We start from the raw sequence: 98185 nt of genomic DNA on the forward strand, positions 1-98185 counted from the left end.
GCAAAACCAATCACAATTACAGCAGATGTAAAGAATAAGGAATATGGTTCAGCTGATCCATTATTGACATATCAAATCACTTCAGGAAGTTTAAATCCTGGAGATGTTTTAACTGGAGGTTTAACCAGAGTCGCAGGCGAAAATGTTGGCGATTATGTAATAAATTCTACATTATCTCATCCGAATTACACAATCACTTATGTTTCTGATGATTTAACTATTTCAGCAAAACCAATCACAATTACAGCAGATGTAAAGAATAAGGAATATGGTTCAGCTGATCCATTATTGACATATCAAATTACTGCAGGAAGCTTAGAAACAGGAGATGTTTTATCAGGAGGTTTGACTAGAGTAGCGGGAGAAGCTGTTGGTGACTATGCAATCAACAGTACTTTATCTCATCCGAATTACACAATTACCTATGTTTCTGATGATTTAACTATTTCAGCAAAACCAATCACAATTACAGCAGATGCAAAGAATAAGGAATACGGCTCGGCTGATCCGTTATTAACGTATCAAATTACTACAGGAAGTTTAGAAACAGGAGATGTTTTATCAGGAGGATTGACTAGAGTCGCAGGAGAAGCTGTTGGTGACTATGCAATCAATAGTACATTATCACATCCGAATTACACAATCACTTATGTTTCTGATGATTTAACGATTTTAGCAAAACCAATTACAATTACAGCAGATGCAAAGAACAAAGAATACGGTTCAGCTGATCCATTATTAACGTATCAAATTACTACAGGAAGCTTAGAAGCGGGAGATGTTTTATCAGGAGGATTGACAAGAGTAGTTGGTGAAGCCGTTGGAGACTATGCAATCAATAGTACTTTATCTCATCCGAACTACACAATTACGTATGTTTCTGATGATTTAAGAATCACACCAAAATCAATTACAGTTACAGCGGATGCAAAATCAAAAGTTTATGGAGATATCGATCCAAGTTTGACGTATCAGATTACTTCAGGAAGTTTAAACCCTGGAGATGTTTTAGCAGGAAGTTTAACCAGAGTTGCAGGCGAAAATGTTGGCGATTATGCGATTAATTCAAGTTTATCAAATTCTAATTATACAATCACCTATGTTTCTGATGATTTAACAATCACGCCAAAATCGATTATAGTTACTGCGGATGCAAAGTCAAAAGTTTATGGCGATGCTGATCCAAGTTTGACGTATCAAATTACTTCAGGAAGTTTAAATTCGGGTGATGTTTTAACAGGAAGTTTAACCAGACTTGTAGGAGAAAATGTTGGAGATTATGCAATTAATTCAAGTTTATCAAATTCTAATTACACAATTACTTATGTTTCTGATGATTTAACCATCATACCAAAATCAATCACAGTTACAGCAGATGCAAAAACCAAAGTTTATGGAAATGCTGATCCAATATTGACGTATCAAATTACTTCAGGAAGTTTAAATCCTGGAGATGTTTTAACAGGAAGTTTAACCAGAATTGCAGGTGAAGATGTTGGCGATTATGCAATCAATTCAAGTTTATCAAATTCTAATTACACCATCACTTATGTTTCTGATGATTTAAGAATCACACCAAAATCAATTACAGTTACAGCGGATGCAAAATCAAAAGTTTATGGAGATATCGATCCAAGTTTGACGTATCAGATTACTTCAGGAAGTTTAAATCCTGGAGATGTTTTAGCAGGAAGTTTAACCAGAGTTGCAGGGGAAGATGTTGGCGATTATGTAATAAATTCTACATTATCTCATCCAAATTATACGATTACTTACATTTCTGATGATTTAACAATCACGCCAAAATCAATCACAGTTACAGCGGATTCAAAGTCAAAAGTCTATGGAGACATTGATCCAAGTTTGACGCATCAAATTACCTCAGGAAGTTTAATTTTAGGAGATGTTTTAACAGGAAGTTTAACCAGAGCGGCAGGCGAAAATGTTGGAGATTATGCAATCAATTCAAGTTTATCAAATTCTAATTATACAATCACTTATGTTTCTGATGATTTAACAATTACGCCAAAATCAATTACAATTACAGCAGATGCAAAGTCAAAAGTTTATGGTGATGTCGATCCAAGTTTAACGTATCAAATTACTTCAGGAAGTTTAAATCCAGGAGATGTTTTAGCAGGAAGTTTAACCAGAGTTGCAGGCGAAAATGTTGGAGATTATGTGATAAATTCAAGTTTATCAAATTCTAATTATACGATCACTTATGTTTCTGATGATTTAACAATCACGCCAAAATCAATCACAGTTACAGCAGATGCAAAGTCAAAAGTTTATGGTGATGTTGATCCAATATTAACGTATCAAATTACTTCAGGAAGTTTAAATCCAGGAGATGTTTTAAACGGTGATTTAGAAAGAGAATTAGGTGAAAATGTTGGAATTTATGAAATCACACAAGGAGATTTAGATAATACGAATTATGATATCACATTCTTACCGAGTTCATTTGAAATTACAGCTGCAATTCCAGAAAACATAGAGTTTCCAAATGTGTTTACTCCAAATGGAGACGGAGTTAATGATGTATTTGAAATCAAAGATTTAGAAAAGAAATATCCAAATTTTGAAATTCAATTTTTTGACAGAAACGGCTCAAATCTTTATAAGTATAAACATAACGGAGATACTAGATCAACACCAATTTGGTGGGATGGAACGTATAAAGGAGAGAAACTTCCTACAGGAACCTATTATTTCTCTTTAAACTACAATAACGGAGACAAAGAACCGAAAGCAACATGGGTCTTTTTAAACCGTGAATAAATAGCTAAAAAAGAAGACGATGAAGAACTTAAAAAGAGAAAATAACTTGATTAAATTTTATACAAGTAGTGTATTATTATTAAGCTTTCTTTTAGTGTCAAAACTAAGTGGGCAACAATATCCTCAGTTTACTCAGTATACATACAATATGAATATTATAAATCCCGCTTATGCAGGAATTAAAAATTCTTTAAGTATAAATATAATGGGAAGAACACAATGGGTTGGAGTAGAAGGAGCACCAAGAACGGGAACTTTAGGTATTCACACACCTTTGGGAGTAAAAAGAGCGTTCGGATTAGGTTTTTCTGCAATTTATACTGAATTAGGTCCTTTAAAAGAAACTCATCTTTACGGAGATTTAGCCTACAAATTGGAAGTTTCTAATGATGGTTTTTTGTCTTTTGGTTTGAAATTTGGAACATCAATTCAAAGTTTAAATCAATCGTTATTACGATTTAATTCTAATGAAAGTTTAAACACAGTTTTCAATAATAGAACAGAATTTAATTTAGGTTTTGGTTTGTTTTTTTCTCAAGAGAAATTCTTTATAAGTGCTTCTATTCCTAATATATTAAATACAAACTTTTTTGAAGTTGATTCTTCAATAGATAATCCTAATCAAGTTTCAAGAAATAGTACTGTGTTTTTAGGCTCAGGTTATGTTTTTGAAATTAGCAATTCATTAAAACTGAAGCCAGCAATGATGTTACGATATTCTTCAACAGTACCAGTTGCATTAGATGTTTCAAATACTGCTTTTATTGATGAAATTTTTGAACTTGGAATATCATATCGAATTAAAGAGTCTGTCGCTTTAATAGCTGCTTTAAATTTGAATAAAAATTTAAGGATTGGATATTCATATGATTTTTCTATAGGAAACTCATTTAATAGCAATGGATCTCATGAAATTATGTTTTTATATGATATCGATTTAATAGATAGAATTAGAAGAACTCCTAAGTATTATTAAAGCACTTAAGATTCCAATGAACCTTTTAGGTTAAAATAAAAGTAACAAGAGTATTAAAAGAGTTAAATAGTAATGTTTAACTCTTAACTTGTTGTTATGTAGATGATTTTGTTTTTATGTGTTAAAAATATTAACTATTTTTAACATAAATGTGACTTTGCCTCAATTTATAGTGTCAAAATCTTAACATAAGTTAAGATTAGAGGTCATGGTTAGGAACAAATTTAATACCCCCCGAAAATCTATGTTTGACTACCAAAAGTTAAACACATCGTATTGTGGATTAACGTTAGATTCTGTATCTGAGTCTAACGAGACTTCTTATCTACAAAATCAACCTATTAATATCAATTATAAAAACTTTGTTATGCTAAAAATAGTTTTTCAACTATTAAACAAGAATACATTATTAAGCATAATGTTTTTCATTTTTTTATCTTCATTTCATATTGGATACTCTCAGTTAGATAGTCAACATTATCTACCTCCATTAAAACAAACTTCAGGAACAAATAATAATGCAAATCATAATAGTAGTGCAGCTATTCAACAACAATCTATTTATTTATCTACTCCTGAAACTACAGGTTTTGTAGTTAATGTATATAGAGGAACTTCTGCTACGCCTTGGTTAACAATACCTAGTTTATCAAAAGGCTCTCCATTTGTAATAGATAATGTAAATGATTCTGCTGGAGCTTTTGTAGATCAGGTTTTAGCAAATAGTAATAACAATATTACATTAGTAAATAATGGAAATACAGGAGTTGTATTAACAACTGCGGGTTTACGATTTGAAGCTCCTGGAGGTGAAAAGTTTTATGTAAATTATAGAGGACGATCGAGTGCTCAAGCAGGTTCTTTAACTTGTAAAGGAAGTAAAGCTTTGGGTAAAGAGTTTAGATGGGGAGGAATTGCGAATAGACATAGTAATGCTAACAGCAGTACTAGTTTAGGTATTATGGCAACTGCGCCTAATACAACGGTAACTATTTCTGGTTTTAATCCAGATTGTGCTTTTAGAAGTGGAACAGATCCAGATGGAATTACGAGTGATGTAATTGTGATTCCAAATATGCAGCCTGGAGAAACTTATGTTTTAGAAGCAGTAAGAAACCAAGGAGGAGTTAATGCAACAATAAACGCTGCTAATGTAGATGGATGGTTAGGAGCAAAAATAGAATCAACGGAACCTATTGCTATTGCTAATGGAGGGTTAAATTTTGGTATCAGCTCTACTTCACAAGCTAGAGATGTTGGTATAGATCAGCCAGTACCTATAAATGTTATAGGTAGAGAATATGTATTTATAAGAGGGGCAGGAGATGGAAATGATGGAACTGAATTTCCAGTTATTGTAGCCACTCAGGATGATACCGATGTTTTTGTAGGAAATACTTTAATTGGTAATATTGATGATGGAGAATATTTAGAAATTCCAGGTTCAAACTATTCAGGAAATACTCCAGGTTCTAATATGTATGTTAGAACCAGTAAAGATGCATATGCTTTTCAATGTTTAGCTGGACAAACAAATAGAATTCAAACAGTTGGTATGAACTTTATAGCACCTGTAAATTGTTTGTTACCTAATTCTTTGGAAGAGATTCCTCAAATTCAAGATATTGCAAATACGAATTCAAATATTTCAGCACTTACAATAGTTGCTTCAACTTTAATTAACGATGCGGATATACAAATTTTTCAAAATAATGTTCAAATAACTACTCCTACACCTACATTGGTTAACGATGGAACAGGATCGCCACAATGGAAAACATTTTATGTACCTGGATTATCAGGAGAAATTTCGGTAATAACACCAGGACCAATTGCAGTAGGAACTTTTATGGCTTTAGGATCAAATGCAGGTTTGGCTGGATATTTCTCAGGGTTTGATACAGTTCCAGTTGTAGAAGTAGAGATTACTGGAGGAGGTTGTCACCCAGGATCTAATTTACAAGAGGTTACAGGAGGTTTTGCAAATTATGCATGGTATAAAGGTTTTGATGAAATATCAGGAACATTATTAGCTAGTGGACCAACATTACAAACTTATGATCCTACTTTAAATGGAGTAGGTAATTATTTTGTTAGAGTAACAGATTTTGGAGGATGTGAATATAACTCTGCGGTAGTTACTTTTTTTAGTTGTGATCCTGAATTACAAGTTACAAAAGTTGATGATGTTGATCCTATTGATGCAGGAAGTAATGTTACATTTACTATTACTGCAGAAAGTTTTTCTGTAGATCCGATAACTAATGTGGTAATAGAGGATGTTCTACCTGCAGAATTAGAGTTTGTGAGTGCAAATCCAGAACCAGGAACAACTTTTTCTAGTACAGGTCCATTGACTTGGAATATTGGTGGTATGGATCCCGGAGATAAATTCGAACTAGAAATTGTAGCTAGAGCTAGAGATGATGCTTCTGGAACTGTAACGAATACAATAACTTATAATTATACAGAAATAGCAGGTGAAGTAAATAATTTACCTGATGATTTAAGTGAGTCTGTAACTATTAATCCTTGTAATACTGCAAGTGCTCCTTCAAGTACTCCTGTACTTTGTGTAAATACACCATTAACTAACATTACACATAATACAACAATAGCAACAGGTATAGGTACTCCAATAGGGTTACCAACAGGTGTAACTGCAAATTGGAGTGGAAATGTAATTACAATAAGCGGTACACCAACAAGTTCTGGAGTTTTTAATTATGATATTCCATTAACAGGAGGGTGTAATACAGTTAGTGCTACAGGAACAATTACTGTTAATGCACTTCCTATTGCCAATGCTATTACAGGGCCAACGGAAGTTTGTGTTAATAGTACTGTAGATTTAACAGAAGGGACAACAGGAACAATTACATGGAACTCCTCTGATACAGGAGTAGCAACAGTTAATGCGAGTGGTATAGTAACTGGATTAGCAGCTGGAACAACAGATATAACATATACGGTAACGGATGCAAATGGATGTACTTCTTTACCATCAGCAGCGTATTCAATAACTGTAAATCCATTACCTGTTTTATCAACATTAACTTCTAATTCGCCAGTTTGTGAAGGTGAAAATGCTGAATTTACAATTACTGGTACAGCAAATGCAGAGGTTACTTATAATATTAATGGAAATTCAAATCAAACTTTATTATTGAATGGAAGTGGAAGTGCTACACTAACTGAAACATCAGTGACAAGCGATGTTACAATTAATTTAGTTTCAATAGAAAATTCTACAACAAACTGTGTTGTAAATTTGACTAATACAACTACAGTAACGGTAAATCCAAGTCCAACTCTGGCAAGTGTAAGTGATATTATTGTTTGTGATGATATGTCGGGAACACAATCATTGAATGCTAATGATGCAATTACATTAAATCCAAATACAAATGTTGTTTGGTATGACGCAGCTATAGGAGGAAATATAGTAGCTTCACCAATTGTAAATACAACAAGTCCAAGTACAGATCCACCTACATCATTTTTTGCTGAAATAACAGATACTTCTACATCGTGTGTAAATTCTGTAAGAGAAGAGGTGAAGTTACAAATTGTAGCACCACCGTTTCCAGATTTAGTAGAATCAGCTTGTTCCAATGAGACGTTAAATATTGGGCTTTCTTTTGCAACTACTTATACTGTTAGTTCAGATGATTCAATTAATGTTCCTCCTGGAGCAGATAGAACTACTTCAACGGTAGGAAATATAACTGATACTTATGTTAATACTACAGGAGTCTCTGTTAACATTACTTACGCAGTAACTATTGCAGACGGATCTGCATGTAATGGAGAAACATTTAATATTGTAGTTACGATTAATCCAGAACCAACAAATACTATAGCGCCTACCGATACAGTTTGTAGTGGCATAACTTTAAATCACGATTTATCAAGTGATGTAAATATATCAGGAAGTAGTTTTACTTGGACAGCAACTGATAATCCAAATGTGATTGGTGAAACAGTATCTGGTGGTTCAGGAAATATTATTAATGATACTTTAGTGAATATTTCCGGTAGTACTCAAACTGTAACCTATACAATAATACCAACTAGCAGTTCAAGTTGTCAAGGTGCATCTTTTACATATACAGTAACTTTAAAACCAGAAATTTCAATTATAAGTCAACCTTTAGCAAGTCAAACAATTTGTGTTGGTGCAACTCCAACCGATTTATCAGTAACTGTTACAGGTGGTATAGATGGATTAACTTATCAGTGGCAAAGTTCAACTACAAGTGGAGGAACCTTTGCAGATATTTCTGGAGCTAACAGTTCCATATATACACCAGTTACAACTAGTTCAGGAACTACTTATTATAGAGTAATAATAGGTGATGCTAGTGGAATTTGTACTGATCTGACCTCAAATGAATCAGAAGTAATCACCAATGCAGATCCAACAATTACAAGTCAACCTTTAGCAAGTCAAACACTTTGTGTTGGCGCAACACCGACAGACTTATCAGTCACAGCAACTGGCGGAGTAAATGGATTAACATATCAATGGCAGAGTTCAGCTATAAGCGGAGGAACTTTTACAGATATTTCCGGAGCCAACAGTTCAACTTACACACCAGTTACAACTAGTTCAGGAACGACATATTATAGAGTTATAATTAGTGATACAGGCTCAGGATGTAATTCAGTAACCTCAAATGAGTCAGAAGTAATCATCAATGCAGATCCAACCATTACAAGTCAACCTTTAGGGAGTCAAATACTTTGTGTTGGAGCAACACCGACAGATTTATCAGTCACAGCAAATGGAGGAGTTGATGGATTAACGTATCAATGGCAAAGTTCAGCTATAAGCGGAGGAACTTTTACAGATATTTCAGGAGCCAATAGTTCAAGCTATACACCAGTTACAACTAGTTCAGGAACTATTTATTATAGAGTTGTAATTAGTGATACAGGATCAGGATGTAATTCAGTAACCTCAAATGAGTCAGAAGTAATCATCAATGCAGATCCAACCATTGCAAGTCAACCTTTAGCGAGTCAAATACTTTGTGTTGGAGCAACACCGACAGATTTATCAGTCACAGCAAATGGAGGAGTTGATGGATTAACGTATCAATGGCAAATTTCAGCTATAAGCGGAGGAACTTTTACAGATATTTCAGGAGCCAATAGTTCAAGCTATACACCAGTTACAACTAGTTCAGGAACTATTTATTATAGAGTTGTAATTAGTGATACAGGATCAGGATGTAATTCAGTAACTTCAAATGAGTCAGAAGTAATCATTAATGTAGATCCAACAATTACAAGTCAACCTTTAGCGAGTCAAACACTTTGTGTTGGTGCAACACCGACAGATTTATCAGTCACAGCAACTGGCGGAGTAAATGGATTAACATATCAATGGCAGAGTTCAGCTACAAGTGGAGGAACCTTTGCTGATATTTCCGGAGCGAACAGTTCAACATATACACCAGTTACTACTAGTTCAGGAACGACCTATTATAGAGTTGTAATTAGTGACACAGGATCAGGATGTAATTCAGTAACTTCAAATGAGTCAGAAGTAATCATTAATGTAGATCCAACAATTACAAGTCAACCTTTAGCGAGTCAAACAATTTGTGTTGGTGCAACACCAACAGATTTATCAGTCACAGCAAATGGCGGAGTAGACGGATTAACATATCAATGGCAAAGTTCAGCTACCAGTGGAGGAACCTTTGCTGATATTTCCGGAGCGAACAGTTCAACATATACACCAGTTACTACTAGTTCAGGAACGACCTATTATAGAGTTGTAATTAGTGACACAGGATCAGGATGTAATTCAGTAACTTCAAATGAGTCAGAAGTAATCATCAATGCAGATCCAACAATTACAAGTCAACCTTTAGCAAGTCAAACACTTTGTGTTGGAGCTACACCGTCAGATTTATCAGTCACAGCAAGTGGCGGAGTAGATGGATTAACTTATCAATGGCAAAGTTCAGCTACCAGTGGAGGAACTTTTACAGATATTTCCGGAGCGAACAGTTCAACATATACACCAGTAACTAGCAGTTCAGGAACGACCTATTACAGAGTTGTAATTAACGATACAGGATCAGGATGTAACTCAGCAACCTCAAATGAGTCAGAAGTAATCATCAATGCAGATCCAACCATTACAAGTCAACCTTTAGTGAGTCAAACAATTTGTGTTGGCGCCACACCGACAGATTTATCAGTCACAGCAAATGGAGGAGTAGATGGATTAACGTATCAATGGCAGAGTTCAGCTACCAGCGGAGGAACTTTTATAGATATTTCCGGAGCGAACAGTTCAAGTTATACACCAGTTACAACTAGTTCAGGAACTACCTATTATAGAGTTGTAATTAGCGATACAGGATCAGGATGTAACTCAGTAACTTCAAATGAGTCGGAAGTTGTTATTAATGTAGATCCAACAATTACAAGTCAACCTTTAGCGAGTCAAACACTTTGTGTTGGTGCAGCACTGACAGATTTATCAGTAACAGCGAGTGGCGGAGTAAATGGATTAACGTATCAATGGCAGAGTTCAGCTAGCAGTGGAGGAACTTTTACAGATATTTCAGGAGCGAACAGTTCAACATATACACCAGTAACTAGCAGTTCAGGAACGACCTATTACAGAGTTGTAATTAACGATACAGGATCAGGATGTAACTCAGCAACCTCAAATGAGTCAGAAGTAATCATCAATGCAGATCCAACAATTACAAGTCAACCTTTAGCAAGTCAAACACTTTGTGTTGGAGCAACACCGACAGATTTATCAGTCACAGCAAATGGAGGAGTAGATGGATTAACGTATCAATGGCAGAGTTCAGCTACCAGCGGAGGAACTTTTACAGATATTTCCGGAGCGAACAGTTCGACATATACACCAGTTACAACCAGTTCAGGAACTACGTATTATAGAGTTGTAATTAGTGATACAGGATCAGGATGTAATTCAGTAACTTCAAATGAATCAGAAGTAATCATCAATGCAGATCCAACCATTACAAGTCAACCTTTAGCAAGTCAAACAATTTGTGTTGGAGCTACACCGACAGATTTATCAGTAACAGCGAGTGGCGGAGTAAATGGATTAATATATCAATGGCAGAGTTCAGCTACCAGCGGAGGAACTTTTATAGATATTTCCGGAGCGAACAGTTCAACATATACACCAGTTACAACTAGTTCAGGAACGACGTATTATAGAGTTATACTTAGTGATACAGGATCAGGATGTAATTCAGTAACCTCAAATGAGTCGGAAGTAATCATCAATGCAGATCCAACAATTACAAGTCAACCTTTAACGAGTCAAACACTTTGTGTTGGAGCTACACCGACAGATTTATCAGTCACAGCAAATGGTGGAGTTGATGGATTAACTTATCAATGGCAAAGTTCAGCTACCAGTGGAGGAACCTTTGCTGATATTTCCGGAGCGAACAGTTCAAGTTATACACCAGTTACAACTAGTTCAGGAACGACGTATTATAGAGTTGTAATTAGTGATACAGGATCAGGATGTAACTCAGTAACCTCAAATGAGTCGGAAGTAATCATCAATGCAGATCCAACAATTACAAGTCAACCTTTAACGATTCAAACACTTTGTGTTGGTGCTACACCGACAGATTTATCAGTCACAGCAAATGGCGGAGTTAATGGATTAGCGTATCAATGGCAGAGTTCAGCTACCAGCGGAGGAACTTTTGCTGATATTTCCGGAGCGAACAGTTCGACATATACACCAGTTACAACAGCTTCAGGTACTACCTATTATAGAGTTGTGATTAGTGATACAGGATCAGGATGTAACTCAGTAACCTCAAATGAGTCGGAAGTAATCATCAATGCAGATCCAACAATTACAAGTCAACCTTTAACGAGTCAAACACTTTGTGTTGGCGCAACACCGACAGATGTATCAATCACAGCAAGTGGCGGAGTAAATGGATTAACGTATCAATGGCAGAGTTCAGCTACCAGCGGAGGAACTTTTGCTGATATTTCAGGAGCGAACAGTTCAACATATACACCAGTTACGACAGCTTCAGGTACTACCTATTATAGAGTGATTATAAGCGATACAGGATCAGGATGTAATTCAGTAACTTCAAATGAATCAGAAGTAATCATCAATGCAGATCCAACCATTACAAGTCAACCTTTAGTAAGTCAAACAATTTGTGTTGGCGCAACACCGACAGATTTATCAATCATAGCAAGTGGCGGAGTAGATGGATTAACGTATCAATGGCAAAGTTCAGCTACCAGTGGAGGAACTTTTGCTGATATTTCTGGAGCGAACAGTTCAACATATACACCAGTAACTAGCAGTTCAGGAACGACCTATTATAGAGTTGTAATTAGTGACACAGGATCAGGATGTAACTCAGTAACATCAAATGAGTCGGAAGTTGTTATTAATGTAGATCCAACAATTACAAGTCAACCTTTATCAAGTCAAACACTTTGTGTTGGCGCAACACCGACAGATTTATCAGTCACAGCAAATGGCGGAGTTGATGGATTAACGTATCAATGGCAAAGTTCAGCTACCAGTGGAGGAACTTTTGCTGATATTTCCGGAGCGAACAGTTCAACATATACACCAGTAACTAGCAGTTCAGGAACGACCTATTACAGAGTTGTAATTAACGATACAGGATCAGGATGTAACTCAGCAACCTCAAATGAATCAGAAGTAATCATCAAAGCAGATCCAACCATTACAAGTCAACCTTTATCAAGTCAAACACTTTGTGTTGGCGCAACACCGACAGATTTATCAATCACAGCAACTGGCGGAGTAGATGGATTAACATATCAATGGCAGAGTTCAGCTACAAGTGGAGGAACTTTTACAGATATTTCCGGAGCGAACAGTTCAAGTTATACACCAGTTACAACTAGTTCAGGAACTACCTATTATAGAGTTGTAATTAGTGACACAGGATCAGGATGTAACTCAGTAACCTCAAATGAGTCGGAAGTAATCATCAATGCAGATCCAACAATTACAAGTCAACCTTTAGCAAGTCAAACACTTTGTGTTGGAGCTACACCGACAGATTTATCAGTCACAGCAAATGGCGGAGTAGATGGATTAACATATCAATGGCAGAGTTCAGCTACAAGTGGAGGAACTTTTACAGATATTTCCGGAGCGAACAGTTCGACATATACACCAGTTACTACTAGTTCAGGAACGACCTATTATAGAGTTGTAATTAGTGATACAGGCTCAGGATGTAATTCCGTAACTTCAAATGAGTCAGAAGTAATTATCAATGCAGATCCAACAATTACAAGTCAACCTTTAACGAGTCAAACACTTTGTGTTGGTGCAACACCGACAGATTTATCAGTAACAGCGAGTGGCGGAGTAAATGGATTAACATATCAATGGCAGAGTTCAGCTACCAGTGGAGGAACTTTTGCTGATATTTCAGGAGCCAATAGTTCAAGTTATACACCAGTTACAACTAGTTCAGGAACGACGTATTATAGAGTTGTAATTAACGATACAGGATCAGGATGTAATTCCGTAACTTCAAATGAGTCAGAAGTAATTATCAATGCAGATCCAACAATTACAAGTCAACCTTTAGCGAGTCAAACACTTTGTGTTGGTGCAGCACCGACAGATTTATCAGTAACAGCGAGTGGCGGAGTAAATGGATTAACATATCAATGGCAGAGTTCAGCTACCAGTGGAGGAACTTTTGCTGATATTTCAGGAGCCAATAGTTCAAGTTATACACCAGTTACAACTAGTTCAGGAACGACGTATTATAGAGTTGTAATTAGTGATACAGGATCAGGATGTAATTCAATAACTTCAAATGAATCAGAAGTAATCATCAATGCAGATCCAACAATTACAAGTCAACCTTTATCAAGTCAAACACTTTGTGTTGGCGCAACACCGACAGATTTATCAGTCACAGCAACTGGTGGAGTTGATGGATTAACGTATCAATGGCAAATTTCAGCTACAAGTGGAGGAACTTTTACTGATATTTCCGGAGCCAATAGTTCAAGTTATACACCTGTTACAACTAGTTCAGGAACTACGTATTACAGAGTTGTAATTAGTGATACAGGATCAGGATGTAATTCAATAACTTCAAATGAATCAGAAGTAATCATCAATGCAGATCCAACCATTACAAGTCAACCTTTAGCAAGTCAAACACTTTGTGTTGGCGCAACACCGACAGATTTATCAGTCACAGCAACTGGTGGAGTTGATGGATTAACGTATCAATGGCAAATTTCAGCTACAAGTGGAGGAACTTTTACTGATATTTCCGGAGCCAATAGTTCAAGTTATACACCTGTTACAACTAGTTCAGGAACTACGTATTACAGAGTTGTGATTAGCGATACAGGATCAGGATGTAACTCAGTAACTTCAAATGAGTCAGAAGTAATCATCAATGCAGATCCAACCATTACAAGTCAACCTTTAGTAAGTCAAACAATTTGTGTTGGCGCAACACCGACAGATTTATCAGTCACAGCAACTGGCGGAGTTGATGGATTAACGTATCAATGGCAGAGTTCAGCTACAAGCGGAGGAACCTTTGCTGATATTTCCGGAGCGAACAGTTCAACATATACACCAGTAACTAGCAGTTCAGGAACCACGTATTATAGAGTTGTGATTAGCGATACAGGATCAGGATGTAATTCAGTAACCTCAAATGAGTCGGAAGTAATCATTAATGCAGATCCAACAATTACAAGTCAACCTTTAGCAAGTCAAACACTTTGTGTTGGCGCAACACCGACAGATTTATCAGTCACAGCAAATGGCGGAGTAAATGGATTAACATATCAATGGCAAAGTTCAGCTACCAGTGGAGGAACTTTTACAGATATTTCAGGAGCCAATAGTTCAAGCTATACACCAGTTACAACTAGTTCAGGAACTATGTATTATAGAGTTGTAATTAGTGATACAGGATCAGGATGTAATTCAGTAACTTCAAACGAGTCAGAAGTAATCATCAATGTAGATCCAACAATTACAGGACAACCTTTAGCAAGTCAAACAATTTGTGTTGGTGCTACACCGACAGATTTATCAGTCACAGCAAATGGAGGAGTAAATGGATTAACGTATCAATGGCAGAGTTCAGCTACAAGTAGAGGAACTTTTACAGATATTTCCGGAGCCAATAGTTCAAGCTATACACCAGTTACGACAGCTTCAGGTACTACCTATTATAGAGTTGTAATTAGTGACACAGGATCAGGATGTAATTCAGTAACTTCAAATGAGTCAGAAGTAATCATCAATGAATTGCCAGTATTTATTTCTTTATCAAATAATTCACCAATTTGTGAAGGAGATACAGCAGAATTTACTATTACAGGTTCAGCAAACAGTATTTTAACTTATAATTTAAATGGAAATGGAAATCAAACAGTAACCTTAGATAGTTCAGGTAGTACTACGATTTCAAGTTTTGGTGCTACTTCAGATGTAACAATAAACTTAATTTCATTAGAATTTAGTAGTACAAGCTGTTCAATAAACTTAACCAATTCTGAAACAATAACAGTTCATCCAAATCCAACATTAACTACAGTATCAGATATCATAGAATGTATTGAAAGTCCAATTCAAACATTAAATGCAAATGATGGAATAACTTTCGGGGCTAATATTTCTGTAGTTTGGTATGACGCTCCGACTGGAGGAAATATAATCACAAATCCAACAACTAATACAGAAAATGTACCTGTATCATATTATGCAGAACTTACTGATACTACAACTTCATGTGTAAATCCTGTTAGAGAAGAAGTGAGATTACATATTATATCTCCACCATTTCCGAATTTTGTAGAGAGAGTATGTTCAAGAGAGAATTTAAATATTGCAATTAATTCGTTTACTGCTATATATACTGTTTCATCTTCTGATCCAACTAATGTTCCGCCTGCGTCAAATAGAACAATAGCTGCGGCTGCAAACATTACAGATAGTTATATGAATACGACAGGTACACCAGTAACAATTACTTACACGGTTACAATTGACGATGGAACTGCATGTGATGGAGAAACTTTTGATGTAATAGTAACTGTAGACCCAGAACCTTTCAATAGTTCATCTCCAGCAGATATAATTTGTAGTGATACTATTTTAAACCATGATTTAACTTCAGATGTTAATACTTCAGGAAATACATTTAGTTGGTTTGCAATTGATAATCCAAACGTAACTGGAGAAACAATATCAGGAGGAACAGCTTCTTCTATTACAGATATGTTGGTAAATACAAGTGGAGTTGTACAAACAGTTGAGTATACTATAACACCAACTAGTTCTGAAGGGTGTTCAGGAGCTTCATATACTTATACAGTAACTGTTAATCCTAAACCATTTGTGGCAACATTACCAACTGAAATTTCATGTAGTAATTTAGCTTTAAATCATAATTTAACTTCAGATGTAAATATTGCTGGAACTACATTTAGTTGGTCTGCAATTGATAATCCTAATATTACAGGAGAAACATTATCAAGTTCAACAGATTCATCTATTACTGATACTTTAATAAATATTAGTGGAACTATACAAACAGTTACTTATTCCATTATTCCGACAAGTCCTTTAGGATGCATAGGAGATTTATATACGTATACAGTAACTGTAAATCCAGAACCTTTTAATGCAGTTCTTCCAGTATCTGTGGTATGTAGTAAATCAACATTGAATCATGACTTATCTGGAGATGTAAATCTTTCAGGAGTAAGTTTTAATTGGATTGCTTCAGATAATCCAAATGTAACTGGAGAAACCACTACGAATTCTGCATCAGGAATTATCTCTGATACATTAATAAATACAAGTGGAAGTGTTCAAACAGTAATTTACACAATTACTCCAACTAGTACAGATGGTTGTTTAGGAACTTCGTTTACATATACAGTAACTGTAAATCCAGAACCTTTTAATGCTATAGAACCTGCTTCTATAGTTTGTAGTAATGAAACTTTAAATCACGATTTATCTGGAGATGTAAATCTTTCAGGAGTGAGTTTTAATTGGGTTGCTACTAATAATCCAAATGTTACCGGAGAAACTGTTACAAATAGTAATTCTGCTAGTATTACAGATACATTAATAAACACAAGTGGAAGTGTTCAAACAGTAATTTATACAATTACTCCAACTAGTTCAAGTGGTTGTATAGGAAATTCTTATACATATACAGTAACTATAAATCCAGAACCTTTTAATGTTTCTCCATCTACAGATATTATTTGTAGTGATGAAGTTTTAAATCATGATTTAAATGGAGATGTAAACTTAAGTGGAGCAACATTTAGTTGGATAGCTGCTGACAATGGTTTTGTTACAGGAGAAACAACTACGGTATCAAATACAGCTACAATTACAGATATTTTAACAAATACAAGTGGTTCAGTACAAACAGTTGTTTATACAGTTACGCCTACAAGTGGTAACGGTTGTGTCGGACAACCATTTAGATATACAGTAACTGTAAATCCAGAACCAAATAATAATACACTTCCAACAGATACAATTTGTAGTAGTACTATGTTGAATCATAATTTATCTACAGATGTTAATTTGAGTGGAACAACATTTAATTGGATAGCTTCTGATAATCCTAATGTTACAGGAGAAACATTAACTAATACCACAACTACTAGTATTACAGATACTTTAGTAAATGTAAGTGGAAGTGTTCAAACAGTAATATATTCAATTACACCAATAAGTGCTATCGGATGTGTTGGAGATACTTTCACATATACAGTAACTGTAAATCCAGAACCAGTTTTAACTTCCTTAACTACAAATTCACCAGTTTGTGAAGGAGATATAGCAGAGTTCAATATTTCAGGTTCTGCTAATAGTGTATTAACTTATAATGTAAATGGAAATGCTAATCAAACTGTAACATTGGATGCTACAGGTAATACAACAATTTCAGTTTCTAATACAACTTCAGATACAACAGTAAATTTAATTTCTCTATCATATAATTCAACTACGTGTACAGTTAATCTCACCAATTCAGAAACAGTAATTGTAAATCCAAATCCAATATTAACAACAGTAACAGATATTATTGAATGTGTTCAAAGTCCTGTTCAAACGTTAAATGCTAACAATGGAATTACATTTGGATCAAATATTTCTGTAGTTTGGTATGATGCTCCAACTGGAGGTAACATTGTTACAAATCCAATAACCAATACCGTAAATGCACCTATATCTTTTTATGCAGAAATTACAGATACGACAAGTTCTTGTGTAAATCCAGTTAGAGAAGAAGTAAGGTTACATATAGTATCTCCACCTTTTCCAAATTTTATTGAACAAGTATGTTCTAAAGAAGAGTTAAATATTGCGATTAATTCATTTACAGCAACATATACAGTAGTATCTTCAGATCCAGCAAATGTTCCAGCTGCTTCAAATAGAACAGTTCCTGGAGCTACAAATATTACTGATACTTATATAAATACAACAGGATCTCCGGTAACAATAACTTATACAGTTACTATAAATGATGGAACAGCTTGTGACGGAGAAACTTTTGATGTAATTGTTACAGTTAACCCTGAGCCTTTTAATGCTATTGCTCCAACAGATATTGTTTGTAGTGGTACTGCACTAAATCATGATTTAACTTCTGATGTTAATCTTTCAGGTTCAACTTTTACTTGGTTTGCAACAGATAATCCAAATGTAACAGGAGAAACACTTTCTGGAGGAGCATCAACATCTATCACAGATACTTTAATAAACACTAGTGGAAGTGATCAAACAGTTATTTATACAATAACTCCAATAGGTTTAAATGGCTGTGATGGAAATTCATTTACATATACAGTTACCGTTCGTTCAAGACCAGAAGCTTTACCAATTTCAGGAGCTAATGAAGTTTGTATTGGAGAAACAATTAATTTAACTGAAGGAACTACTGGTGCTAGTATTTTATGGACATCATCTGATACTAGTATTGCAACTGTAGATACTAATGGTGTAGTAACAGGAATTACTTTTGGAACAGTGGATATTTCTTATATCGTAACTGATGCTAATACGTGTAATTCTGTAAATTCACCAGTGTTTACTATTACCGTAGGTCCAGCAATAGATAGTGATGGAGATGGTTTAACAGATTGTGAAGAAACTACAGGTATTGATGATCCAACTACTGTTGGTGTTCCTTCAGGAACTAGTGACCCTACAGATCCTTGTTCGTTTAGTGGAACACCAGTGGCAGATATAAACAATACAATATGGCAAATGGGAGATTGTGATGGAGATGGAGTTACAAATGGACAAGAAATTATTGACGGTACAGATCCTACAGATCCATGTTCGTTTGATTTAAGTTCAGTTACTTTAACTCAAGGAGGAGATTGGTTATCTGCTGATTGTGATGGCGATGGAGTTACAAACGGACAAGAAATTTCAGATGGAACCAATCCAAACGATCCGTGTTCTGTGAATTTAAGTTCAATTACTCTAGCTCAAACAGGAGATTGGTTACTAGCAGATTGTGACGGCGATGGAGTTACAAACGGACAAGAAATTTCAGATGGGACAGATCCAAATAATCCTTGTTCTGTAAATTCGAGTTCAATTACTTTAACTCAAGGAGGAGATTGGTTATCTGCTGATTGTGATGGCGACGGAGTTATAAATGGAGATGAAATTTCAGATGGTACAAATCCAAATGATCCTTGTTCTGTAAATTCGAGTTCAATTACTTTATCTCAAACAGATGATTGGTTATTAGCAGATTGTGATGGAGATGGTGTTACAAATGGAGATGAAATTTCAGATGGAACAGATCCAAATAATCCTTGTTCTGTAAATTCGAGTTCAATTACGTTAGTTCAAACAGGTGATTGGTTATTAGCCGATTGTGATGGAGATGGTGTTACAAATGGAGATGAAATTTCAGATGGAACAAATCCAAATGATCCTTGTTCTGTAAATCCGAGTTCAATTACGTTAGTTCAAACAGGTGATTGGTTATTAGCTGATTGTGATGGAGATGGAGTTACAAATGGAAATGAAATTATAGATGGTACAAATCCAAATGATCCTTGTTCATCAAATTTAAGTTCAGTTACTTTAACTCAAACAGGTGATTGGTTATTAGCCGATTGTGATGGAGATGGAGTTACAAATGGAGATGAAGTTACAGATGGTACAAATCCAAATGATCCTTGTTCTGTAAATTCGAGTTCAATTACTTTAACACAAACTGGAATTTGGTTATCTGCTGACTGTGATGGAGATGGAGTTACAAATGGTCAGGAAATTACAGATGGTACAGACCCGAATGATCCTTGTTCTTTAAATACTACTTCTGTAATATTACCACAAGGAGGAGCTTGGTTATTAGCAGACTGTGATGGAGACGGAGTTACCAATGGTCAAGAAATTACAGATGGTACAAATTCAAATGATCCATGTTCTTTTAATTCAACATCAATAACCTTAGCACAAGGAGGAATTTGGCTATCTGCCGATTGTGATGGCGATGGAGTTACTAATGGTCAAGAAATTACAGATGGAACAGATCCGAGTGATCCTTGTTCTTTCGTTATTGGTTCAGTTACTTTAACTCAAGGAGGAGTTTGGTTATTAGCTGATTGTGATGGCGATGGAGTTACAAATGGTCAAGAAGTTTCAGATGGTACAGATTCAAATGATCCATGTTCTTTTGTTATAAGTTCTATTACTTTAACTCAAAGCGGAGCTTGGTTATTAGCTGATTGTGATGGAGACGGGGTTACAAATGGAGATGAAGTTTCAGACGGTACAGATCCAAATGACCCATGTTCTGTAAATCAAAGTTCTATTACTTTAACTCAAAGCGGAGCTTGGCTATTAGCCGATTGTGATGGCGACGGGGTTACAAATGGAGATGAAGTTTCAGATGGTACAGATCCAAATGATCCTTGTTCTGTAAATCAAAGTTCTATTACTTTAACCCAAAGTGGAGCTTGGTTATTAGCAGATTGTGATGGAGATGGAGTTACAAATGGAGATGAAGTTTCAGATGGTACAGATCCGAATGATCCATGTTCGTCTAATTTAAGTTCTATTACTTTAACCCAAAGTGGAGCTTGGTTATCTGCTGATTGTGATGGAGACGGAGTTACAAATGAAGATGAAGTTACAGATGGTACAGATCCGAATGATCCTTGTTCGTATGATGCTTCAAATCAAGATATTTTAATTGTTACTCCGAATTGGCTTGCTTTAGATTGTGATAACGATGGATTAACTAATGAAGATGAAATTGATGCTAGTACAGATCCTTTAAATCCAGATTCTGATGGAGATGGGTTAACAGATGGAGAAGAAGTAACTGGAGTTGATGATCCGAATACACCTTTTGATCCTACAAGTTTTACAGACGGACCAACTTCAAACCCTAATGATCCTTGTGATCCTATTGAAGGAGCTAATTGTGATAATGATGAATGTTTAAATCCATATAACTTAATGTCTCCAGGAGACGGTAATACCAATAATAGTGTATTCTTTATTAAGTGTATTGATAATCCTGAGTATGCAAATAATACAGTTGAAATTTTTAATAGATGGGGTAATACTGTTTTCAAAATAAAAGGATATAGTAATACAGATTCTTCTAGACGATTCGAAGGTATTTCAAACGGAAGAGCAACAATTACAGTAGATCAAAAGTTACCAGTAGGAACTTATTATTATGTGATAGATCCAGGAAATGGTGAAAAGCCAAGAACAGGATGGTTATACATAAATAGATAAGTCTTAAAATAATAATGTTGAAAATGAATAAAAGAATAATTTATAAATTAATATTAAGTTTAATATTTGTCTTCTTAATAAATAAAATAGAAGCACAACAAGATCCTCAGTATACCCAATATATGTATAACACGATGAGTGTTAATCCGGCTTACGCAGGATCTAATGATCATACAGTAATTACATTATTGGGAAGAACACAGTGGGTTGGTTTAGCAGGAGCACCAGATTCACAAACTTTAAGTTATGATACGCCTTTAGGATATAGTGGAGTAGGTTTAGGAGTCAATTTAACCAATGATCAAATTGGTCCAGCTCAAGAGATTTATTTGGATGCAAATATTTCTTACACAGTTCGATTTAGTGAGAATAGTAACTTAGCATTTGGTTTAAAATTAGGAGGAAGGCATTTAGCGATAGATTGGAGTAAAGGAACGGCTTTACAACAAGAACGAATTTTCGATCAAAATGTAAGTGAGTTTTTACCAACGATAGGAGCAGGGATTTATTTTTATAAATCGAATTGGTATGCAGGAATCTCTATTCCTAATATTTTAAGGACAAATCATTATGATGATACAATTGCTACGGTTTCCAATGGAAACGGAGATTTAGCAGAAGAGCGTTTACACTTCTTTGGTATTTTCGGATATGTTTTCGATTTGAGTGAGAATATAAAGTTTAAACCAGCAACTTTAGTAAAGGTTGTAAATGGAGCACCTTTATCGATAGATGTATCGGGTAATTTTTTATTCAATGAAAAATTCACAGCAGGATTAGCATGGAGATGGGACGATTCGATAAGTGCTTTAATAGGTTTACAAGCTACCGAGAATTTAAATATAGGATTCGCTTACGATTTAACAACATCAAACTACAGTAATTACAATTCTGGAACTTATGAATTAATGATACGTTGGGATATTGCAAGAGATCGAATTATGAAATCTCCTAGATTTTTCTAAAGAAAGGTTTAAAGTAAGAATTACATATTAAAAAAGCATCGCCATTTGGCGATGCTTTTTGTATGAAAAAACTACGTAATTAAACAACTTACTTTATAATCATTCGCTTGCTGTCTATTTTTATATTATTTACAATAAGTGTATAATGATAAACTCCGATAGGTAATTTATCACTATTAATATTCAATTCACTCTCACCACGATCTTCTATGTTTATTTTAGAAATTACTTTACCAACAGCATTTGTAAAAACCATAGAAGCACTATTAATATCGTGAGGTAAAGAGTACTTAATAGTTGAAGTACTACTAAAAGGATTTGGAATATTCTGATATAACTTAGCACTTTTTTGTTTTGTTTGCGTGTTACCACCAATAGTTAATGTAGCATCACAAGCACAACTTTCTATAGTTTCTATACGCGATAATACATCTGTCATTTGAGACTGTAATTTTGCAAGTTGTATTTGAGGTGTTGTTAACTCTGACTGTAAATCTGAAACGATAGGAGCTAAGTCTACAGATACAGAAGCACCATTTTCAATTTCTATTGTTAAATCTGTACCTGATAATGTTGCAGCAGTTAGGTTTTGACTATCAGAATTTACATAAGCAGATAAATCTATTGAATTACCGTCTCGAATACTTAAATTATTGTTTGTTAATTCTAAAGTTTGATTATCTGTTCCTGTTCCATCTTGTAGATTTGATAGATCTACAGTATTACCATTTTCTATACTTAAAGTAGTACCAGATACAGTTAATGTTTGAGAATCTGTAGCAGTTCAACTTTGTAAACTTGATAAATCAACACTATTTCCATTAGCAATGCTTAAAGTAGCACCAGATAAAGTTAAGGTTTGATTATCAGTTCCAGTTCCATCTTGTAAGCTAGACAGATCGATTGTATTTCCGTTAACAATACTTAGGTTCGTTCCCGATAAAGCAATTGTTTGCGCATCTGTGTTATCTAAGTACTTAGCTAAATCAACTGAAGTAGCATCATTAGATAAAGCTAATGTATTGTCTGTTAAAGTCAAATTAAACATATCTATAGTAATACCAATTTCACTGATATTTGTTCGAAAAAAGTATAAACTTTCGATAAAAAATATAGTAATCGGTTTAGGTGGTGGTGTATTTCTATTTTTATTGATTTACGGATTAGCACTTCAAGGATTTTTAAAAGTAGCATTACAGTTGGATATGTTCTTTGTAAATACACTAAGCTTTCAAGTAAATAGTGGATTAGTAATTCTGTATTCTTTACTGATAATTACATTGTTTATAATGTTCGGATTTTCAGTATATAAGAATAATAAAAGATTACTTTTTTTTAGTGGATGTTTATTGTTTTTTTACATTGGAATTAGTCCGTATGGAGCTAGTGTGATTAGAGCCAACGCTAATACACCAATTTCAAATAATCCTTCAAACAGTTTAGAATTACTCAAGTATATAAAAGCCGAACAGTTTGGTGTGAGTACTATTCCTTTGTTAAAAGGATATTATTTTAATGCACCTTTAGATAAGTATAGACCTTTGGTTAACGGAAAACCAAAGTTTTATTATGATCAAGAAAAGAAGCAATATATTGAAGTTGATGACGGAGTTTTAAGTCAAGAAAACTTCGCTAGAGAATTCAGTACTTTTTTTCCTAGAATGTTTAGTACAAAACCTGCTGATATTTCTGGTTATAATACATGGACAACGGTTAAAGGTGAATCTATTGTTTATCCGATAATGGATAAAAATCAGAAAATATATAAACCAACATTTAAAGAAAACTTGAGTTTCTTTTATAATTATCAAGTAAACTGGTTGTATTTAAGGTATTTATTTTGGAATTTCACTGGTAAACAAAATGATAATAAAGGAGCAGGAACAATTCTTAATGGAAATTGGATTAGCGGCTTCGAGTTTTTAGATGCGAATAGAGTAGGGGAATCGTCTAAAATTCCTGAGTATTATAAGAATGATTTAAGTAAAGATGTTTACTATTTTTTACCTTTTATTTTCGGACTTTTAGGTTTGTTTTTCCTTAGGAAAAGTCCAGTACATTTCTTTACTTCATTATTGTTCTTTTTCACTTTTGGTTTAGGAATCACATTATACGTAAACCCAACACCTTCGAGTATTTTAATTAGAGAACGTGATTACATTTTCATCGGTTCTTTTATTCCATTTTGTATTTGGATTGGTTTAGCAGTAACACAATTATATCAATGGTTTTCTTTCATTTCAAATAAAAAAGTTTTAAAAGTTGGAGTATCTTTATTGATGTTAATTGCAGTACCGGCACAGCTTCTGGTAAAAGGTTGGGATGATCATAATAGACAAAACGATACTTTTGCGAGAGATTTTGCTAAAGGATATTTAGATTCTTGTCCGCTTAACACGATTTTAATTACGAATGGAGATAACATGACATTTCCGTTATGGTATTTGCAAGAAGTTGAAAATTATAGAACAGATGTAAGAGTTGTGAATTTCGATCAGTTGAATTTAGATTGGTATATCGAAAAGTTAAAGTTAACGATGAATACTTCAAAAGGAATTAAAGTTTCACTTCCGAAACATATTTACAAAAAAGGTCCGCAAGAAGTTTTACCATTACAAAAAGAAACAAATCAACCTGTCAATTTAGATATGTTGTTTCAGTTTTTAGCGAATCCGAAATCAGCAAAAACGATTTATAATAAGCAAATTCATTACATACCTTCAGATGTGTTTTCTATTTCTGTAGATACATTACAATTTGCTAAACAATTAAATACAGATAAATTACAACTGAAATTTATTGATAAAATTAACTGGAAATATTCGAAAGATATTTATGGAATAAATGATTTAAGTGTTTTAAATATTGTTCAAGAAAACATTAATGAAAGACCAATTGCTTTTGCGATAAATGGAAATACAAATCATTATGTTGGCTTAAAACAATTTACAATTCAGAAAGGAATGGTAGAATTATTAGCACCAGTGATTAGAGCTAAAAACGGATTGAATCCTAAAATTGTAGATACAGAAACATCATATAATTTATTTAAAGAAGATGTTCAATTTAAAGATTTTATTGATACAGATGCTTTTATAGATTATGAAAATCGAGCTTATGCGCAGCAAATTTTAAGACGAAATTATTACTTCTTGGCGCAAGCATTATTAGAAGAAAATCAAGTTGAAAAAGCTAAAGATATTTTAAATACAAGTGTTCAAATTTTTCCTAATGCTACGGTGCCGTTTAAACAATATGCCTTTGCAATTGGAAAATTATATTTCAGAGTAAATGATTCTAAAAAAGGAGAAGAAATTTGTTTAACAGCAATTAAGAATCTTAAAGAAGAATTAGAATGGTTGATTTCTTTTAATCCACCAAACCCTATTATAAATGTTCGATATGCAAATCGATTGAAAACAATGTATTTTCAAATGATTCATCAGTTTTCCGATCTGAATTTAGAAAAAGGAAACACACTTAAAGAAGATGCAAAAGCTATTGAAGTTAGATTTCAAAAATGGTATAATACAAACTGGCCTTACTAAATATACATGTTAAAATATTTTTTCTCAACAGAAGTTACATCTTCCAAAATAATTTCAGATCGACCTTTATATCTCAGAACTAGAAAAGCTTACGAAGTTGTAAAAGATTTAATTAAGGGAAATACACTCGAAATTGGTTGTGGTGAAGGTTATGGAGTAGCAATTTACCATTCAAAAGCATCTCAACTTACACTTATAGATAAATCTGGTTATTCGGTAACGTCATTAAAAGGTAAATATCCAGAAGCAGATGTCATTCAGCAAAGAATTCCACCATTAAAAAATATACCCGATAATTCTTTCGATTCTATAGTTTCTTTTCAAGTTATAGAACATATTAAAAACGATGCGTTGTTTTTAAGTGAAATTTTTAGGGTTCTAAAACCAGGAGGAAAAGCTTTTTTAACCACACCAAATGCAGATAAAACCATAGTTAGAAATCCATGGCATTACAGAGAATATAAACATGAAGAACTTAAAGGAGTTTTAAGTAAGGTATTTACTAATATTTCCATAAAAGGAATTGAAGGGAATAGTAAAACAGATGTGTATTATAGAAATAACGAGGCTTCAGTATTAAAAATTTTGAAGTTAGATGTTTTCAGTTTACATGAAAAATTACCTGCTTGGATACTCAAAATTCCTTATGAATTATTGAATAGAATGAATAGAAAAAAGCTTTTAAAACAACACAAATCAGAAGTTATTGATATTAATTCCGAAGATTATACTTTAAATGCTTATTCAGCGGAAACGCTAGATTTCTTTTGCATTTTAGAAAAATAAAAATTAGAAAACAGAAAGACTCTCCATTTGGAGAGTCTTTTTTTAATAATCCCAGATAATTAGAAAACACGAACAACATTAAATCCAAAAGAGATATCCCCTTTACTCCAATCTCCTTGTGCTTTTGTTAAGAAAGCACTATCATTACTTCCTCTAGCATTTGAAAATAATAGTTGAAAAACATGTCCTCCAGTTTCAATATCTACACCCAAAGTCAACGGATTATTATATATAGAGTTCTTGTTTTTATTAAAGTTGTAGGCGTAATCAAGGTTAATACTCATACGTTTACTAACTTTTAAACGACCTCCAATTCCCATTAAAAACTGATTATGATTTCGTTCTTTTGTAGCATTTAAATCTTGTAAATTTTGTCGAACAAAAGAAGGAGCAACTTGTAGAGACAAGTTTTTAGAAACTCTACGAGAAGTCAAAAGTTGGAAGGTATAACTCATGCGATCACCAAATTTTAAATTAGGGTAATTCGCTTTTTTTATTTCTGAGTTAATATCTGCACTAGCATAACCAACAATGTTTAAAGGAAACTTATTGGATTGTTTTGTGAGTCCAAATTTGATAGTACCAGAATAAGTTTTTTCAAAGCTATCTCTGCTTAATCCTAATTGAATATGATCCCAAAAGCTATATAATAACTGAATTTTAGTATTAGCTTGATCTAATCCAAAGAATTCATCAATTCCATCTTTTAGAGATCCAAATCTATGAGCAACAACTAAATATAAATCTCCTTTATCAGCAATTTTAGTCGATTGTAAATTACCTATTTGCATGGCTTTAAAAGCTGGTAAATCGAATTGTTTTACATCTTTTGTAGCGTTATCAAGTTCATTTAGTAAATCATCCTGAGCATTTATCTGTAATGCAGCTAATAGCATGATTAGAAAAGCGTTTATTTTAGTATACATTGATTTAGTTTTAGTTCTTCTAGTAAATCATCGTATCCAACGACACGACCTTTTATTGTAATTTTTTGATTCAGATTAAGAATTGATAGTTTTTCAACATTTTTCAACTGACAGAAAATCTGATTGTCTAGTGTAATTCCTTTAGTATCAATAGCTGTAACTTGTCCAGATATTTTAATAATCTTAGTGTTCCATTGCTTAAAATCAAGACTTGCTTTTTGTAAGAATTCTATAGAATTTCCTGTGTATATAGAAGTAAGATTTTCAATGGTTTTATGAGGTTTATACGTGTATTTATACCCCAAAAAAACAATGAGAATGAAAAAGCTAATGCCTATCAAGAGCTTATTTTTTTTCAGCCAATTCATAGTTGATTTTTATATTTATTTTCTCTGCAATCTTTTTACGTACAATACTTGGAATTTCAATTCCGAAATCTTGAGGTTCTACAGAAAAATTACTCGAAAGTTTTATGATGTTTTTTTCAAAAGAAACCTTAGCAATAGTGCTGATTTCTTTTTTTATCCCACAAATAGTAAGCGTTCCTTGTAGAGGGAATTCTTTTTGATTTTGTGAATTTTTTAATGAAAAATTACTGAGTTTACCTCTAAAAGTAGCTTTAGGATATGTATCAGAATCCATATAATTTTCATTAAAATGCTCCTGCATTAAAGCGACTTTAAATTGAAAAGCACTAATAAATAATTGAACTGCAATATCTCCTGTTACTACATTTAAAATTGAAGTAGAACTATTGTTTATGGCTTCCACAGGTTCGAAAGTTTCAACTGAGGCTTTAAAATGAGTTGTACCTGTTCTTGTAAAATATTTTTGGGCTACTACTAATTGTGAAACCAGTAATAGAGTTGTAATGATTAATTTTTTCATGATTTTTCTTTTTATTCGATGTAACCTCCAGCTCTCCATTGATCGAAAAGCGCTCTTCTATCAGCAGTTAAAAGTCCACTTTGTGGCATTGGGTTTGCCGCGTCGTTGATACGAGGAATTAAAGTTCCTGTTTCCGAAGAATTTCTAACTTGTTCATAGGTTTCTAAAATCAATCCATTTCTTGGATTTACAGAACTATGACAAGTCAAACAATTTCCTAAAATGATAGGCTGTATATCTTGTGTATAAGTAACTGTTCTGTTTACTGGATTTTGATCTACAAGTGGAATTTCAGCAGTTGTACAATTAACGAGTATAACTGTACAAACGATTAAACATAATTTTTGAATGATTTTCATAAGATTAATTTTGAATATCGATATTGGTTACGTCTTCAATTTTATTTTCAAGTGGAGCTATAATTATTTGTTTTGAAACACTTGTAATATCTCCTTGATCTGGCGCTCCATTATTATTTTTATCAGCTATAATTGTTAGATAATACGTTCCTGGGTGTAAATAGGTAAAAAGGAAATTATTTTCTCCGTTTTCTAGAGTTGGAAAATGGAGTAAAGTATCAAAAGCTCCAGAGAATTGAGTAAAATAACCATCAGTATCTGTTAATGCATCTTTAGATAAATAGACTAACAAATTATCGGTAGTAATGTTTGTGTTTCTGGTAATATTTACGGTTAGTGTCCCTAATCTTGGATGGTCAATTATAGTATAAGGATCGCCAGATTGTGGAGCTAATTCATAAACGTTATTGTTACTTTGAGAAGCTAAAAAAGTTGCTGACTTTGGAGCGGTTCCTTGCTGATCAATATGTAAATTCTCTGTAACAAATCCATCTGCAAAATCTAAACCTTGATCTATTGTATTTTGAGGAAAGTTAGTTGCGTTAGCAGCAGTTTGAGTAAGCTCGAAATGCATCTTTTTCCCTTTAAAAGTCATATGACGTGTAGGTACTCTATTTCCTAAATTACTCGTGTAAGAATTAAAATATAAACTATCGTTTTTAAATCGTAATTCCATATACATAATGTTATCACCACCAATAGCATCTACTAAACGATAATATTTTCCTTCAGAATTTCGATTTTCAACTTTATCTAAAACAAAGTAACTTGTTCTATAAATACCACTTAATAAACCACCATTACGAGCCATAATAGTTCGTTTTCCTTTATAGTTCGTCACAAAGAAAGAAGTGAATAAGTTACCAAGTGTTCCTCCTTCATGAATTCCATGAATATGAGAAGGAGAAATTGCACGATAATCCCAAGCAAACCAAGGATAATCATCAGCAATAACTTTATTAGATCCTACCCAATGTCCTTGCATTTTTTCAAGAAAATCAAACCCATCGTTGGTAATATCTACAGGTTTTACTTCAGTAACAGGATTCGTGGGAATTGTAGGTGTAGTTCCACCAGTTATATCTCTACTATTATCATCGCAGTTAGTTAAAAATAGAGCGGTAAAAGCTCCTAAAATAATAAGTCTTTTTTTCATAAATTATTTAGTGTTATTGTTTTCTAGTCCAAGTTTCGATTAAAGGTTTATTTCTTATGTATGTAGTTACTTCTAGAGTATCGCTATGTTTTACTTTAATTTTATAGTTCTGAGAAGAAGTTTTTGTAGCTCCAGATAAAGCATCAACATAAGATTGATTTCTATATTTAAGATCTTTTATAAAGATGTCTTTTTCAGTTTTTGTTTCATGTAGCACAGTTGTTCCATCATTGTAATACAGAAGTTTTCCTATAATTTTTTCATTAAATTTTTCAATTTTATAAGTTGCTTTATAGTAGTTGCTATTGGTTTTCCATATTCCGAAAACCCTTTGATCAATCTTTGTTGAACAAGCCGTTAAAATGATTATTATGATTAATAAAAATTGTTTCACTTTTTCTAGATTTTATAATCCTGAGGCAAAATTGTGAAGGATGAGAAAAAGTTTTTTTGATCTATATCAAAATCATACTTTTTATTGTTTTTTGATTTAAGTCAAAATGAAAAAGTTGAAGGAGTAATACTTTTGACAAAAAGTTTTTTAAATGGAAAAAATTAAACAACGTTGGGGAATAGAAACGACAAGAGAACTCTTAATTATCTTTTTTATATTCTCAATAACAGGCTCTTCATCAGTTTTAATTGGTAGACCGATATTAAGAACTTTAGGTTTAACTTTAGATAATGTGCCAGTAATAGTATATTATCCGTTATTTATAATTGCTAGCTTTATATTTTATCAGCTCTTTTTAGTTGCTTTTGGATGGATTTTTGGTCAGTTTCAATTCTTTTGGAATATGGAAAAGAAAATGCTGAAAAGATTCGGAATATCTATTTAAAGGAATCAGAAATAATGTATAAATGGAAAACTATATTAGCATTAATATTGTTAATATTAGCTGTAATTTTTGAATGGGATTGGTTTTGGGCATTATTTATACTCATAGGTTTAGTACATATTATAAGAAGTGAAGAAATTAATTTTGTAGAATCTGTAACTAAAAAAGAACATCCAAAATTATATTGGATTATGATTTTTATTTGGTCGTTTTTAGCGTTATTTTCAATCTTTAACTATCTATCATAAAACTTAAAAAAGAATACTTTTTCGTAGGAATAAATATGATAAAAGATCAAGGTTTTTGTATATTTCTAATCCATTATTAGGAGTATTCCTTTATCGAGGTTAATGTTAATCAGTATAAGAGAGTTTTTAAAAATGAAGTAATAGCTTCGTTGGTTAGTGATATAAGTATTTTAAAATCAGCAAACTCTGCTGAGGTTAATTACATAGGTGAGGTTAAATTTGAGGGTATATTAGTAAACTCTAAAGGAAACAAAGTTTCACAAGGTGTTAAGGATAGATTTAAGGATTTTTTATCAGATGGTAGTATGGCTGGAGGAGCTTTTAGATCAGAGTTTTTAACCTCTAATATGGAAAGTAAAGTCTCAGTTGTTTATTCTCCAGGAGTCATATCGCCAAATCAATTTATTACCATAGTAGTAGAGGTTTTAGATGAAAATAGTAATCCTATAGGTATTAGTTCAAGTACACAAATTTTCGGTTATTAATTTAAAATTTTAAACAATGGATAATATAAAATTATTAGGTCTGTCCAAAAAAATAGAAACTATTTTAGATGAATATGGAGTATCTAATTTTAAAGTTAAAGAGATGAAGTTACAAGCTAAAAATTATGATGTAGAACAACATGATGAGGGTAATAGCTGCAAAATTGTTTGGGATCCAGAAACGGATGAACTTATTTGGAAATGTGATTAAAAACCATATCTATTTGAGATCATTACTTTATGAGATTATTTCCTAATTCTGTCGAAAAAATTAGACTAATTGATGTAAGTAAAGACTTAAATTAAGCTAGCGCTCGAATCCTTTCGAGTGCCAAGCAAGAGTAAGTAAAAACAATAATTAAATATAATAGCCACAGCATTTTTATAAGTGTTGTGGTTTTTTATAGTTTAAAAAGATAATAGTTCTATAAGTAATTGACAGAATCGAGGGCTAACCTGTGATTTAGAAAAGAAAGAACACTCAATAATTTTATTTCCCAATACAAAAGTTAGAGAAAATATGTCCTAAAATATCTTTATCTACGTCATACTCACCAGTGATGTTTCCTAAATGACGCAAACACTCGCGGATATCGATAGCAAATAAATCAGAAGAAATACCTAGTTCTATTCCATTATCAACAGATTGAATACTCTCTAAAGCATTATTTAAAGCTTCAAAATGACGAGAATTTGTCACAATAGTTTCATTATTACTCAAAGCTCCAGTATTCACTAAAGAAGTCAACTCAGTTTTTAAAGTATCTACACCTATTTTTTGCTTTGCAGATAATAATAAGGCATCGGGTAATAAATATTCAAGATCAGAAATAGATTTTTCAGAAAGATTATCTATTTTATTAGCTATTAATAATACCCTTTTATTTGTAAAACGCTCTTTGATTTTTGAAATTTCAGAAAGTATAATAGATGATTTTGCTACTACTTTATCAGCATTTATTAATAAAATAACAAGCTGTGCTTTATCAGCTTTTTCATAAGCCTTTTGTATACCAATACTTTCTACCACATCTTCAGTTTCACGAATTCCAGCAGTATCAATAAAACGAAAAGCAACACCATCAATAATCATTTCATCTTCAATAGCATCACGTGTAGTTCCAGCAATATCAGAAACAATAGCTTTTTCCTCGTTTAATAAAGCATTTAAAAGTGTCGATTTTCCAACGTTTGGCTCACCAATAATAGCTACGGGAATTCCATTTTTTAAGGCATTTCCAAAGGCAAAACTATCAATTAAACGTTTTAAAACTGATGTAATTTTAGTCACCAATTCTCGGAATTTTGTACGATCTGCAAACTCAACATCTTCACCAGAAAAATCCAATTCTAATTCAATTAAAGCAGCAAAATCTAAAAGTTGTCCGCGTAAATCTTTCAATTCATTGGTAATTCCACCACGCATTTGCTGAATAGCCATTTGATGCGAAGCTTCAGAATTAGAAGCAATCACATCTGCCACAGCTTCAGCCTGACTTAAATCCATTTTACCATTCAAAAAAGCACGCATGGTAAATTCACCATTATCAGCCATTCTACATCCGTTACTTAAAAATAGTTGTAAAATTTCTTGCTGAATGAATACAGATCCATGACAAGAAATTTCTACCACATTTTCACCAGTATACGAGTTTGGGTTTTTAAAAACAGAAACCAAAACTTCATCTACAATCTTTCCCTTATTGGTGATACGACCTAAATGAATCGTATGTGTTTTTTGATCTAATAACGATTTGTTTTTTTTAACTGAAGTAAAAAATTGATTTACAATTTCAATAGACTTTTCACCAGAAAGTCGAATTACAGAAATAGCTCCAACTCCAGAAGGAGTAGCTAAGGCAACAATTGTATCGTTAATTAGTGTTTGCAAAACGTATTTTTTATGCAAATATACTACAGTTCAATACAATTTTAGTTTTAAGATTTCTTAGAAATATAGTTTCTGCATTATTCAAAATTTATTTAGGAATCTCATTACTCTTATAAATAGGAATTTATGAAGAAAAACTATAACGAATTCTGTTTGATATCAGTTTATTTATAAATTCGAAATAATCATTTTATTTTTTGTAACAAAACGATAAACCTTACGTCTAATAAGTGTAAACAACAACAAAAAATGCAGAGAAATAAAGAATTATTAGCAATTACACATTTAAGTCAATTATTAGATCTAGTTACCGTTATTGGAGGTTTCGTCGCGCCTTTAATTATATGGATGATTAAGAAAGATGAAGTTGAAGGCATGGATGAACATGGTAAAGCTATTTTAAACTTCAGAATTTCTATGTTTATTTACGCATTATTATGCATTCCATTAATTTTATTTTTTGGATTAGGAATTTTAGGTTTTATCCTTTTAGGAATATTTTACTTCATTTTTCCAATTATAAATGCAGTTAAAGCTACAAATAACGAAGCTCCAAATTATCCTTTTAGTATTCGATTTTTAGAATAAAAGAGATTAGAAATAAAATTAAAAGTTTTCAGATACTACTGAAGACTTTTTTTATTGACTTAAAATTCTATCGTATGCACTAGCAAAAGCCTTTACACCTTTTTTAGTAAGAGCTGCACTTATCATTGAAAATAAAAGCTGAATGTAATACTTGGTATGATCTGTTTTAATTCCAGAACTCAACATAGAAAATACAGCTTTATCAAAAACCCAAGAATTAAAAATAATGAGTAATCCATGAATCTTTAATTTCAATTGTTTTTCATTAAGCTCTCTCATGTAACCATTTTCAATTAGAAACTGAGAAATCTTCAGAATAATATTGCTATACACTTTAGAACGCTCAATAGTTTTTTCTTTAATTTTTATGTATTTTAAGGTAATGTCATAACCATTTAAAAGAAAAAAACGATACTTATAAGTTAGGTTCATCATGTTTTCTAAACTTCGTAACATAAAGTCAAACTCAAAAATTTCACCTTTTAAATTCAGTAAAGATTCATCTAGTTCATCCATAAAGTTTTGATGTAATCGAATTACAATGTCTTCTTTTTTAGGAAAATGATAGCATAAGTTTCCGTAACTAATTTCAATGTGTTCACTTATGGTTTTACTCGATGTATTGGCATATCCTTCTTCATTAAATAATTGTAATGAAGCTTCTAATATTTTCTCTTTAGTTGTCATAAAAATCAAAATTAGGCTTTTTAGCCTATTTTTTAAAATTTTTTTATACTTTTGAAATTAGGTATAAATGCCTAATTAAATCAAAATTCAAAAAAATGAATGAAACTTTAACCAAAAAACAAGGAGGATCTTTTCTGATTCAAGATATAACTACAGAACAATTTTATACTTCAGAATTAATTTCAGAAGAAACCAAAATGATGAAAGATGCTGGAGCATCTTTTCTAAATACAGAGATTGAAAGTCGTTTAGAGTTTTTAGAAACTAAGGAAGCGATTAAAGAAACTCCTGTGTTAATAAGAAAATGTGGTGAATTAGGTTTTTTAGGTTTAGAAGTTTCTGAAGAATTTGGAGGTTTAGATGTATCATTTAAAGATGTACTTCATTTTACTGTAACTATGAGTAGAGGCTATTCTTTTACAGGAGCTTTGGGGGTACAAACAAGTATTGGTATTGCTCCAATTTTTCTTTACGGAACAGCCTATTTAAAAGAAAAATATTTAGCTAAAATGATAGGAGGAGAGTTGTTATCGGCTTTTGCATTAACGGAACCAAATGCAGGAAGCGATGCAAATGCAGGTAAAACAAAAGCTGTTATAGATGAAAATGGAGATTATATTATAAACGGACAAAAAGCATGGATTTCTAATGCAGGAATTGCAGATTTGTTTATTGTTTTTGCTAAGATTGAAGATGATAAGAATTTGTCTGCTTTTGTTGTAGAAAAAGATTTTGGAGGAATTACAATCGGACCAGAAGAAAAGAAAATGGGATTTTCTGGATGGAGTACATGTCAGGTATTTTTTGAAAATGTAAAAGTTCCAAAAACACAGTTGTTAGGTGAAAGAAATAAAGGATTAAAAATAGCATTAAATACCTTAAATACAGGAAGAATAAAATTAGGTGCGTCTTGTATTGGTGTTGGAAGTAAAGCGTTAACTCATGCGGTAGATTATGCAAAACAACGAGAACAGTTTGGAAAATCGATAGCTTCTTTTGGAGCGATTCAAGATAAAATAGCCAGAATGCAAGCTTATCTTTTTGCTAATGAAGCTGGTGTTTTTAGATTAGGTAATGATATCGATTTACTTAGAGAACAGATGCAACAAGAAGGAAATAACTTTTCTGAAGCTAAAATTAATTCGCTTAAAGAATTTAGTATCGAAAGTGCTATTGTAAAAGTGTATGGATCAGAAATACAAGATTATATTGTAGATCAAGCGGTGCAAATTTATGGAGGAATGGGGTTTTCTGCTGAATCACCTGTTGAAAAATTATACAGAGCTGTTAGAATTAGTAGAATTTATGAAGGAACAAACGAGATCAACAGACTAGTCATTATAAAAGAGTTTGTAAAAAAAGGAATGAAAGGTGAATTGGACGTTTTTTCGTTATTCACCAAAATAGCAGAAGAATTAGAAGAGGAATTGCCAAATTTTACTACAAATGTAATAGACCAATATGAAAGTTTTGTTCAGAGTTTAAAATCTATTTCAGTATTTATTTCGGGGGTTTGTTTACAAAAGTTCATGGCTCAGTTAGAAGAAGAGCAAGAAATAGCAATGCATATTTCAGATTTACTCATCAATTTATATGTATTAGAAAGTACTTTATTACGAGTTAAAAAATTAAAAGAATTAAATTTTTTAGAAGAAGATTTCCATTACGCTATCTTAAAAACAATAGGTTTTGATGTTTTTACTAAAGTATCCAATACGATTAACGAATTGGTAGTTTCTTTTAATTCAGAAAAAGAAGTTTCTACCATAATTAAAGCTTGGGATAAATACATGAAATTACCTCATGCAAATATTAAAGAAGAACGAAGAAAAATAGCAAAACGTGTAATTTCTAAAGGCGTAAATTAAATTGTAATAATGAAGAAAGTTGGAGTTGTATTTTCAGGAGGCGGAGCTTTAGCAACAGCACATTTAGGATTGTTAAAAGTCTTAGAAGAGCAAAATAGTAAACCTGATTTTTTCTCAGGAAATAGTGCTGGAGCATTAATAGGAACATTATATGCTTATGGATATACTATAGAAGAAATTTTAGAAATTATTATTAAAGAAGAATGGTTAGCTGTTCCTTTTCAAAAGCTTAAAGAAAAAAGAATTTTAGATATAAATGACATGTTTGAAAGTTTTAAAAATTATTTACCTGAAACTTTTAAATCCGACAATGTTTTTATCTCAGCAACTGATATTAATTCTGGTGAAGTAGTAACTTTTAATTCAGGAAACCTTAAACAAACACTAAAGGCCTCAGTAGCATTGTCAACTTTTTTTAAGCCTGTATTATACCAGGAAAAAAGCTTAGTTGACAGTGCTTTATTAGATAATTTTCATGTTACACCATTACTAAATAAATGCGATGTGATTTACGGAAGTTATGCAATTCCTATGACACCATTTATTCCTGAATTAGAAACAAATGTCCAGCAATTAATAAATCGATTGTTTGCAATAAACGGATATCAAAGAGCAAAGCAGAAGTTTCATTTATGCGACTTCATGTTCGATCATCAATATCTAAAAGAATTTAAAATTTTAGATAAAGACAAGCTTAAAACAATTTATGAGAAAAGCTACGAATATTGCAAACGTAAATTAGAACTAAAAGCGGTGTAATTATCTTCTAATAAAGATGTTGGTGTAATACCAAGTACCGTTATTATTTTGTTTTGCAGTAAGATTAAAATGTGTGAAATTTCCCTCAATATTTCTGCGATGCCCGTCACTATTTATCCATGCGTTAACTAGAGATTGGGCATTGCTATATCCAAAAGCTACATTTTCTGCAGTTCCTCTAGCATCTGCATTTTGCTGTAAATAATTATTACGATCACTAAAATTATCATGAGAAATATCACCTTTGCTAATCATGTAATCTGTATGTGCATCAGTTTGAGTTTTTATAATATCTAAAATCTCTAATGTACTTAAACCGTTATCAGATCTATGTTTGTTTAATAAGTTTAAAATTTGTGTTTCGTAATTAACTTCATTTGTTGGATTTTCAAGGTTTTGATCTCCAGTATCAATATTTTCTTCGTTAGAACTACAAGAAAAAATTGCTAAACAACAAATAAAGAATAGGGATTTAATTAATTTCATAAGGGGATAATAAAGATTATTAAATGGCTTGTTTTATAAAATCTTCGTACTCATAATAAAACATTTCGAACTGTGTCATAGTTTCTACAAAAAACTCATAACAATCTCGCCATGTATTTTTATTATGGATACTAAATTTCTTTTCATGTAAAACGTATATTCTGTGAATATATTTTCCGTTGTCTAATTGAAAAGCGTTATCAAAAATAACTTCAGGTAAATATTCCGTTTCTAATATTTTTCTTAATGCAAGTAACTGATCGTATAACAATTCATTAGCAACTTCTTCAGGATGTTCAAAATCTAAACACACAAAAGCTTTTTTTCGATCAGCTTGAAATTTAAATGCAAATCCTTTGATTTTTGTATTGTACAATAACCATTTTCTTGGAAACGATTTTCCAAAGCTCGTCCAGAACTCTTTTCTAATTTTTGCCGATTCTTCTTTGCTAAACATTTATTTCAGATATCTTGGTTTTTAAGAATTGATTTATCTTATCCGTGAACTTTAGCAGAAGTACCTCTGTTCTTCATCATTTCAGCTTCAAAAGCAAGTAAATCATTCCACTTCTGATCAACAATTTCTCGGTTCATATACTTTCTGGCATAGCCTAAAAATAAAGTGTAATGGTTTGCTTCAGAAATCATTAAATCTTTATAGAATTCAGATAACTGTTCGTCTTCCATATTGTCAGAAAAAACTTTAAAACGTTCACAACTTCTAGCTTCAATTAAAGCAGCTACTAATAGTCTGTGAATTAAAGCTTCAGTTCTATCAGGAGTTTTAGGGAAGAATCCTTGTAATTTTAAGGCATAATCATTTTTAGTTGCTTGGCCTAAAACCATTCCTCTTTCTACCATTAAATTATGTACCATTCTAAAATGTTCCATTTCTTCAATGGCAATATCACTCATATCTTTTACTAATGCTGTTTCTTCAGAGTAATTTATAATTATAGAAACTGCATTACTAGCAGCTTTTTGTTCTGCAAATGCATGATCGGTTAAAAGTTGTTGCAAACCATTTTTTGCAACATCTACCCAAGAAGTTTCCGTATCAAATTGTAATCCTAACATATTTTATTATGCATTTTGATTTTATAGAAATGCAAATTTAGTAAAACTGTAGACGAATAGAGAATAAGAATCCACGAATCTAGAAAGCCCTAATTAATATCGTACAGGTTTTATTAGTTTTGGTAGGCAATGAATTCATAAAATCAATATAGCATTTTAGTATAGATTCTTAATCTTTTTGAGACTATTTAGAAGCTTTTAATATTAAAAATAACAGCTAACATGAATTTATATAGTGTTAACTCATCGAAACATTGAATTTACGAATTCTAAAAGTTATTTCATCTCTATTTTATTAACTTTGAATATCAGTTAACTAGAAAAAAATTGTAAAAAACCATGATCAAAAAACTATCATCTTACGTGTTGATTCTTATTGTTTTAATAACAGGATGTAAAAAGAAAACAGAAGTAAAAGAGAGTGATGTAACCAGTTTTACGGAGTACATTAGTGTTTATCCAGAAAAAATGATTTCTGTTTTACCCAAATTAGATTTTTATTTGAACAAAACAGTAGATGTAAAAGAAATTGGTGATGATGTAATTACAATGACTCCGAAAGTAAAAGGAAAAATAGAACTTAATAATACTATTTTATCTTTTGTTCCTGAGGAAAAATTAGAAAGTAATAAAGAGTATTCTCTTACACTTCATTTAGATAAATTATATGGAAATATCGATAAATCTCTTCAGGATTTTACAATTGCTTTACAAACAAAACCTTTACAGTTTAGTGTAGCATTACAAGCTCCTTCGATTTATAATAAAGACTGGTATTACATTGAAGGAAGTTTAACTTCTAGCGATGTAATTGAAGGAAAAAAAATAGCAGAATTAGTAAAAGTAAATTACAACGGAAAAGAGAAAAATATAAAGTTTGATATCACTTCAGATACTTACACAAACGCGGTACGATTTAAGATTGATAGTTTACAACGTTTTCCTGATGATAAAACTGTAAAAGTAAATTGGAATGGTGAAATTGTTAATTCAAGTTCGAAAGGAGAACGTGAAATGATAATTACAGGAAAATCAAATTTTAAAGTATTGTCGTTTGATGTTTTTAATGACAACAAGCAAAGAATAGATATTAATTTTTCTGATCCAATTAATAAAAGTCAAAATTTAAAGGGATTAATTCAGTTTGTAAATACTCAAAAACAAAATTTTACAACTAAAATAAAGAACAACGTTATTAGTGTATATCCAAAAGCTTCTATTCGTAATAAAGTAGATATTGAGGTTTTTAAAGGCATAAAAAATACTGAAGGTTATACTTTAAAAAATAATGTCGTTAGAACTTTATATTTTGAACAATTAAAACCAGAATTAAGTTTCATTAAAAGTGGAACTATTTTACCTAATTCTGATAATTTAAAAATTAACTTTAAAGCTGTAAACTTAAAAGCTGTAGATGCGACTGTTTACAAAATTTACAAGAATAACGTTCTTCAATTTTTACAAAACAACAATTTAAATAATCAAGGTAATATTCGTTATGTAGGAAGACCAACTGCAAAATATACAGTCAATTTAGCGAATCAAGGATTACATTTAAGTAAGCCAAATGCTTTTGCAGTAGATTTATCTGACTTAGTTACTGTTGAAAATGGAGCGATGTATCGAGTTGAATTATCGTATCATAAAGAATACTCTAATTATTCTTGTGATGGTGAAGAAAGTAATGCAACTATTGTTTTCGGAAAAAAAGAAGTAGATACACGTAATTACGATCATGCTGGTTATGGTTATTACTACGATGATTATTACGACGATTACAATTGGAATGAACGCAAAGATCCTTGTAAAAAATCATTTTATAGAAATAAAAAAATTAGCACCAATTTATTAGCTTCTAATTTAGGCGTTATTGTAAAGAAAGGAAATAACGATAATACTTTTGTAGCAGTAACCAATCTTTTAAGTACTCAACCTTCAAATGGTGCTAAAGTCGAATTAATTAATCTGCAACAGCAAATTGTAGTTTCTGCTAAAACAAATGCGGAAGGTGTTGCAATTTTTGATGATGTAAAAGGAGCATATTTTGCAAAAGTATCTGATAATAACAGCACAACTTATGTAAAGTTGAATGATGGAAATTCATTATCAATGAGTAAGTTCGATGTTTCAGGAGCAAGATTGCAGAAAGGAATTAAAGGATACATTTATGGAGAAAGAGGAGTATGGAGACCAGGTGATAAAATGTTTTTAACTTTTGTATTGAATGATAAAGCAAATCCAATTCCAGAAAAACATCCAATTAAATTTGAATTAGTTGATCCGCAAGGAAAAATTACAGATCGAAAAATTGTTCAAAAAAATAGTTTAAATGTATACACTTACGCGCCTAAAACTGATGCAGAAGCCATTACAGGAAATTGGAAGTTAAGAGTAAATGTAGGTGCAGCTAAATTCAATAAAGTATTAAAAGTTGAAACGATTAAACCAAATCGTTTAAAAATTAAAGTAAAAACAGAAGATAAGTTTGTAAAATCAGGAAAACCTGTTCATGGTGAGTTAGAGGTAAAATGGTTACATGGAGCTATTGCAAGAGGTTTAAAATATGATATAGAATCTAAGTTTTCGAGAACAACGACTAAATTTCCAAAGTACGATAATTATGTTTTTGATGATGTTACAAGAAGATTAAGAACATCAAATTCAGTAATCGCATCTGGAAATTTAGATAATGAAGGTAAAGTTAGTTTTACTAAAAAAGCAGATTTAGGAACTAGAGTTCCGGGAATGGTTCGTGCTAGTTTTATAACTAAAGTTTATGAAAATGGAGGTGATTTTAGTACAGATGTGTACAGTACCAAAGTTTCACCATACAAATCATATGCAGGATTAAATTTAGCAGAAGAACAACAGTCTAAAAATTATTTATTTACAGATCAAGAATATGCTTTTAATGTAGCATCTGTAAATGAAGAAGGAAAAGGAATTATAAATGATTTAGAAGTAAAAGTTTATAAGTTAAGTTGGAGATGGTGGTGGAGTTCTTCTAGCGACGGATTATCTTATTACGATGGTTCAACTCAACGCGAATATTACGATTCTAAGAATGTACGTACTAGTGCAAATGGTAAAGGAGCTTTCAATTTAAAAATTGATAAAAATGATTGGGGGCGTTATTTAATTAAAGTAAAAGATAAAAAAAGTAAGCATGTTACTTCAGCAGTTGTTTATTTTGATTGGCCTTCTTGGTACGGAGCTAAAAGAGGAAGTCAAGACAAAACAAATGCAACAATGCTTGTGTTTTCAAGTGATAAAGAATCCTATAATGTGAATGAAAATGCTACAGTGAAATTTCCTTCATCAGCAGGTGGTAGAGCTTTAATTACTATTGAAAATGGAACACAAGTTTTAGATCATTTTTGGGTAGAAACAAAAGATAAACAAACAGATTTTAGTTTTCCAGTTTTAAAAACATACACACCAAATGTATTTGTAAATATTTCATTGTTACAACAACATTCTCAGACAAAAAATGATTTACCAATTCGAATGTATGGAGCAATTCCGATGTTGGTAAAAGATCCTGAAACTAAATTGGAACCAGAAATTCAATTAGCAGATGAATTAAAGCCAGAAAGTATTGCGAAAATTAGAGTTAAAGAGAAGAATGCAAAAGCAATGACTTATACAATTGCTTTAGTTGATGATGGATTATTAGATTTAACTCGATTTAAAACACCAAATCCGTGGTCGACATTTTATGCAAGACAATCTTTAGGAGTAAGAACTTGGGATATTTTTGATGATGTTATTGGAGCTTATGGAGGAGAAGTAAATCAGATTTTAAGTATTGGAGGAGATGAAGCTAAAGCAGGAAGTAAAAACAAGAAAGCGAATCGTTTTAAACCGATGGTTTCGTTTTTAGGGCCTTTTAGGTTAGGTTCAGGAGAAGTAAAAACTCATGAAATTAAAATTCCGAATTATGTAGGTTCAGTAAGAGCGATGGTTGTTGCATCAAATGGTGCTAAAGAAGCTTATGGAAGTGACGAAAAAAATGCTTTTGTACGTAAACCTGTAATGGTATTAGCATCTTTACCGCGTAAAATTACACCAAAAGAAACCGTTACTTTACCTGTAACAGTTTTCGCAATGAAAGAAAATGTAAAGAATGTAAAAGTTACGGTTAAGCCAGATCCTTCATTTAGCATTGAAGGTAAAGCAACACAAATATTACAGTTCAATCAGCCAGATGAAAAAATGGCATATTTTACTTTAAAAGTAAATGATTTTAAAGGTATTGGAAAAGTAAGAGTAGAAGCAAGTTCAGGAAGTGAAAAAGCATTTTACGAAGTAGAAATTGATGTGTTAAATCCAAATCCAGTTACTACTGAAATTAAGGAGTTAGTATTAAAATCAGGAGAAGAAAATAAATTAGATTTAGCAACTTTCGGTACTAAAGGAACGAATTCTGCAAGTATAGAATTATCTACACTACCTCCAATGAATTTTACAAGTCGTATGGAGTATTTAATTCGTTATCCACACGGTTGTGTAGAACAAACAACGTCTAGTGTTTTTCCACAGTTATATTTTCCTGAGTTGTTTGAATTATCTGGAGAGAAGAAAAAATCAATAGAGAGAAATATAAAAGCAGCGATTAATAGATTATCATCATTTCAAAAGTTAAATGGCGGACTTTCATATTGGCCAGGAGGAGTAAGTGCTAATAGTTGGGGAACATCTTATGCAGGTCATTTTTTATTAGAAGCTGAAAAAAGAGGATACGCATTACCAATAGGATTTAAAGCCAAATGGTTAACATATCAGAAGAATGAAGCTAGAAAATGGAGGAAATCTTCAAAATATTATAACAATGAATTTGCTCAGGCTTATCGTTTATATACGTTGAGTTTATCGAATAGTCCAGATTTAGCATCAATGAATAGATTAAGAGAAACTGCAGGAATATCAAGTTCAACAAAAAGACGTTTGGCAGCTGCTTATGCATTAATAGGAAAAAAATCTACAGCTGAATCTATTTTAAAATCAATTACAAGTAATGATTATAGCAGAAGATATTATTACAATTATGGTTCTGAAATTAGACATAAAGCAATGTCGTTAGAAACGTATACTTTAACAGGAGATGAAGTACAATCGATAAAGTTAGCAAAAGATATTGCTGAAAGTTTATCTAGTGATCGTTGGATGAGTACTCAAACAACTTCATATGGTTTATTGGCTATGGCTCAATATGCTTTAAAAAATGGTGAAAACTCAGGTATTAATGCAAATTATACTTGGAATGGAACTCAAACATCAATAAACACAACAAAATCACTATTTGTGAAGGATATGAATTTGTTAAAGAGTAATAATGCATTTGTGATTAATAACAGTTCTAAAAGTCCATTATATGTAAGAGTATACAATAGAGGGATTTTACCAGTAGGAGAGGAGAAAGTAATTCAGAAAAACCTTGATGTAAATGTAGTTTATAAAAACAAAGATGGTTACAGAATTGGTGTTGGAAGTTTATCTCAAGGAACAAATTTTGTTGCAGAAATAACTATTAGAAATACAACAAATGAAACGGTTCAAAATATAGCGTTGACACAATTTTTACCATCTGGTTGGGAAGTTGTAAATACTCGTTTTACAGAGTTTGGTAATAATACTACTTCTTCTGCAGTAGATTATACAGATATTAGAGATGCAAGTATTAGTAATTATTTTACACTATCTGGATTTAAATCGAAAACATTTAGAGTGTTATTAAATGCATCATATTTAGGAGATTATTATTTGCCTGGGATACAAGCAGAAGCCATGTATGATAATGATTATATTTCTAGAACTAGAGGCCAATGGATTAAGGTTTTAAAATAGAAAATTCACATACCGAAAAATAAAAAAAGGTCACTCAATTTTGAGTGACCTTTACTTTTTTAAAGAAGTTTATATTATTTTTTTATGAAGCGTTTTGTAACAGCTTTACCATCCGAAACAAACTTCACAAAATAAGAACCGGTTGCGAACTGAGAAGTATCAATAGTTGTTTTTTCACTTATTTCTTTATCAGAAGTATAAACTATTTGTCCAGTAATAGAATAAATAGTTACTTGACTAAAGCTACCGTTTAAGATTTCAATATTTAAACTATTCACAGCTGGATTAGGATAAAGTTTTATATTCTTTAAAGAGTTATTTGTAAAGTCTAATAATTCTTCACGAGGAGTATTTTCGCTTTTTGTATCTGGCACAAATGGAGTTCTTACATTGTCTCCACTAATTGTGATTTGATCAAAATAAACTCTATCAGCATTTCCACTAGCGTCACAACGTAAACGGAATCTGTTTGCAGTAGTAAAGTTAAAATTAGCAGCATCTAAAGTGATAATATCAGTAAAGAACTCTTCGTTGTTATAATCTACACCTACAGTATACTGACCAATTACTTGATAAGAAGAACCGTTAAAGAATTCAACTAAGAAGTTTTCACCAGATTCAAAGCTATTAATGAAAGCAAAAAACTCAAAAGTTACTTCGTTGTTACCAGAAAGATCTAATTCAGGAGAAACAGTATTTGAAGTAGAAGTATCATCTCTTAAACGAACAGAGAAATTTCCATCGTAAGATCTTGCAGAAGTATTTACACGAGCACAATCACTTCCTGGGTCACTCCAACCTTCAAGTCCAGTTTCAAAACTAAATCCAGCAATAACACCAGATGATCCTCCACCGCCGTTTCCAGCTTCTAAGTTTACAGTATAATCTTCAACTTCACCATAGGTAAAAGTCTCACAAGAAGTTGGAATCGCATTATATTTCATAGAAACTCTCATTCTAACAGAAGTTTGAGCAGTTCCATTAGGAATGGTAAAAGAACCAGAATTAGTAGCATCAGAAGAAGGTGATTTAGACCACACTAGTTCACCAGAATCATCAAAATCTCCATTGTTGTTATAATCAATCCAAACCGCATACCCTTCATTATAAACAGTTCCTGTCCAAGTAGGAGTAATAGTTATGGTATAGCTTTGTCCTTCACTTAAATTAGTAGAAATACTAGAAAAATCAGAATAGCCTTGTGCTCCAGAATTATTGTTAATCGTATTTAAAGTAACGTTACTTATAAATTCGTCACTTACATTATTTCCTGTAGAATCACAATACGGTAACGGACCATTAACAGTTGTAAATACAACACTTACACTTCCCGAATTATTTCCAGCTGCATCCTGTGCTACAACAGCAGCAGTGTATTGCGTGTTAGGAGTTAATCCTGTTACATCAAAAGAAGTGTTAGATGAAGTTCCAACTTGATTTCCGTTTATAGAAATTAAATATCTCGCTACAGCTACATTATCAGTAGCAGCAGTCCAGTTTAATGTAGCACCACTAGAAGTAATATTAGAAACAGTTAAGTTTGAAGGATTTGTTGGTGCTTCTGTATCTGGTGGTCCAGCAGGTTGCATTTCAAAAGTACCGATAACACCTTTTCTACCATTATTCATATACTCTGTAATATACCAGAATGTGCTGTTATTTGATGGATCAACATCAATCTTACTATAATCACCATAACGTGTACCTGGAATATTTTGATTACCATTTGCGATTAATCCTTCTGCAGCTGTCATTGTACCTAAAGGATCTCCATTTGATCTACCTGTGAAATAAGAACTTACTCTAGTTGTTGTCGTTGTTGTCGGTCCAGATAAAGAAGTATATCCCATACCAATATTTCCACTTGCATCCATGGCTAAACTAGCATTCCAAGCATGTCTTCCATCAGGAGCATTATATGTTCCTTCTTGATACAAAGACCAAGGTTGATTATCACCAGTTTGACGAAATTCCATCCAACGAACACCTGCTAATTTTCCTGATGAAGCATCAGTATCTACAACAAAATTAAATACAGCAGAATTATGTGTTGCAAACTTTCTAAATTGTGCCTGATTCATAATTGTAGCTTGTAAAGCATCAATAGTAGCACCACCATTAGGTTGAGGTAAATTAGAGAAGCTTCCTCCATCAAAAACACCAATAAATGGAGTTACAGGAATTTCTTGAGGATTAGAAACTGTTGAAGCAGAAGTGTTATTCCAATCAACATCTATAGTCCAAACTTTTACATGATCTGTAGAAACTCCAGACCAAGCATTATCTTGCATGTAAACAACAGTTGCACCACCTGTTGCTGGTAAATTATTATCTGTAACATTTAATACTTGTGGACTATAAAAACCACTAGTTCTAATATTTGGTAGATTAAATCCTAAGATACCCGCATTAGTATCTCCTTGTAACATTGCATCTCTTTCTAAAGCCCAAACTCTGTTTGAACTACTTGTATTATCTGTTAAATAATATCCATCACTCCAAATAGATAACTTTTGGTAATCATTAATTTGACTGATATTATAAATATACCATCCAGAAGTTAGTGGATTTGGTCCATCAGAAACTGCAATTTGAGCTCCACCACCTAAAAAAGATAATACCCATCTGTCGGCTGCATTATCATAAGATACGGTTAAATCACAACATCCACCAGAAGGGAAAATTGCTGGGTTAGGAGCAGTTTCTCCTAACAATTCGTTTCCTTGCTTATCATAAATCATAAATCCAGTATTAAATACTACCATGACATGATTAGGGCCAACAGCTAAAGAAGGATCGGTAGGTTGTGAACTAGAAGAATAGGTGTCAAATACTAATCCAGCATTTGCCATTTTCCTACTTTGTTCCATAGGATGTCTGTTTCTTCTAAAAAAGTCGTCTTGTTTTTGCGGATCTTGTCCAGGAATAATAACATTCCCCATAGATCTTTTGTCTTTAGCTTCTTTAGGTACATCAACAAAAGGAACTAAATCTGCAGTTCTAGATATGATAGGAGATACATATTCTACAGAAGAAATTTTTCCACGATAAAAAGGTTTGTTTTCTTGAGATATTGCCACAATAGACAATAGGAAAAAGACAATGAGTAATTGTTTTTTCATAATGATAGGGTTTTGAGGTTAATTAATTAACATAAAATTAACGAATTGTTTTTAATGCATTTTTTTGATTTTCAGTGTTTTTCCTGTTGTTTGTTTAATGTTGTTACTTAATTAGAATAGATGTAGCTATTTTACTTACAGATCGATATTGATCGTGTTTACATTTATATAAAAAAGCAACTTAGGTGCGTTTAGAAGTGGTTTTAAATCAAATAAATTACTAACTCTAGCAGATATAGATTAAGAGTGTTTTAAAAAAGATTGTTTACTGTAAAATGATTACTATTGTGCTAGATTTGTTATGATCAATCTTAAGAAAAGACGAAATGAAAAAGATAGTACGACTATGGTTTATAGTTTTAATATGTGTAAACTGTTCTTCTGAAGAAAAGACGGATATAGCGTTGCTAAATTTAGACAAAAAAGAGCTTGATAAAAGCTTAGACTCTTATAAGGTTTTTCCTTATAAATTTGGAAAAATAGCAATTCGATCTGCAGTTACAAAAGATACTATTTCAGAAGAATATCAATCTTTCAAAACTTCTTTAGATAAAGTATCTAAACGATTAATGCGACATGATTTATCAAACCCAGATGAATTATCATTATTCGATTATGTAAGTATTTACAGAGATTATAAAAAAATGGAAAACTTCATTATGAAAACAGATGAAGATATGTTTCCAACTGTAGTTGATGCTTTACGAGTTACTTACGGAGATTCAATTCAAAAACAACAGCCATATTTTTCAGGTAAACAAAAGGAATTAGTTCAAAATTTAGAGCATTCTGTTTTAAGTGCTATTGTAATTCTTAGTAAAGATTTAGGTAAAGAAGTATCATTATATGAATGTTCTAAAACAAATCCAGAGATTTTACCAGATTCAGAATTAAAAGCATTACTAAGTTACTTTAGAGGTTTTTTATTTTTTGAAAAGAAACTCTATTACCTTTCTGAAGATGAGATTTCAAGGAATATAACTTGGTTAGATAAAAATAAAAATGTTGATTTACACTATACACGGGCAATGTTTCAATGGGGAAACTTAAATAACCAACAAACTCATTTAGGTTTTCATGCATTGAATCATTTATTTAGAGGATTTGATAGGTTAATGATGAAACGCGAGATCGATGAAAAACGTGCATTAGAAGATTTTGAAGCTTTTTTAAAAGATGCCAATAAAATCGGGCTTAACAATGAAATCACTTGGGCTATAGAAACATTCTTATACTTAAAAACTGAAAACAAAGAGAAAGCTATAGCTTCTTTAACAAAATTAAAATCTAGTTCTTTATTATCTACTAAAGAGAAAGAAAAAATAGAAGAATCAATCAATTATATTAAGACTAGAGAATCTGGTAAATTACTTAATGGAGTTTACGATAAATTTTTCTTAAGTAAAATAGCAACTAAATATATGTTTTCTGTTTTATCTCAAGTGAATTGGGAAAAGTTACTTAAAGAAAACAACGTACCACATACAGAAGAAATGTTTTTGGTAGTGAATAATTTAAAAGAATTTATAGATAAGTTAAGCACATATACTTCTGCAGATGGAATAAAAAAAGTAGGGGAGAATTTAAAAGATAAAGGAAAAAATCTTTTTGATAAAGCTAGAAGTTTAGTGAAATAATACAAAGATGATGAGATATTTAGTATTAATATACATTTTAGGTTTAGTTTCTTGTTCAAAGGAAGTAAAAAAAACACCAGAAGAACTTTACTTATCATGGAAAGGAGTATATACAAAATGCGAGTATAGTAAAAATAAAATTTATTCTGCTAGAACAACTTTTATAATAGAATCTATGCAACCAGTTTTTATAAATAGCGATAAAAATGAATACTTAGGAAAAATAACTTCTATTGAAGAAAAAGAAATTCACTTAAGCTTCTTGGTGGAAGGAAAAGAACAAACACATAAGATTATTAAAAAGGATAGTCTTTTTTCACCAGAAGGACCTTTAATAACGAAAGATTCTTTGGAAATTGAACAGAATAATTGGCTAAAGAAAGAAAAGTTCTCTATACTTAAACTGTCAAAAGATGAATTACCAAGAATATTTAACACAGAGTATAATAGAAACTTAGTACAAGTAACTTCCAAAAATGGATTGGTATTACGAACTAAACCAACGATTCAATCTGAAAAAATAACAACAATTCCTTATCAATCAGAAGTTGTATTAATGGCAAGAACTGATGTTTATCATAAAATAAATCTTTCTAAGCAAAATGAAGTAGTTGGTAATTGGTTACATGTATATTTTAAAGATGAAAAGGGAACTTTTAACGTAGGTTATGTATTCGACTATTTTGTGAATCTCGATTATGATATTTATGATTTACCAATCGACAGATCATCTGAAGATCCTGATAGAGAATATGTTGATGTGTATACTGCCAAACAGTTTTTCGATAATTTAGGAGATATGGTAACGCTTAATATTAAAGCAAAGCAATTAGATTTGCTAAGTTATTTAAAGCAAAGAGAATCTTTAGAATACGATAGAGATTATTTTGATTTTAGTATCGATTATTTAGATAACAAATCTCGATATGGATATTTTGAAGATGGAGATGGTGGTTTACAAATGTTTTTACAAGGGTATTATGATATGGAAATCACCACTGATAATGCTTCTGTAATTAAATTACCAACTTTAGAATTACTTGGATGTTTCGGTGTACTCTTTAACAAAGTACGACTTAAATCAATTAAAGAATCGTCAAGATCAGCAATAATTTTCGGATATGGAACAGAGAATATAGGTTTCAGTAATATGACATTTTATAATCAATCTTTTTTTATGACTGGACGTCTTCATATGGCCATACAATTTGAAACTTGTAATTTTTTAAACTACAGAAATACAATACTACAATCAAATACAGATGCTCCGCCAACAGAGTATTTTCAAGTGTATATAGACAATTCAAAATTTTGGAATAATAATACAAATGAACTATTCAATCTTAAAGGTGAAAATGTAAGTTTAACAAATTCTTTTGTGGGCTTTAATAAATATCAAAAATTATACAGAGAATATAACACAGCTAAGTTTGAAGTTAAAAATACAGTAATACGTGATAATAAAAAATGATTTTTGTTTGTAATCAGTATTCATAGATAATTTCATCATATTTAACTTATAATATAATTAAAATGAGGCGCAAATAATTTCTATATTTGCGCCTCATTTTTAAATTTTAAAAAAGCTATTATGAAAAAAAACATGCTATGTTTATTGCTTGTTGTGTCTTTGTTAACTTCTTGTATTGTAAAGAAAGATTATATAAATAGAGTTGTTAAAGAAGGAGAAATAACAAGTTCGAAATCGAAATCAGTTGTATTAACAGGATTTGATAATATTGACTTAAATAGTTTCAAGAAAACTTTTGCAAAGAACTACCCAACTAATAATGAATTTATAGAAGCTTATATTTCAGAATTTATTACAGAGTCTAAAAAAAGTGGTATTTATGGGAACTATAAAGTTGAGTTTGATGATAAATGGAAAGAATTAGACAAGGGGATTAATGCAGACAGAGCAATAGTAGACGAGTTGTTTTCTAATGCTAATGCAGATTATGTGATTACTTTTTCAAACTTTGAAATTACGAATAGAATAGAAACTTCTTACAGAGCTCCAATAAGTAATAGTCCTGCAGCTACTGGAACACATGACTCTAAAGAATATTGTGTTCTTGATGTAGAAGTATCTATTTACGATACTCAAACTAAAAAAAGAGTATTAAAATTTGTTACTACAGGTGAGAGTTCTGTATTTCTATTCAATTTTTCACAAACACTTTTAAAAGCAAAAAAAAGGTCTATTCAACATATTATTAATTACATTAAATCCGGTAGAATAACTTACAACAAATACTAAAAATAATATGAATAACGATACGCAATTTAGAAGCAATAGAGAAGAGGTAAGGTTTGAAGAATTTGAAGTTGTAAATATTGAATTAGCATCAAAAACAGACAGGTTTATTAATAATTTTATTGATGTCATATGTTTTTTTATATTTTCTTTTCTGATGGATTTTTTAATTCTTGAAATATTAGAAAAGCTATTTAGTAATTTAATGTTTGGATTTTATGGGGTAATTTTCAATTACGTTTTAGGAGTTATTTACGGAACAATATTCTTTACTTTTTTAGAAGGAACTACAGGAAGAACTATTGGAAAATATATAACTAAAACAAAAGTGATAGATGAAGATGGAAATAAACCTAGTTACGAAACAATTCTAATAAGATCTCTATGCAGACATATTCCTTTTGATGCTTTTTCTTTTTTAGGAAGACCAGGATATGGATGGCATGATAAGTTATCTAAAACTAGAGTCGTAAAAATATAAACTAAAAATACCGCTATTTAAAAGCGGTATTTTTTTTGTCAATACTTTATATAATAGTTCTAAAAAGATTAAGACTGTAATAAAGGTCTCGTTAACTCATTTAGGTTATATTATCTAAAACTTTTTATCTAATTTGCAGTGAAACAAGAGAGAGAACTATCTTTTAGAAAGAGAAAATTGCAGATGAATAAAATAAAACAAATTTTAGGTAAACATAAGTTTAAAATAATCTTCTTTATACTTCTTATTTGGTATTATTTTGCATTACCTAAAGAGTTGTTTAATACACCTACATCAACTGTAGTTACGTCTAGTAATAATGAGTTGTTAGGTGCAACAATAGCTAATGATGGTCAATGGCGTTTTCCTGAATTAGATTCTGTTCCAGCTAAATTTAAACATTGTATTATTCAGTTTGAAGATGCACATTTTTATAAACACTTCGGATTCAATCCTATTTCTATTGTAAAAGCGCTACGTCAAAACTTAAAAGCCAAAAGAGTAGTTCGAGGTGGTAGTACATTAACACAACAAGTTATTCGTTTATCAAGAAAAAATCAGCAAAGATCCTATATAGAAAAATTTAAAGAACTGATTTTAGCTACACGATTAGAGTTTCGATATTCTAAAGAAAAAATACTTCAATTGTATGCTTCTCATGCACCTTTCGGTGGAAATGTAGTCGGATTAGAAATGGCAGCTTGGCGCTATTACGGTTTACAACCGCATCAATTATCTTGGGCAGAAAGTGCGACTTTAGCGGTATTACCAAATGCTCCATCGTTAATTTATCCGGGAAAAAACCAACTCCGATTAAAAAAGAAACGAAATCGATTATTAAAAAAGTTATTTCAAGAAAAAGTAATCGATAGTATAACTTACACATTAGCAATTGAAGAAGAATTACCACAAAAACCTCATAAATTACCTAATCTAGCTTCGCATTTTGTACAAGAAGTAAAAAAGAAACATAATGGAAAACGTATTCATAGCACTGTAAATATTGAACTCCAACAACAAGTTCAGAATTTAGCAAAGTTGCATTATCAGCAAATGCGACAAAATGAAGTCCACAATTTAGCTGTGTTAGTATTAGATGTAAATACAAGAAAAGTATTAGCTTACTTAGGAAATTCACCAACAGATAAAAAACATCAAAAAGATGTAAACAATATCATTGCCCCAAGAAGTACAGGAAGCACGTTAAAACCGTTCTTATACGCCCATATGTTACAATCAGGAGAGTTATTGCCAAGTCAATTAGTAAAAGATATTCCGACGGAAATTTCAGGTTATACACCAAAAAACTTCGATTTATCTTTCGATGGTGCAGTTCCTGCAGATGAAGCTTTAACACGATCTTTAAATATTCCAGCAGTTCGAATGTTACAGGAATATGGATTAGAAAAGTTTAGAGATCATTTACAAGAATATAATATTACGCATATTAATAAATCAGCAGATTATTATGGATTGTCATTAATTCTTGGTGGGGCAGAGGCGAGTTTATGGGATTTGTGTAAAATTTTTGCAGGTTATGCAGGAACGGTAAATCATTATGAAACCTTAAAGCATCAGTATTATAAAAATGAGTTTGTAAATCCTGTCTATCAGAATACCAGTAAAGTTGATTTTGGAAAAGTAAATACCAATCAAAGTATTATCGATGCAGGTTCGGCATTTATTACTTTACAAACACTTACGAATGTAAATAGACCATTATCTGATCAAGCATGGAAATACTACGATTCGTCTCAAAAAATAGCTTGGAAAACAGGAACAAGTTTTGGGAATAAAGATGCCTGGGCAATAGGAACCACATCGAAATATGTTGTAGGTGTTTGGGTAGGAAATTCCGATGGTGAAGGACGACCAGATTTAACAGGAGTTGGAAGCGCAGCACCGCTCATGTTTTCTGTGTTTGGTGTTTTACCAAAAGCAACTTGGTTCTTAGAACCGTTTGAAGATTTAAAAGAAGTAGCTATCTGTAAGCAAAGTGGTTGTATTGCATTACCAATTTGTCCATCAACAAAAAGAAGAGTTTCAAAGAATGGAGTCAGAGGAACATCTTGTATATATCACCAAGAAGTATTATTAGATAGTAATGAAAACTTCCGAGTAAATTCAGAATGTGAATCGGTAAATAATATGATTACAAAATCTTGGTTTGTTTTACCTCCATTAATGAGTTACTATTACAAACAAAAAAATCCAGAATACAAAAAATTACCAGAGATAAAAGCAGGATGTTCAACAATAGAAAAAAATACAATTGATTTTGTATATCCAACAACCATTCAGTCTAAAATGTCTCTTACTAAAGATAATAACGGAGATATTAATCCAATTCTAGTCAAACTCACACATAGTAATCCTGAAGCCAAAATTTACTGGTATATCGACGATACTTTTATGAAAGTAACAGAAGAATATCATGAATTACCAATTCAACCCTCAAAAGGAAAACACACCATAATGGTTATCGACGATAATGGAAACGAAGCTAAACGTTTCATCGAAATTTATTGATGAAGTATAAATAGAATTAATTCTAGTCTATACTTATTAACTGAATCCAACAGAAGCCTGGTGGCTGAGCTAGTCGAAGTCAAACCCGGCGGCTGAGCTTTGTCGAAGTCAAGCCTGGTGACAGAGTTTATTGAAGTCTGGTGACTGAGCTACGTCGAAGTCAATACGGTCCTTCGAGAACCTCAGGGACCTTTGCAATCAAAATATAGTAGTATAAAGTTGGATGCAGAGCCTAGTCAAAGTCTGGCGACTGAGTTTATCGAAGTCAGAAATCAGTAAATCAATACATTAATTATAGCATAAATAGATCAATTTAAATACCTCTTGAACAATTAGCAACAGAATTGCATCAAAGTTTTATTATCAGCTAAAAATAGTATACATTTACAAGTAATAATTAAATAAAAATGTTAGAATTAGCAGGAATTATCATTTTAGGGATTTTAGCGCAGTGGGTGGCATGGAAACTGAAAATCCCTGCCATATTACCTTTAATTTTAATTGGATTATTAGTAGGGCCTTTCGCAGCAGAATTTTTTAATGATGGAAGTAAGTGGATAGAGCCTATATGGAATGGAGAAAAAGGATTATTTCCAGGAGAAGGTTTATTCTATTTTGTATCACTTGCCATTAGTATTATTCTTTTTGAAGGAGGTTTAACACTTAAAAAGAGCGAAATAAGGAATGTAGGACCAGTAATTACAAAACTAATTACTTTAGGTTCTGTGGTTACTTTTTTCGGAGCAGGTATTTTCGCAAGGTATATTTTCGATTTAAGTTGGGAAATGTCTTTACTGTTTTCATCATTAATCATTGTGACAGGTCCAACTGTAATTTCTCCAATTTTAAGGAATATTCCGTTAAAGAAAGATGTTGCTGCTGTATTAAAGTGGGAAGGAATTTTAATTGATCCAATTGGAGCTTTAGTTGCCGTTTTAGTTTTTGAATTTATTAGTGTTGGCGGCGATAGTGGATTTACACAAACAGCCTTAATTGAATTCTTTAAAATTGTATTATTTGGTTCTACTTTAGGTTTTGTGTTCGCAAAAGGATTAATTTTTATTGTAAATAGAAAATTTGTACCACATTACTTGTTAAACGTAGTGTCACTTTCTATGGTGTTACTGGTATTTGTATTATCAGATTTATTAGCACACGAATCAGGTTTATTAGCTGTTGTAGTTATGGGAATGGTAATTGCCAACAGTAAATTAAAAAGCTTCGACGAATTATTATACTTCAAAGAATCACTAACTGTTTTACTAATTTCAATTTTATTCATTTTGTTAGCGGCAAACATGAAAATGTCTGAGTTGCAACTAATTTTAAATTGGAAAACAGTATTACTATTCGCTTTAGTAGTTTTTATTGTACGCCCTTTAGGAGTATTTATAAGTACACATAAATCTACACTACAATTAAACGAAAAAATCTTTATCAGTTGGGTTGGACCAAGAGGTATAGTTGCTGCGGGAATCGCGTCCCTATTTGGAACGAAATTAATGAAACAAGGAGTAGCTGGAGCAGAATATATAACACCATTAGTGTTCATGATTGTTTTAGGAACTGTATTATTAAATGCAACTACGGCAAGAATGTTAGCTAAAATGATTGGAGTATTCTTAAAAAAATCAGAAGCAATTGTGTTTGTTGGAGCTTCAAGATCTGCACGTTTAATCGCAAGCTATTTAAAGCAAAACAATCGTCGTGTAATTTTATTAGATAGTAACAAAGATTATGTTAATGATGCGAAGGAAATGGGAATGGAAGCATTTAATATTGATATCTACAATGATAGTTTAGATAGTAATGTCGAGTTAAATGATGTAGGATATTTAATTGCTATGACAGGTAGTGATGTAATTAATAAATATGCATTAGAACGTTTTTCTGATATTTATGGAGAAATGGGAGCTTATCGTTTAGCAACATCAAGAGAAATAGCTTCAAAACAATTAGAGAATTCAGATGTATTATTTACGGCAAATGATGATTTTATCAATGTAACAGAAACAGTTCGTGATTTTCCAAAAATGAATGAATTAACAGTTGCATCTTCAGAAGATTTTACAGAAAAAATAGAAGCAATACTTCAAAAAGACAAAGCCATACCATTGTTTTTGAAATCTGATAAAACAATTAAGATTTTAGCAGAAGTAACTCCTCAAGACATCAAAGAAAATGATGTAATAGTATATGTAGGAGAAACATTGTAACAGAATAAAATATTCATAATAAAACCCCTTGAAGTAATTTAAGGTTTTTTTCAGTTTTATATTACCCGGTGGCTGAGCTGTGTCGAAACCTGATGACTGAGCAAAGTCGAAGTCAAGTCTGGAGACTGAGTTCATCGAAGTTTGGTGACTGAGTTTATCGAAGTCAACGGCCCTTCGAGACCCTCAGGGACCTTTGTAGTTAAAATAAAGGTGATGACTGAGCAGTGTCGAAGTCAAGCCTGGTAGCTGAGCTCTGTCGAAGTCTGGTGACTGAACTCTATCGAAACCCGGTGGCTGAGTTTATCGAAGCCTGGTGGCTGAGTTTATCGAAGCCATATTTACGACTTTCCATAAGGTATAATCTAATAGTTTTGTTATTTTAGGAGCTGTTTTTAGAATAATTAACCTCTATTTTAAACTTTTATAGTTTAAATACTAAAAGTACCTATGATAAAAATGACAAATTTTCATTTTTTAGAAAAAGAATACCCTATACTATTTAACATAGCTCAAACTGCTGAGTATAATACTTACAGTGATCCTGTAGTAACACTTTTTAAAGTTAGACTTTTAGGAGAGACAATCACCGATTTAATTTTTGAAGAAAATTACATTGAGTTTCCTTATGATAATTCTTTTCATGCTAAACTATCTGTATTAAAAGATGAAGGATTAATTCCTAGAAATGTTTCAGATTTGTTTTATACGATAAAGGGGAAGGGAAATAAAGCAGTACATGGAAATGAAGGAACTGTAAATGATGCAAAATCAGGTTTGTTTTCTGCTTTTAAGCTTACAAAGTGGTTTTACCAAACCTATGGGGAAGAAAATATTGATGATGTAAAATTTAATCCTCCGAAAGAAGAATTAGATACCCGCCATGCTTTACATGTATTACAAGAAGAATACGCAGCTTTAAAAGAAAAGCTCGCCAAATTAATGACCACTCGTGTTATTAAGCAAGAAATACCAGAGGAGCGACAAAAAATAAAGGAACGTTCGGAACAAGCAGCAGCTAAAATTGAATGGAATGAACAAGAGACACGTAAATTAATAGATCAGCAATTGCGTGAAGCAGGATGGGAAGCGGCTACAGGGGTTTTAGATTATAAAAAAAATAAAACACTTCCAGAAAAAGGAAGAAATATGGCAATTGCAGAATGGCCTGTAAACGGACAATGGGCAGACTATGCCTTATTTATTGGCACTACTTTGTACGGTATTGTGGAAGCTAAAAAATATCGTACTGATATTTCTACTGATTTACAGCAATCAAAACGTTATGCAAAACAAGTAGAGGAAAAGCACGATATCAATTTACTTGGACAATGGAGAACTTACAGTGTACCTTTTTTATTTGCTACAAATGGTAGAACTTATTTAGAGCAAATTAAAACTAAAAGTGGTGTTTGGTTTTTAGATGTTCGAAACGAGCGAAATAATGCCAAAGCACTAAGAGGTTGGTACTCTCCTAAAGGTTTAGAAGCACTGTATAAAAGAGATATTGATACTTCTAACGAGAAGCTAAAAGATGCTTCTTTAGGGTATTTACAAGATAAAAGCGGGCTAGGTTTACGTGATTACCAAATTAAAGCCATTCAATCTGTTGAACATGTTGTTGTAAAACAGCCTGAAACCAAAAAGGCATTAATTGCCATGGCAACAGGAACGGGTAAAACTAGAACCATTATCGGATTGTGTTATCGTTTAATTAAAGCCAATCGTTTTAAACGAATTTTATTTCTTGTTGATAGACGATTATTAGCTACGCAAGCTATTGGAAATTTTGAAGACAATAAAATTGAAGGAATCAACACTTTTGCTGAAACGTATAAAGTTGCTAAGCTAAAAGATACCGTGCCAGATATTGAAACACGCTTACATTTTTCTACGGTACAAAGTATGGTAAAACGCTTGTTTTACAACGAAGACGATTCAAATATATTACCTGTAGATACTTATGACTGTATTATTGTAGATGAAGCCCATAGAGGGTATTTACAAGATCGAGAATTGGATGATGAAGAGCTAAACTTTAAAGATCAAAAAGATTATGTAAGCAAATACCGAATGGTGATTGATTATTTTGATGCTTTTACCGTTGGTTTAACAGCCACCCCGGCCTTACATACTACCGAAATTTTTGGCAAACCTGTTTTCAGCTATTCGTATAGAGAAGCTGTTATTGATGGTTACTTGATTGACCATGCGCCACCAAAAACCATAAAAACAAAACTAAATCAGGAAGGAATAAAATGGGAAAAAGGTGAAAAACCTAAGGTGTATATTAAAGAAACCAACAGTATTGAAGAGTTAGCTGAATTGGAAGATGAAGTAACCATAGATATTGAAGGATTTAATAAAATGGTGATTACCGAACCATTTAACCGAACTGTAGCACAGCAATTAGTAAAAGATATAGATCCTGAAGATGATGCTAAAACCTTAATATTTGCAGCACAAGATGAGCATGCCGATTTAATTGTTCAATTATTAAAAGAAGAGTATAAAAATATTGGCGCCGATGTTCCTGACGATGCGATTGTAAAAATAACAGGAAAATCAGACAAACCTCACGAGTTGGTGACTCGTTTTAAAAACGAAAAATTTCCAAATATTGGGGTTACCGTAGATTTATTAACTACGGGTATTGATGTACCTGCCATAACGAACTTGGTATTTTTACGCAGGGTAAAGTCTAGGATTTTATACGAACAAATGTTAGGACGTGCCACAAGACGTTGTGATGATATTGGAAAAGAAGAGTTCTATATTTTCGATGCAGTTCGCTTGTATGAATCCTTAGAGGAAGTAAACTCCATGAAGCCCGTAGTGGTTAATCCAAAAACAACCTTTACGCAGCTTTCTAATGAAATGAATGTAATTTCAACAAATGAACGTGCTAAAAAGCAATTGGAGCAAATTATTGCAAAATTACATCGTAAGAAGAACAAGCTTTCAGGACAAAACGAAGAACTATTTACCTACAATACTCAAGGTAAAGCACCGGATGAGTTTATTAGCATGTTGCAAGAGTTAAGTGGTGAACAAGCATTTTCGGAAATACCAAAATACAATCAACTCTGGAAATTCTTAGACGAGTTTAAAGCTGCTCCAAGAGCACAATATGTTTCTGAGCATGAAGATGAATATTTAGGTACTGAGCATGGTTACGGAAAAGGACAACAACCTGAAGATTATTTGCATAGCTTTAAAACATTTTTAGAACAAAATAGAAACAAAATAACGGCGCTTCAGGTAGTATGTAGTAAGCCCAAAGAACTTGATAGGCAATCGTTAAAAGAATTAAAACTATTGTTAGATCAAGAAGGGTTTAATGCAAGGCACTTAAATGCAGCTTGGAAAGACAGTAAAAATGAAGATATCGCCGCCGATATTATTTCTTACATTCGCACACTTTCTTTAGGAAGCACTTTAGTAAGTCATGAAGCCCGTATTAAAAATGCCGTAGATAAAGTACGTGGCTTAAAAAACTGGAATAAAATCCAAGCCAAATGGTTGGATCGTATAGAGAAACAACTGTTACAAGAAACAGTGCTTACCAAAGAAGACTTAGATAGAGAACCGTTTAAATCGGATGGCGGATTTAAACGCTTAGATAAAATTTTTGAAAACCAATTAACAACGGTGATTGATACGATTACCGACAACTTATATACTGAATTAGCATAATGAGCGTAGAAGAGATATCAAATAAACTATGGAGTTTGTGTAATGTATTGCGTGATGATGGGGTAACCTATCACCAATACTTAAATGAATTAACCTATATCTTATTTTTAAAATTAAGTGAGGTTAAAGATTTTAAAGAGCAAATTCCTGAAGAATACCAATGGAGTACTTTGTTGGGCATTACTGATAATAAAGAATTGTACGATCGCTACCGTGATTTATTAGCAAATATTAGCACAAAGGCAGACAATCCTACGATTACCGAAATTTACACCAATGCTTCTACCACATTACGTAAGCCTGTAAATTTAAAAACCTTAGTTACACAAATAGATCTAATTGATTGGTATAACGAGAAAGATCGTGATGCCATGGGAGATATTTACGAAGACTTACTAGAGCGTAATGCCAACGAGAAAAAAAGTGGTGCTGGGCAGTATTTTACACCACGTCCGTTAATTAATGTAATGGTTGAGTTAATGGCACCAAAATTAGGAGAACGTTGGAATGACCCTGCTTGTGGTACATTTGGTTTTATGATATCTGTTGACCAATACTTAGATGAACGATACGAGTATAAATATAGTTTGGATGGAAAAGCAAGAGCCTTTCAAGAAAAAGAAGCATTGAGTGGTGTTGAATTGGTACAAGATGCTCACCGTTTAGCCTTAATGAATGCGAAACTACATGGTTTAGATAGTAGTATTTATTTAGGAGACACCTTAACGGAATATGGTAAAAACCTTAAGAATTTTGACGGCGTGTTAGCAAACCCACCGTTTGGAACTAAAAAAGGTGGGGAAAAACCTACTCGTGATGATTTAACCTTTTTATCGAGTAATAAACAGTTGAACTTTTTACAACATATTTACCGTTCGCTCCATAAAAAAGGAAATGCTAGAGCAGCTGTTGTGTTACCCGATAATGTATTGTTTGAAGATGGCGACGGACAAAAGATTCGTAAGGATTTAATGGACAAATGCAACCTGCATACTATTTTACGTTTGCCAACAGGTATTTTTTATGCAGCGGGAGTAAAAACCAATGTATTGTTTTTTACACGTGGAAAAACAGAAACTGATAATACCAAAAACATATGGTATTACGATATGCGAACCAATGCTCCTAGTTACGGAAAACGCACACCGTTTACCAGAGCAGCGTTTATCGATTTTATTAAAGCGTATACGGGTGGTATTACGGAAGATAAGGTATTACAAGAGTATGATGGTAGTATTGATGAAGAAAAACGAAAAACTGTAAAAGACGAACGTTGGCAATGCATTTCTCGTGAAGAAATTAAACAGAAAAACGACTCGTTAGATTTAGGTTTAATTGCAGACGACAGTGTAAGCAAAAGCACCGACTTAGGCGAACCGATTGATATTGCCAAAGAAGCCTTAACCGAGTTAGATGCCATTACCAAGGCATTAAACAAAATGATAAAAGAACTCAATTAACAATGGAAAAACAATTACCAAAGAATTGGGTTGAGAGCTATTTAGGTGATATTCTTGAATTAAAAAATGGATTTGCTTTTAAGAGCAAAAACTATTTAGAAGAAGGTATTCCTGTTTTAAGGATATCAGAAATTAAAAATGAAAAAATTTCATTAGACAAGGCTGTTTATGTAAAAGAGTCATCTGATTATGAAAAGTATATAGTCGAAAGAGGAGATATACTAATTGCAATGTCAGGTGCAACAACAGGAAAATATGGTATATATGAAAATAATCAAAAAGCTTATCAAAACCAACGTGTTGGAAATTTAAGACTCTATTATGATGAATTGATAAATAAAAAATTTGTTTATTATTTAATTGGCGCACTAAAAAAGGAAATAGAAGATAAAGCATATGGTGGTGCCCAACCAAATATATCTTCTAAACTTATTGAAAACACAAAGTTTAAACTCCCTCCACTAGCAGAACAAGAACGCATTGTAGCAAAACTAGATAGCTTATTTGCAGAGCTAGATATCATAAAAGAACGTTTAGCCAATATACCTACACTACTAAAAAACTTTAGACAATCGGTATTAAACCAAGCAGTAACGGGTAAGCTTACGGAAGAATGGCGTGAAGGGAAGGAGTTGGAAAGTTTTAAGTTAACTAAACCAGAGAAGAGATATCGTGATTTGGATTTGAATTTACCTGAATATTGGAAAATATTTTCTTTTGAAAGTATAGCAAATATCAAATCAAATTTAAAGAATCCTAAAGATTATTTGAATCACATTTTAGTTGCGCCAAATCATATTGAGAAAAATACTGGAATTTTAGCTCAGATAGAATATACAAGAGATATCATGCCCAAAAGTGATAAACATTTTTTTAAAAAAGGTGCAATTATATATTCTAAAATACGTCCTTATTTAAACAAAGTTATTTTAGCTGATTTTGATGGCTTATGCAGTGCAGATATGTATCCAATTACCTCTGAAATAAATAGAGAGTATTTATTTTATTATATGTTATCGTCTATTTTTTTGAGTTATGCAACTACTGCTGGAGAAAGAAGTGTATTACCAAAGATTAATCAAAAATCACTGAATATTATTCCAGTTCCTGTTCCCCCATTAAAAGAACAACAAAAAATCGTAAAAAGAATAGAGGCTTTATTAAAACAAGCAGATAACATACAAGCACATTATGAAGCATTGGTAAAACGTATAGAAGTTTTACCTCAAGCTATTTTGACTAAAGCTTTTAGAGGCGAGTTGGTACCGCAACTCCCAACGGATGGAGATGCTAAAGAGCTATTAGCAGAGATTAAAAAGTTAAAGAATGCTGTCAGTTCGAGCGCAGTCGAGAACAAGAAGAAAAGAACAGTTAAGAAATAATTTGAATCAATTATAAGCAGTCACATAAACACCAAACGTAACTGTCAGTTCGAGTGAAATTGATTGAAACGAAGTGGAAAACAATATTGTATCGAGAACGGGTATTGAACTCACAAACACTTTTCGTTACTATTCTTTCCCTTTCGGTTAAGAATCACTCGAAGTGACACTAACACAAGTAAAAAGAAATAGAAAGAAAATGAAAATAAAAAGACTTTGGGTTTCAAAATATAAGAATATTGAGAATATAGACTTAGAGTTTCATTCTGATTTAGTGACACTTTTAGTAGGAAGAAATGGACTAGGTAAGTCTAATCTTATCGAAATTTTAGCTTTAATTTTTAGGGACCTAGATTTATTAAATAAAGAAGATGATTTTAAATCATGGGCTTATGAGCCAGATTATTTTGAATATATCATTAATTATGAATGTCAGAATAATGAAATCATTATTGAGTTAAAAGAGGGTAGTTTTAATGTGAAAGCAAGGCTCCTTGAAACAAAAAATGAAAAAGGTTTTAAAGAATTAAGCTTTTCAGAATTTATTAAAAATAGAGGTGAAAAATACTTACCTAAGTATGTTTTGGGGTATTACTCTGGAGAAAATAAAAGAATAAAAGAGATTATTAGTCCACATGAGGAAATTCAGAAAAAGAGATTATTAAATTGGCAAAAAACATATGCTTCTTCTGTTAGAAGTGAGAAAGAAATGGGTTTAAGACGTTTGTTTTTTACTGAGAATTATCATAGTCAACTTTTTTTACTCACTTTAGTCTTATTTAGAAACAAGGAAAAATTTAAAGAAAAGATAGATGATCTGTTTAAAAATTATTTAAATATACTTGAGATTGTGAATTTTGAAATTCAGTTCAATAATCCAGACTGGAATTATTCAAAAATAGATGGTGTTAATAAAGGGATGGATTATCTAATAGAAAATATTAATAACAAAGAACCAGTTAGTTTCCCTTTTTGGAATTTAAAAGGTAAAGTTGATGATGTACTAACTAGATTTTACAATCATCAAATAGAAAAAGGAAGTGAACCTATTAGTTATCCAAATGAGGATGAAGATGATAGAAGTTTTGTGAAAGAATTTTTATTATTTAATTCTATAAATTTTAAAGATTTTTCTTCAACAATTTCTGAATATTACGAGCATCCAATTGATTTTTTTGATGCATTAGAAGCAACTACTATAGTTAATATACTAAACTCAATTACTCTTAAGGTTATAAAGAAAAATGTTGAAGCACCCATTTCATATGATCAGTTGAGTGAAGGAGAACAACAATTACTAACCGTTTTAGGATTAATTTTGATAACTGGAAATGATGATTGCTTATTTTTATTAGATGAACCAGATACACATCTAAATCCAGAATGGCAAAGGGATTATTCAAAATTGCTTGCTGATTTTAACTTAAATGACAAAAACAGTCACATTTTTGTAGCAACGCATAGCCCTTTTATAGTTCAATCTTCAAATGAATCAGAAGTTATTTTATTTAAAAAAGAAGATAACAAATTAATTGCAGAGAATTTTAAAATATATCAAAAGAACTGGAGTATAAATCATGTTTTAACAAGTCCATATTTTGATGTAAGTGCAAGACCAAAAGAAGAGAAAATGGAACACTTTATGGTTAGAAGAAAAGAGATTTTAGCCAAGGATAAGATGTCTGAAGATGATAAAGAATATTTAAAGAATTTAGAAGAGGAATTAGGTGTCTTACCAACTGGTGAAACTTTTATGGATATGCAAATGTTACAATTTGTAAATAAAGCGGCTAGAAAAAAAGGTTATGATAAAACTGAATAAACCAGAAGAAGGCCCTACTATACCACATGCGACAACTGGGCATTGTAGGTTAATAAAAGCTAAAGGTAAAATTATTGAACGTTATGATAATAGTGAGAAATTAGTCTTTAATCCTATTTATAGAGATGAAATTATTAAAAAAGAATTAATGGTTAAAGTACAAAAGAACAAATGTTGTTATTGTGAAAAATTAATTTTTGATGATTTCGAAGTTGAGCATTTTAGGCCAAAGGAAGCCGTAATTCACAATGGTAAATTAGAAAACCCTGGTTATTATTGGCTCACATATGATTGGGATAATTTATTATATAGTTGTAATAAGTGTAATAAGAAAAAAGGGAATGATTTCCCTCTTAAAGATGAAGCACAAAGAGCTAGAAATCATAATATGGCCATTACAAATGAATTACCTCTATTATTAAATCCCTCAGCCCAAGATCCAGAAGATTACCTTGAATTTTTAGGGTTAGAAATAGTTGCTAAACCTGGAGTAAATAACGAGGTAGCTATTAAAACACTTGATACTATTAAATTACAGAGAGATGAGCTGTTTCATTTAAGATGTGAGAAATTTTTTCAAATTCGTGATTATACACATAATTTATATGAAATGGTCAAAGATGATGAAGAATTAGAATTGGAAGCTAGAGTAAAGTGTATAGAGTATTTAGAATCTAAAACTCAAAATGATCAAGAATTTTCCATGCTTATTAGGCATAATTATGATAAGTTAAGACCAAATCTAATATAAAAATAAAAGAAGGCTATGAACATATTCTTCGGGAAAATATCAACCAAATTTGAAAAAAAACAAATAGATGAAGGCTATTATAAAGCGCCTAAAGCCTCTACTTGGTTCGGCAATGATATAAATGGAAAAATTGATGTTGGAGATTATGCCTTTATCATTGGTGGTAATAAAATACAGTTATGGAAAGCTAGAGAATGGGGTAAACATAATGAAGAAGAATGTTTATGGTTCGATATCTTAAATAGTAATTTAGGCATTAAAACAAATCGTTTTACAGCACTAAAACTTTTTAAGCTTACTACAGATCTTATTATCCATACCTCAAGGTCCGCCAAAAATAGAGCGTTCTTTAAACTAGAACCTCTAAAACAAATAAACTTAGAAGAAATAAGTAATTCAAACTTTTATAAAAATGAAGATTTATACCGTAAAACGGTTTTTAATTATAATATACCATCTGATATTAGTTGGTCAGAAGACTTAAATTTTTACTTTGATAATGGAGAGTTAAAGTTATTCAGGAATAGTTTCACTGAAGAAAGTGTTTTAAATAGCTTTAGAGATAATCTAAGTTATTCAGGAAGAGGTGCTGTTCTTAAAGATAAATTACTAAAAGAAGTATTAAAAGTTAGAAATATAAAAGATACTTTGAGGTTAAAGTACAATCAATATTCTTTACGCACAGTTTATGATACTTTTTTTTGCGAGTATCAAACTAAAGAAAAATATTATTTGTTAGGTGCTTTTTGGAAAGGTATAGTTCCCGAAGATCAAATGGATAGGTTTCTTAAAAATAATATTTGGGAAAATGGTCCTGACGGTAGCATGTCTAATGAAGTATCTGAAATTCCCATTAATAGTAATGTAGCTATAAGATCTTTAGATAAGAAAGGCAATAAGATGTACATTAAAGCAATTGGAAAGGTTATTAAAAATTATAAAAATGGAAAAAGATTAGATGTAGAGTGGAAGGATGACTTTAATGGGTTTAAGCTAAACTTTATTAGTAATTATTGGTCAAGGGTAAATGAAGTAAAAAATAATGACCATAAAAATGCTATTTGGAATCATATTTATGAAAATAATGTACCTCAAGTAAAAATGAAAGAAAACAACTACACTCCATCATTAAACCAAATTTTTTACGGTCCTCCAGGAACGGGAAAAACATACAATACAGTATTAGAGGCTGCTAAAATTATTACAGGCGATGAATTTATTAGTTATGATAAGGCTTTAGATGTTTTTAACAATCAATTAGGGAGCCAAATCGAATTCGTTACCTTTCACCAAAACTATAGTTATGAAGACTTTATACAGGGTTTAAGGCCTGATGTAAAACAAAAAGAATTAAGTTTTAATAAAACGGATGGTATTTTTACCAAATTGGTTACTAATGCTTTGTTTGAGTATTACAAGGAATATCAAAAAAAACACAATAATGACAAAGAGTTAACGAAGTTAAAAATTGATTTAAACGAAGCATACATTGATTTTTTAAGTACGTTAATTATAAACCAAGAGTTTGAAACTAAAACAGGTGCTGTTATTAAGATCGTTAATTTTACAGATAAGCAAAATATTGAATTTAAACCAGTAAATGGTGTAAAACCATATTTAGTATCGGGTCGTCGTTTATTAAAGCTATACAAAATTTACTCTAACATTAATGAGATTAATAATGTTAGTGAAGATATAAGAGAGGCGATTGGTGGTTGTAATGCCACAATGTATTATGTAGCCTTACGTGAGTTCAGTAACTTTTTAAAAGATTATGAAAGTAATTTTACAGAGTTTTCAAATAGTTATGAAGAAGAGGAAGAAACGTTAACCTATGAAAGAAAAAAAGAACTGCTTTTAAATTTTGATATATCAGATATTAGAACAATTCAATCTGAATCTGTTAAAAAATATGTGATTATTATAGATGAGATTAATAGAGCAAATATTTCTAGAGTTTTTGGCGAGCTAATTACTTTAATAGAAAGAGACAAAAGAACACATGGTAAAATACCATTATCGGCAACATTACCATCTGGTGAAAAATTTATAGTTCCCTCAAATTTATATATTATTGGTACCATGAACACGGCCGACAAATCGATTGCTTTATTAGATATAGCTTTAAGACGTCGTTTTGAATTTAAACCAATGTATCCAAAATATCAATTAGATAATGGTATACTAATAAATAATGCAGAACTTTTAGAAAAAATTAATAAAGAAATAATTAATAGAAAAGGACATGATTTTACTATCGGTCATGCCTATTTTATGGGAGAAGATTATAGTCTTGAAAATACAATTAACAATAAAGTAATTCCATTACTCTTAGAATACTTTATGAATGATGAAAAAGAAGTACAGTCTATTTTGAATTCAGCTGGTGTAAAAGTAGAAGGGTGGCCAATGCAATTTGTAGGCAATGATTAACCTATTTGAATATAGAAATAGAGAAAAGTTTTCAGAAAAACACTTTACAGATCTAGAAATATTTTTAGATGAGGTATGGTCTAGTAGAGAAAAATCAGATTACTATACTAATGAAGAAGATAGTAAAGCTGAAGTACAACGTTTCTTGCAGTTTTTTCATAAAGATAACACCTTGAAATCTAATAAATATGTAGGTGTTATACACTTTGAAGGGGAAACCATAAACTTATTACCAAAAATTTTTTTTAACTCAGAAAGTAAAGATGAAACAAACGTAAAAGCAATTAATAAGCATATACTTTGGTGGTTGAATTACTGTAGAAAGTTAAAGTTTCCTAATTATGTATCGGGTTTAAATACCGAAAGGGCTGATTTTTTTGAGATTTTAATTTACTTGTTTAGTAAATACTCACGCGAGTTGTTAAATTCATCAATCTATCAAACCTATACAGAAGTTAATAAAGAATTGTCTTTTGTTAAAGGAAGAATAGACGTTAACGCTTATATAAATAATAATCTAGCCAAAGGAAGGTTTCACAAAGTAAGTTGCGAGTTTGATGCTTTTGAAATAGATAATGAGTTTAATAGAGGTATAAAATCTGTTTCTAAGTTATTGTTATCTGTAACGAAAGAAAGTCAAAGCAAACGTTATTTAAATGATATCCTGTTTATTTTAGATGAGGTCAAAGAAGTAAGTATTTCTTCAGAAGTAATGAAACGAATGACATTTAATCCAATGTTTTCAAATTTTGAAACCGTAAGAGATTATTGTGTGTTATTTTTAGAAAATAGTGTTTCGTTTAATTACAAAAAAGACTTAAAGTTATTTGCTTTTCTTTTACCTATGGAGTATGTTTTTGAAGACTTTATTACTGGTTTTATAGACAAGGAAATAGAAGAAGTTAAATTGAAACGTCAAGATGCTTCAAAGTACTTAACAACAGAAAACAAGTTTCAATTAAAACCTGATTTAGTTTTAAATATCAGTGATAAAAAAGTAATAGCTGATACCAAGTATAAAATTGTTTACGAAGACAGTAATGATCCTAAAAATGGGATTTCACAGTCTGATTTGTATCAAATGGTTTCTTATGCCATTCGATATGATATAAACGATATTATCCTTTTATATCCTAATACAATCAATTGTAATAAGGTTAAAGATGGAAAACTAGAAATATTTGATGAATTAGGCATTAATAAAGAAAAAATAAATATTAAAATAGTCCAACTTCCGATAATTAATTTTGAGATGTTTAAAATCAACTATAAAAATCAAAATACATTAGAAGAAGATTTTTTAAGGGTGAGAAATGAAATGATAAATAGAATTAGAAGCATTTTAAAAATAGTATAAAGTCTTTTAACTCATATTCAATATACGCCTCTTGTCTAAATGAAGAATTATATAGTCTGTATCAAAGTCTAATAGCTAAATAATTGAAAAATAAAGAAGAATATCGATTGGGTTTATCGAAATCAAGCCAAGTAACTGAGCAATGTCGAAATCTGGTAACTGAGTTCATCGAAGTTTGGTGGCTGAGCAATGTCGAAGGCTGGTGTCTGAGCAATGTCGAAGTCTGGTGGCTGAGCAATGTCGAAGCCCAACACAATCCCAAAAGTTTTAACAAACAAGGTAACAGAAGGCAACTCAAAGCCAATAGTAGTTACATCACAGCACAAAAAATTAACAATAAAACATATTAAATTAAAAAACTAGTAGACAGCTGGGTAACAAATGACAAAAGAGAACACAATATAGCAAAGAGAAATAAAAAAAATAATTGTTATGAGTTCAAGATCACAAAAATCATTTGCAAGTAAATTAGGAAATGCTAAAAAGTTAAAAACAATAGTAACCAGTTTTACAGAATATCAAGCACCAGTACCCAATGCATCATTAGAAGCACTTACTACCGCAATAACAAATATAGAAACGGTACAGCAACAGTACAATACAGCAAAAGCAGATTATACCATAAAAACAGTACAAAGAAGAGAAATTTTCACTGAAGCACCTGATGCACTAGAAAGAAGGCTTTCACCAATACGAACTTTTATAGAAGCAGTTAAAGGAAAAAACAGTACAGAGTTAATACAGATTACAAGTTTAGTAAATAAAATACGAGGAAATGCAAAGCCAAAAGTTGTTCAAATCACAGAAAACGAAACAGAAACGATAAGTCAGATAGAAAGAACTTACGCTAGTAGAATAGCAAACTTTAAAAACATTATAGATATTCTAGTCAGTTTAGGAGATACCTACAGTCCGCCTAATACTCTAATACAAATAGAAGCACTAAGTGCATTAGCAATAGCAGCAGAAAACAGTACAGTTGCTGTAGACACATGCTTAAGTGTATTAAAACCATTAATAAATACCAGACAAGAACTATTTACAGGATTAAGTCAACAAACACAAAGCATTAAAAACTTTGTAAAAGCCCAATACGGTTTAACCTCAAACGAATACAAGCAAATTAAAGGAATATCAATTTAATAACTAACTAAGCTAGAGATTGAGCCAAGTCGAAGTCAAAGTTGGCCCTTCGAGCACTTCAGGGACCTTACAATCAAAAATAAAAAGGTGGCTGAGGCTCTCGAAGCCAAGTCTAGTGACTGAGCTGTGTCGAAGTCAAGCCCGGTGGCCCGGTAGCTGAGTAAAATCGAAGCCAAAAATCAACATGCAAAAAGGATACATGTATATATTACAATGCTCAGATGGAAGTTACTATACAGGAAGCACTATAAACTTAGAGCTACGAATAAAACAACATCAAAATGGAGAAGGAGCGAAACATACAAAAAAACGATTACCAGTTAAATTAGTATATTTTGAAGAATTTTTAACAATACAAGAAGCTTTTCATAGAGAAAAACAAATTCAAAAATGGAGAAGAGAAAAGAAGGAAGCATTAATTGCAGGAAACCTTGAAAAACTAAAAGAATTATCACGAAAACCCAGTACTGACCCTGGTGACTGAGCAGGGTCGAAGTCAAGTCTGGTAACTAAGTTTATCGAAGCCTGGTGACTGAGCTCTGTCGAAATCAAGTTTGGTAGCTGAGCTCTGTCGAAGTTAACGGCCCTTCGAGTACCTCAGGGGCCTTTGTAATTAAAATGAAAAAGCAGACTGAGTTCATCGAATCCCGGTGACTGAGTTTATCGAGGTCAAGTCCGCAGGCTGAGCTCTTTAGAAGTCAACGGCCCTTCGAGTACCTCAGGGACCTTTGTAATTTAAATGAAAATGCAAACTAAGTTCATCGAATCCCGGTGACTGAGTTTATCGAGGTCAAGTCTGGTAACTGAGCCGAGTCGAAGTCCGGTGACTGAGTTTATCGAAGTCAAGCCTGGTGGCTGAGGCTCTCGAAGCCACGGAAATCCACATTTTTTTCTGCAGAAATCACATTTTTTATCAAGTAGATGTCTATTAGTTTTGTATATATAATTAAAAGGGGAATAGATATGGAAGAAATCGTTTTTAAAACATTAGCTAACAGAAAAAAATACACGAGTATAGATCATTTTATAGCAGAAGTGATGAACAATAATCACAAAGATGAGTTTAGCTACGACGGAATAAAAGATGCTGTTTTTAAGTTAATTATATATGGATTTATTACAGTTGATACCACATCTATTAAAAATTGCATCCGAAAAGAAAATAATTTCTACAAAGCAAAAAAACTAGGCGGAGTAGGAGAATGGTTAAAATACCGTCAATCTCACAGAAACGCAGCATAAAAAAACATAAAAATATAAAACGAATCCTGAACTAGTTTCAGGATTTTTCATATAAAATTTTTAGTTGTAAATCATATTTATTTTAAATACTGCCCTTCTAGAACTTCTGGGACCTTATAATCAAATAGGTGACTGAGCCTAGTCAAAGGTAATGAGTTAGCTGAGTTTATTGAATTCGGGTGACTGAGGTTCTCGAAGTCATCGAAGTCAAACATGGTGACTGAGCAAAGCCGAAGTCAGACATCCAACCCAAACGTCTGTTTCAACTTATCTAAAAGTGGATTCTTTTCTCGTAGTTTTGCATACTTTTCTTGTGGAGTGTAAGCAAATTTCTTCTCTACAGTTTCACTAACTTTAATACTGACAGAAAGTCCATAATTATTTAAACGCTGACGAATAAACTTTAATAGAGCAGGTTTACCTTTTTCAAGTTGACTTTTCATTAAAGTATTAGGTAGTGTAACTATAACTTCAAAATTCTGTTGTTTTTTAGGTTGACCAGCCAACAATATAGAAGCAATATTTTTTTCTCCTAATTCCTGTAACTTAAAATAGTATTTCTTCCAAGCATCTTCTAATTGTTCTTGTGTAAAAGGTGTTCTTGGGTGATTATCGTAGTTTTCTTCTTCAACTTCTACAACTTGAGTTTCTTTCTTTTGCATTAATCCTTTAAAAGAAAGCGCAGAAGTTCTACGTTTAATATTTTTAATAGAAGGCTTTTTTTCCTCCTGTGGTTTAGTTTCTGGAGCTTTTGGTGGAGGTGGAACAGCTTTGGATTGTTGTACAGATGAAATTGCGTCAGCCACTTGTTTTTTAGTAGGAGCTAACGAAGTAAAGAAAGTAGCAGGAATTATAAAGTTGCTATTTTTTTTTTGCTCCATCAAAATTGATAGAGGCAATTTGCATTAAGCACAGCTCAACTAGCAATCGTTGATTTTTACTTGCTTTATACTTTAAGTCACAATCATTTGCCTTATCAATAGCTGGTAATAAGAAAGGCATGGCAGCCTTGTTGGCTTGTTCTAAGTATTTCTTTTTAGTAGTATCTCCAACTTCTAATAACGGAATTGTAGCAGCGTCTTTAGCTACTAACAAATCTCTAAAGTGTGAAGCTAATCCACTAATAAAATGTTGTCCTTCAAAACCTTTTGCTAATACTTCATTATAAGCCATCAACACTTCAGGAATTTTATTTTCTAATAATAAATCCGTCATGTTAAAATACACTTCATAATCCAGAACATTTAAATTCTGAGTAACAGCTTCACGAGTTAAATTATTTCCAGAAAAACTAACTACACGGTCAAAGATCGATAACGCATCTCGCATCGCTCCGTCTGCTTTCTGAGCTATAATATGTAAAGCATCATCATCTGCAGTAATGTTTTCACGTTCACAAATTACTTTCAAGTAATTTTTAGCATCTAAAACACCAATACGTTTAAAGTCAAAAATCTGACAACGTGATAAAATCGTTGGAATAATTTTATGTTTCTCAGTTGTTGCTAAAATAAAAATAGCATGTGCAGGAGGTTCTTCTAAAGTCTTTAAAAAAGCATTAAAAGCTGCTTGAGACAACATGTGCACCTCATCAATAATATAAACTTTATATTTTCCTGTTTGAGGCGGAATTCGAACTTGATCGGTTAGGTTACGAATATCATCTACAGAGTTATTAGAAGCCGCATCCAATTCAAAAATGTTAAATGCAAAATCTTCATCTGCACTATCTGAACTTTCTTGATTGATACGTTTTGCTAAAATACGTGCACACGATGTTTTACCAACACCACGCGGACCTGTAAATAACAAAGCTTGAGCTAAATGGTTATTTTTAATAGCATTTTCAAGCGTATTAGTAATCGCTTGTTGACCCACAACATCCTCAAAGTTTTGAGGTCTGTATTTTCGTGCCGATACTATAAAATGTTCCATTCGATCTTGTGAATTATATAGCAAATGTAGCAAAGACTAAGACTACAAACAAACAAAGTTTCTAACAATGTTTTTTTCTAAAAACAAAGCATTAAGTTACTAACCTCATTTTGATTATTATTACATATATAAACCAATAGAAAATTATAGCGTGTTGTGAATAAAAATATTGGAATGATAGCCGTTAAATTTGATCTTTGATAAGAATTACTTAAAATCAAGGTAGCAGAGGTGGAGGTTAGATGAAAAGCTGTTTGAGCAAAGCGAGTTCTTTTCATCTGTGGCTGGTAATACAGTAGTATTTTTTAATTCTTATCCTAAATCTTGATTTTTGCTTCTTTGTATCAAGACAAAGAAAGAAGTAATAGCTTTTTACAAACTCAAAAACTCCTTTACATTAATTTTATAGACCTTTCCAATAGGAATAATATGCTTATTAATAAAAATTCGATTTCCTTCTACAGACTTGATTTTCCTTTTGGCAACTAAAAAAGATTTATGTACTTGTAGAATATGATATTTTGGAAATAAAGTTAATAAATCAGAAATTTTCTCTCGTATAGTTAGTTCTTCTTGCTCGGTTACGATTTTACAATAATTGCCAACTGCTTCAATATATAATAAATCGTCTAATAAGATTTGATAATATTTCTTGTTCGATTTTATAATAACATGTTTATCGGGTGTAGTTTCTGGCACTGCTGCTGAAACTGTTTTTGGAGTATGAACAGCTTCTGTTTTTTGTATTGCTTTTACAAAACGTTCGAAACTAAACGGCTTCAATAAATAATCTACGATATTAAGTTCATAACCTTCTAGTGCATATTCTTTATACGCGGTAGTAACAATCACTTTTGGTGGATTGGTTAAGGTTTTTAAAAAATCAAAACCTTTTAATTTAGGCATATTTAAATCCAAGAATATCAAATCTACCGAGTTGTTTTTTAAACACTCTAAAGCTTCTATAGCATCGTAACAATTTTTCACCAAATTATAATTCGGTAACAAATCACAATATCCTTTTATAATATCGTGAGCAATATATTCATCATCAATAATTAAATAATTGGTCATATTGTAATGCTTAAAAATGCTTCAAAAGTATTATTCATTGTACGAGTAGTAAATGTATGGTTATTCGGATAGGTAAGTTCTAATCGACGTGTTAAATTTTCTAGCCCGATTCCTTTTTGAGTTACATGCGTGGGATCAAAATTATTTTTAATTGTAAACTTAATTTCTGAATTGGTAGTTGTTAATTCAATGGTAACAAAAGCTTCATTACGTAATACTTCAACGCCGTGTTTAAAAGCATTTTCTACAAGAATAATAAACAGAAGCGGCACAATATTTACATCATTATTTTCAATGTTTGTTTGAAAAGAAATATCAATATTCTTCTTGTAACGCATTTGATGTAAACTGATAAAGTTTTGAATAAAATCAATTTCTTCCTGAATAGAAACAGTATCTTTTAAACCTTCGTAAACACTGTAACGCATCATATCAGAAAGTTTTAAAACCAATTGTTTCGCTTTTTCTGAATCACGATCTATAAGTCCATATAAATTATTCAGTATGTTAAAAAAGAAATGCGGATTTACCTGAGTTTGTAGATGAATCAACTCTGTTTTTTTCTTTTCATTTTTTAAATCGATGATCGTTTTTATTTGCTGAACCAACCAATGTATAGCGATTCCAAGAATAGTTAATATGAGAAGAATATAATATCCTAATAAAATGAAAACTACACTTGAAGGCCAATTTACTGTAATAACAAAAGAATCTTTATCGGTACTAATAATTTTATAACTAATCCATAGTAAAGGAATAGCTAAAGAAATAAAACTAATGAGTATAAATATTCTTTTATTTTGTTTGAACCATTGTATCATACAGCTAAATTAAAGATTGACTAGGATTCTACAAATAAAGAAGACAAACGTTCGTCAACTCATAATAAACGGACAATAACTCGTAATAAAGGTACTTTTTAAGAAAAATTGAAGAGTTTAATACAACTTAAGAGTCGTTTATCCCAATAGTTTTAAAAGGTTAAAGTGCTAAAATACTTTTGAGGAAACTTAAAACTTTAACCGATGAAAAAAAGAATCTTTCGCTATGTAAAACATGTTTTTGTAACACTAATTATATTGATTTTAGTAGGAAGCGGAATTATAATCGCAATGAACGGAACTTTAAATTATAATCAGAATAGTTTACGTTACAATCTAGAAGAAGAAGGTCCGTATATTTTTTATAAGAACGATAGTTTAGTCAGTGTTGAATATGTAAAGGGAAATAAAAATGACGGTTTCTATGTAGATAGAAAAACTTATGATACTAAAGCCAAAGAAGAGTTAACTTGTTTCTTTCCTTTGGATTCCTCTCGATTTTCTTTTGATTTACAAACAGCATTTGAAACTCCAAAATCTATATATAATGATGGAAATAAAATTTTAGCCATTTCAGATATTGAAAGTGGTTATAAAACATTTCGAGATTTCTTAATTCAAAACAAAGTCATCGATGCGAATTTAAATTGGACTTTTGGTAAAGGTCATTTAGTATTAGTTGGTGATTTTGTAGATAGAGGATTTTCTACTACTCAAGTACTTTGGTTTATTTTCAAATTAGAACAAGAAGCTAAGAAAAAAGGTGGTACAGTACATTTTATTATAGGAAATCATGAGCTGAAGAATATGCAAGGTCAGTATAAATCAGCAGAACAAAAATACTACGCAGTGGCTTCAATTTTAGGAAAACAACAATTTGATTTATATAGTAAAAATTCTGTTTTAGGAAGATGGATGTCAAGTAAAAACACAATTGAATCTATCAACGGAACTTTATTTGCTCACGGAGGAATTCATCCCGAAATAGCAGAAACTAATTTTACATTAAACGATATCAATCGAATAAATAGAGCGAATTACTATCAACGTCATTTTCCTAAACCAAATAAAACTGTAGAAGATAAAGTATTATCAACTAAAACTGGAATTTGTTGGTACAGAGGATATTTTAAAAATGAATTATCGCAAGAAGAAGTAGCAAAAGGCATTTCAAAATTCAATGCAGAAAACATTGTAGTCGGACATACATTACAATGGAAAGTCAATAAAATGTATGATGGAAAAGTGTATGCTATCGATGTAAAACATCCGAGTGATTATATATCTATGTTTCCAAATAAAAAATCGGAAGGATTATTAATTGAAAATAAAACCTTTTATAGAATTCTACACAACGGAAAACAATACCCATTATAAAAGCTAAAAAAACACCTTGAAGAAGTGTCGTTTATTGAATAAGCAAAAAAATGAACAGTTAATAAATAACACAAATTCTTGTAATAAAAATATCATCAGTTCAAAAATTTAATTTAAATGAAAACAAAAATATATACACAATTAAGCAAATCTTACATCGTAATTTTAGTAATGATTATAGCTCCTTTTTTAGGATATTTCGACCGAAACTTTAGTTACTTTTTCGGATTAACAATAGCAGGTTTATTATTATGGTCGAGCCAATACAATTGGTCTTTATTTGGTTTTGGTAAGAAAATCAACACAAGAACAATAGTGAGAGGAATTATTTATGCATCAATAATATATGTAATTTTTATTCCTGTTGATTCAATAGTAGAAAGTTATCTAGGAAAAGCAAATCTATCCTCATTAGCAGGAATAGAAGGTAACTTTATAAATTATATAATTACTTTAATTGTAATATGGATTTTCGCAGCTTTTGGAGAAGAATTCTTGTTTAGAGGCTTTTATTTAAAAGGTTTAGTCGCTTTATTCGGAAATACAAAGAAGGCTTGGTATTTAGGAATTGTAATTGTGTCGTTATACTTTAGTGTTTCTCATATTTACCAAGGAATTACAGGAGTTGTGCAAATATTTCCTTTAGCGTTAATATATTCGATTATTTTTTATAAAAATAAAGAGAACTTAAGTTTACTAGTAATTATGCATGGTTTTCATGATACAATTGCACTAACATTATTGTATTTAGGTATGTATAGATAATATTATTTCATAGAAAAAGCCTTACTTTAAAGTAAGGCTTTTCATAAATAACATAACAAACTACAACAGCTAACGAAATTATTTGATAAAACTATCTATAATCTCATTTACTTGTTTTTTAGAAGCATCTGCTTTTAATTTAAATAGATGCGAGTATAATTTTTTATTATTCACTTTAGCTTGTAAAGCGATATCTTTATCATTATCGAAAGCTTTATCCCATCTTTTACGAACTTTTTTCCATAAACCATGGTTGTTTTTCCACCAGTTCTGAGCCGCAATACATTTATTATCAGGAACTCTTTTATAAGTATTAAATCCTTTTTCTTGAGCTAATAAGAAATCTTCTTTACCATCTTCTCTAACTATTTTATCATTATCCTGATTGTGAATCCAACCGTTTTCTGTGATCTCATGCCTGTTTCTTCTTAACATAACATTATAGTCAGATCTTTTTGTTAACTCTCTTCTCGCTAGAGGAGCATCAGCAGCATTTTCCCAGAAACTTTTTCCGTCGACATGTACCCAAGTTGCAGTTCCTTCGTATCTCGGACTGTCATCTACTTGATAAACTTTTTGCGTCCATTGCCCTTGTACACTTTCTTTATCTAACTTTCTGTATTTCCAGTGACTATCTTTGTGGAAAAGATATAAATCTTGGTTTTCGTACAACCAATCTTGACGCCAATGTTTTACAATATGTGGCCTTTCTTTTGGGCCAACAATAAGTAAATGTTGCATCTGAATTTTATTCTTTTTGTCAGTAATTACTTCTACCCATTCTAAAGCTTTGTCATGTTTCTTTTTAGATGGTTTATATAAACTGTCTTTAGAATAATTGAAGGTTTCAGCAAAATTGAATCCTACTTCAAAGCATCCGCTCATAGATTTAATAGCTTTTAAATCTTGCGCTTTTTTGTCTTGTTGTGCATTAGCTATCAAAATGAAACTAATCATTAAAACAGTTACTACTTTTTTCATTTTATGTCTGATTAAATAATTCGGGACAAATTTATAATTTATTTAGATCAATTAAAAATAAAATATATATTTGTATCAAAATTATTAAGAATGTTTCTAAATAAGTGTTTCGGATTTTTAATTTGCTTGATTACTTTGAATAGTTTTTCCCAAGAGAAGAGAGTAGTAAAAGATACGATAGATGATAGATTAGATGAAGTTGTGGTAACTGCAACAAGAACGAAGAGACAGTTGTCTTCTTTACCAATGCCGGTAACTTTAATTTCTAAAAAACAAATTTTAGCAACGGGTTCTACTCGTTTAAGAGATATTATCGCTGAACAAACAGGAATTATTATTGTTTCTGATGTAGGAAATTCAGAAGGAGTACAAATGCAAGGTGTTGCTGCCGATTATGTTCTAATTTTAATTAATGGTTTACCTTTAGTTGGAAGAACCTCAGGAAATATTGATTTAAATAGACTTTCAATAAATAACATTAAACAAATTGAAATAGTTAAAGGTCCGTCTTCTTCTTTATACGGATCAGAAGCTTTAGGAGGTGTTATTAATATTATTACTAAAACGCCTGATAAAGATAAAACATCTGGTAATGTTAGTTTTATGACTCGATTTTTAGCTCGTGAAGAATTAGACTTAAATGCTAATCTCACACATCAAAAAAATAAGTTAGGAATAGATGCTAGTATCAATTTAAATTCAGGCGGAGCTTACGATTTATCAACAGAAACTCATGGAAATACAGGTATACCATATCAGAATTTTACAGGGAATTTTCGTTTGTTTTATGAACTTTCAGATCAATTACAAATAAATGCAGATACCAGATATTTGAGTGAAGAAGTTTTTGAAGCTGCTGGAGATAGTGAAAAAACAGATTTTTATTCATCAATAAATGTATCCCATCAATTAACAGACGCAATAAAAATAGATTATCTATTATTTGGCACACGTTTTAAGACGGAAAGTGTTTTTAATGGAACCACTTCTGTTTTTGATAGAACATTATACAGACCTGAAATTAAAGCTGAATTTGATTTTTCTTTCGGAAATATTATTGCTGGAGTGGGAGGGAATTTTGATGGACTCGAACGTACTTTCTTTGAAGGAAACGAGCAATACAATGCCAAGTATCTTTTTGGACAATATGATACAAATATTGGAAAAGATTTAAATGTAATCTTAGGATTTAGATACGATACGTTTAATAAATTTAAATCAGCGTTTAGCCCAAAACTATCAGCAAATTATAAAATAAATAATTGGTTAACTACTAAAGCTTCTGTAGGTTTTGGTTATAAAGTTCCAGATTTCAGACATTTATTTTTCAACTTCAGAAATACAGCTAGTGGTTACATTGTGTTAGGAACACATGTGTTAGAAGATCTTTATGGAGACAGACCAGAGGTTCAAAGTCTAAATAAAGAACTTAAACCAGAAAGTTCTATTGGTTATAATTTTGGTTTTCAATTAAAACTGCTGCGTGGTGTAAGATTAAACATCAATTTCTTCAGAAACGACTTTAAAGATCTAATCAATACGTTTGCTGTAACTAGAGGGAACTTTCCTGATCTTCCTGGAATCTCAGTGTTCTCTTATGAGAATAGAGCAGAAGTATTTACGCAAGGAGTAGAAGTTGATGTGAATTATAAGATCAATAATAATTTAAGATTTTCAACAGGTTATCAATTTCTAGATACTGGAGATAAACAAGAATTAGATGCAATAAAATCAGGTACAGTATTCTTTAGAAGAATTCCAAGTTCTCCATCAGAAAGATTAACAACGAGTCAATATTTCGGTTTACCGAACAGATCTAAACATATTGTAAACGCAAAACTATTTTACGAAAACTTTGAACATGATTTCTCAGCAAATGTGAGGGTTTTATATAGAAGTAAATATGCATTGTTTGATACGAACAATAGTGGTGGAATAATAGATAATCATGATGCTTTTATAGCAGGAAATACTCAAGTAAATACTGCATTACAAAAGACATTCTTTAATCTGATGAGTGTACAATTAGGAGTAGATAATGTATTTAATAACAGAGGAACCGAAAATCTGGATGATTTTCCTGGGCAGGATTCAGCATTACGTTTAGGACGAACTTTTTACACAAGAATACAATTTAACTTATAGGAACATATATAAATTTTAATACAATCAATAATAATAATCATGAAGCAAATAAAATTAATTTTAGCATTATTAGTCATAGGTTTTATAGCTACATCTTGTAATGATGAAGATAATACGATTCCATCAGAACCTGTAGAATCTAAAACAATTACAAACCTAGCGGCATTGCAAGACACAGATTTCACACAAAATCCTCCAGTAACAACAGGAAGTTTTACAAAATTTAGTTTCAAAACTGGAACAGCAGTAACTGATGATAACTGGGATATCGCTTTTAGAGGAACTACAATTTTAGTAAATGGAGGTACTAAAATAGGAAGTTTATCTGATGAACCAGAGAGAACAGGAAATGCAGCTTTAGTTATTCAAAGTGGAACATTTGCGAATGTTACAATTGCTCCAGATGATGCCGAATTTTCACAAGATGCTTCTGGAAGTTATGCTTTACCAACAGGAAGTGATAATGGATGGTATAATTATGCTGGACCTCCAACACATTTAATTAGTCCTTTAGCTGGAAAAGTAATTATCGTAAGAACTATAGATGGGAATTATGCAAAAATGGAAATTTTAAATTACTATAAAGATAATGATCCTACAGAAGCAGATAATGCTAGATATTACTCATTTAACTATGTGTACAATCCGAATGTAGGGGATAAAAGCATTCAGTAGGAGTCTCTATTGAATTTTGTTAGTTTATAATTTGAAAAGCTATCCGAATTTTCGGGTAGCTTTTTGTATGTTTTAGTATTTTTAAGCGACGAATAATAAAATTTTTGAAATCATGAAGAATATAATATATGTCACTCTTTTTTTAATAGGTATAAATTTACAAGCACAAAAAGATAAAGAAGTAGCTTATTTTGCAAGTGGTTGTTTTTGGTGTGTAGAAGCTATTTTTGAAAGCGTAGAAGGAGTAGATGAAGCAGTTTCTGGTTATGCAGGAGGTCATACAAAAAATCCAACGTATAAAAGTATTGGTACTGGAAGAACAGGACATGCAGAAACTGTAGCTGTGTATTATGATCCTAAAAAAGTAGATTTTAAAACTTTAGTAGTAGTATTTTTTGGTTCTCATGATCCTACAACTGTAAATGGTCAACATCCAGATTATGGAACACAATACAGGTCGATTGCTTTTTATAATAATGATGAAGAAAAGCAAATTATCGAAAAATATATTAAATCATTAAACTACAAAGTATATAAAGGTAAAGTTGCTACAGAAGTACTACCAATCAAAAAATTTCATGAAGCTGAAGCATACCATCAGAATTATGAGCGTTTAAACCCGAATAATCCTTACGTACAAAATGTATCAATTCCAAGATTAAATAGATTTAAAAAGAGATTCCCAAGTTTATTAAAGAAAGGTTCACACTAATAAAATGAGAAAAATAGTAAGTTTTTTAGTTGTATTGGTTGGTTTTCTTTCATGTCAATCAAACCATAAAAGTGAAAAAATGAATAATAGCGTAATTGTTAAAGAAAGTCCTTTAGATTTTCCAACTACATATTTGCAAGTAAAAAGTAAAATTGAAAACAATCCGAATTTAAAGTTGATTTTTGAACTGGATCATAGCGAGAATGCTAGTAAAAAAGATTTGTCGTTGCGTCCAACTAAATTACTAATATTTGGAAATCCTAATTTGGGAACACCTTTAATGAATGTTGCGCCAACATTAGCTATCGATTTACCTCAAAAAATCATGATTTACGAAGAAGCAGGAAAAGTATTTATCACATACAATAATCCTAAATATTTAAAAGAAAGACATAATATTGAAGGCAAAGACGAATTGTTAAATAAAATTTCAAATGCCTTAAATAAATTAACTACAGTTGAGTAAGTTTTTTATTCAATTAGTCTATAAAAAGACAATTCATAATCTGGTAATAATTCTGGATTAGTAATTTTAATTAGGTCTTTTAAAATTAAATCTGGACGAATAGGTGCAAATTCAAAGTACTTTATTCCTCCAGATTTTCCTTTTACTGCTGCTATTGTATAAGTTTGTTTTAGCTGTACAGGAGAAAATTTATCGTAATTTTTATTGGTACTTAACAATTGTGTTTTAGTTTCATTAATACCACAACCAATCCAATAATCAGCTTCTTGTGCTTTATCTAAAACACTTTCAAAACTTAATTGTAAACTCCCAGTACCAGAGGTTTCTTTCCATAAATAATCCAAATTAGCGTCATTAAAAAATTTGGCGATAAAACTTTCACCAGCTGGAGCATACCAAACATCTTTAAAAAAACTACCAGACATTATTTTTGTTGGTTTATCGACACTTTGAGCTATTTTTTTAACCGCTAAATAATCTTTTTCAATAGTTTCGAAAACAGCTTTAGCTTCTTTTTCTTTACCTAATAAAACACCAAAAAACTTAATCCATTCAGCTCTGCCTAATGGTGTTTCTTCTAACCACTCACCATTAAAAACAACAGGAAATCCTAACTTCTTAATATTGTTATACAGTTTATTATTAGGGTGTAATGAAAAACCAACAACTAAATCTGGAACCAAATCAATTAAGATTTCTGTATTCATACTTTGTTCTGAACCAAGTTCAGTAATCAATCCGTCTTCTATACGTTTTCTTGTTTTTTCTGAAGAAATATATTTAGTATTAGGAAAACCAATAATTCGATCCTCTGCACCTAACAATTCAATCATTGGAATATGAGTAGTACTTGTAACAACTAAACGATTCACAGGAACTTTTATCTCGTTATTTTTAAAATCATTTTTTTCTGAAAGTAAGTATTTAAAAGAGCTTATTTCGTTCTGAAAAACTTTTTTTATAAGTAGATATTTATTTCCATTTTCTTCGATAATATCAAATCCTTTGGCATATTTAATTGTCGAAGTATTCTGACTTTGAATGTTTTCTTTTGCTTTTTCTTGTTTACATTGAATAAAAAGAAAAAGACTTAAAATTGTATAGATGTAAGATAATTTAGTTGTCATTATCGGTTGATATTTTTAAGATTTGACCATAAGTCAATTTCAATTCAAAAGTTTTATCTAACGGAATAGTATTGTAGTGTGCCCAAATACAACGCATAACTCCAGCATGAGTTACAATAACAATATTTTTAGTGTTTGATTTTTCTATTTCTTGTAAGAAATTCACAACACGATTATTTAAGTCGATGTATGATTCTCCATTAGTTACAGGAACTTCAACAAAATTTTCCATCCAAGGATTAATCTCTTCAGCTGGAATATCATCCCATTTTTTCAATTCCCAATCACCAAAATCTAATTCTTTCAATCGATTATCGAAAGTAATATTTGTGCTAATTTTTTCAGCTAGTTTTTTACAACGCTGTAACGGACTAGCGTATATGTGATCAAAATCAATTGGTTTTAATTCTTTTAAAATAGGCTTCAATTCTTCAGAAAAAGTTGTAGTAACATCAATGTCTGCTTGTCCGTAACATATTCCTTTTTCTATGTTTGGAGTCGTATGTCGTACTATAATAATTTCCATATGGCAATTAAAGAAATGTAAAAAACAACTTCAGCAACTTGCTGTAAAGCACCCGCGCAATCACCAGTTTGACCACCAATCCATTTTTTAAAGAAATTCCCCATATATAAATAAGCAACTAACAAAGGAAAAATGCTAATAAATACAATTGGTTTTTGAAAAAAGAATAATGGTAGTACACCAAAAATAGCTGAGATAACTAATGATATTGTACTCATTTGTTTTGTAGTTGGTTTTACTTTAGAGCTATCAAAATCTCTTACATATTCATGAGTATACAATAAAATAGTAGCTATAAAACGACTGATTGCATGACCAGAAATTAAAACTAACGGAATGTTAACTTGACTTGAAAGTTCTTTTAAACTCAAGAATTTTAAACTTAAAATACTGAGTAAACCAATAACTCCGAAAGTTCCTAAGCGAGAATCTTTCATTATAGTAAGAATCTTTTCTTTAGTCCATCCGCCACCAAACCCATCACAAGTATCAGCAAAACCATCTTCATGAAAAGCACCTGTAGTCCAAATAGAACTTACCATACTTAAAACCAAAGAAATTTCAGTAGAGAAAATAAAAGAACTTGCGTAATACACAGCAGCAGCAATACTACCAACTACAATTCCAACCAATGAAAAATAGCGACTACTTTTATTTAAAGCTTCAGAAGAATGATCTACCCATTTCGGACAAGGAATTCTTGTAAAGAATAATACAGCAGTTAAAAAATAATGGACTTGTTTTTTCATGAAATGATGTTTTTACTCAGCTTCAGAAACATTAGCACTTTCGAATGTTGCCATTTCATTTAAAAATTTTACAGCCGATTTAATTATAGGATAGGCAACTGCAACACCAGAACCTTCACCTAATCGCATTCCTAAATTAAGAATTGGTTTTACGTTTAAATAAGACAACATTTTTTCATGACCTTGTTCTCCAGATGTATGAGAAAAAATACAATAGTCTAAAACATTTTTATCTATAGCATGAGCAGCAAGTAGGGCAGAAGTAACAATAAATCCGTCAATTAAAATTGTCATTTGTAAACGAGCTGCTTCTAACATTGCGCCACATAACATAACGATTTCAAAACCACCAAAACAAGTTAAAATATCAATCGGATTTTGAATATCGTTTTTATGTAAATCAAATACAGTTCTTAAAATTTCTCCTTTAGTATTTACACCATTATCATCTAAGCCAGTTCCTTTTCCAACACATTTTTCAATTGGTGTGTTAGTAAAATAACTCATTAATAAAGATGCTGCCGAAGTATTTCCAATTCCCATTTCACCAAAACCAACAATATTTGTTCCTTGGTTATGTAATTTCTGAATTACTTTTTTACCAGCTTCTAAAGCAGCTTTACATTGATTTTCTGACATTGCTTTTCCTTCGGAATAATCTGAAGTTCCATCAGCAATTTTATGATTTAAAAGTTTTTCATTGTACTTAAAAGTTCCATTTACACCAGCATCTACAATATACAAGTCAATACTATTTTGTTTACAAAACACATTAATTGCTGCTCCACCTTGAGTGAAGTTTAAAACCATTTGTTGAGTAACTTCTTGTGGATATGGACTTACAGGTTTGTTTTTTACAATTCCATGATCACCAGCAAAAACAACAACTGCTGGATTGTTTAGTTCTGGAGTTAATGTATTTTGAATCTGACTAATTTGTAATGCGATTTTTTCTAAAACACCTAAAGAACCAATAGGTTTAGTTTTAAAATCTATTTTCTTTTGAATATCGTTAATTAAGGTAGTAGAGATTGGTGAAATCATCTAGTTTTATTTTAAAGTTAAAGGTAAGCCAGAGACCATAAAAATTGCAGTATCAGATTTTTTTGCAATAAACTGATTTACCCAACCTTGTAATTCTGTAAACTGTCTTCCGCTTTCAGTTTGTGCATGTAATCCCATTCCAATTTCATTAGAAATAATAATTATGGTTGCATTCAATTCAGAAAGCTTTAAAATTTCATCTTTAGCTAAACGTAAACATTCTTCGATGTCATTTTTTGTATCTACAAAAAAGTTTGTTAGCCATAAAGTAACACAATCTATAACTACAGTAGCATTTTTTGGAATTACTTGACTGATATTTTTTTCTTCTTCAATAGTTGTCCAACGTTCATTTCTATCAGAAATATGGCGCTTCACTCGGTTTTTAAAATCAGCGTCCCAAATTCTAGAAGTAGCTAAGTAATAAGGAGTTTCAGATAAAGATTCTGCAAGTTGTTGTGCGTAACTACTCTTACCAGATCGTTCTCCTCCGGTGATATAATACATCATAATTGAAGAAAATTTGAAAGCAAAGATTAGAAAGATTTTTTAGAAAAAGAAAATAATACTACAGAACTATGTATTTTAGCTATGTTAAAATTAGTCGTATGAAAGTATCGTCGTTTATGCCTGCGGTAACCCAAATGATTTATGATATGGGGTTACAAGAATACTTAGAAGGAATAACATTTGAATGCCCTGCAGTAGCTTTAGAAGAGAAAAAAGTTGTAGTGAAGTATAAGCTGGAAGGACAAACGCTAACTAGTGAAGAAATCAATACGATTTTTTCGAAAACCAAAGCTGAAGGAGGAACTTTATATTACGTAGATGAACCAGTTTTAGAAAGTATTGCTCCTGATTTAATTTTTACGCAAGATGTATGTGATGTTTGTCAGATCGATACTGAATCTGTAGCAAAATCAGCCTATAAATTACCAAAGATTCCTGAGTTAATTTCAATTACACCAAATTCTTTAGAAGATGTTTTTGATAATGCTTTAACAGTAGCTAAAGCTATGGGAAAAGAAGAAGTAGGAATTCATTATATTCAAAAATTACGAGATCGAATTGCAGCTGTAGTCGATGTTCAACGTGAACATAAAATCCAATCTAAAAGTATTATGTTATTAGAATGGATTGAACCTTTATTTAACTGCGGACATTGGATTCCTCATCAAATTGGTTATGCTGGTGGAATCGATTTATTGTCACATCCTTCAGGAGATAGTATAGTAATTCCTTGGGATAAAATAGTAAAATATGATCCAGAAGTTCTAATTATTGCGCCTTGTGGTTATGGAATAGAAAGAACTCTAGAAGACATGGAGTTTTTAACAAATAAAGCTGGTTGGAACGAATTACGAGCTGTGAAAAATAAGAATGTTTACATCGCAGATTTTGCCATGTTTACACAATCTTCTGCAGGAACTTTAGTAGACGGAATTGAATGTTTAGCCGCTATGATTCACCCAGAATACTACTCAGTTTCAGAAGATTTAAACGTTAAATTCGCAAATTTTCACGATTTATTAGTGACTAATTTATAATTAAACAATACATTTGCCGAAAATTTTGGTTTTTCTTCAATTTTCAATTGGAGAAAATTAAAAGGGAATTCGGTGTAAAACCGAAGCTGTTCCCGCAACTGTAAGCTATAAAGCTTGTAACTAATTACTTTTTTAACCACTGCGAAAGCGGGAAGGTAAGTTACAAGACGCAAGCCAGGAGACCTGCCAAAGTTTTATTTGATAACAAATCTTCGGGATAAAGGTTTTTATAGGGGCATATAATGAAGCAAGTTTTATTTTTGGTTATTTGTTTTTGTAGCATCTTTTTAAAAGTTAATGCACAAAAAGACACAATACATAATCGTTTGAACGAAGTCGTAGTTCAGGCAAATAGTAGACTTTTGATGAATTCTAAATCGTTAAAGGTTGTCAATTTGAATGATTCTATTATTACAAATAATTTAGAATCGTTTACTTCTTTATTACGTTTTAATACTGCAATTTATTTACGCGAGCATGGAGTAGGAGGAACAAGTTCTGCAAGTTTTAGAGGAACCAGTGCTTCAAATACTGCTGTGATGTGGAATGGAATTAACATCAATTCTATTAACAACGGACAAACAGGATTCAATTCTTTAACGGTAGGATTGTATGATGAATTGAATGTAAGAAGTGGAGGAGGAAGTATAGAATACGGTTCTGGAGCAATTGGAGGAACTGTTCATTTAAACGATGTATTAAAATTCAGAGAAAATAAAGAGTTTACAAATCAGATTGTAAGTGCTGTTGGAAGTTTTAGTACTATTAATAGTTTGTACAAACTGAAATATGGTTCAGAAAAATATACAGCTAACTTCGGAATTTCTTACAACAGATCAGATAATGATTATCCCTTTTTGAACTCAGACTTCAGAAATTCAAATGGTGATTATGAGAACTATGCGATCAATTTTTCTAATGCATATCGATTTTCTGATGAATTAGTATTACAGTTTTTCACAACATATTATTTTGGTGATAGATTACTTTCAGGTGAATTACCAAATCCAACTTCAGCTGATGACAAGTATCAAGATATAAATCAAAGAAATTTACTGTCTCTTGAGTTTAAACGTAATAATTTCAGATTAAATACTCGAGTTGGTTATCTATTTCAGAAGTATAAATATTTTGATGATAAAGATTCTGATGATTTTAACTTTGGAAGTTCAAATCGTTTATATACAGATATCACTGCCGATTATACTTTTCAAAAGCTTAATGCTACTATAACATCGAATACAAGATTTGAAAGTGTATACGGAAGAACAGATCAAATTACAGAAAGAAATAGAAAAGAATTTTCGCAATCATTAATCCTTAATCATAAAGTAAAGCGTTCTTTTTCTTATGACATTAAGGTGAGAAAAGATTACAATTCAGATTTTGATGTGCCTTTAAGTTATGCTTTTGGTTTTAAGTTAAACCCTTACAAAGGTTTCTTTTTTAGAGCGAATACATCGAGAAATTACAGAGTTCCTACCTACAACGATTTATTTTGGCCAGGTCAAGGTAATTTAAATTTAATTCCTGAAAACTCATTACAAGGTGAATTCGGAATTGGTTTTAAATCGAATCAATTATTTGTTGATGTAGCATATTTCAATATCAATTCAAAAGATAAAATTATTTGGACGCCAAATGGTGACCCGAACCGACCAGGAATTTGGACACCAATTAATCTAGATGAAACAACAAATCAAGGAATTGAATTTGCTGCAAATTATAAGCGTTTGTTTTTTAATAATATTCAAACAGATCTTTCTGTAAACTATACCTATGTAGATGCAATTAATGAAGCTACTAAAACAGCGATTCCTTTTGTTCCTAAACATGTCGCAAATACGAATATTAGAATGAATTATAATCGCTTTTCGATATTCTATCAATTCTTATTCAACGGTAAAACATACACTACTCAGAGTAATAGTGAAGACTTTGTTGTTGATGAGTTTTTTATATCAAATATCGGAGGGAGCTACAATATTTTAAAAAGAGAAAAACAAAACTTAAGTATTGGTTTTAAAGTCAATAATATTTTGAATGAAGATTATACTATTATTCGAGGTAGACCAATGCCAGGTATTAACTATAATTTCAACATAAACTATAAATTTTAAAAATGAAAAAAATCAATTTTATATTCAAAACACTATTCTTTGCTAGTATTTTAGTATTGGTATCATGTAGTGATGATACTGAGCCGCAAGAACCAAGAGGTGATTATGAAAATGGAATAATAATTTCAGGAGAAGGAGCGAGTGCAGCAGCTGGAGGAACTGTTTCTTTTATTTCTAATGATTATACTACAGTAGAAAGTAAAATATATAATAAAGTAAATGGTTCAGATCTTGGAGTTTTTTTACAGTCAATGACATTAGAAGGAGATAATGCATATATAGTTGTTGATAATCAAAATACAATTTCTGTAGTAAATAGATATACTTTTCAAGAATTAGGAAAAATAACAGAAGAGTTATTAAAACCAAGATATATCACTGTAGTAGGTAATAGAGGTTATGTAACAAACTGGGGTTCTACAAGTGATGAAACTGATGATTTTATTGCTGTAGTTGATATCAATACTTTCGAATTTATTGAAAAAATAGCAGTCGGTAATGGACCAGAAAGAATAGCATTCAACTCAGGAAAGTTATATGTAACACACAAAGGAGCGTTCACAAATAATAATATTGTTTCTGTTATTAACCTATCAAATAATGAAGTGAGTACAATTACTGTTAAAGATAGACCAGACGAAATGTTTTTTAAGTCAAATAATGAGTTAGTAGTTTTGTCTGAAGGAAGAACTTTATATGATAGTAATTTCAATGTAATAGGACACACTCAAGCAGGAATTGCTACAATTAATTTACAAACGAATGAAGTAACTTCAGAAATTGAATTTACAGAAGGAGTTCATCCTTCTTTAATGGATACATTAAACGGAGAATTATACTATGCTATTTCTAATGATGTTTATAAAGTTGGAATTAATGCAACAACGCCGGCTACTGATGAATTATTATCTGATGTTGCTGACATATCTTTCTACGGTATGGCAATTAAAAATGGAAAATTATATGCTTTAGACGCTAGCTTTTCTGATATAAGTAAAGTAAATATTTTCGATTTATCATCTAACGAGAAAACAAACACTTTCGATGCACCATTAGGAGCTTCAAAAATATATTTTAATTAAGAAATACTTCTGTAGATAGAAGTCCTCTTTTCTATTAAAAAAGGTTACCTAATTTTAGGTAACCTTTTTATTTATATTAATTTCTTTACTTGTTGTTTTATAATTGCTATTGCAGTCTCTGTTGGGCTTTCAACCTGTGAGTAATCTATAAGTAAATTTTCTCTCAATTCTTTTGCTGTTTCACTATTTTCTGCTGTAGTTCTAATTTTATTAGCGATAGCTAATTTTGAACCGACAACAGCTTTCCAAGCATCCTCATGTACATAAATCTGTTGTACCATATTGTGTTCATACTCTTGTTCTATATTAGCTAAAAGTAAGTGTACATAACTATTAACATCATCGCCAATAGGATTCACTCTAGTTAACAATTTAGCAGGATTAATTCGTTCACAAAAAAGTAACAAACGCTCATAAGCTTGTAATTTAATAGGTAAACTTTCTCTTTTTTTTGCGATTAACGCTTCGAATTTCTTCTCGTTTTCGTCTCTTTGTAAAAAAGCGCTAAACATAAAATAAGCTACACCTCCTGCTACTAATGCGGGTAACGCGTAAGCTAATCCTTCCATTATTTTGTCTTCCATGTATTCAGTTAATTATTTAAAAAATCTAAAGCTAATTGTGTCATTGTTTTTACGCCTAAAAGCATACCACTTTCATCTATAATGAAGTCTGGAGTATGATGTGGATATGGATTTTCATTTCCAATTGTTTTTCCTCCTAAAAAGAAATAAAATCCTGGTACTTCTTTTTGAAAAAAAGAAAAATCTTCTGCTCCAGTTATGGCTTTAATAAGCTTAACGTTTTCTTTTCCTGCTACATTGTGTAATGTAGGCAAAACTTGTTTTGTAAGTTCAATATTATTAAAAGTAATGGGATATCCTTTTTCAATTTCAATAGTAGCTTCCGCTCTATATGATTTTGCTATTGCAGGAACCATTTCTTTCATTCTATCATTAATTTGTTTTTGCATTCCATAATCTAACGTACGAATTGTACCAATCATTTCTGCTGATTCAGGAATGATATTACTTCGTACACCAGAGTCTATTTTTCCAACAGTAATTACAGCGCCTTCATTAGTTAAATTAACTTCTCTACTAATAATAGTTTGTAAAGCATCAATAATTTTAGCAGATATCATAATTGGATCAATACCTGTCCATGGTCTAGAACCGTGCGATTGTTTTCCTTTTACTTTAATTTTAAAACTTTGAGACGCAGCCATAATTCCTCCAGGTTTATAACTAATCGTTCCAACATCAAAACCAGAAGAAATATGTAATCCAAAAATGGCATCAACATCTGGATTTTTTAATACTCCTTCTTTTACCATAAGTTCAGCTCCACCTTCTTCACCTTCTGGAGCACCTTCTTCCGCAGGTTGAAAAATAAATTTTACTGTTCCTTTAATTAGATTTTTGTTTTTCGAAAGAATTTCAGCAACTCCCATTAAAATAGCAGTATGTGTATCATGACCACAAGCATGCATAACACCAACATCTTTTCCTAAATAGTTAGATTTAACTGTAGATTTGAACGGTAAATTATTACGTTCAACTACAGGTAAGGCGTCTATATCTGCACGTAGTGCAACTACTTTTCCAGGTTGATTTCCTTTTAAAATTCCAACAACTCCGGTTTTAGCTACATTTTCTTTTGTTTCTATACCAAGATTTTTTAAATGTTTGGCGATAGTTTTTGCAGTGTTAAATTCTCTGTTAGAAAGCTCAGGATTTTGATGAAAATGTCTTCTCCATTGAATCACTTTATCTTCAATTGAAGCGAAATCTTTATCTAAGTTTTGAGAAAATAAATTAAAAGTTAGTAACAATAAAATAAAAGAAAGTGATGGTTTTTTCATAATAAAGTTTGGTTTGAAGGGAATGTGGGTTCTTTTAGTTAGGGTAAATATACAACTTGTTTTGGCAACTGATACTTTTAAAAAATCTAAATAATTGTGAATAAAATTGAGTTTTACTACTAGAAAAACAGGAAATAATGGCTTAATTTAGCACTTAATTACTTTCAACCTATTATATAATTTCATTGAATACTTATTTAGAACAACTTAACGAACCTCAAAGGGCTGCAGTATTGCAGAAAGATGGACCAATGATTATTATTGCTGGAGCAGGTTCAGGAAAAACAAGAGTATTAACTTACAGAATTGCTTATTTAATGCAACAAGGAGTTGATCCTTTTAATATTCTATCATTAACATTTACAAACAAGGCCGCTCGAGAAATGAAAGAGAGGATTGGTAAGGTAGTAGGTAACAGTCAAGCTAAGAGTTTATGGATGGGAACTTTTCACTCTGTTTTTGCAAGAATTTTAAGAGCAGAAGCAGATAAGTTAGGATATCCATCAAACTTTACAATTTATGATGCACAAGATGCTGTTCGTTTAATTACGACGATTATTAAAGAAATGAATCTTGATAAAGATCGTTATAAGCCAAAACAGATTTTAAGTAGAATTTCTTCTTTTAAAAATAGTTTAATTACAGTAAGAGCTTACTTTAATAATTCTGATTTACAAGAAGCAGATTTAATGGCAAGTAGACCTAAAGTTGGAGATATCTATAAAGAATATGTAGATCGTTGCTTTAAATCTGGAGCAATGGATTTTGATGATTTATTATTAAGAACGAATGAATTATTAGCGCGTTTTCCAGATGTTTTAGCAAGATATCAAGACCGTTTTAGATATATTTTGGTAGATGAGTACCAAGATACAAACCATTCACAGTACTTAATTGTTAGAGCTTTAGCAGATCGTTTCCAGAATATTTGTGTGGTTGGTGATGATTCTCAAAGTATTTATGCTTTCCGTGGAGCAAATATTCAGAATATTTTAAACTTCCAGAAAGATTATCCAGATGTAAAGACATTCAAGTTAGAACAAAATTATCGTTCTACTAGTAATATTGTAAATGCAGCAAATTCTGTAATTGCAAAAAATAAAACGCGTTTAGATAAAGAGGTTTGGACAGCCAATGAATCTGGAGGTTACATTAAAGTAATGCGAACGATTTCTGATGGTGAAGAAGGTAGATTTGTAGCTCAGTCTATTTTCGATAATAAAATGAATCATCAGTTAACAAATAACGAGTTTGCTATTTTATATCGAACAAATGCGCAATCTAGAGCAATGGAAGACGCATTACGTAAGAAAGATATTAAATATAAAATCTATGGTGGTATTTCATTCTATCAAAGAAAAGAGATTAAAGATTTATTATCGTATTTACGTTTGTTAATTAATCCAAATGATGAAGAAGCGCTAAAGCGTGTAATTAACTATCCAGCAAGAGGAATTGGTCAAACTACTGTTGATAAATTAGCAATTGCTGCAAATCATTATAAAAAGTCAATTTTCGAGGTAATTTTAAACATGTCTTCTGCAGATTTAAAAATAAATGCAGGAACAAAAACAAAGCTTGAGAATTTTGCAAATATGATCCAACGTTTTCAAATTGAATCGCAAACCAAAAATGCTTTTGAAGTTGCAGATTTAGTGGTAAAGAAAACACAGTTAGTAAAAGATTTACAAAAAGACGGAACTCCTGAAGGAATCAGTAAAGTTGAAAATGTTCAAGAATTATTAAACGGTATTAAAGATTTTATAACCGATAAAATTGAAGCAGGAGAAGATGCTTCATTACCAATTTTCTTGGAAGATGTTGCTTTAGCTACAGACTTTGATAGTGATAAGAAAGATGAAACACCCCGTGTATCGTTAATGACAATTCACTTGGCTAAAGGGTTAGAGTTTCCTTACGTTTACATTGTTGGTATGGAAGAGAATTTATTTCCTTCTGCAATGAGTATGAACACAAGATCAGAGTTAGAAGAAGAACGAAGATTATTCTATGTAGCATTAACAAGAGCTGAAAAACAAGCTTATTTAACGTATGCACAAACCAGATATCGTTGGGGGAAACTTACAGATGGAGAACCAAGTCGTTTTTTAGAAGAAATAGACGATAAGTTTTTAGAATACATAACACCAAAATTACCAGAACCAAGAGCGAATCGATTTATTGATGCAGATTTATTTGACGATGCTCCTAAAAAGATTCGTTTTCAAAAACCAATTCAAAAGAAAAGAAAAGAGTTTTTAGATAAAAAATCAGGTGATTTACTTCCCCAAAAAGGGAAAATGAAAAAAGTTTCTGAGCTGTCAGGAACCAAAGCTAATCTTTTTGATGGAGAAGTGACTGTTGGGAATATTGTAGAACACAATAGATTTGGTAAAGGTGAAGTTATAGCTTTAGAAGGAAAAGGTCCAAATAAAAAAGCAGAAATTCAATTTGCTACTGCTGGAAAGAAAAAATTATTATTACAATTTGCAAAGCTTAAAGTGATAGGATAAATCGAAATTTTTCAAAATAATTATCATAAAACAATAATTAATAAACCAATAATTGTTAACCGACAATTAATCCTTACTTTGCACTAAATATATTATAGGAAATGACGTTTGATTTAGAATATAATTCAGGAAGAACAAAACTTATTATACCAGAATATGGTAGGCATATTCAAAAGCTTGTAGATCATTGTGTAGGTTTACCTACTAAAGAAGAAAGAAATACAATGGCACAAGCTATTATAGATGTGATGGGGAATTTACAACCACACTTACGTGATGTTCCTGATTTTAAGCATAAATTATGGGATCAGTTACATATCATGTCTGATTTTAAATTAGATGTTGATTCACCTTATGAAAAACCATCTCAAGAAGAATTAAAAGAGAAGCCTCAATCTATGCCTTATCCTAAATCGGCTTCTAAGTACAGGTTTTATGGAAATAACATCCAAAATATGATTGATGTTGTTTTAACTTGGGAAGAAGGAGAAATGAAAGAAGCTTTGGTTTATACTATTGCTAATCATATGAAAAAATGTTACTTAAATTGGAACAAAGATAATGTAGACGATGAGGTAATATTAGAGCATTTATATGAACTAACAGATGGACAAATAGATTACAGAGGTAAAGAAGACGAGTTAGCAGATATTAAAATCTTATTGAAACAAAGAGGTAATCAAGGTCAAGGAAAAAAGAAATCAACTCACAACAAAAATTCTAAAAACAGAAAAAAATAAATGGCATCTTTTAAAATTGAAGGAGGACATCCGCTAAAAGGTACAATAACTCCTCAAGGAGCAAAAAATGAAGCTTTACAAGTTATTTGTGCAGTTTTATTAACAGCAGAGAAAGTAATTATTAATAATATTCCTGATATTATTGATGTTAATAAATTAATATTTATCCTAGGAGAATTAGGAGTTAAGATTGAAAAATTAGGAGATAACTCTTATAGTTTTCAAGCAGATAATATTAACTTAAAATATTTAGAAAGTGCAGAGTTTAAAAGAGATGGAAGTTCTTTAAGAGGTTCTATTATGATCGTTGGTCCTTTATTGGCTCGCTTCGGTAAAGGATATATTCCTCGTCCTGGTGGAGATAAAATAGGAAGACGTCGTTTAGATACTCACTTTGAAGGCTTCATAAACTTAGGAGCTAAATTCCGTTATAATAAAGAAGAATATTTCTACGGAGTTGAAACTGATTCAGGATTAACAGGTACAGATATGTTACTTGACGAAGCCTCAGTAACAGGAACAGCTAATATTGTAATGGCGGCAGTTTTAGCTAAAGGAAAAACAACAATTTATAATGCTGCTTGTGAGCCTTATTTACAACAACTTTGTAAAATGTTGAATAGTATGGGAGCTAAAATTACTGGTGTTGGTTCAAACTTACTAACTATTGAAGGTGTTGAAAAATTAGGTGGATGCGAACATCGTATTTTACCAGACATGATCGAAATAGGAAGTTGGATTGGTATGGCTGCTATGACAAAATCTGAATTAACAATAAAAGATGTTAGTTGGAAGGATTTAGGTCAAATCCCTAATGTATTTAGAAAACTAGGAATTCAGTTAGAAAAAAGAAACGATGATATTTATATTCCTGCTCAAGAAAGTTATGAGATTCAAAATTATATCGATGGTTCAGTTTTAACTGTTGCAGATGCACCTTGGCCAGGTTTTACACCTGATTTACTAAGTATTGTTTTAGTAGTTGCTACACAAGCAAAAGGAACAGTTTTAATTCATCAGAAAATGTTTGAAAGTAGATTGTTCTTTGTCGATAAATTAATCGATATGGGAGCAAAAGTAATTTTATGTGATCCTCACAGAGCGACTGTGATTGGTCATGATCGTCAATCACAATTAAAAGCTACAAAAATGACTTCTCCAGATATTCGTGCTGGAATCTCTTTATTAATTGCAGCTTTATCAGCTAAAGGAACAAGTATGATTCATAACATCGAACAAATAGACAGAGGTTACGAACGTATCGTTCCTCGTTTACAAGCATTAGGTGCTAAAATTGAAAGAATAGAAGATTAAATTCTAATTGTGACTAGTCCTAAATAACCGTTACAGTTATTTATTGATTAAATATATTAAACATCATCTAAAGCTATAGCTTTAGAT

67 protein-coding genes, 1 pseudogene and 1 riboswitch are annotated in these 98185 nt (G+C 31.5%); of the genes and pseudogenes, 43 read left to right on the plus strand and 25 right to left on the minus strand.

Annotation, left to right across the window (positions count from 1 at the left end):
- From Q1A46_RS16550 to Q1A46_RS16565, 4 genes are all read left to right on the plus strand, one after another.
- Positions 1 to 2784 (plus strand): MBG domain-containing protein (locus tag Q1A46_RS16550; protein WP_299681362.1); only part of this gene is annotated, 2784 nt, incomplete at its 5' end.
- A 19-nt stretch (positions 2785 to 2803) separates the two neighbouring features.
- Entirely contained in the window at positions 2804 to 3760 is a 957-nt protein-coding gene (locus Q1A46_RS16555) for a type IX secretion system membrane protein PorP/SprF (RefSeq protein WP_299681365.1), read from the plus strand.
- A gap of 244 nt (positions 3761 to 4004) precedes the next feature.
- Positions 4005 to 21593: a PKD-like domain-containing protein gene (locus tag Q1A46_RS16560; RefSeq protein ID WP_299681368.1), complete on the plus strand. Its 17589-nt coding sequence runs from the start codon at positions 4005 to 4007 to the stop codon at positions 21591 to 21593.
- 23 nt (positions 21594 to 21616) lie between these two features.
- Positions 21617 to 22558 (plus strand): type IX secretion system membrane protein PorP/SprF, encoded by a 942-nt coding sequence (locus tag Q1A46_RS16565; protein ID WP_299681371.1) that lies wholly within the window; start codon positions 21617 to 21619, stop codon positions 22556 to 22558.
- Positions 22559 to 22646: 88 nt separating this feature from the next.
- Here Q1A46_RS16565 and Q1A46_RS16570 read toward each other — a convergent pair whose 3' ends face one another.
- Both Q1A46_RS16570 and Q1A46_RS16575 read right to left on the minus strand, forming a co-directional pair.
- Positions 22647 to 22997: a hypothetical protein gene (locus Q1A46_RS16570; protein WP_299681374.1), complete on the minus strand. Its 351-nt coding sequence runs from the start codon at positions 22995 to 22997 to the stop codon at positions 22647 to 22649.
- A gap of 345 nt (positions 22998 to 23342) precedes the next feature.
- Positions 23343 to 23597: a hypothetical protein gene (locus tag Q1A46_RS16575; RefSeq protein ID WP_299681377.1), complete on the minus strand. Its 255-nt coding sequence runs from the start codon at positions 23595 to 23597 to the stop codon at positions 23343 to 23345.
- Between Q1A46_RS16575 and Q1A46_RS16580 the strand changes: the two genes are divergently transcribed.
- Together Q1A46_RS16580 and Q1A46_RS16585 are read left to right on the plus strand one after the other, a co-directional pair.
- Positions 23581 to 26106 carry a lipopolysaccharide assembly protein LapB gene (locus Q1A46_RS16580; RefSeq protein ID WP_299681380.1) on the plus strand — a complete coding sequence of 842 codons (2526 nt, stop codon included), beginning with the start codon at positions 23581 to 23583 and terminating at the stop codon, positions 26104 to 26106. The genes Q1A46_RS16575 and Q1A46_RS16580 overlap by 17 nt on opposite strands.
- Positions 26107 to 26112: 6 nt before the next feature.
- The gene (locus Q1A46_RS16585; protein WP_299681383.1) at positions 26113 to 26892 is read left to right on the plus strand and encodes a class I SAM-dependent methyltransferase; all 780 of its coding nucleotides are present in this window, start codon (positions 26113 to 26115) and stop codon (positions 26890 to 26892) included.
- Between the two features lie 59 nt (positions 26893 to 26951).
- Here the strand turns inward: Q1A46_RS16585 and Q1A46_RS16590 are convergent, their stop codons facing one another.
- From Q1A46_RS16590 to Q1A46_RS16615, 6 genes are read right to left on the minus strand one after another with little or no spacing between them, the layout of a single operon-like run.
- Entirely contained in the window at positions 26952 to 27818 is an 867-nt protein-coding gene (locus tag Q1A46_RS16590) for a DUF5777 family beta-barrel protein (protein WP_299681386.1), read from the minus strand.
- Entirely contained in the window at positions 27803 to 28186 is a 384-nt protein-coding gene (locus Q1A46_RS16595; RefSeq protein WP_299681615.1) for a hypothetical protein, read from the minus strand. Before Q1A46_RS16595 ends, Q1A46_RS16590 begins: the two co-directional genes overlap by 16 nt.
- The gene (locus Q1A46_RS16600; RefSeq protein ID WP_299681389.1) at positions 28164 to 28706 is read right to left on the minus strand and encodes a YceI family protein; all 543 of its coding nucleotides are present in this window, start codon (positions 28704 to 28706) and stop codon (positions 28164 to 28166) included. The genes Q1A46_RS16595 and Q1A46_RS16600 overlap by 23 nt, the downstream gene beginning before the upstream one ends.
- Before the next feature lie 11 nt (positions 28707 to 28717).
- Positions 28718 to 29065 (minus strand): hypothetical protein, encoded by a 348-nt coding sequence (locus tag Q1A46_RS16605; protein WP_299681392.1) that lies wholly within the window; start codon positions 29063 to 29065, stop codon positions 28718 to 28720.
- A gap of 4 nt (positions 29066 to 29069) precedes the next feature.
- Complete coding sequence (locus Q1A46_RS16610) at positions 29070 to 30221, minus strand: hypothetical protein (RefSeq protein WP_299681395.1); 1152 nt, start codon at positions 30219 to 30221, stop codon at positions 29070 to 29072.
- Positions 30222 to 30234: 13 nt separating this feature from the next.
- The gene (locus Q1A46_RS16615; RefSeq protein ID WP_299681398.1) at positions 30235 to 30615 is read right to left on the minus strand and encodes a hypothetical protein; all 381 of its coding nucleotides are present in this window, start codon (positions 30613 to 30615) and stop codon (positions 30235 to 30237) included.
- A 151-nt stretch (positions 30616 to 30766) separates the two neighbouring features.
- On the opposite strand from Q1A46_RS16615, the gene Q1A46_RS16620 reads away from it, so the two are divergent.
- From Q1A46_RS16620 to Q1A46_RS16635, 4 genes are all read left to right on the plus strand, one after another.
- Positions 30767 to 31060: a DUF6787 family protein gene (locus Q1A46_RS16620; RefSeq protein WP_299681401.1), complete on the plus strand. Its 294-nt coding sequence runs from the start codon at positions 30767 to 30769 to the stop codon at positions 31058 to 31060.
- Positions 31061 to 31074: 14 nt separating this feature from the next.
- The gene (locus tag Q1A46_RS16625) at positions 31075 to 31308 is read left to right on the plus strand and encodes a hypothetical protein (protein WP_299681404.1); all 234 of its coding nucleotides are present in this window, start codon (positions 31075 to 31077) and stop codon (positions 31306 to 31308) included.
- A 149-nt stretch (positions 31309 to 31457) separates the two neighbouring features.
- The gene (locus tag Q1A46_RS16630; RefSeq protein WP_299681407.1) at positions 31458 to 31793 is read left to right on the plus strand and encodes a hypothetical protein; all 336 of its coding nucleotides are present in this window, start codon (positions 31458 to 31460) and stop codon (positions 31791 to 31793) included.
- Positions 31794 to 31809: 16 nt separating this feature from the next.
- Positions 31810 to 32004 carry a hypothetical protein gene (locus tag Q1A46_RS16635; protein ID WP_299681410.1) on the plus strand — a complete coding sequence of 65 codons (195 nt, stop codon included), beginning with the start codon at positions 31810 to 31812 and terminating at the stop codon, positions 32002 to 32004.
- A gap of 279 nt (positions 32005 to 32283) precedes the next feature.
- Here Q1A46_RS16635 and mnmE read toward each other — a convergent pair whose 3' ends face one another.
- Positions 32284 to 33684 (minus strand): tRNA uridine-5-carboxymethylaminomethyl(34) synthesis GTPase MnmE, encoded by a 1401-nt coding sequence (gene mnmE / locus Q1A46_RS16640; RefSeq protein ID WP_299681415.1) that lies wholly within the window; start codon positions 33682 to 33684, stop codon positions 32284 to 32286.
- A 249-nt stretch (positions 33685 to 33933) separates the two neighbouring features.
- Here mnmE and Q1A46_RS16645 point away from each other — a divergent pair, with 249 nt between their 5' ends.
- Entirely contained in the window at positions 33934 to 34272 is a 339-nt protein-coding gene (locus tag Q1A46_RS16645; RefSeq protein ID WP_299681417.1) for a DUF4870 domain-containing protein, read from the plus strand.
- 51 nt (positions 34273 to 34323) lie between these two features.
- Here Q1A46_RS16645 and Q1A46_RS16650 read toward each other — a convergent pair whose 3' ends face one another.
- Positions 34324 to 34959 (minus strand): TetR/AcrR family transcriptional regulator, encoded by a 636-nt coding sequence (locus Q1A46_RS16650; protein WP_299681420.1) that lies wholly within the window; start codon positions 34957 to 34959, stop codon positions 34324 to 34326.
- Between the two features lie 95 nt (positions 34960 to 35054).
- On the opposite strand from Q1A46_RS16650, the gene Q1A46_RS16655 reads away from it, so the two are divergent.
- Both Q1A46_RS16655 and Q1A46_RS16660 read left to right on the plus strand, forming a co-directional pair.
- The gene (locus Q1A46_RS16655; RefSeq protein ID WP_299681423.1) at positions 35055 to 36827 is read left to right on the plus strand and encodes an acyl-CoA dehydrogenase family protein; all 1773 of its coding nucleotides are present in this window, start codon (positions 35055 to 35057) and stop codon (positions 36825 to 36827) included.
- Between the two features lie 9 nt (positions 36828 to 36836).
- Positions 36837 to 37586, plus strand: coding sequence for a patatin-like phospholipase family protein (locus tag Q1A46_RS16660; protein ID WP_299681426.1), 750 nt, complete (start codon positions 36837 to 36839; stop codon positions 37584 to 37586).
- Here the strand turns inward: Q1A46_RS16660 and Q1A46_RS16665 are convergent, their stop codons facing one another.
- The 3 genes from Q1A46_RS16665 to Q1A46_RS16675 are packed head-to-tail and all read right to left on the minus strand — an operon-like array spanning position 37587 to position 39149.
- Complete coding sequence (locus Q1A46_RS16665) at positions 37587 to 38072, minus strand: CAP domain-containing protein (protein WP_299681483.1); 486 nt, start codon at positions 38070 to 38072, stop codon at positions 37587 to 37589.
- 19 nt (positions 38073 to 38091) lie between these two features.
- Positions 38092 to 38529: a DUF4268 domain-containing protein gene (locus Q1A46_RS16670; RefSeq protein ID WP_299681487.1), complete on the minus strand. Its 438-nt coding sequence runs from the start codon at positions 38527 to 38529 to the stop codon at positions 38092 to 38094.
- Between the two features lie 38 nt (positions 38530 to 38567).
- A complete protein-coding gene (locus Q1A46_RS16675) occupies positions 38568 to 39149 on the minus strand; it encodes a tRNA-(ms[2]io[6]A)-hydroxylase (protein WP_299681490.1) in 582 nt (193 codons plus the stop codon).
- A 339-nt stretch (positions 39150 to 39488) separates the two neighbouring features.
- Between Q1A46_RS16675 and Q1A46_RS16680 the strand changes: the two genes are divergently transcribed.
- Entirely contained in the window at positions 39489 to 44996 is a 5508-nt protein-coding gene (locus tag Q1A46_RS16680) for an alpha-2-macroglobulin (RefSeq protein WP_299681494.1), read from the plus strand.
- 74 nt (positions 44997 to 45070) lie between these two features.
- Here the strand turns inward: Q1A46_RS16680 and Q1A46_RS16685 are convergent, their stop codons facing one another.
- A complete protein-coding gene (locus tag Q1A46_RS16685) occupies positions 45071 to 48118 on the minus strand; it encodes a GEVED domain-containing protein (protein WP_299681497.1) in 3048 nt (1015 codons plus the stop codon).
- Positions 48119 to 48444: 326 nt separating this feature from the next.
- Between Q1A46_RS16685 and Q1A46_RS16690 the strand changes: the two genes are divergently transcribed.
- The 17 genes from Q1A46_RS16690 (at position 48445) to Q1A46_RS16770 (ending at position 72521) form a co-directional block, all read left to right on the plus strand.
- Complete coding sequence (locus Q1A46_RS16690; RefSeq protein ID WP_299681500.1) at positions 48445 to 49755, plus strand: short-chain dehydrogenase; 1311 nt, start codon at positions 48445 to 48447, stop codon at positions 49753 to 49755.
- A gap of 7 nt (positions 49756 to 49762) precedes the next feature.
- On the plus strand, positions 49763 to 51226 hold the full coding sequence (locus tag Q1A46_RS16695; RefSeq protein WP_299681503.1) for a hypothetical protein: 1464 nt from the start codon (positions 49763 to 49765) through the stop codon (positions 51224 to 51226).
- A 120-nt stretch (positions 51227 to 51346) separates the two neighbouring features.
- A complete protein-coding gene (locus tag Q1A46_RS16700; RefSeq protein WP_299681506.1) occupies positions 51347 to 52015 on the plus strand; it encodes a hypothetical protein in 669 nt (222 codons plus the stop codon).
- Between the two features lie 7 nt (positions 52016 to 52022).
- Entirely contained in the window at positions 52023 to 52493 is a 471-nt protein-coding gene (locus tag Q1A46_RS16705; protein ID WP_299681508.1) for an RDD family protein, read from the plus strand.
- A 183-nt stretch (positions 52494 to 52676) separates the two neighbouring features.
- Positions 52677 to 55022: a penicillin-binding protein 1C gene (gene pbpC, locus Q1A46_RS16710; RefSeq protein WP_299681511.1), complete on the plus strand. Its 2346-nt coding sequence runs from the start codon at positions 52677 to 52679 to the stop codon at positions 55020 to 55022.
- 407 nt (positions 55023 to 55429) lie between these two features.
- Positions 55430 to 57238 (plus strand): sodium:proton antiporter, encoded by a 1809-nt coding sequence (locus Q1A46_RS16715; protein WP_299681514.1) that lies wholly within the window; start codon positions 55430 to 55432, stop codon positions 57236 to 57238.
- Between the two features lie 456 nt (positions 57239 to 57694).
- Entirely contained in the window at positions 57695 to 60931 is a 3237-nt protein-coding gene (gene hsdR / locus Q1A46_RS16720) for a type I restriction-modification system endonuclease (protein ID WP_299681517.1), read from the plus strand.
- A complete protein-coding gene (locus Q1A46_RS16725) occupies positions 60931 to 62391 on the plus strand; it encodes an N-6 DNA methylase (protein ID WP_299681520.1) in 1461 nt (486 codons plus the stop codon). Before hsdR ends, Q1A46_RS16725 begins: the two co-directional genes overlap by 1 nt.
- 2 nt (positions 62392 to 62393) lie before the next feature.
- Entirely contained in the window at positions 62394 to 63773 is a 1380-nt protein-coding gene (locus tag Q1A46_RS16730) for a restriction endonuclease subunit S (RefSeq protein WP_299681522.1), read from the plus strand.
- Positions 63774 to 63972: 199 nt separating this feature from the next.
- Positions 63973 to 65595 (plus strand): AAA family ATPase, encoded by a 1623-nt coding sequence (locus Q1A46_RS16735; protein ID WP_299681525.1) that lies wholly within the window; start codon positions 63973 to 63975, stop codon positions 65593 to 65595.
- Positions 65579 to 66346: a retron system putative HNH endonuclease gene (locus Q1A46_RS16740; protein WP_299681529.1), complete on the plus strand. Its 768-nt coding sequence runs from the start codon at positions 65579 to 65581 to the stop codon at positions 66344 to 66346. Before Q1A46_RS16735 ends, Q1A46_RS16740 begins: the two co-directional genes overlap by 17 nt.
- Positions 66347 to 66361: 15 nt before the next feature.
- Positions 66362 to 68779: an McrB family protein gene (locus tag Q1A46_RS16745; protein ID WP_299681532.1), complete on the plus strand. Its 2418-nt coding sequence runs from the start codon at positions 66362 to 66364 to the stop codon at positions 68777 to 68779.
- Positions 68772 to 70136, plus strand: coding sequence for an McrC family protein (locus Q1A46_RS16750; RefSeq protein WP_299681534.1), 1365 nt, complete (start codon positions 68772 to 68774; stop codon positions 70134 to 70136). The genes Q1A46_RS16745 and Q1A46_RS16750 overlap by 8 nt, the downstream gene beginning before the upstream one ends.
- An 83-nt stretch (positions 70137 to 70219) precedes the next feature.
- Complete coding sequence (locus Q1A46_RS16755) at positions 70220 to 70486, plus strand: hypothetical protein (protein ID WP_299681537.1); 267 nt, start codon at positions 70220 to 70222, stop codon at positions 70484 to 70486.
- A gap of 82 nt (positions 70487 to 70568) precedes the next feature.
- On the plus strand, positions 70569 to 71279 hold the full coding sequence (locus Q1A46_RS16760; protein ID WP_299681540.1) for a hypothetical protein: 711 nt from the start codon (positions 70569 to 70571) through the stop codon (positions 71277 to 71279).
- Positions 71280 to 71463: 184 nt separating this feature from the next.
- The gene (locus Q1A46_RS16765; RefSeq protein ID WP_299681543.1) at positions 71464 to 71763 is read left to right on the plus strand and encodes a GIY-YIG nuclease family protein; all 300 of its coding nucleotides are present in this window, start codon (positions 71464 to 71466) and stop codon (positions 71761 to 71763) included.
- A gap of 479 nt (positions 71764 to 72242) precedes the next feature.
- A complete protein-coding gene (locus Q1A46_RS16770) occupies positions 72243 to 72521 on the plus strand; it encodes a hypothetical protein (protein ID WP_299681546.1) in 279 nt (92 codons plus the stop codon).
- 236 nt (positions 72522 to 72757) lie between these two features.
- On the opposite strand, the pseudogene dnaX reads toward Q1A46_RS16770, so the two are convergent.
- From dnaX to Q1A46_RS16785, 3 genes and pseudogenes are all read right to left on the minus strand, one after another.
- Positions 72758 to 74456, minus strand: a pseudogene (gene dnaX / locus Q1A46_RS16775) (DNA polymerase III subunit gamma/tau).
- A gap of 372 nt (positions 74457 to 74828) precedes the next feature.
- On the minus strand, positions 74829 to 75530 hold the full coding sequence (locus Q1A46_RS16780; protein WP_299681548.1) for a LytTR family DNA-binding domain-containing protein: 702 nt from the start codon (positions 75528 to 75530) through the stop codon (positions 74829 to 74831).
- Positions 75527 to 76351: a sensor histidine kinase gene (locus Q1A46_RS16785; RefSeq protein ID WP_299681551.1), complete on the minus strand. Its 825-nt coding sequence runs from the start codon at positions 76349 to 76351 to the stop codon at positions 75527 to 75529. Before Q1A46_RS16785 ends, Q1A46_RS16780 begins: the two co-directional genes overlap by 4 nt.
- A gap of 204 nt (positions 76352 to 76555) precedes the next feature.
- On the opposite strand from Q1A46_RS16785, the gene Q1A46_RS16790 reads away from it, so the two are divergent.
- The gene (locus tag Q1A46_RS16790; RefSeq protein WP_299681553.1) at positions 76556 to 77728 is read left to right on the plus strand and encodes a metallophosphoesterase; all 1173 of its coding nucleotides are present in this window, start codon (positions 76556 to 76558) and stop codon (positions 77726 to 77728) included.
- 117 nt (positions 77729 to 77845) lie between these two features.
- Positions 77846 to 78493 (plus strand): CPBP family intramembrane glutamic endopeptidase, encoded by a 648-nt coding sequence (locus Q1A46_RS16795; protein WP_299681556.1) that lies wholly within the window; start codon positions 77846 to 77848, stop codon positions 78491 to 78493.
- Between the two features lie 78 nt (positions 78494 to 78571).
- Here the strand turns inward: Q1A46_RS16795 and Q1A46_RS16800 are convergent, their stop codons facing one another.
- A complete protein-coding gene (locus Q1A46_RS16800) occupies positions 78572 to 79474 on the minus strand; it encodes a DUF6607 family protein (RefSeq protein ID WP_299681559.1) in 903 nt (300 codons plus the stop codon).
- 135 nt (positions 79475 to 79609) lie between these two features.
- Here Q1A46_RS16800 and Q1A46_RS16805 point away from each other — a divergent pair, with 135 nt between their 5' ends.
- The 4 genes from Q1A46_RS16805 to Q1A46_RS16820 all read left to right on the plus strand — a co-directional run bounded on the left by Q1A46_RS16805 (position 79610) and on the right by Q1A46_RS16820 (position 83472).
- Positions 79610 to 81619, plus strand: coding sequence for a TonB-dependent siderophore receptor (locus Q1A46_RS16805; RefSeq protein ID WP_299681562.1), 2010 nt, complete (start codon positions 79610 to 79612; stop codon positions 81617 to 81619).
- Positions 81620 to 81658: 39 nt separating this feature from the next.
- Positions 81659 to 82294, plus strand: coding sequence for an HmuY family protein (locus Q1A46_RS16810; RefSeq protein WP_299681565.1), 636 nt, complete (start codon positions 81659 to 81661; stop codon positions 82292 to 82294).
- Positions 82295 to 82406: 112 nt separating this feature from the next.
- The gene (msrA, locus tag Q1A46_RS16815; protein WP_299681568.1) at positions 82407 to 83006 is read left to right on the plus strand and encodes a peptide-methionine (S)-S-oxide reductase MsrA; all 600 of its coding nucleotides are present in this window, start codon (positions 82407 to 82409) and stop codon (positions 83004 to 83006) included.
- Between the two features lie 4 nt (positions 83007 to 83010).
- Positions 83011 to 83472 (plus strand): DUF302 domain-containing protein, encoded by a 462-nt coding sequence (locus Q1A46_RS16820; protein ID WP_299681571.1) that lies wholly within the window; start codon positions 83011 to 83013, stop codon positions 83470 to 83472.
- Between the two features lie 5 nt (positions 83473 to 83477).
- Here Q1A46_RS16820 and Q1A46_RS16825 read toward each other — a convergent pair whose 3' ends face one another.
- Genes Q1A46_RS16825 through Q1A46_RS16845 form a run of 5 tightly spaced genes read right to left on the minus strand, consistent with a single transcriptional unit; the run spans position 83478 to position 87428 of the window.
- Positions 83478 to 84599 carry an ABC transporter substrate-binding protein gene (locus Q1A46_RS16825; protein WP_299681574.1) on the minus strand — a complete coding sequence of 374 codons (1122 nt, stop codon included), beginning with the start codon at positions 84597 to 84599 and terminating at the stop codon, positions 83478 to 83480.
- Positions 84589 to 85125: an alpha-ribazole phosphatase gene (gene cobC, locus Q1A46_RS16830; RefSeq protein ID WP_299681577.1), complete on the minus strand. Its 537-nt coding sequence runs from the start codon at positions 85123 to 85125 to the stop codon at positions 84589 to 84591. The genes Q1A46_RS16825 and cobC overlap by 11 nt, the downstream gene beginning before the upstream one ends.
- The gene (locus tag Q1A46_RS16835; RefSeq protein WP_299681580.1) at positions 85110 to 85874 is read right to left on the minus strand and encodes an adenosylcobinamide-GDP ribazoletransferase; all 765 of its coding nucleotides are present in this window, start codon (positions 85872 to 85874) and stop codon (positions 85110 to 85112) included. Before Q1A46_RS16835 ends, cobC begins: the two co-directional genes overlap by 16 nt.
- 12 nt (positions 85875 to 85886) lie before the next feature.
- Entirely contained in the window at positions 85887 to 86918 is a 1032-nt protein-coding gene (gene cobT / locus Q1A46_RS16840; protein WP_299681583.1) for a nicotinate-nucleotide--dimethylbenzimidazole phosphoribosyltransferase, read from the minus strand.
- Between the two features lie 6 nt (positions 86919 to 86924).
- Positions 86925 to 87428 carry a bifunctional adenosylcobinamide kinase/adenosylcobinamide-phosphate guanylyltransferase gene (locus Q1A46_RS16845; protein WP_299681586.1) on the minus strand — a complete coding sequence of 168 codons (504 nt, stop codon included), beginning with the start codon at positions 87426 to 87428 and terminating at the stop codon, positions 86925 to 86927.
- Between the two features lie 98 nt (positions 87429 to 87526).
- Between Q1A46_RS16845 and Q1A46_RS16850 the strand changes: the two genes are divergently transcribed.
- The 3 genes from Q1A46_RS16850 (at position 87527) to Q1A46_RS16860 (ending at position 91667) form a co-directional block, all read left to right on the plus strand.
- Positions 87527 to 88465: an ABC transporter substrate-binding protein gene (locus Q1A46_RS16850; protein WP_299681590.1), complete on the plus strand. Its 939-nt coding sequence runs from the start codon at positions 87527 to 87529 to the stop codon at positions 88463 to 88465.
- A gap of 9 nt (positions 88466 to 88474) precedes the next feature.
- Positions 88475 to 88671: riboswitch (cobalamin riboswitch) on the plus strand.
- Between the two features lie 120 nt (positions 88672 to 88791).
- Positions 88792 to 90585: a TonB-dependent siderophore receptor gene (locus Q1A46_RS16855; RefSeq protein WP_299681593.1), complete on the plus strand. Its 1794-nt coding sequence runs from the start codon at positions 88792 to 88794 to the stop codon at positions 90583 to 90585.
- A 2-nt stretch (positions 90586 to 90587) separates the two neighbouring features.
- Complete coding sequence (locus Q1A46_RS16860) at positions 90588 to 91667, plus strand: YncE family protein (protein WP_299681596.1); 1080 nt, start codon at positions 90588 to 90590, stop codon at positions 91665 to 91667.
- Between the two features lie 71 nt (positions 91668 to 91738).
- Here the strand turns inward: Q1A46_RS16860 and Q1A46_RS16865 are convergent, their stop codons facing one another.
- Together Q1A46_RS16865 and Q1A46_RS16870 are read right to left on the minus strand one after the other, a co-directional pair.
- Entirely contained in the window at positions 91739 to 92251 is a 513-nt protein-coding gene (locus tag Q1A46_RS16865) for a hypothetical protein (protein ID WP_299681599.1), read from the minus strand.
- An 8-nt stretch (positions 92252 to 92259) separates the two neighbouring features.
- Positions 92260 to 93531: an amidohydrolase gene (locus Q1A46_RS16870; protein ID WP_299681602.1), complete on the minus strand. Its 1272-nt coding sequence runs from the start codon at positions 93529 to 93531 to the stop codon at positions 92260 to 92262.
- Positions 93532 to 93716: 185 nt separating this feature from the next.
- On the opposite strand from Q1A46_RS16870, the gene Q1A46_RS16875 reads away from it, so the two are divergent.
- The 3 genes from Q1A46_RS16875 (at position 93717) to murA (ending at position 98098) form a co-directional block, all read left to right on the plus strand.
- On the plus strand, positions 93717 to 96044 hold the full coding sequence (locus Q1A46_RS16875; RefSeq protein WP_299681605.1) for an ATP-dependent helicase: 2328 nt from the start codon (positions 93717 to 93719) through the stop codon (positions 96042 to 96044).
- Between the two features lie 101 nt (positions 96045 to 96145).
- Positions 96146 to 96784, plus strand: a complete 639-nt coding sequence (locus Q1A46_RS16880; RefSeq protein ID WP_299681608.1) for a DUF4290 domain-containing protein — start codon at positions 96146 to 96148, stop codon at positions 96782 to 96784.
- The gene (gene murA, locus Q1A46_RS16885) at positions 96785 to 98098 is read left to right on the plus strand and encodes a UDP-N-acetylglucosamine 1-carboxyvinyltransferase (RefSeq protein ID WP_299681612.1); all 1314 of its coding nucleotides are present in this window, start codon (positions 96785 to 96787) and stop codon (positions 98096 to 98098) included.
- Positions 98099 to 98185: the final 87 nt, after the last annotated feature.

Origin of the sequence: uncultured Tenacibaculum sp. (assembly GCF_947502995.1) — a bacterium.
Lineage (GTDB): Bacteria > Bacteroidota > Bacteroidia > Flavobacteriales > Flavobacteriaceae > Polaribacter.

What these genes read in the sequence shown, in the direction of transcription:
- Q1A46_RS16810 (WP_299681565.1), top strand. Translation starts at nt 81,659, where the DNA reads ATGAAGCAAATAAAATTAATTTTAGCATTATTAGTCATAGGTTTTATA.
- pbpC (WP_299681511.1), top strand. Translation starts at nt 52,677, where the DNA reads ATGAATAAAATAAAACAAATTTTAGGTAAACATAAGTTTAAAATAATC.
- Q1A46_RS16725 (WP_299681520.1), top strand. Translation starts at nt 60,931, where the DNA reads ATGAGCGTAGAAGAGATATCAAATAAACTATGGAGTTTGTGTAATGTA.
- hsdR (WP_299681517.1), top strand. Translation starts at nt 57,695, where the DNA reads ATGACAAATTTTCATTTTTTAGAAAAAGAATACCCTATACTATTTAAC.
- Q1A46_RS16735 (WP_299681525.1), top strand. Translation starts at nt 63,973, where the DNA reads ATGAAAATAAAAAGACTTTGGGTTTCAAAATATAAGAATATTGAGAAT.
- Q1A46_RS16650 (WP_299681420.1), bottom strand. Translation starts at nt 34,959, where the DNA reads ATGACAACTAAAGAGAAAATATTAGAAGCTTCATTACAATTATTTAAT.
- Q1A46_RS16600 (WP_299681389.1), bottom strand. Translation starts at nt 28,706, where the DNA reads ATGAAAAAATTAATCATTACAACTCTATTACTGGTTTCACAATTAGTA.
- Q1A46_RS16590 (WP_299681386.1), bottom strand. Translation starts at nt 27,818, where the DNA reads ATGTATACTAAAATAAACGCTTTTCTAATCATGCTATTAGCTGCATTA.
- Q1A46_RS16835 (WP_299681580.1), bottom strand. Translation starts at nt 85,874, where the DNA reads ATGAAAAAACAAGTCCATTATTTTTTAACTGCTGTATTATTCTTTACA.
- Q1A46_RS16715 (WP_299681514.1), top strand. Translation starts at nt 55,430, where the DNA reads ATGTTAGAATTAGCAGGAATTATCATTTTAGGGATTTTAGCGCAGTGG.
- Q1A46_RS16585 (WP_299681383.1), top strand. Translation starts at nt 26,113, where the DNA reads ATGTTAAAATATTTTTTCTCAACAGAAGTTACATCTTCCAAAATAATT.
- Q1A46_RS16635 (WP_299681410.1), top strand. Translation starts at nt 31,810, where the DNA reads ATGGATAATATAAAATTATTAGGTCTGTCCAAAAAAATAGAAACTATT.
- Q1A46_RS16825 (WP_299681574.1), bottom strand. Translation starts at nt 84,599, where the DNA reads ATGACAACTAAATTATCTTACATCTATACAATTTTAAGTCTTTTTCTT.
- Q1A46_RS16670 (WP_299681487.1), bottom strand. Translation starts at nt 38,529, where the DNA reads ATGTTTAGCAAAGAAGAATCGGCAAAAATTAGAAAAGAGTTCTGGACG.
- Q1A46_RS16785 (WP_299681551.1), bottom strand. Translation starts at nt 76,351, where the DNA reads ATGATACAATGGTTCAAACAAAATAAAAGAATATTTATACTCATTAGT.
- Q1A46_RS16870 (WP_299681602.1), bottom strand. Translation starts at nt 93,531, where the DNA reads ATGAAAAAACCATCACTTTCTTTTATTTTATTGTTACTAACTTTTAAT.
- Q1A46_RS16560 (WP_299681368.1), top strand. Translation starts at nt 4,005, where the DNA reads ATGTTTGACTACCAAAAGTTAAACACATCGTATTGTGGATTAACGTTA.
- Q1A46_RS16880 (WP_299681608.1), top strand. Translation starts at nt 96,146, where the DNA reads ATGACGTTTGATTTAGAATATAATTCAGGAAGAACAAAACTTATTATA.
- Q1A46_RS16865 (WP_299681599.1), bottom strand. Translation starts at nt 92,251, where the DNA reads ATGGAAGACAAAATAATGGAAGGATTAGCTTACGCGTTACCCGCATTA.
- msrA (WP_299681568.1), top strand. Translation starts at nt 82,407, where the DNA reads ATGAAGAATATAATATATGTCACTCTTTTTTTAATAGGTATAAATTTA.
- Q1A46_RS16790 (WP_299681553.1), top strand. Translation starts at nt 76,556, where the DNA reads ATGAAAAAAAGAATCTTTCGCTATGTAAAACATGTTTTTGTAACACTA.
- Q1A46_RS16800 (WP_299681559.1), bottom strand. Translation starts at nt 79,474, where the DNA reads ATGAAAAAAGTAGTAACTGTTTTAATGATTAGTTTCATTTTGATAGCT.
- Q1A46_RS16595 (WP_299681615.1), bottom strand. Translation starts at nt 28,186, where the DNA reads ATGAATTGGCTGAAAAAAAATAAGCTCTTGATAGGCATTAGCTTTTTC.
- Q1A46_RS16760 (WP_299681540.1), top strand. Translation starts at nt 70,569, where the DNA reads ATGAGTTCAAGATCACAAAAATCATTTGCAAGTAAATTAGGAAATGCT.
- Q1A46_RS16820 (WP_299681571.1), top strand. Translation starts at nt 83,011, where the DNA reads ATGAGAAAAATAGTAAGTTTTTTAGTTGTATTGGTTGGTTTTCTTTCA.
- murA (WP_299681612.1), top strand. Translation starts at nt 96,785, where the DNA reads ATGGCATCTTTTAAAATTGAAGGAGGACATCCGCTAAAAGGTACAATA.
- Q1A46_RS16795 (WP_299681556.1), top strand. Translation starts at nt 77,846, where the DNA reads ATGAAAACAAAAATATATACACAATTAAGCAAATCTTACATCGTAATT.
- Q1A46_RS16555 (WP_299681365.1), top strand. Translation starts at nt 2,804, where the DNA reads ATGAAGAACTTAAAAAGAGAAAATAACTTGATTAAATTTTATACAAGT.
- Q1A46_RS16730 (WP_299681522.1), top strand. Translation starts at nt 62,394, where the DNA reads ATGGAAAAACAATTACCAAAGAATTGGGTTGAGAGCTATTTAGGTGAT.
- cobT (WP_299681583.1), bottom strand. Translation starts at nt 86,918, where the DNA reads ATGATTTCACCAATCTCTACTACCTTAATTAACGATATTCAAAAGAAA.
- Q1A46_RS16850 (WP_299681590.1), top strand. Translation starts at nt 87,527, where the DNA reads ATGAAAGTATCGTCGTTTATGCCTGCGGTAACCCAAATGATTTATGAT.
- Q1A46_RS16845 (WP_299681586.1), bottom strand. Translation starts at nt 87,428, where the DNA reads ATGATGTATTATATCACCGGAGGAGAACGATCTGGTAAGAGTAGTTAC.
- Q1A46_RS16625 (WP_299681404.1), top strand. Translation starts at nt 31,075, where the DNA reads ATGTATAAATGGAAAACTATATTAGCATTAATATTGTTAATATTAGCT.
- Q1A46_RS16860 (WP_299681596.1), top strand. Translation starts at nt 90,588, where the DNA reads ATGAAAAAAATCAATTTTATATTCAAAACACTATTCTTTGCTAGTATT.
- Q1A46_RS16675 (WP_299681490.1), bottom strand. Translation starts at nt 39,149, where the DNA reads ATGTTAGGATTACAATTTGATACGGAAACTTCTTGGGTAGATGTTGCA.
- Q1A46_RS16770 (WP_299681546.1), top strand. Translation starts at nt 72,243, where the DNA reads ATGGAAGAAATCGTTTTTAAAACATTAGCTAACAGAAAAAAATACACG.
- Q1A46_RS16655 (WP_299681423.1), top strand. Translation starts at nt 35,055, where the DNA reads ATGAATGAAACTTTAACCAAAAAACAAGGAGGATCTTTTCTGATTCAA.
- Q1A46_RS16745 (WP_299681532.1), top strand. Translation starts at nt 66,362, where the DNA reads ATGAACATATTCTTCGGGAAAATATCAACCAAATTTGAAAAAAAACAA.
- Q1A46_RS16565 (WP_299681371.1), top strand. Translation starts at nt 21,617, where the DNA reads ATGAATAAAAGAATAATTTATAAATTAATATTAAGTTTAATATTTGTC.
- Q1A46_RS16620 (WP_299681401.1), top strand. Translation starts at nt 30,767, where the DNA reads ATGGAAAAAATTAAACAACGTTGGGGAATAGAAACGACAAGAGAACTC.
- Q1A46_RS16680 (WP_299681494.1), top strand. Translation starts at nt 39,489, where the DNA reads ATGATCAAAAAACTATCATCTTACGTGTTGATTCTTATTGTTTTAATA.
- Q1A46_RS16705 (WP_299681508.1), top strand. Translation starts at nt 52,023, where the DNA reads ATGAATAACGATACGCAATTTAGAAGCAATAGAGAAGAGGTAAGGTTT.
- Q1A46_RS16750 (WP_299681534.1), top strand. Translation starts at nt 68,772, where the DNA reads ATGATTAACCTATTTGAATATAGAAATAGAGAAAAGTTTTCAGAAAAA.
- Q1A46_RS16765 (WP_299681543.1), top strand. Translation starts at nt 71,464, where the DNA reads ATGCAAAAAGGATACATGTATATATTACAATGCTCAGATGGAAGTTAC.
- Q1A46_RS16780 (WP_299681548.1), bottom strand. Translation starts at nt 75,530, where the DNA reads ATGACCAATTATTTAATTATTGATGATGAATATATTGCTCACGATATT.
- Q1A46_RS16685 (WP_299681497.1), bottom strand. Translation starts at nt 48,118, where the DNA reads ATGAAAAAACAATTACTCATTGTCTTTTTCCTATTGTCTATTGTGGCA.
- Q1A46_RS16665 (WP_299681483.1), bottom strand. Translation starts at nt 38,072, where the DNA reads ATGAAATTAATTAAATCCCTATTCTTTATTTGTTGTTTAGCAATTTTT.
- Q1A46_RS16610 (WP_299681395.1), bottom strand. Translation starts at nt 30,221, where the DNA reads ATGAAAAAAAGACTTATTATTTTAGGAGCTTTTACCGCTCTATTTTTA.
- Q1A46_RS16570 (WP_299681374.1), bottom strand. Translation starts at nt 22,997, where the DNA reads ATGACAGATGTATTATCGCGTATAGAAACTATAGAAAGTTGTGCTTGT.
- Q1A46_RS16645 (WP_299681417.1), top strand. Translation starts at nt 33,934, where the DNA reads ATGCAGAGAAATAAAGAATTATTAGCAATTACACATTTAAGTCAATTA.
- cobC (WP_299681577.1), bottom strand. Translation starts at nt 85,125, where the DNA reads ATGGAAATTATTATAGTACGACATACGACTCCAAACATAGAAAAAGGA.
- Q1A46_RS16695 (WP_299681503.1), top strand. Translation starts at nt 49,763, where the DNA reads ATGATGAGATATTTAGTATTAATATACATTTTAGGTTTAGTTTCTTGT.
- Q1A46_RS16700 (WP_299681506.1), top strand. Translation starts at nt 51,347, where the DNA reads ATGAAAAAAAACATGCTATGTTTATTGCTTGTTGTGTCTTTGTTAACT.
- Q1A46_RS16605 (WP_299681392.1), bottom strand. Translation starts at nt 29,065, where the DNA reads ATGAAAATCATTCAAAAATTATGTTTAATCGTTTGTACAGTTATACTC.
- Q1A46_RS16740 (WP_299681529.1), top strand. Translation starts at nt 65,579, where the DNA reads ATGATAAAACTGAATAAACCAGAAGAAGGCCCTACTATACCACATGCG.
- Q1A46_RS16660 (WP_299681426.1), top strand. Translation starts at nt 36,837, where the DNA reads ATGAAGAAAGTTGGAGTTGTATTTTCAGGAGGCGGAGCTTTAGCAACA.
- Q1A46_RS16690 (WP_299681500.1), top strand. Translation starts at nt 48,445, where the DNA reads ATGAAAAAGATAGTACGACTATGGTTTATAGTTTTAATATGTGTAAAC.